Here is a 115,343-nt window from a genome sequence, read left to right on the forward strand (position 1 = left end):
CGTGTCTCAGTCCCAGTGTGGCCGGTCACCCTCTCAGGCCGGCTACCCGTCGTCGCCTTGGTAGGCCATTACCCCACCAACAAGCTGATAGGCCGCGGGCTCATCCTGTACCGCCGGAGCTTTCCACCACACACCATGCGATGCGCAGTCATATCCGGTATTAGACCTCGTTTCCAAGGCTTATCCCAAAGTACAGGGCAGATTGCCCACGTGTTACTCACCCGTTCGCCACTAATCCACCCGAAGGCTTCATCGTTCGACTTGCATGTGTTAAGCACGCCGCCAGCGTTCGTCCTGAGCCAGGATCAAACTCTCCAACAATGTCTTCGAATTCAATCGAGGCAATTTACTGCTCTCAAAGGAACCTCAATACGAGGTTCTATATAAGCTCTACTGGCTTAGTTCACTAGCACACTGTTGAGTTCTCAAGCAACACACTGAATTGCTTCAAGCGATATTCATCTAAACTTTGGTCGAGCCATGCCCGTACCTACTATGTTAGTAGGGAGTGGGCGGCCGCTCGTGGGCCGACGCTGAACATTACCCGGTCCGATCCGCGGTGTCAAACTCCCGCTCGGCCCTGGCGCCTCCGGTCCTGCTCGGGGCTTGCGGCCCCGCCGGCCCGGTGTTCCTGGCGACTTGGAGAACTTTACATCCCTGGAGAACCCCCGAAAACAGGGGGGTCACTTAACGCCATCGCCGCAGGTCAGACCGTAGGCGTCAAGTCATCCGATGGTGGGAAGGTAGCTCGGGGCCCGCCGGGCGTTCGCCGCGCGTTCATAAGCGGCGCCCAGCGAGAGCACTCGAGCATCCGCCCACTGCCCGGCCATGAACGAGATCCCCACCGGGAGCTCGCCGACGAATCCGGACGGCACCGTCACCGCCGGGTAGCCGGCGACCGCCGCGGGAGTGGACGACGGGATCACGTCGTTGTCGCCCGTGGCGCAATCGGTCTTCCACGCGGGCGGATTGGTCGGGGCGGCGATGGCGTCGAGCCGGTACTGGGCGACGACCTCGTCGATCGAGCGTTTCGCCAGGTCGGTGAGCTCGGCACGCTGCGCGAGGTAGCCGGGGTCCGTGGGACCGGGTGCGACCAGCGCCTGCTCGAACAGCTCCTGCCCGGCGAAACAGGTCTGTTCCAGCGGGTCGGACCGGTTGTAGGCAATCAGCGCGGCGAGGTCGCGCGGGACACCGGGACGCCCGGCGAGGTACTTGTCGATGTCCCGGTGGAACTCCGTGAGCAACGCCGGAAACTCCAGCTCGGCGAGCCGTGCCTGGTAGGGCAGGTCGACCTCGACGACCGTCGCTCCCCTGCGCTTGAGCACCTCGGCCGCGCGGGACATGACCGCGTCGACATCCGGGCCCAGCACCGGCAACCGCCACAGGCCGATGCGTGCTCCGCGTAACGCGTCCGGTCTCAGAAGTGCGGCGTAATCACGCGGTTGGGTGACCGGGTACCGCCAGGTCGCGGGGTCGGCGTGATCCCGGCCTTGCAGTGCCGAAAGGGTGATCGCGACGTCCACGACCGACCTCGCCATCGGGCCCGCGGTGTCCTGTTCCGCGGAGATGGGCACCACGCCCGTGCGGCTGACCAGGCCCAGGCTCGGCTTGTGGCCGACCGTCCCGGTCATGCCCGCGGGGCAGACGACCGAGCCGTCGGTCTCACTGCCGATCGCGACCTGGGAAAGCGACGCGGCGACGGCCGCGGCGGAACCGGCCGACGAACCGCACGGGTTCCGGTCCAGCACATACGGGTTGTGCGTCTGCCCGCCGACGCCTGACCAGCCCGAAGTCGGCTTCGCGGCGCGGAAGTTGGCCCATTCGGACAGGTTGGCCTTGCCGAGGACGACCGCGCCCGCCGCACGCAGGCGCTTGACCAGCTCCGCGTCGGCCGGTGGCTTGGTCCGCAGCGCGCGGGAGCCTGCGGTCGTGTCCATCGATCGGGTGTTGATGTTGTCCTTGAGCAGGACCGGGATGCCGTCGAGCGGACCGCGCAGCCGTCCGGCGCGGCGCCTCGCGTCGCTCTCGGCCGCCTCCGCGCGCACGGCCGGGTTCACCACGAGGACCGCGCGGACTTTCGGGTCGATCGATCGGATGCGATCGACATAAGCCGAGGTCAAGCGAACTGAGTCGAGCTTGCCGCGGGCCATTCGGGCCTGGAGGTCCGGGATGGTCGCCGCATCGAGGTCGAAGCCGAGGCCACTCGCGGAAGCGGGTGCCATGCTCACGAACGAAAGAAGGGCGACGAGCAGTGCGACCTTTCGCAATTCCCGTCGCCCTCCTTGTCAGAGAACCGGTAGCAGTGTGCGCAACTCGTAGGGAGTCACGGCGCTGCGATAGTTGTCCCACTCAACCCGCTTGTTGCGCAAGAAGAAGTCGTAAACATGCTCGCCGAGCGCCTCGGGCAGCAGCTCCGACTTCTCCATCTCCGACAGCGCCTCGCCCAGGTTCTGCGGTAGCTGGGAGTAACCGGCGGCGCGGCGCTCGGCGTCCGAGAGCTGCCAGATGTTGTCCTCGGCGGGCGGCGGGAGCTCGTAGCCCTTCTCGATCCCCTTGAGCCCGGCGGCGAGGATCACCGAGTACGCGAGGTACGGGTTGCACGCCGAATCCAGCGTGCGGATCTCCACTCGGCGCGAGGACGCCTTGCCGGGCGAGTACATCGGCACCCGGACGAGCGCGGAGCGGTTCGCCCGGCCCCACGACACGGTCGTCGGCGCTTCACCGCCGCTGATCAGGCGTTTGTACGAGTTCACCCACTGATTGGTGACCGCGGATATCTCTTTGGCGTGGGTCAGCAGGCCAGCGACGAACGCCTTACCTGTTTCGGAAAGCTCGTAGGGATCCTCGGCGTCGTAGAACGCGTTGCGGTCGCCCTCGAACAGGCTGACGTGGGTGTGCATCCCCGAGCCAGGCTGATCGGTGAACGGCTTGGGCATGAACGTCGCGCGCACGCCTTGGGTGAGCGCGACCTCCTTGACGACGTAACGGAACGTCATCACGTTGTCGGCCATGGTCAGCGCGTCGGCGTACCGGAGGTCGATCTCCTGCTGCCCCGGCGCGCCCTCGTGGTGGCTGAACTCCACCGAGATGCCCATCGCTTCGAGCGTCTCGATCGCGTGGCGCCGGAAGTGCGTCGCGGTGGCGTGGCTGGCCTGGTCGAAGTAACCACCGTTGTCGGCAGGCTCGGGCTCGGAGCCGTCGTCGGGCAGGTTCGAGAGCAGGAAGAACTCGATCTCGGGGTGGACGTAGCAGGTGAAACCGGCCTCGGCGGCCTTCGAGAGCTGGCGGCGGAGCACGTGCCGCGGGTCGGCCCAGGACGGCGAGCCGTCCGGCATCGTGATGTCACAGAACATGCGCGCCGAATAGGGGCCGCCTTCGGGGGTCTCCCAAGGCAGCACCTGGAAGGTCGCCGGGTCCGGCTTGGCGACCATGTCCGATTCGTAGACCCGTGCGAAGCCTTCGATGGCGGAGCCGTCGAAGCCGATCCCCTCGGTGAAGGCGCCCTCGAGTTCAGCGGGTGCGACCGCCACTGACTTGAGGAAACCGAGCACGTCGGTGAACCAAAGACGGACAAATCGGATGTCGCGCTCTTCCAAAGTGCGCAGCACGAACTCCTGCTGGCGATCCATGGCCGCACCCTAGAGGGCACTTGTTAACGGCATGTTTCACGACACTCCGACGGCCACTGACGTGTTCGGTTTCCTAATCGAAATGGAGGCCGCCGAGCCGAGAATCGCCAGGCCGGCGGCGATGTACCAGGCAACGGCGTAGTCACCGAAATGATCGCGGATGACACCGGCGCCGAACGCCGCGATCGCCGCGCCGAGCTGATGCGACGCGAAGACCCAGCCGAACACGATGGGTCCCGCCTCCCCGAATTGGCGGACGCAGAGCGCCACCGTCGGCGGCACGGTCGCCACCCAGTCGAGACCGTAGAAGACGATGAACGCCCAGGTGCTCATCTCGACGGAGTCGCTGAGCAGCTGCGGCAGCAGCGCGAGCGAAATGCCGCGAAGCGCGTAATAAACGCCGAGAAGGATGCGCGGGTCGACGCGGTCGGTCAGCCAGCCGGACGCGATGGTGCCGACCACGTCGAAGATCCCGACCAGCGCGAGCAGGCCTGCCGCGGTCGTCTGCGGCATGCCGTGGTCGTGCGCCGCGGGCACGAAGTGCGTGCTGACCAGGCCGTTGGTGGTCGCGCCGCAGATCGCGAAGCCGATGGCGAGCAGCCAGAACGTCCTGGTGCGCGCGGCCGAGACCAGCACGGTCAGCGCGCGTTTGGCCGTTCCGGTGCGCCGCTCGGGCGCTTCGGCGGGTTCGTCCACACCGTAGGGGCCGATGCCGAGCTCGGAGGGGTGATCGCGGATCGCGAGCAGCACCACCGGGACCACGGCCAGCGCGGCGATCGCGATGACGAGCGACGCCGTGCGCCAGCCTTCGCTGATCGCGAGCTTCGCGACGATCGGCAGGAAGATCAGCTGCCCGGTGGCGCCCGCGGCGGTCAGGATGCCGGTGACGGTGCCCCGGCTGCGCACGAACCAGCGTGCGGCGACGGTCGCCGCGAAGCTCATCGCCATCGAGCCAGTGCCGACGCCGACCAGCACGCCCCAGCAGAGGATCAGCTGCCAGCTGGCGGTCATGAACACGGTGCCGCCCGCTCCGATCGCGACGACGAACAACGCGGTCGCGGCGACTCGGCGCATGCCGAACCGCTCCATGAGCGCGGCGGCGAACGGTGAGAACAGGCCGTAGAGCACGAGGTTGACCGAGACGGCGGACGCGATCGTCGCGCGTGACCAGCCGAATTCCTCGTGGAGCGGATCGATGAGTACACCGGGCGCGGCGCGGAAGCCCGCGGCGGCGAGCAGGGCGAAGAAGGCGGCGCCCGCGATGATCCACGCTCGGTGGACCTTGGGGCGCGAAGTGGTCAGCTGCACGGCACAAAGTCTCGTTCGGCGCGAAACCCGGCGAAAGTGGCCGGAGGGCCACTATGCGCAAGGATCCGGCCACAAGTCTAGGCTCGTGGCCATGTTGCGCCGCACTTTTGGGCCGGTATTCCTGCTGGTCGCCTGCTTCTTAAGCGGTTGCTCCGCGACCTTCGATACCAGTGGCCCGCTGCCCGACGGAACTCAGCTGGTGAGGGAGTCGGCCGCGGCGTTGAAGGGGCAGCGTGCCGTCCGGTTCGTGCTCGGCGTCAGCGGCGAGATCCCCGGGTTCGGCGTGCGGAAGATCGACGGCGAGGTCGCGGCGGACGGTTCCGCGCGCGGGCACGCCGACCTGCAGGTGTCCGATCAGCGGCAGCAGCTCGACTACGTGCTTTCCGCCGATGGGCTGAAGGTGACCGATCGAGCCGGTGTCCAGACCGAGAAGCCCGCCGTGTACCGGCCGGACGCGGTCGTCGGGCGCCTGCGCGCGTTGCTCACGAGCGCGACGGACCTGCGGACGGAAGGCCGGGAGAGCCCGGGCGGGGCGCTCTCGTACCGGATCGGCGGGAAGGTCCCGCGCGCGGCGATCTCGGCGCTGATCCCCGGTATCCAGGCCGACGTGACCGCGAAGATCTGGGTCGCGGACACGCCGTCACACGATCTCACCCGGATGTGGATCCAGGTGCCCGAGGTCGCGGCGCACGAGGGCCCCGTGATGCTCGAACTCGGGCTGACCTGGCGTTAGCAGCGAATGCCGTCGGCTGGCAGCGTCCGGTCGATCAGGTAAGCCGACGCCGCTTTGTCCACGCACGGGTTGCCCTGCAGGTAGACCGTGTGCTGGGCGCCTTCGAACGTGAGCAGGCGGCCGCCCAGCGCCTTCGCGAGGTTCACGCCGGCCTGGTACGGCGTCGCCGGGTCGTTGGTCGTGGAGATGACGAGCGTCGGGGCGAGGCCCTCGGGCTTGGGTGTGTGCGGCTGCGAGGTCGCGGGCACCGGCCAGGCCGCGCAGATGTCGAGTTCGGTCATGTCCGGAGTGCCGCCGTCGAGGATCGGCGCGCCCTGGAGCATGCGCTGGTGCGCGGAATCGATTTTCGCGCGATCGGTGACGCGGGGGCTGTCGACGCAGCGCACGGCGTAGTAGACGTCGATGATCCCGGCGTAGGTGCCGTCCTGGCCGCGGTCGTAGTACGAATCGGCGAGCTGCATCAGGTTCTGGCCGTTGTTGCGGGTCAGGTTGGCGAGGCCTTCGTTGAGGAAGCCCCACGCGGCCTGGCTGTAGAGCGCCGCGAGGGTGCCGGTGATGGCGTCCTCGAACGAGAGCTTGCGGGCGCCGACCTGGACCGGCTTCGTGATCAGCGGTTTGACCAGGTCCTGGAACGCCTTCGTCGCGCCTGCCGCGTCCTTGCCGAGCGCGCAGTCCGGCCGGGTCACGCAGGTCTTGGCGAACTCGTTGAAGGTGTTCTGGAAGCCGGCCATCTGCAATACGAGTGATTCGGCGGTGTCCTGGGCCGGGTCGACGGCGCCGTCGAGCACCATCGCGCGCACCTTGGCCGGGTAGGCCTCGGCGTAGGCGGAACCGATCTGCGTTCCGTACGAGTAGCCCAGGTAGGTGAGCTTCTCGTCGCCGAGCGCGGCGCGCAGGATGTCGAGATCGCGCACGACGTCGCGGGTGCCGACGTTGGCGAGCATGTCCTTGCCGTGTTCGGTCCGCTCGGCGCACTTGTCCGCGTACGCCTTCGCGTCGGCGAGCTGTTTGGCCTGGCCCGCGGGCGAATTGTCACTTTCGGAGTCCTCGGCGCGGTCGGCGTCGCGCTCCGCGTCGGTCAGGCATTTGACGCGGGGCTCGCTCGCGCCGACGCCGCGCGGGTCGAAGCCGACCAGGTCGAAGCGCTGGACGATGTCCGACTCGGGCGCGCGCTGGACGTGCCCGGCGGCCGAGCGCACGCCGGACGCGCCGGGGCCGCCGGGGTCGGTGACGAGCGAGCCGATCCGCTGGTCCGGTTTGGTGGCCTGGTGCCGGAGCACGGCGATCTTGATGACGTCGCCGTCCGGTTTCGCGTAGTCGAGCGGCACGCTCAGGTGCGCGCATTCGAACTTCTTGTCCTTGAGCACCTTCTCCGCGGACGCGTCGCCGCCCGCGAACGCCGCGCATTCGCCCCACGCGAGCTTCTGCGTCGTGAACTTCTCGAGCGCCTTGGCGTCCGGCGCGGGCGTGGGGGCGCCCGGCGCCTGCTGCGCGTTCGGCGTGCCCACCTGCGCACTCGTGCAGGCCGTCAGCAGCAGGCAGACGACGGCGGACGCGAGGACAAGACGAGGAGTGATCACGCGCAGATCATCCCAGCCGATCCGTGCGATCCGGGCTAATTCCCCGAACAGCGCGTGCCCTCCGGCGGCAGGGTGCCGTTGACCAGGTAGTCCGTCCCGGCCTTGTCTACGCACGACACACCCTGCAGGAAGACCGTGTGCTGGGTGCCCTCGAAGGTCAGCAGGCCGCCCTTGAGGCCCTTGGCCAGGTTGACCCCGGCGGCGTACGGCGTCGCCGGGTCGTTCGTGGTCGAGATGACCAGCGTCGGGGCGAGCCCGTCGACCTTCGGCTGGTGCGGCTGCATGGTGTTCGGCACCGGCCAGAACGCGCACGCGTCGCGCGCGGCCGACTCAGGGCGGCCGTCGTCGAGGAACGGCGCGACCTTCACGTACTCGCGCTGTGCCTTGAGGATGGTCTCCGGATCGGTGACGCGCGGGTCGTCGACGCAGCGCACGGCCGTGAAGACGTCCTGGGTCGCCTGGTATTTGCCCTGGTCGTCGCGTTCGTTGTACATGTCGGCGAGCTTCATGAGCGTCTCGCCGCGCTGGAGCTTGAGTTCGTTGAGCGCCGAGTTGAGCGGTTCCCAGTAGTCCTTCCCGTAGAGCGCCTGGATCGTGCCGATCGTCGCATCCTCGTACGACAGTTTCCGGCCGTCGGCGACGGGCACGTGGAAATCGATCAGCGGGCGGGTGAGGTCCTGGTAGGCCTTCGTCGCGTTCGCGGGGTCCTTCCCGAGCGCGCAGTCCTGGCGCGCGGCGCACCACTTCGCGAACTCGTCGAACGCCTTGCCGAAGCCGCGACCCTGGCTGACGAGCGATTCGACGGCGTCCTGCTCGGGGTCGACGGCACCGTCCAGCACCAGCGCTCGGACGTTGGCCGGGAACGTCTCGGCGTACGTGGAACCGATCCGCGTGCCGTACGAGTAGCCCAGATAGGTGAGTTTCTGGTCGCCGAGCACCGACCGGAGGATGTCCATGTCCTTCGCGACGTCGCGGGTGCCGACGTTGGCGAGCATGGCGGTGCCCTTGTCGGTGCGCTGGGCGCACTTCGCGGCGAAGTCCTTCTCCTCGGCTTCCTGCTTGGCCACACCTTCGGGTGAACCGTCAGCCTCGAGGTCGTCGGCGCGCTCCGCGTCGCGTTCGGTGTCGGTCAGGCATTTGACCTGCGGTTCGCTGGCGCCGACGCCGCGCGGGTCGAACCCGACGAAGTCGAAGCGCTCGGCGAGCTCGCCCTTGGTCCTGCTCGCCAGGCCGGCCGCGGCCGTCATGCCGGACGCGCCGGGCCCGCCGGGGTTGATGACCAAGGAACCGAGGCGATTGTCCGTTTTAGTGGCTTTGCGGCGCAGGAGGCCGAGCCGGATCTTGTCGCCATCGGGTTTGGCGTAGTCAAGTGGCACCGAAAGGTGGGCGCACTGGGCGCCCTTCACCCGGAATGCGGCCTTCGCTTCACTCGAAGTCGCGTAAGGTGCGCAGTCGCCCCAGGTCACGCTCTGCCCGTAGAAGGCGTCGAGCCCGGGCGGCACCGGCCCGACCGGGCCATGCGACTCGGTCTCCGGCGCGGGCGGTGTGGTCGGAGTGCCCGGCGAACACGCGCTGAGCGCCAGCGCGGACAGCGCGACGGCGACTCGGCGGGAACGGGACCTGGTGCGGGTGGGTATGGGCACGGTTTGATCGTGCCATCCGGTCGCGGAACCAAAACGCACCACCACTGCGTTGTGGGAACGGGTCGGTCGGCCGGTGAGCGAGAGCACAGACAGGAGACCAGGGGTGGCAGCACTGATCAGCCGGGTTGGCAAGCGGCTGCGCCGGATCATTCAGCGGCCGGGCAGCATCGAGCTGACCCGCTACGAACCGCTGGTTCCGGCGATCGAGAAGCTCGAAGAGGAGCTCAAGAAGCTTTCGGACGCGGAACTGACCGAACGCGCGGGTGAGCTGCGCGAAGGCGGGAAGTCCGGGGACGACGAGCTGATCGAGATCTGCGCGCTGGGCCGTGAGGCGGCGAGGCGGGCACTCGACGAGCGCGCGTTCGACGTGCAGCTGCTCGGCGCGATCGGCCTGCTGACCGGGCATGTGGTCCAGATGGACACCGGTGAGGGCAAGACGCTCGCCGGCGCGCTGGCCGCCGCCGGCTACGCGCTGCGCGGCAAGCGGGTGCACGTGGTCACCGTCAACGACTACCTCGCCCGTCGTGACGCCGAGTGGATGAAGCCGATCTACGACCTGCTCGGGGTCTCGGTCGGCTGGATCGAGCCGTCGCACTCGCGTGAGGAGCGCAAGGAGGCCTACTCCGCCGAGGTCACCTACGGCGCGGTCGCCGAGATCGGCTTCGACGTGCTGCGCGACCGGCTGGTCACGAACGTGGACGACCTGGTCCAGCGCGAGCCCGAGATCGCGATCGTCGACGAGGCGGACTCCGTGCTGGTCGACGAGGCGCGCGTGCCGCTGGTGATGGCCGGGTCGATCGACCACACCGACGCCGACGAAGAGGTCGCCAACATCGTGCGGCGGCTGCGGCTGGGCCTGCACTACGAGACCGACTCCGACGGGCGCAACGCCTGGCTGACCAAGGCGGGCGCCTCGGTCGTCGAGAAGGCGCTCGGCGGCGACATCAACCTGTACGACGAGACCGGCTCCGACCGGCTGCCCGCGGTGAACGTCGCGCTGCACGCGCACGCGCTGCTCACCCGCGACGTCGACTACATCGTGCGTGACGGCAAGGTCCAGCTGATCAACGCCGCGCGTGGCCGTGTCGCCGAGCTGCAGCGCTGGCCGGACGGCCTGCAGGCGGCCGTCGAGGCGAAGGAGCAGGTCGCGGCGACCGACCGGGGCGAGATCCTCGACTCGATCACCGTGCAGGCGCTGCTCGCGCGCTACCCCAGCGTCGCGGGCATGACCGGTACCGCGGTCGCGGTCGCCGAGCAGCTGCGCGAGTTCTACAAGCTGGAAGTGGCGGTCATCCCGCCGAACACGGAGAACATCCGCGAGGACCAGCCGGACCGGATCTTCGCCTCGCCGTCGCAGAAACTGCGCGCGATCGAGGAGGAGATCCGCAAGGTGCACGAGACGGGCCGCCCGATCCTGGTCGGCACGCAGGACGTCGCGGAGTCCGAGGAGCTGGCGGAGAAGCTGGCCAAGGTCGATCTCGAATGCGTGGTGCTCAACGCGCGCAACGACGCTCAGGAAGCGTCGATCATCGCGGACGCGGGCAAGAAGGGCGCCGTGACCGTGTCGACCCAGATGGCCGGTCGCGGTACCGACATCCGGCTGGGCGGCAAGGACGGCGCCGGGCGCGAGGAGGTCGCCGAGCTGGGCGGGCTGCACGTGATCGGTACGGCGCGGTACCCGTCGAGCAGGCTCGACGGGCAGCTTCGCGGCCGGTCGGGGCGGCAGGGTGACCCGGGCAGCGCGGTGTTCTTCGCGAGCCTGAACGACGAGCTCGTGCTGTCGAACGCGCCGGACATCCCCGAGGGCATCGACACCGACGAGAACGGCGAGATCACCGCGGACGCGGCGCACCGGCAGATCGATCACGCGCAGCGCGTCGCCGAGGGTGTCGACCTGGAGATCCACCGGAACACCTGGCGCTACACGCGGCTGATCGAGCGGCAGCGCGGGGATCTGCTCAAGCACCGCGACGAGGTGCTGCGGACGGCGCTGGCGGCCGAGGGGCTGGAGGCGGACGAGCCGGAGAAGTTCAAGGAGCTCGCGGAGAAGGTCGACGATCCCGCCAAGGTCGAGCAGATCTGCCGCGAGGTGCTGCTGTACCACATCGACCAGCTGTGGTCGGACCATCTCGCGTACCTGACCGACGTGCGCGAGAGCATCCACCTGCGCGCGCTGGCGCGGGAGACGCCACTCGACGAGTTCCACCGCGCGGCGATCCCGGAGTTCCACAAGATCATCCCGGAGGCGGCGGCGCGCGCGGCCAAGACGCTGGTCGAGGCCGAGATCACCGACGACGGCATCGATCTGGCCGACGCGGGTGTGCGGCGGGCGAACACGACGTGGACGTACCTGGTCCACGACAACCCGTTCGACTCCGACTTCGAGCAGACGCTGAAGAAGGTCCGCTCGATGATCAAGCGCAAGTAGGGTTTTGGGGTTTCACGACAGGGGCGTCCGCTGAGCGGGCGCCCCTGTTCTGTGTCGGCTCCGTGCCGGCTCCGTGTCGGCGCGGAGAGCTTGGGCACGTCCGGTCGTGCGGATGCCCGCGGTTGAGCGAGAATGTGCGCATGTCGCAGCTGCGCATCGCCTTGGCCCAGGTCAACACCACCGTCGGGGACATCACCGGCAACGCGGAACTCACCGTCGAGTGGACGCGCAAAGCCGCGGAAGCCGGCGCGCATCTGGTGGTCTTTCCCGAGATGTCGCTGACCGGGTATCCGGTCGAGGATCTGTCTCTGCGCAAGACTTTCGCCGAGGCGTCCAAGAACGCGCTCGAGGCGCTCGCCACGCGGCTCGACGACGCCGGCTGTGGCGAAGTGCTGACCTACGTCGGCTATCTGGACCTCGACGAGGCCGGTGTGCGCGACGCGGCGGCGGCGCTGTACCGCGGCGAGGTGGTCGCGCGGCAGTTCAAGCACCACCTGCCGAACTACGGGGTGTTCGACGAGCACCGGTACTTCAAGCCGGGCGAGACGCTGGATGTCGTGCGGTACCACGGGCTCGACATCGGCATGGTCATCTGCGAGGACATCTGGCAGGACGGCGGGCCGGTGTCGGCGCTGGGGAAGGCGGGCGTCGACCTGGTGGTCGCGCCGAACGCCTCGCCGTACGAGCGCGCGAAGGACGACATCCGGCTGCCGCTGATCGCGCGGCGGGCCGCCGAGGCCGGTGCGCCGCTGGTGTACACGAACCAGGTGGGCGGGCAGGACGATCTCGTGTTCGACGGCGACTCGCTGGTGGTCGGCGCGGACGGGACGCTGCTGGCGCGGGCGCCGCAGTTCGTCGAGCACTTACTCGTGCTCGACATGGACCTGACCGCGGGCGGGCACGCGGGTGACGGTGACCTCGCCGGGCTGCACGTGCGGCGCAAGGTGCTGAGCGAAGAGCCGATTCCGGCTTACGAAGCCTCGAAAGAGCCTGTGATCAGTGAGCCGCTCTCGGATGAGGCCGAGGTGTGGTCGGCGCTGGTCGTGGGCCTGCGCGACTACGTGCACAAGAACGGGTTCCAGTCGGTGATCTTCGGGTTCTCCGGCGGGATCGACTCGGCCGTGGTGGCGGCGCTGGCGGCGGACGCGCTGGGCGGGGACAACGTGTACGGCGTCTCGATGCCGTCGAAGTACTCGTCGGAGCACTCGAAGTCGGACGCTTCCGATCTGGCGCGGCGGATCGGCGCGCACTTCCGCGAGGAGTCGGTCGCGGACATGGTCGACGCCTATGTTTCGCAGCTGGGGCTGACCGGGCTGGCCGAGGAGAACATCCAGGCGCGCACGCGCGGGATGCTGCTGATGGCACTGTCCAATTCGGACGGTCATCTGGTGCTGGCGACCGGCAACAAGACCGAGCTCGCGGTCGGCTACTCGACGATCTACGGCGACGCGGTCGGCGGGTTCGCGCCGATCAAGGACGTCTTCAAGACCCACGTGTGGCAGCTCGCGCGCTGGCGCAACGCGGAGGCCGAGAAGCACGGCGAAACGCCGCCGATCCCGGAGAACTCGATCACCAAGCCGCCGTCGGCCGAGCTGCGGCCCGGACAGGTCGACACCGACTCGCTGCCGGACTACGCGTTGCTCGACGACATCCTCGACGACTATGTCGAGGGCGACCGCGGATACGCCGACCTGATCGCGGCCGGGTTCGATCCCGAGACGATCGACCGGGTGGTGCGGATGGTCGACCGGGCGGAATACAAGCGCCGCCAGTACCCGCCGGGCACCAAGATCACGTTCAAGGCTTTCGGCCGGGATCGGCGGCTGCCGATCACGAACGCTTGGCGCGAAGGCGAAAACTGACGCTCGCGGTCTTCAGGAAGGCATGAAGGGAACATTCATGCCTTCCTGAAGCTCCCCCGAGATCCACGGTACGGCGGGGGTACGACAAAAACGGGGTGGCTCAGGTGAGCACGATCGGGGAGCCGGTGGCGCTTTCCATCACCGCGACCAGCCCCGGTTCGTGATTGGGCCGGACGAGCAGTTCGAGTCCCAGCGCCTGCAGCGCGCGATGCACGCGTGCGGGCTGCGGATGGACGCCGGTGAAGGCGAGCAACGGGATCTCCGGCAGCGGCCGGCTGGTCGGATGCGGCGTGCCGCCCCAGTCGATCAGGAACGGGATCAGCCCGCCGCCTTTGCCCGACCCGGTGAGCCGCCACGACAGCAGCTCACCGTCCGCGGTGCGGCGTGACATCGCGCGCGCCTCGCCCGGGTCGAATCCCCGTGCCCGCGCGGTCGCGATGACCTGGTCGATCTCGGGCGTCCGGACGGACCAGGCGACCAGCTTCGGCCCGGTGAGCGCGTCTATCCCGAATGGACGCGGGCGCTCGGGATCCGGCTGCGCCGGGTCGGGCCCGACGATCTCGAGATACGCGCGGCCGCCGAGCGCGACCAGATAGTTCGCCGTGCCGAGTCCGACATGGCTGCCGCCGGGCACCGGGGCGACGCCGGTCAGCTCGGTGACGCGGATGACCGCGTCCGCGAGATCCGGGCCTGCGTAGACCAGGTGGTCGAGCGGCATCGTGTCCGGCGTCGTCATGGTCTCGCGCCCACCGCCGTGATCGCGTTGACGACACCGGCGCCGTAGAACGTGTTGCCGATACGCGCCGGTTCGCAGACCGCGTCGGGCTTGCCGTCGCCGTTCGGGTCGTACAGCGCCGGGCACGGCATCGGTGTCGCGCCGGACAGGAGCGCGCGCTTGACCCGCTCCGCGCCCCACCACGGATGCGTGCTCGCGATCAGCGCGGCGACACCCGCCGCGTGCGGCGCGGCCATCGACGTGCCGCTCGCGGTCCGGTACTGCCCGCCCGGCCAGGTCGACCAGACCCGCACGCCCGGCGCGGACACCGTGATCTTCGTGGCCGAGTAGTTGGAGAAACTGGCCTTCGCGAGCTTCTCGTCGAGCGCGCCGGTGCCGACGACACCCGGCAGCTCGTGCGGAAGACGGATGCAGCTCGGATCGATCGGCCTGCTCGCCGGCGTGCTGTCGACCGGGCTCTCGGTGTCGACGGTCCGCTTGTCGAGGTTGATGCCCGCGTTGCCGCCGGACGCGACGACGAGGACGTCCTTTCGCTGCGCGTAGGCGACCGCGCGGCCGACCGCGAGTTTGATGGCGGCCTGATCGATCTGGTTGTCGCACGCGTAGTACCAGGGCAGCGTGCGGTAGCTGTTGCTCGCGACGCTGAACCCGTGTTCGGCGGCCCAGACGAATCCGCAGACCACGGCTTCGGGCGCCTCGTGGTCATCGGTCTCGGCGAGCTTCACCGCGGCCAGCCGGACACCCGGCGCGATGCCGACGACACCGGCGCCGTTCCGCGCGGCCGCGATGGTGCCGGAGACGTGCGTGCCGTGCCCGTCCAGCGTCGGCCGCCAGGCGTTGACGCTGCGATCCGCCCAGCCGGACAGGCACGAAATCGAGTTACGGCGGTCGAAAGCACCCGAAAGGTCAGGATGGGTGTCGTCCACGCCCGTGTCGAGCACCCCGACGACGACCCTCTTGCTGCCCTGAGTGACCTCGTGGGCCTTGTCGAGACCGAGCGCGGGCGCGTCCCACGCGGTGCCCTCGGCAGGCGGGACCGCGGTCGACCCGGGGCCCGTGTACTTCACGTCTGTGCGCGGCCGGAAGAACTCGACGGGGATCTTCGCCGTGCGCGTCGCGCCGACGGCGTCGATGCCGGGCACATGCCGCACATTCGCCGCGAAATCGTCCTTGGCCGAGTACGCCACCACGACGCCCACCTGCGGATACGACGACACGACGGTGCCACCGGCCTGCCGGACGGCGCGTTCGGCCCGCCAGGTCCGCAGCCGGTTCGCGCCGGTCACCACGACGAACGGGGTGACGAGCGTGCCGGGCGCCTCGGCGACCGCCGGCTCACTGGTGAGGGCGACCTCCTGCTCGGCGGGCGCGGCGCCCGCCGGTGACGGCACCGCCAATCCCGCTCCGAGTAGCGACACCACGACGGCGGCGCGCAGCGTTCCGCTGACCCTGTGACCCACGAAGACCCCTCCCAGAAAACAGCATTTCGTTCAGAGAGAACCTACTGAGTTCACCGGTCACCGGTAGCCGCCGTTGGTCGTAAGCAACCGTCGCACGGCCATGGGCGAATGGCCACTGTGCTCGCGCATCGTGCGCGTGAGATGGGCCTGGTCGGCGAACCCGAGCTCGGCGGCCAGCTCCGCGAGCGCGGTGTCCCCGCCCTCGAGCCGCTCCAGCGCGCGGCCGACGCGCACGCGATTGCGATACCTGGTCAGCGAAACCCCGGTCACCCGCGAGAACGCCCGGCTCAGCCGGAACGGCGAGACCCCGAAGTACTCGGCGAGCGGCACCAGCCCCGACGCGGCCGGATGATCCGCTAGGACCGCTTCACGCACCGAGGCGACCAAAGCCGCGTCCGCGTGCTCCTTCGGTTCGGTGCCGAGCGCGAGAACGAGCAAGTGGACCAAGTGCTCCGCGAGCGCGTAATCCACGTCCGCCGTCGCTCGCAGAAGACGCCGATGGACCAGCTCGACACGCGCGTCGACGTAGATGGCGTGGCCGGTCGGCTGCTCCCCCGCGATCGATCGCCACAACTCGGGTGTGAATTCCAGCGACGTGCACACATCGCCGCCGTCCGGATGCGCGAACTGCTCCTCGACGTCCGGCGTGCTGAAGTAGGCCGCCGTCGTGTCGACATCCGCGGCGCGTCCGTCGGCGCGGCGGCGGAACCGGCCGCGACGGGCGAGCACCACGCCGTGACGGCCGCCGGGTTCCGGCGCCGACCAGCGCGTGTGGTCGTCATGGCAGGTCACCGTCGAGACGGAGAATCCGGGTCGGCGTGCGATTTCGACGGCCGTGCGCATGGCGCGCAAGCTATCCCGGGGGTCCGACAGTTTCGCGGGCCGCAAAGATCTTCAATACTTCGCCGGGCGGGCTGGGCAGGCTGATGCCACCTCGACCGAGAAGGAGCGGCCCGATGCCCACCTCGACCACGATCACCCTCGACTGCGCCGACGCGGGGAAACTCGCCGATTTCTATCAGCGGCTGACCGGCTGGAAGCTCGACGGCACGACCCTGAGCAACGGCTCGATCGACATCGGCTTCCAGGAGCTCGACGGCTACCAAGGCCCCGGCTGGCCGGGCGCCAAGCACTTCCATTTCGATTTCACGGTCGACGATCTCACCGAAGCGACCGAACACGCACTCGCGCTCGGCGCGGCGAAGCCCGAATTCCAGCCTGGCGGTACCGAATGGGTCGTGCTCACCGATCCCGACGGCCACCCGTTCTGTCTCGTAGCCTGAGGCCATGGACGTTCTGGGATTCGCGATGTTCGGCACGGCGATCGGCTCGTGCGGGATCGCGTGGGGCGAGCGCGGGATCGTCGGCGTCTGGCTGCCGGAAAGCAGCGAGGCCAAGACCCGCGCCCGCCTCGCCGGGCTCGGCGCGCCCGAAGCGGAACCCCCGGACTCGGTCCGCAAGGCGATCGCCGACATTGTCGACTTGTTGAACGGAACGCCGAACGACCTCGCGGACATCGTCGTCGACCTCGACGGGGTGCCGGAGTTCCATCAGAAGGTCTACGAGATCGCCCGGAAGATCCCGCCGGGCAAGACGCTGACCTACGGCGACATCGCGCACGAACTCGGGATGCCGGGTTCGGCGCAGGCCGTCGGCCAGGCGCTGGGTCGCAATCCCGTGCCGATCGTCGTCCCGTGCCACCGCGTCCTCGCCGCGGGCGGCAAGGACGGCGGCTTCTCCGCGCCGGGCGGGGTCAGCACGAAACGGCGGATGCTCGTGATCGAGGGCGCGCTGGCCGACGAGCCGACGCTGTTCTAGCCCGTCTCTAGCCCCGTCTCTAGCTCGCCGCGTCCGCCGGGCTCCACGGCTTCATCCACGGCGTCTCCGGCCAGTTCTCGGCCGCGGCCAGCAGCGGCATCGCGGTCGCGCCGTCGATGTGCTCGCGGACCAGGTCCGCGTGCCCGGCGTGGCGCGCGGTCTCCTGGATCAGGTGCAGCAGGACCCAGCGCACCGACCAGGCCTCGACGTCCGGCGGGAACCACGGCACGCCCTTCGGTACCGGAACCGCCTGGCCGAGGTCCTCGATGCCCGCGATGACCTCCTCGGTGCGCCGCGCGACCTCCTCGTAGCGCGCGAGGACGCCTTCGAGCGTTTCGTCCTCGAGCAGGCGGAACCCGTTCGCGTAGTCGTCCTGCGAATTCGCGCCCGGCTCGCTCGGTTTCTGAAGCACGATGTCGATCCAGCCGTCCTCGACGGTCGCGACGTGCTTGATGAGACCGCCGACGCTCAGCGTGCTCGCGGTCGGTGTCGCGCGTGCCTGCTCGTCGGTCAGCCCGTAGGCCGCGGTCCGGATGACGAGCCGCTGCTGCGCGACGAACTGCAACAAGCCGTCGCGCTCATCGGCGACCGGCCTGACGTTTCCTGCCATGTGCTTCCTCCCAGACGTGGTGAGGAGCATCTTGGCATCAGCCGCCCGCGAAATCCGCCGATCGGCCATGCGCGCTGACCATGTGCCGGTCACGGAAGAGGTAGGCGGCGCCGATCCCGAGCAGCACGGCCCGCAGCACCATCTGCAGCCTGGTCACGATCCCGACGTACTGGCCGCCGCCGAGCGACTCCAGCAGCAGCACCCCGAGCCACGTCCCGAGCACGAGCAGCAGTCCGATGAACGCCGACGCACGCCACCCCGGCGGCCACCACAACGCCAGCGAGGCCTCGCCGACCACGAATACGAGATTCGTGAGCAGCGTCACCCAGGGGCTCTGGGGGAACAGCGCGCCCGCGACCACGGTGACCCCGAGCAGCGCGACCGTCGCCGCGGTGAGCCTGGCCAGCCAGTGCAGCGGCGACAGCCGCATCAGCGGCAGCCCCGAGACGATGAGCGCGCCGCCCGCGACGACCTGCACGTACTTGAACAGCGGAGCGAACCGCTGACCGTCCAGGTACAGGTTCTCCACCCTGATGTGGATCGGCGACAGCCCGGTGGGCAGGAAGAACTCCAGCACCCAGGCGACATAGCCCAGCATCCCGATGCCGAGCAGGGTCACCGCCAACACCCGAGCCGATTGCACGTGCACAATCTAGGCGTGCGGACGTACGAACGGGAATAGCACGGTCTGCCGAATCGACGCGCCGGTCAGCATCATCAGCAAACGGTCGATCCCCAGGCCGAGCCCGCCCGTCGGGGGCATGCCGTGCTCGAGCGCCAGCAGGAAGTCCTCGTCCAGCTCCATCGCCTCGACATCGCCGCTGGCCGCGCGCAGTGACTGTGCCTCCAGCCGCCGCCGCTGCTCCAGCGGATCCGTGAGCTCGGTGTAGGCCGTGCCGACCTCCGAGCCGAACGCGATCAGGTCCCACCGCTCGGCGAGCCTCGGGTCGACCCGGTGCTGGCGGGTGAGCGGGGAGACGTCGGTCGGATAGTCGGTGTAGAAGGTCGGCATCACGGTCGACGGCTCGACGAGGTGCTCGTGCGCCTTCAGTACCAGGTCACCGTGGCCGGCGTCGTCCGAGACGGCGATCCCGTGCGCGCGGCACAGCTCACGCAGCTTCTCGACGGACGTGCCCGAGTCGATCCGCTCACCGAGCTTCGCCGAGACGGCCTCGTGCACCGGGATGACCGGCCAGTCACCCGAGATGTCGTATTCGACGAGCCTGCCGTCCGGCCCGGGCCGCCGCACCACCTGCGCGCCGTACGCGGCTTCGGCGGCGTGCTGGATGAGCTCGCGGGTCAGCGTGCGCATCGTGTCGTAGTCGGCGTACGCCTGATACGCCTCGAGCATCGTGAACTCGGGGTTGTGCGTGGCGTCGACGCCCTCGTTGCGGAAGTTGCGGTTGAGCTCGAACACCCGCTCCACCCCGGCGACGCACAGCCGCTTGAGGTACAGCTCCGGCGCGATGCGCAGGTACATCCGCATGTCGTAGGCGTTGATGTGGGTGACGAACGGCCGCGCGTTCGCCCCGCCGTGCACCGTCTGCAGCATCGGCGTCTCGACCTCGAGGTAGTCGCGGTGGTGCAGCCGCTCGCGCACCGCGCGCACGACCGTCGACCGCAGCCGCAGCATGTTCGTCGAGTCCGGATTGACCACCAGGTCGAGGTAGCGCTGGCGGACGCGGGTCTCCGGGTCGGTGAGCCCCTTGCGCTTGTCCGGCAGCGGGTGCAGGCATTTCGCGGTCACGGTCCACTCGTCGACGAGAACGGACAGTTCGCCGCGCTTCGAGGTGACGACCTGGCCGCTGACCCCGACGTGGTCGCCGAGGTCGATCCCGGCGCGCCAATCGGTGAGATCCAGCGTGGACGCGTCGAGCATCAGCTGGAGCTCGCCGGAGAAGTCACGGACCTCGGCGAAGGCGAGCCCGCCGTGGTTGCGCAGCGCGATCACCCGGCCCGCGACACGCACGCGATGCCCGGTCAGGGTGTCCGGGGGCAGCCCGGCGAACTTCTTGACGACGTCGCCGAGCAGGTCCTCGCGCGCGAAGCCCGCCGGATACGGATCGCGGCCCGAGTCGCGCAGCTTGCCGAGCTTGTCGATGCGGACGCGGACCTGCTCGGGCCGCCGCGTCTGCTTGGGCGCGAGCCGCGCGGCGTCCTCGTCGATCTGCTTCGCCTGCGCGACGAAGTCGTCGGTGACCGTCTCCAGCCGCAGCGCGCGCGACGCTCCCGTCGGCACGAAGCCTTCGAGCGCGCCCGCGACGATGCTGACCCTGACCAGGCGCCGTGCCGAGGAGTAGCACAGGAACCGGGGCTCCCAGAACGGCCCGTACTTCGCGTTCGAGCGGTACAGCGACTCGAGCTGGAAGAACCGCGAGGCGACGCTGAGCACCGAACGCCACAGCCGCAGGATCGGGCCGGCGCCGATGCGCTCGCCCTCGGCGAACACCGCGCGGAACATCGCGAAGTTGAGCGAGATCTGCTGCGCGCCGAGGTGGGAGCTCGCCTCGACGACGGCGGCGATCATGTACTCGTTGAGCCCGTTCTCGGCGTCGCGGTCGCGGCGCATGAGGTCGAGCGAGAGCCCGCGGCGGCCCCAGGGCACGAACGACAGCAGCCCGCGCAGGTCGCCCTTGGCGTCGTAGGCCTCGACCATCACGCTGCGGCCGTCGCTCGGGTCGCCGAGGCGCCCGAGCGCCATCGAGAAGCCGCGTTCGGTCTCGGCGCCGCGCCAATGCTGGGCCCTGGCGAGCAGCTCGGCCATCTCGTCTTCGGGGATCTCGCCGTGGCGGCGGACCTGCGTGGTGTAGCCGGCGCGCTCGATGCGCTTCACGGCCTGGCGCATCGAGCGGCGCTCCGGCCCGGCCAACGAGAAGTCACGGACGTCGAGGATCGCCTCGTCGCCGATCTCGAGCGCGCGCAGCCCGGCGTCGGTGTACACCTTCGCGCCGCGCTCGCTCGCGCCGAGCACGCCGGGCGTCCAGCCGTAGGTGTAGGTCTCGGCGAGCCAGGCCTGGACCGCCTCCGGCCAGGCTTCGGGGTCGCCGATCGGGTCGGCGCTGGCCACGCTCGTGCCCGCGAGCACGCGATAGGTGACCGCGGCGCGCCCGGACGGCGCGAAGACGACGCTCTTGTCCCGCCGCGTGGCGAAATAGCCGAGCGAGTCGCCCTCGCCGTGCTCGGCGAGGAGCCTGCGGACGTGGAGTTCTTCCTGGTCGGTGCGCAGGCGGCGGCTGCGCACCCCGCGGAACAACGCGTACAGCGCTGCCGCGGCGACCAGGGTCGCCGCCACGTCGAGCAGCCCGTCGAGCCACGCGGGCCCGGTGTGGGTGCCCCGGAAGCGGATCAGCTCGCCGGTCGTGTGGTTGAAGACCCAGGCCAGCCGCTCGAAGGTGTTCTCGAGCCTGCCGGGGAACGCCTCGGTCAGCGCCCAGCCGATCAGCATGACCCCGGCCAGCCCGCCGAGCAGCACGGTCACGCCGTCGCGCCACGCGGTCGGCGCGAGCCGGGCCGGGAACGCCGGGCGGATCAGCAGCAGGAACGCGATCAGCGCGAGCGAGACGAGGTCGGCCAGCGTGAGCACCCAGAGGATGCCGGGGATGTGCCGGATCTGCCTGGCCGAGAGCACCAGCTCCGGCGTCAGGTACACGACCACCTGCATCCCGATCGTGTACAGCAGGCTGCCGACCTGGAACAGGATGAACGTGTAGAGCGCCGCGGTCTTGCGGCGGCGCAGCGCGGCGCCGAGCACGAACAGCAGGACCACGATGATCAGGCTGGGGCTCGCCGGGATGCCGAACACCCAGAACGCCGTCTGGACGTTCGTGCCCAGCTTGCCCTTGATGCCGCCCGCCAGCAGGTACAGCAGTGAGAACACCGCGCCGAGCTGGACGACGGTGGCGACGACGCCTCCGGCCTTGCGCTTCCACTGCGGCACGTCCGCCACGCGTTCGCGTGGAGTTGCCCTCGGGTGACCCATCCTGACCTTTCGCGACTTTTCCGAGCAAGTCATGTGCTACGACGTCAGTGAACCCTCACGGGTTGTCCCCCGGCGTCATCCAGAAGTCTTATTCGGTGGCTACATCGTTCCCCGGACGGATGAGCGGGTGTGCGCTGGGTACCCCTTCGCAGGTGACGGACTGCACAACTCCAGCGTGTGAAGCTGGTCGCACGGTATTGGGACCCTCTTCCGCGCGTGTCACGCTTTGTGCGTTCACAAGCTCCACGACCCAGGGACCTCGGGACCCGAGGCCTTGAGGGAAGGACGGTCGACGACGATGTCAGCCACCAGCGATTCCGGCCCGGAGGTAGCGGCGCCGTACGGGACAGGCCCTTCTGGCCAGGCGGCCAAGCCGGTCAAGAAGGTCCGCATCCATCATCTGCGTGAGCTCAAGGAGCGCGGCGAGCCGTGGCCGATGCTCACCGCCTACGACATGTACACCGCCGAGCTGTTCGACGAGGCCGGTATCCCCGTGCTGCTCGTCGGCGACTCGGCCGCGAACAACGTGTTCGGCTACGACACCTCGCTGCCGGTGACCGTGGACGAGCTGCTGCCTTTGGTCCGCGGCGTGACGCGTTCGGTCAAGCGGGCGCTGGTCGTGGCCGACCTGCCGTTCGGCTCGTACCAGCTCTCGCCGGAGCAGGCGCTGGCCACGTCGGTGCGGTTCATGAAGGAAGGCCGCGCGCACGCGGTGAAGCTCGAAGGCGGCCGCCGGTTCGCCGCGCACGTCGAGGCGCTGACCTCGGCGGGCGTGCCGGTGATGGGACACATCGGATTCACCCCGCAGAGTGAGCACAATCTGGGCGGGTACCGCGTGCAGGGGCGCGGCGAAGCGGCCGAGGTGCTGCTCGCCGACGCGCTGGCGCTGCAGGAGGCGGGCGCGTTCGCGGTCGTCATGGAGATGGTGCCCGCGGAGGCGGCCAAGCGGGTCACGCACGAGCTGAAGATCCCGACGGTCGGCATCGGCGCCGGGCCGGACTGCGACGCGCAGGTGCTCGTCTGGCAGGACATGGCCGGGCTGCGGCGCGGCAAGGCGCCGCGGTTCGTGAAGCGGTACGCGGATGTCGCCGGGGTGCTCTCCCAGGCGGCGACGGCGTTCGCCGACGAGGTCCGCCGCGGCGAGTTCCCCGCCTCGGAGCACGCGTTCCACTGAGTCACCGGACAACCACGCCGCGCCCGAGACATCCGATGTCTCGGGCGCGGTTGTGTGTATCCCAATGATCGCCGCGTATGTTCATGTATATGAACAACAATCATGTCCTTGACGGCATTCGAGGCGTGATTTAGCGTTTAGTCCACCGCCGCCACGGGATCGAGCACCGAAGAAACCTCGAAGAGGAGGAATCTTGCTGCGTTTTCGTGAGCGAGCTCAGGTCACCCGGCCGAGCGCCGGCATGTCGCCCGCGTGGCTGACATCCCCGGCGGGCGCGGTGGTGACCGTCGGCGCACGGAGCCGGCAAGAGACTTTTCTTCGCAATGCCCATCCGAGTTCGCCTTACCTGGGGAAAGCCAGTGCGCGCAACGAAATCCGCGCCGCGGGCGAGGCTACGGGCACGGGTGGTGATTTCGCGCGCGCTGCCGAGGTGACGGCGCGTTAGGCGCGAACCAGAGACGGGGGCCCGCTCAGCCCGGCGGCGGGGGCGGGCCCCCACCTTTTGCCCATTTTCCCCATGCGGCCAGTGGGAATACAGTGTCTCTTATGGACTTGTACCCACCGATCCGGCCGTATGCCGCGGGGATGCTGGACGTGGGTGACGGGCACCGGGTGTACGTCGAGACGGCCGGGAACCGTGAGGGCAAACCCGTGGTGGTGCTGCACGGCGGCCCCGGCAGCGGGATCGCGGCACTGTCGCGGCAGCATTTCGATCCGGCCGCCTACCGGATCATCCTGTTCGACCAGCGTGGCGCCGGGCGGAGCACGCCGAGCATCGCCGACATGGACGCCGATCTGTCCGCGAACACGTTGTGGCACTTGGTCGACGACATGGAGAAGATCCGCGAGGGCCTCGGCGTCGAGCAGTGGCAGCTGTTCGGTGGTTCGTGGGGCGCGACGCTCGCGCTCGCCTACGCCGAGACGCATCCGCACCGGGTGAGTGAGATCGTGCTGCGCGGGGTGTTCACCGCGCGGCAGCGGGAACTGGACTGGATTTACCGTGCCGGCGCGGGGAATCTGTTCCCCGCGGAGTGGGCGAACTACCTCGCGCCGCTCGGCGGCGCCCACGCCGATCCGCTGTCCGGTTACCGGGAACTCGTGTTCCATCCGGACGCCGGTGTGGCCGAGGGTGCGGCCGTCGCGTGGAGCGCCTGGGAGGGCGCCATCGTCTCGGTGGTGCCGCAGCCGGGTTTCCTGGACAGCTACAGCGACCCGAAGTTCGCGGTGCCGTTCGCGCGGATCGCGTTGCACTACTTCTCACACGGCGCCTGGCTCGATCCCGGGCAGCTCATCCGCGATGCGGGGAAGCTCGCCGGGATTCCCGGGGTGATCGTGCAAGGCCGGTACGACGTGGTGTGCCCGCCGGTGACCGCGTACGAGCTGCACCAGGCTTGGCCGGGCTCACAGCTCGAAATCGTCGAAAGCGCGGGACACGCGGTGACCGATCCGGGAGTGCTTGGCCGTTTGCGGGCGGCGACGGATTCTTTCCGCCCTTAGGCCTGCGTTTTCCTGACACGCTGCGGGGAAACATCAGACCTGCAGCGCCAGCCATAGCTCCGCGCGGAAGCCAGGTGAGTCGAGACCGCGGCCGGTGAGTTCTTCGACCTTGCGCATCCGGTTGCGCAAGGTGTGCCGGTGGACGCCCAATTGGTTCGCGGCGAGGTCCCAATGGCCATGGTGTTCGAGCCAGCAGCGCAACGACGTGATCAGATCACCACGCCCGGTCTCGTCGTGCAGGCGCAGCGGAGCCAGCAAGGTTTCCGCAAACGCTTGCGCCACCGCGGGATCGACCAGCTCGACCACTCCGCGCGCGGCGTGATCGGCGAAGCGCACCACCGGCGCGCGTTTCGCTTGCGCGGCGCGCGACGCTTGCTCGGCTTGGCGCAGTCCACTGGCGAAGTCCTCAAGGGACACTGGTACCGAAACGCCCGTGTGCAAGCCCGTTGCCTTCGCGAGGACCCAGGATTCAGTGTCCGCTGAACAGAGAATCACCACGAACGGTCCTGACTCCGCGAAGAACGGTCGCTCCGGCAGGTCTTCGAACTCCGCCTCGAGCGCGTCGAAGAGCGTCCGCCGCGCGGCCGGGGTCCCGGTCACCGCGAGCACCGACCACGGGGGCACGGGCGCGCCGCCCCACAGTGTCCGCATCGATCGCACGGCCGATTCGGGTTTGTCCGCCAGCAGGTCGAGCAGCACGGAACGCAGCCGGCGCACCGCCCCGCCGTGCGCCCGATTCTGTTCCAGCGCAAGGGAAAGCAACGAGACCGCGGTGTTCACTATGTACCGGTCGGCGGCGTCCAGCGCCCCCTTCCCCACGGCGAGGTAGCCGCGCGCACCGGTGTCGAGGGTCTGCACGACCACCTCGTGTTCCCCGATCCGCGCGACCCGCGCCCCCGCCTTCAACCGGCGCAGCTCGCCTGCCAGCCCCGGCGCGAATCCGCGCGCCGACGCGGGCGCCGCCTCGACGACGGCTCCGCCCGCGTCGAGCAGCAAAGCCCACCCGTCGACGAGCCGCGCCAGCCGCCGCACGACCGCGCCGGGCCCGCCGCGCCCGACCGCGGCACGCGTGAGTTCCTGCTGCCCGCGTCCGGTGCGGACGACCGACGCGTAGTCGTCGGCGGCGACCGCCCGCGAAACCGCGCGCGTGATCGCGATGAACGGCGTGCGCCGCGGAACCTCGAGCACCGGCAAGCCGACTTCGGCGGCCGTCGCGACCAACGCGGCGGGAATCGACAGATGACTCAGCCCGACCCCGAACCCCAAGCCGGCGACCCGCGCTTCGACCAGTCGTCGGACGTATGCCCCGGAAGTGTGCTCATCGAGCGCCAGGCCGGTGGTCAGCAAAAGCTCCCCGCCTTCCAGGAAGGCGTTCGGATCGGTCAGTTCGGTCGGGTGCACCCACCCGATGGCCCGATCCAGTGCCCCCTCCCCCGCCCGCACCACCAGCCCGAGCGAACCGGCCAGCTCGCGAAGCGTTAGCGCCATAACGTCTAATTATACGCTTCAAACTGTCCAAAACGTCCACCTGACCTCGGGCGCGCTCGGTCTCATGCTGAGTGAGTACTCGCCCGAGCGAATCGTGCGCACTTCATTCCCAGCCCGGCCCGCGGGTGTATCGGCCGGAGAGGTCGAGCGCGCACCGGCAACCACAGGAGTCCACCGTGACCGAGCACCAGCGCGTACTGCGCACCGAGATCCCCGGCCCCGCGTCGCGTGCGCTGCAGGAGCGGCGCGGTGCCGTCGTGGCGGGCGGCGTGAGTTCCGTGCTCCCCGTCTATGTGAAGTCGGCGGACGGCGGCCTGCTCACCGATGTCGACGGCAACGTGCTGATCGACTTCGGTTCGGGTATCGCGGTGACCAACGTCGGCCACAATGTGCCCGCCGTGGTGGACCGCGTCCGCGAGCAGGTCGCGAACTTCACCCACACGTGTTTCATGATCGCGCCGTACGAGGGCTATGTGGAGGTCTGCGAAGCCCTCGCCGAGCTGACGCCGGGCGACCACGCGAAGAAGTCGGTGCTGTTCAACTCCGGCGCCGAGGCCGTCGAGAACGCGGTGAAGATCGCCCGCGTCGCGACCGGGCGCCAGGCGGTCGTCGTGTTCGACCACGCGTATCACGGCCGCACGAACCTCACGATGGCGCTGACCGCGAAGTCCATTCCGTACAAGCACGGCTTCGGGCCGTTCGCGCCCGAGGTCTACCGGGTGCCGGGCTCGTACCCGTTCCGCGACGGCCTCGGCGGCGCCGAAGCCGCCGCGATCGCGATCGACCGGATCGAGAAGCAGATCGGCGGCGACCAGGTGGCCGCGGTCGTCATCGAACCGATCCAGGGTGAGGGTGGCTTCATCGAGCCCGCGCCGGGCTTCCTGCCCGCGCTGTCCGAATGGTGCGAGGCGAACGGCGTCGTCTTCGTCGCCGACGAGGTGCAGACCGGTTTCTGCCGCACGGGTGACTGGTTCGCGTCCTCGCGTGAGAACGTCGTGCCGGACTTGATCGCGACCGCCAAGGGCATCGCGGCCGGGCTTCCGCTCGCCGCGGTGACCGGGCGCGCGGAGCTGCTCGACGCCGTCCCGCCGGGCGGGCTCGGCGGCACCTACGGCGGCAACCCCGTCGCGTGCGCGGCGGCGATCGGGTCGATCGAGACCATGCGCGCCCAGGATCTGGCCGCCGGAGCGCGCCGGATCGAAGAGACGGTCGTGCCGCGCCTGCGCGCGCTCGCGGAGAAGACCGGCGTCATCGGCGACGTCCGGGGCCGCGGCGCGATGCTCGCCGCGGAGTTCGTCAAGCCGGGCACGACCGAGCCCGACGCCGCGCTCACCGGCCGCATCGCGAAGGCCTGCCACGCCGCCGGCGTGGTCGTGCTGACCTGCGGCACCTACGGCAACATCGTGCGGCTGCTGCCGCCGCTGTCCCTGTCCGACGCGCTGCTCGACGAGGGCCTCTCGGTCCTGGAGCAGGCAGTCATCGAGGAGTCGTCCAAGTGAGCACCCCCTTTTGGGTCGCAGGCAAGCCGGTGACGAGCACGCGGACCGCGTCCGTCCGCCACTCGTTCGACGGCAGCGAAGCCGGTTCGCACTACGTGCCGTCCGCTTCGGACATCGAGGCCGCGGTCCAGGCCGCGCACGACGTCCAGCACGAGTTCGCGACGCTGCCCGCGCACGTCCGCGCCGGCGCGTTGGACCACGTGTCCCGCGCGTTGGGTGAGCGGGCCGAAGAGCTCGCGCAGCTCATCACCGCCGAGTCGGGCAAGCCGCTCAAGTGGGCCCGCGGCGAGGTCGGCCGTGCGGTTTCGACGTTCCGCTGGGCGGCCGAGGAGGCCCGCCGCTTCTCCGGTGACCTGCAGCGGCTCGACACCGACGCGGGCGGCACCGGACGGCTCGCGCTCATCCGCCGGGTGCCGAAGGGCCCGGTGCTCGGCATCACCCCGTTCAACTTCCCGCTGAACCTGGTCGCGCACAAGGTCGCCCCGGCGATCGCGGTCGGCGCGCCGATCGTGCTCAAGCCCGCGCCCGCGACGCCGCTGACCGCGCTGGCGCTCGGTGAGATCCTCGCGGACGCGGGGCTGCCCGCCGGCAGCTGGTCGATCCTGCCGACCGGCAATGAGGAGGCCGCGAAGCTCGTCGCCGATCCGCGATTGCCGGTCGTTTCGTTCACCGGCAGCGTCCCGGTCGGCTGGGGCATCCGCGACAGCGTGCCGCGCAAGCACGTCGCGCTCGAGCTCGGCGGCAACGCGGCCGTGCTCGTCTGCCCCGACTGGGCCGACCTGGAGTTCGCGGCCCAGCGGATCGCCACCTTCGCGATGTACCAGGCCGGGCAGTCGTGCATTTCGGTTCAGCGCGTCTACGCGCACACCGATGTCTACGACGAGCTGTCAGCTCGCGTGCTCGAGCAGGTACGGGCACTGCGCACCGGCGACCCGCGCGCCGACGCGACCGACGTGGGCCCACTGGTCAACACGGCCGCCGCCGAGCGCGTCGAATCGTGGGTCGCCGCCGCGGTGAACGCCGGAGCCGAGCTGCTCACCGGCGGTGGCCGGGACGGGGCGACGGTCGAGCCGACCGTGCTCGCCGGCGCTCCGGAGGACGCGGACGTGATGGCCGAAGAGGTCTTCGGCCCGGTCGTTTCGCTCAGCCGGGTCGATTCGGTGGACGAAGGCGTACGGCTGATCAACGCGTCGCGCTTCGGCTTGCAGGCGGGGGTGTTCACGCGAGACCTGCCAACCGCGTTCGACGTCTCCGCCAAACTGCAGGTCGGTGGGGTGCTCGTCGGTGACGTGCCGAGTTTCCGTGCCGACCAGATGCCGTACGGCGGGGTCAAGGACTCCGGCGTCGGCCGCGAGGGGCCCGCGTCGGCGATGGCCGACTTCACCGAGGAGCGCGTCACCGTGCTCACCGGGCTGACGCTCTAGCCCGGTCCGGACCGGCAACGCCTCCAGCGCGCGGAGATTGCTCCGGCGCTGCCAGCGGACGGCACCGGTCAGGCCCAGCCGAGGCGCGCGCTCCAGCAACACGCGGAGCGCGGCCTCGGCTTCCATCTTCGCCAGCATCGCGCCGAGGCAGTAGTGCGCACCGCCCGCGAACGTCAAATGGTCCTTTCGCGCACGCGTGATGTCGAACCGGTGCGGATCCTCGAAGACCAGCGGGTCGCGGTTGGCCGCCGCGCGCACGATGACGACCTCACTGTCCTTTTTGATCAGCTTCCCGCCGATTTCGACGTCCTCGTGGGCCACCCGCAGCGAAAGATGGGTCGACGGCTCGAAGCGAAGTACCTCGTCGATCACGTTCGGCACCAGGTCCCGGTCGGCCAGCAGCATTTCCCACTGGTCGCGATTGTTCAACAAGGTGACGACCGCGTTGCCGATCAGGTTCGCGGTCGTCTCGAACCCGGCGAGGAACAGCGTCTCACCGTTGACGACCGCTTCCTCCGCCGTGATCTCACCGGCATCTTCCGCGCGGACCAGCGCGGTCATGATGTCGTCGCGCGGGTCTTCGCGGCGGCGGTCGAGCAGTTCGCGGAGCAGGGCGTGCAACTCGACGCGGGCGGCTTCGTACTCGCGCAGCTGGGCGATCGAGCGGACTCCGTCGCACGCCAGCGCGATGACATTGCCGTGCTCTTGGAGACGCGCCAATTCGTCATGCGCGTCGTCGTCGATGCCGAGCAGGTCGGCGATCACCCGCAGCGGCAACGGCTGCGCGAAGTCGGCCAGCAGATCGAAGTCGTCGCCCGCTTCGTCGAGCAATCGGTTCGCGATCCGCTCGACGCGCTCGGTGTAGGCCTTCATCAGTTTCGGGCGGAAATACGGCGCGATCAGCCGCCGCAGCCGGTTGTGGTCCGGCGCGTCCTTGAGCAGCAGCGAGTCCCCGAGGTTCTGCAGCGCGAGCCTGCTCACGTCGCTCTTGCCGGTCAGCTCACCGTCGGCCTTGCGGACGCCGAACCGAGGATCCTTCAGCAACTGGGCGCTCAGCTCATGCGAAAGGACCGCGTGGATACCGGCCGGGCTGCGGTAGACCGGACCTTTCGCGCGCATGCGCTCATAGGCCGAGTACGGGTCTTCGGAGCGCTCCCGCAGCAGAACCTGCAGGAGTGGGTCACCGGAGCGTGCCAAGGTCCACGCCGCGGCCTTTTGGACGTTGAGGCGGACTTTGCGGACCAGGTTGCTGTGCATGCCGTCCACACGGGACTCTCGCGAGGACGGTTCAAGCGTGTGCCCCAGGTCACCCGAAGGAGCGCGAAAGCTCCTCGTGCGCTTCGACGAGCGAGGGTCCGTACCAGGTCAGATACCGGCCGGACACCAGTACGGACGGCAGTCCGGGGAACGCCTCAGGACCATCCGTGTGAGTGAAGACGTACGGCTCGTCGGGCAGGACGACGAGGTCGGCGCCTTGTTCGTTGAGCTCGTCGAGCGGCGGGCGCGGATAGCGCTCGGGGTGCCCTTCGTACACGTTGCCGATGCCGAGCCTGCGCAGGACATCGCCGCCGAACGTGTCGCGGCCCAGCACGATCCACGGCTTGCGCCAGACCGGGATCACCGCCCGCGCGCGGATCGGCCGGGTCTCACGCCAGACCTCCTCGGCCGCGACCAGCCACTCCGGTTCGTCCAGGTCCAGTGCCTGGGTCAGGATCCGCCGCAACGAGCCGAGCGCGGCCGGGACGGTGACGGCCGCCTCCATCACCCACACCGGGAAACCGTTGGCGCGCAGCCGTTCCACGTCTTCGAGCCGGTTCTCCTCCGAGTTCGCGAGCACCAGGTCCGGTGCCAGCGCGAGCACCTCGTCGATCTTCGGGTACTTCGAACCGCCGACCCTCGGGACGTCCAAAGTGGACGGGTGGGTGCAGTATGCGGTCGCGCCGACGAGCCTGCCCGGCGCGCTGACCTCGACGGCCTCGGTCAGCGACGGCACCAGGGAGACGACGCGTGCCGCCGGGCCGGTCAACGGCACGGGCTCGCCGAGGTCGTCGATCATGCGGCCTCGAACTCGACCTTGCGCTTGTCGACGTCGACCGAGATCAGGCGCACGGCGATCCGTTCGCCGACGGTGAGCCGCGCACCCGCGCACTTCGCCATCACGGTCGGGTCCTCGACGAGGATCTCGGCCTTGTTCTCCTCGGCCCGCAGCACGACGGCCTGGAACTCGCCGCCGATGTGCTCGGCGAGCACCCACGCTTCGACCTGGTCGATGCACGCCCGTTCGACGCGGGCGGCCAGTGTGTCGGAGGCGGTCATCTGCTCCGGCACCTCCGACAGCGCCTCGCGCACCCAGTCCGGCACCGGGCGGTCCGCTTGGACGGCCAGGCAGATTTCGGTGGCGAAGCGGTCGACCAGCCGCCGAATCGGCGCGGTCACGTGCGCGTACGGTCCGCCGATGCCGGCGTGCGTGGTCAATTCGGGCAGCGAACCGTCGAACGCGGTGTACCCGGCGCCGCGCAGCAGGCGCGTCGTGTCCGCGTAGAGCGCCATCGAGCGCGGGTCGCCGGGATCGAGTTTCGACAGGAACACGGACACGCTGGTCTGTTCCGGCCATTCGATCCCCAGCGCGTGCGCGGACCGCCTGAGCCAGGCGACGGCTTCTTCTTCGGGGGCAGGCAACGTGCGGAGCACGCCGACCCGGGCTTCGATCATGATCTGCGCCGCGGCCATGCCGGTGAGCAGCGAGATTTCGGCGTTCCAGGCGTCGATGTCGTTGCGCGGGCGGCGCGCGAGCGCCCAGCCCCCGTCGGCGTCTCCGCTGATCTCCTGCTCGGGCAGCTGCAATTCGACCGCGCCACGCCGCACGGCGAGCTCGCGGCGCAGCCTGCCGAGATCCGGCAACGCGGCGATCGACGGATGCGGCCTGCCCGCGTTGATCTCGGCCTGCACGGTCTCGTAGTCGAACTGCGCGGTGGACCGGACCAGCGCACGGCGCACATGGGTGGTGACCGGCAGGCCGCTGGCGTCCGTGTCGATAGTCCAGAGCACCGCGGGCCTGGTTTCCCCTGGCAGCAGGCTCGCGGCGCCTTCGGACAGCACCGGCGGGTGCAGTGGGACGTTGCCGTCCGGCAGATAGAGCGTCTGGCCGCGGCGACGGGCTTCGCGGTCGATCGGGCCATCAGGCCTGACGAACGTCGCGAGGTCCGCGATCGCGTAGTGCACGCGGAACCCGGTCGCGGTCCGCTCGAGGAAGATCGCCTGGTCGAGATCCTTCGCCCCGGGTGGGTCGATGGTCACGAAGGGCAGACCGGTGGCGTCTTCCCGTTCCGCCGGCTCGATCGGATCGCCGACCGCGGCTTCGGCCTCGGCGAGGACATCGGGACTGAACGACTCAGGCAGCACGAACTCGGCGCGCAGGCGACCGAAGTCACCCCCGGCCGTATGGGTGCGGATCACCAGGGGGGCCACTCGACAACCCTAACCCGAGACCGGAGGGTTGATCGCCCGTTCGGGTGCGGGCCAGTCGGGTGTACGTTGCGAGGGCCAATAATGAAAACCGGAATCATCTTCGGAAAGGTGCTCGCTGTGAAGATCGCGTTCGTCGGCAAGGGCGGCAGCGGCAAGACCACGCTGGCGTCGCTGTTCACCGGCTATCTCGCCGACGCGGCCCGCCCCGTGCTCGCGATCGACGCGGACATCAACCAGCATCTGGCGGTCGCGCTCGGCGCGAGCCAGGACGAGGCCCACGCGCTGCCGACGCTCGGTGAGCACATGGGCCTGATCAAGGAGTACCTGCGCGGCGACAACCCGCGCATCACCGACACGGCGTCGATGATCAAGACCACCCCGCCGGGCCGCGGTTCACGGCTGGTCCGGCCGTTCGACGACAACCCGATCTCCGCCGCCTGCTTCCGCTCGGTCGGCGGCATCCGGCTCGCGGTGACGGGCCAGTTCGAGGAGTCCGACCTCGGCGTGGCCTGCTACCACTCGAAGGTCGGCGCGGCGGAGCTGCTGCTCAACCACATGATCGACGGCGACGGCGAGTACGTGGTGATGGACATGACCGCGGGCGCCGACGCTTTCGCTTCCGGGCTGTTCACGCGGTTCGACGTGACGTTCCTGGTGTGCGAGCCGACGCTGCGCAGCGTCGGCGTCTACCGGCAATACGCGGACTACGCGCGTGACTTCGGGGTGCGGCTCGTGGTCGTCGGCAACAAGGTCACCGACGCCGAGGACGTGGAATTCCTGAGCACCGAGGTCGGGCCGGACCTGCTCGGCTGGATGCAGGCTTCCGGACACGTCCGCGCCGCCGAGCGGGGCCGCGCCCGGCCGATCGGCGAACTCGAGGTGCACAACCTGGCGACGCTGGCGTCGATGCTGTCCACTGTGGATTCCGTGGACCGGGACTGGGCCCGGTACCAGCGTCAGGGCGTCGAATTCCACCTGCGCAACGCCGCCGCGTGGGGCAGCGACCGCGCGGGCTCGGACCTGGCGGCCCAGGTCGACCCCGACTTCGTGTTTGGTCCAGCGCTCACTTCTTAGCCGCACGGCGCAGTCGCGTGATCATCACCACGAACAGCGGAATGAGGCCGAGCCCAGCCAAAGCCGATGTGACGTGCTCGATCTCGGAGAAATGCACGACGAAGAACACCGCCGCACTCAGTTCAAGCACGACGCCTAGTACGAAGAGCGCCTTCTCCCACCCCGCCACGGTTTCCCACCTTCTTCTCGACTGCCCGGCCCGCTGGACTGCGACCCGGAGGTCCGTGCCGGAGGTCCGGCACGGACCTCCGGCCTAGATCACTGACCGCTGCACCACGGGACACCCGTGTAGGTCAGGTACAGCGAGACGCCGTTGGAGTTCGAGCAGAACTGGATGGCGCTGGCACCGATCCAAAGAATCCCCGAAACCACGCCGGCGGGCACCGCGCCGGGCGAAGAGATGACGCCCGCACCGGCGAGCACGGCCGCGACGGCGGCAGCCCCCGCGCCCGCGTTGATCACGCTGACGAGCTTGTTCGTCCAATAGGAGTCCAAGTCCACCTCGATGCCCCACCAGTGGAACGACAGGCCGTTGGAACCGTCCATCGTCCGCGTTGACAGCGCGTCCGGATTCGACGAGCGGACCGCGAGGGACGCGTCCGACACGAGCTCGCCGGCCATGATCATCGCGTTCACTCGCTGGACCGACGCGGCGATCTTGGTGTACATCGACGACCCGACCGCCCGCACCACTCTGTCCGGCGCGACGAGCTGGAAGGTGCCATCTGCCTGCCGATGCACGTACGGCGTGAGCGCTTCGACCGCTTTGGTCAACTCGGCCGACTGGCCGGTCCGCACCGACGACTGCGCCACGATCGCGGACCCCTGCGGTGCCGCCTCGGCCGTGATCGGCACGGCGAGCCCGATCATTGCCGCGAATACCGCGGTGGTAGCCACACACTTGACTGCTTTCATGGAGAAACCCCTTTATGTCGATCATCTCTTCGCGCGTTTACACGGCGAGATGCTTCTCCCGACGAAAGGAAATCCGACGATATTCGCAGGCTCCCTTACGATGACCCCATGAACGCTAGCTACTTCGCAATCAGCCGTCCCCACCCGTTGGGATAGTTTCGAGTAATCCGGCACGAGATGGCGACCAGGTGTGCGCGGTCGCGTGCTGCGAATTTCGTAAGCAGGTTCCGTATGTGGTATTTCGCGGTATTACCGGTGATGAACAGTCGCTCGGCGATCTCGGCGTTCGACAAACCCGCCGAAACCAGGTTCAGCACATCGACCTCCCGCGCGGTGAGGTTACCCGGCACACAGAACGTGTTGCCGGCCAGCGACGCCAGCAAATCCCCGCCGAGCGCCGGTGCCAGCCAGCACCCACCGTCGAGCACCGTGCGCATGGCTGCGACCATGTCGCGACGCCGATCGACCGCGCGCACGACTCCACGTATGCCCACTTCGGCCAATCCAGGCAATGAATCGGCCTGAAATCGGTCGTCCGTGACCGCGACCGCCGCGCAGGAGAGCGGTGGTGGCGAATCCGTCAAACCGACGTCGAGGAAGATCACATCGGGCCAACCGGTCCGGTCGGCCGCGACCAGATCGGCGACGGTGACGACGACCCGCGGGGCCGCGCAGTCCGGCTCGCTGCCGACCATCCGGGCCAACGCGCCCAGCCGCCGTTCATCCCGGACGGCGATCAGCACACGGATTAGTGAAACCCCGAAATCCACTGACATCCCCTGTTCGCCACCCTCGGACAAGAAGTGAGTAGATCTTTCGCCGTCATGAAGCCCCCGGAAACGGCAGATACCACCTCAACAGCAGAAGGATAGGAAACAGCTAGGTTTCGTCGCCAACTCGCGCTCTCCCGGTATCCGCCCGCCAGGATAGCAAGATTCGCGACCTCTGCACGCACTTCATCCCTGTCGGCAAATATTTCAAGCCAGCCTGAAACCGCACCAATTGACGTCATTTCAGGACGTAAGAGTCTTTTTCGGGACACAGTGTCGATCGTTCAACGCGGAATATCCGGGCATTGCGCGATACGGCACCTGGTGGCCGAACCAGTCCGGCCACCAGGCCCCGCCATCGTCAACTGTGGTTCGCTAGTCGTCCCAGGCGGAGTCGTCGGCATCGGCCTTGCGGGTGCGCTCGCGGGCGATCTGCAGCGCGCGGCGGGCGGTGGCCTCGTCCGGATATGGGCCGAGCAGGTCGATGCCGCGGCCGCGGTCGTGGTGTTCGACCTGGTTGGTGCGGGTGTTGAAGTACCAGCCCTGGTCCGGGTTCGGATCGTTGTCGCTAGGCATGACAAGAGCGTGACACCGATTGGACTCGCTGTCACGCTGAACGGCCCTGAGGGATTCGGGACGGACGGTCTGATCGACCCCGACTACCTTGCAACTCATGAGCGCCGAGCTGACAGAGAACGTCAGCAATGCGGCCGTCGCGGTGATTTCGCGGCGACCGGGTCTTGGCGAAGGGATGAACGTGCTCGATGTCGCGTGCGGGCATGGCCGATCAGCAACGACGGCATGGTCCGCCCGCGGACTTCAAGCCGGTTTCCACACGGCAGGCGGACCGGGGGGGGGCGAACCGCTGACCGCGGAGCATGGCCGCATGATCGTGGTCGCAGAGCTCTAGAAGACCTGGACGATGAAGTCGTCGAAGCGATGGATGCCCTTCGCACCGTCGACCTTCGCGAGCGCGCGTTGCAGCTGATACACGTGGTCGACGGTGAGTTCCAGCGGCGGCTCGTCCGGTTGGTAGGTCGTCCCGCGCGGGTAGTCCTTGCCCGGTTCAGCGGTCATTTCGATATGACAGCCCAGCACGTGCGTCACCTGCCGTGTCGCGCAGAACTCGGCCAGCCGGTCGACGGTCGCGACGAACGCGGGCCAGTCGCGGACGTACAACCGGCCCGGATAGAGCGAATCGCCGGTGAAGAGCAGCCCGGTATCGCGGTCGAAGAACACCGTGGCCGCGGATTCGTGGCCAGGCCCCGGGATCACGTCGACGATCCGTCCGCCCAGGTCAAGCTCCGCCAGTCCGGACGGCCAATCCGGGAAACCGTAATACGCGACGACCTCGTCCAGCCCTGGCCCGACGACGACCGTGTTGTCACGGCCGTCGAACTGACCGTCACCGGCGACATGATCGCCGTGCCCGTGCGTGTGCGCCACGACCAGGCCATAGCCCGGTTCCGGATGGACGGCCGCGATCAGCTCGTCGACGACCCGGCGCAGCGGGAAGTACTCCGGCTCCGGCGTCGCGCCCGTGTCGAGCAGCAACGCGCGGTCTTCGCCGAGCAGCAGGAACAGGAACGGGGCTTCGTAGTGCACCGATTTGTTCTGCCGCAGGATGAAGGTTCGTTCGTCGTGCGTGTGCACCTGGATTTCCGGTGCCGTGTCGTGCTTGGGCGACGGCCAGCCGGCGTGCCAGGTGACGTCCATGGCTATTTACGGTAGCGGTACGGGATCTCCGTCGGGTCGCCCGTCGGACCGAACTCGCCGCCCTCGACGGGCGCGTCCGGCTCGGCCATCTCGTCGAACCAGCCACGATCCGGCCGGATGCCCGACGGCGGCGTCGGCGGCGAATCGTGCTCGGGCGGCACCGGCCGCGGAGGCGGCGGCACCACCGGCGGGGTGTGGCCGGGCGCGGCTTGACCGGGCGCGGCTTGACCGGGCGGCGACACCTTCGTCGGCGGCGCGACCTGCTGCTGCGGCGACGTGACCTGCGGCTGAGGCTGAATGGGCGGCTGCTGCTGAACCGGCGGCGCGGGCTGCGGCGGTGCCGGTGGAGGCGGCGAGGGTGGCGTCGGCTGCGGCAACGGCGACGCGGGCTGCGAACGCGTCGCGGAAGAAGACGGCTGTGGCAACGGCGGCAAAGCCGGCGCGGCCTGTGTCACCGGCGGCTGCGCAACGGATGGCTGAGCAACTGACTGCGCCGCAGCCGTCGGCGTACCCCGCGGCGGCGTGGGCGGCGCCGGAGTGACCGCATGCGTCGCCACCGGGGCCGAAGTCGTCGTCGGTGTGCCCCGTGGCGGTGTGGACGGCGCCGGAGTGGCCGCCTGTGTCGCCGGAGCCGCGTGCGCGCCGGACGCCTGCGCGGGCGGAGCCATCGGGGTGGATTGCCCCGTCTGCGCGGACTGCGCCGGGGAAACGGGCGGAGGCGGAGGCACCGGCTTCGCGACCGCTTGCGGCGGCAACGGCGGAACCGGCGTCTGCGCGGGTTGAGGAGTGACCGTCCGCCACACCGGCGCCGGGCCGATGTTCATCGGCGCGGGCGCGCGCGGCGGCTCACCCGTCGACGGCGGACGCACCGGCTGCTGCTGTTGGGGCTGCTGGACCGGCGGCGCTTGCCGCGCCTGCGAGGGCTTCGGGATCGGGTCGAGGCACGACACGAGCACCGTCGTCGACTGCGGATCCTCGACCTTGCGGCCGCTGCGCTCGCGGTAGACCATCTCGCCTTCGGTGTCGATCTCGACGATGTACCCGGCCTCGGCGAGCTGCTCCTCGTCCAGGTCGACGAGGTTTTCGTACCGCGACGGCACCACCTTGTAGATCGGCCAGTTCAGCCGCGCGTGCTCCTGGTGGAACTGCGCGAGCAGCGCCGCCATCTGCTGCTGCCACGGCAGCGACATGCCCTCGGCGATCGACCGCGGGATCACCACGTAGCCGGCGTCGACGCCGGGGTAGCCACGGCTCAGCTGGTCGGCGAGCGGTGTGCTGGACGCTGGCCGGCCCGCGTGCCGGGGCAGGCCGGAGGACCCGAACAGGTCCCTCGGGTCGTCCTCGGGCTTGCCCGGAGACGACTTGCGCTTCCCGAATCGCTTGGCCACGTTTCCGATGCTAGACGCCGGGCCGGACTGCCTGCCCGACGAGTTCCTTCTCGTCGAAGGAAAACGCCCGGGTGTGTACCGGCACGCCGGTCTGCTGCGCTTCGACGATCTTGTTCTCGCCGAGGTACATCATCACGTGGTGGATGGTCGCCGGGTTCGACGGGTCGTTGGCCAAGAACAGCAGGTCACCGGGCTGCGCCTCACGCACGGGGATCATCGCCCCGGCGTGGTACTGGTCCTTCGACACCCGCGGCAGGATGATCCCGGCCGACTCGTACGCCCGCAGCATCAGGCCCGAGCAGTCGTAGGAATTGGGCCCCGTCGCACCCCACACGTAGGGCTTGCCCTGCTCACCGAGAGCGAACTGGATGGCCTGCCCGGCGGCTTGGCTGGCGGGCACCAGCGCGCCCATGCCCTGGCCGCAGCCACTCACGTTGACGACCGCACCGAGGCCCTCCACCAGCGCGGCGGCCATCGGCTCCCACTTGTGGTACCGGTCGGGGAACCCCGACCGCTCGACGGCCTGTGCGGCGTCGCCCGGCCGCTTGTTCTGCCAGTCCGGGACGGCGAGCAGCACGTCGTAGAACTTGTTGACCTCGTATTCGACATTCGTGACCTGCGCGACGGTGCCCCAGCCCATCGACGGGCGCATCTGGAAGATGCCCAGTGAGTCGCGGTCGCCGTAGGTGAGGTTGTGCAGCCCGGACTCGGTCATGCCCGCCTGGATCGCCACCTGCCACGCGCGGGGCGCGAGTTCGCGCTGCTTGCCGATACTGATGATCGCGGTGACGATGCTCCGCTGCTCGTCGTCGAGCTTGGCCGCGTCGACCGAACCCTGGTCGCCCGTTCCGGGCTGGGTCGGGCCGAGCGAAGCGTCACAGCTGACGTTCATGACTCGCTGCGCCTGCGCCGCCTGCTGCTGGTCGGTGACGACTTTCACGACCGTGCCGACGGTCAGGACCGCCGCCAGGCCGATGCCCGCCAGTACCGTCGCCACCACTCCGACGCGCATGGCGATCAGCTCGCCTTGTCGTATTCCGAAACCCGCCACCCCGCGTTGGTCACGACCAGGGTGATGCTGAGTTTCGGACCATCGGTGGGGACCGTGACCAGCACTGAGCTGGTGAACGAGTTGACGACCTGCGGCTCACCGGTGACCTGGTTCCCCGCGACGCTCTCGACCGGCACGGTCGTCAGCTTCGCGGCGAAGAACTCCTCGGTCGTGAACGCCCGCATCCCTTCGAGCCACTGCTCCTGGGTGGTGCCCGCCGGATGCCGCACCCACGCGGTGGCCCACTCCTTCGCGACGCGGATCGCGTCCGCGTTCGGCGCGGACGGGGTCGGCGTGGTCTGCGAACCCGAAAGCCGCGTCTGCGGCGGCGGGGTGGTCGTCGTGGCGGGGGGCGGGGCGCCGGGTCCGCTGCCGGGGTGGGACGACGTCGTCCGGGTCGTGGACGGCTGGATCGCGGTCAGCGTCGGGTTGGGCTTGTCGATGACCTTCGGCAGCACGATGCCGAGGGTCGTCAGCAGCGCGGCGACCACGATGAGCGTGCCGACCAGATGCTTCGGCGAGCGCAGCGGGAAGCCCCAGAGTCTCCGGTAGACCGCGGCCCGGCCGCGGTTGGTGCGAATGGGCATCGGCTACCTGCCCATCAGGTGATCGGTGTCGCGAACGTCCTCGCGCACCTCGATACCGCGAGACGGCCGGTACAGCACGAACACCGGTTTGCCCGCGACGACCTCGGGGTCGACGCGCCTCGGCTGCGGGATCGGCGACGTCCGCACCGGCGAGTTGTACTCGGGCGAGGTGAAGTCGGCCTGCCCGCCACCGGCGGACAGCCTCGAGGGCACCACCACCGGCTCGGGTTCGTCGCTCCACCGGCGGTCGAACACCGGCGACGTGTCGACGCGGCGGCTCGCCCGTACCGGCTTACGCCCGTTCGGCGGGTAAATGAAGTCGCCCGGTTCGTTCCCGCCGGGCCCGTAATTGCTGAACACCCCGGCGCCACCGCCGCCAGCGGGCAGCGCCGGACGCTCCCCGCTGCCGTCGATCGCACCGGGCCACGACGCGCCGGACCAAGCCGCGGCAGGCCGCGCACCCGGCGAGTCGAGCCGCTGCGAGCTGGCGAAGATCGTCGCTTCCGGCCGGAAACGTCCGCCGCCGGAAATCGCGCCGATCGGGCCACGCGCGTCGCCGTCGACGACGTCATCGGTGTCGCGGATGTTCTGCCAGAACTCGTCCTGCGGGGTCGGCCCCTGGTTCTTGCGGAACCTGGAGAAGATCCCGCCGCGCGGTGAAGGAACCGCCGCGCCGACCATGCTGACCGACATCTCGACCATCTGCCACAGCCGGCGCACGGGCCTGCCGACCATGAACAGAAGAACGGTGACCATGCCGGCCATCACCATCTGCGTCAGCATCGACAGCGAATTCCCCGCATCGAAGATGGCCTGCAGCAGAAGCGCGTGCACACCGGCGAGCACGGACAGCACCACGAGGTTGAACGCGACCGCGCCCGCGACCTTCAGAACCCGGCGAAGGATGTCCGGGTGCAGCAACGCGATCAAGCCGACAAGCGGCGCGGTCAGCGTGAAGAGCCGGATGAGCACCTGTGCCAGAAGGACCGAGGCCTTCGCAAGCAGCTGGAACAGCGAGTAGACCAAGCTCTGCCCGAGCGCGAGGAAACCAGACCCGGTGCGACTGCCGTCCTCACCGGTGAAGTACCCGGTCGCCGGACCGAGCTTGGTGGAAATGTCCTTGTACGAAGCCTTCTTCGCGTCGATGACCTGCTGGTTGGCGTCCGATCCGTCCCGCAGCTGCGCCCACGTGAAGGCCTGCGCGTCGAGGAGCGGACCGCTGAACTGCTCGGCCTGCGGTGAAGTCGGTGAGCCGAACTCGCCACGCTGCCAGTTCTTGTAGACGACCTCGTTGTGCAGGTTCGTCGGCAGCACCTCCCGCAGCACCCTGTTCGAAGACTCGTCCACGAATCCGGCCTGGATGTTGGTCGTGGTTTGGACGATCGCCTTGTCGATCGGGTCGTAGTAGCGCAACAACGCCAGCGACGACGCCGCCAGCCACACCCCGGCCAACGCGTAGAGCGCCTTTTTGCTGACCGCCGCCAGGTCGCCACGCCAGATGTTGCGGAACATCATGATCGACAGAATCAGCGCGACGAGTCCGAACAACTGCGCGTAGATGTTGTTGTAGACCTTCTCGGCCCCGGCCTTGACGGCGTTGTAGATCGGGTTCAGCAACCCGCCTTCGAGCACGGTGTAGTGCAGCGAGTTGGTCGCACCGACGATGTTCTTGCCGATGTTGAACAGCTGGCCGCCTGCCCAGGTGTCGATCGCCGAGTTCGGCGAGTTCAACCCCGCCAGCGGACCACAATTCGTCTGGAAGGTGTCCCACACCATGCCGGCGTAGCCGTACGCGAGGTAAGGGCTGCCGGCCTCGCCGTGCCCATCGGCCGGGTCGAGCGCGCCGACCATGCCGGAGCCTGGGCGTTCCGGGTTCGGCGCCTCGCCGCACTGCGCCGCCATCGCGGGCGGCGCGGTCATGGTCAGCTGCAGCCCGAGGATGCCGGCGACCATGAGCACGGTCGCCAGCTTGGTCGGCCGGGTCCGCCCGGTCGGCCCGTGCTTCAGCCGCTTGCGCAGCTTGTGCCAGCCGGCCGCGCACGCGAGCACGGCCGCCAGGGTCAGCAGCGTCATGCCGCGTCCCTGCCGGTTCCACCCTTGCCGGCGCGAGCGTGCTGTCCGCCGCCGTTCTCTGCCGCTGGCTTGTCGACGGTGTTGTTCATACCGCCCAGCAACTGCTCCTCGGTCAACCCGACCTCCAACTCGGCGGCCAGCTCGAGATCGGGCTCGAGCTCGTCGTCTTCGGGGGGAACAGGAACGTACGGCTTGGTCTCGTCCGTGGGAACGAGCGCCGTGCCCGGCTGCGGCCTGGACTCCGCGGACGACGACCCCGGGGTCGTGTCCATGGCGCCGCGCAGGTGTTCCAGATGGGGACCGGAGAAGTCGACGCGGATCCGCTCGACACCGCCCGCGCCGTCGCCGAAGACGAACTGACGGGGTTCGGTGTCGCGCTCGAGTCCGCGCTGACCGCCTGGACGTCGGCCGAGTGCGGCGATGACCTGCTCGTAGCCGACCCCGACGGGGACCTTGAGCAGGCGCAGCGCGTCGGCCTGGGCGTCGTCGTCGTCGAGACGGCCCACGAAGACCGAGTCGAGCAGCGCGACGAAACCTTGGATCTTGAGGAAGTCGGCCGGGATCTGCGAGGACAGCAGCACGCGGACGTTCCACTTGCGCGAGTCACGCGCGAAGCGGTTCATCAGCACGCGACCGGTCGGGACCTCGGAGAGGAAGAACGCCTCGTCGATCCAGACGCCCTTGCGCAGTTCCTTCGGCTTCTCGTAGACCGAACGCTGGGTCAGCCAGGCCGCGAGGTTCAGCATCTCGACGCCGAGCGATTCCGCGTCGGTCCAGTATTCGCGCGGCACGCCGTCCTTGGGCAGCGTCAGGCCCGCCATGGTGAGCACCGTCATCCGGTCGTCCCGCGTCTCCGCGTACGGGTCCGCGTCGGTCTCCGGGATGAGCAGCGCCATGCGCTCGCGCATTTCGTCCAAGAAGTCCGCGACGACGACCGCGTGCTCGTGGTGCTCGCTGGAGTCACGGCGCAGCGCGTCGATGACCTGCCCGGGGTCGGCGTCGAAGCGCCCGCCGACCGCACGGACCGCACGCAGGAGCACGATCCGAGTCTGGGCCATCCGCGAGACCTCGTACGGGAGCACACCGGTCAGTACGTCAAGTACGAGACGCCTGCGCGTGGCACCCGCGAGCGCCTTCTCACGGCGCCACGACCGCTCCGGGTCGTCCTCGTCCATGAAGTGCTCGAGCAGCGGTTCGGCGACCACGCGATATGGGTTGAGGATGCCGGGCTGGGCGTTGAGCAAATTAATAGGACGCGCGTACGGGCGGATCTCCGGCAAATCGCACAGCCGCGACAGCGGGCCGGACGGGTCGAGGATCGTCCAGTGCGCGCCGGCGCGCAGCGTCTTGTAGACGATGCCGCCGCCGAGGAACGACTTACCGCCACCGAGCCCAGCGACCATCGCCGTCAGGCCGGAGCCGTCGCGGATCTCCTGCGCCATCCACGGGTCCCACGCCACCGGGCGCCGGGTCGCGGTGCAGGTCTCCCCGAGCAGGATGCCGCGGCGGTCGCCGACCTCCGCGGTCGCGGTGGGCACCGCGGACGACGCCCACACGACACTTCCGCGCCGCATGTACGCGGCCGACGCGAGCGGCTCGCCCGGGATGAACTCGCGGGCCATCGCGTATTGCGCTTCGGGGTGCTCGATCGCGATCTTCGGCTTGTACAGGTCCAGCAGCTGCTGGGCCAGCTTGAGCGCGTCGCGCTCGGTCGGGCCGGACACCGCGAGCCGCCACCAGGACCGCACGCGGGTGGCGAGCGCGGTGAAGCCCGACGTCATCTCGTCGTCGATCTCCAGCACCCGCCCGGCCTGGCGCGCCAGCGATTGCGGCGGCTCGAGCTCGTGCTCGTCGGTGTAGTGCTTGACCTGCGAGCGCACCTTGTTCATCTGGCGCTGCAGCTCACCGGCGACCTCTTCGGGCCGCCGGACGTAGATCCGCGCCGAAACCTCGACCGAGGCCGGGAGCCGGTCGGCGTGCTGGATCCACGGATCGTCGACCTCGGGGATCTGCAATCCGTGCATCTGCCCGACCGTGAGCACCGCGAGATGCCGCGAAACACCGGCGTTGGACCCCGTGCGGCCGCGAACGGTCACCGTGGGCGCGTACGGGTCGGCGTGGAAGTCGGCCGCGTCGGTGAAGCTGGCGAGGTCCTCCGGCTCCCAGGCCGCGCCGGGCACGGCGGGCATGTTGCGGGGCGCGGGCAGGCCCAGCGAGCACGAACGGTGCATCAGCCAGGACATCTCGTCGGCGTGCGCGGGCCTGCCCTCGAGACCGGCCGAGCCGATCACCTGGTCGAGGTGCTCGACCTCGGAGTCCAGCGCGGTCAGCTCCGCGTCGACCGCCTCCGGCAGGATCTTGCGCAGCACCGGCGCGGCGCGCTCGACCGCTCGGTCCACCATCCGGCGCGTTTGGACCTGAACGCCGAGGTAGACCTCTTTTTCGGCCATCGAGCGGCCCATGAGCTGCTGCTGCTCACCGATGAGGTAGTCGTCGAAGCTCAGCGCGCCCGGGATGTCCTGCGGCCGGTTGACGGCGTTGTGGACGTGCGCTTCGGCCCACATGCGGATCGGATAGGGCCGGTTCGTCACCCGCAGGTGCAGCCAGCGGCCCTGCAGCTCGGCGTACTGGCCCGCGATCGCGGCGATCAGGTCGCGGCGCTGCGAGTCCGAGCGGAACGACCAGCGCTGCGGCGCGAGCCGGTACCACGCGTACACCTCATAACCGGTGCGTAACAGGTGCCCGTCGATGCTTCGCGCGGCGATCGACGGGGTATAGGTAGGTATCGCCTGTTCGCCGGGCAGGCGCCTGCCCTTGCGACCGGCCTGCTTGGCCTGCGCGGAACGGACCTGCTGCGGGGTCTGCCACCCGTTGTGCAGGTCTTGTTCACGTTTACCTCGGCTTCCGCCGCGACCGAACAACGACTACCTCCCGGCCGGAGCGTTGCTGCGGCTCCGGCGCGCTCGTGGTGTGCCCTGCGCTCCGTGGTGCGTGGGTCCCCCGAGGAGACCATCCCCGGCGGAACCCTTCCCTTTATAACTGTGCTGGCGTGCGCGCCGCTTGCGGCGCTTGTGCTTGGGCAGCGGGCGCTCGGCCCGGACCCGGACGCGGCTGGCGCTGACCGCGCCGCCGGTCCCCGTGGTGCGTTCACGCGGGGCGCCGAGCTCGCGGGCCCACATGGCGGCCACGGCGCCGAGCGGGCGCTCGTGGCTGATCTTGGCGGTGATGAACCTGGTGATCACGATTGTGATGACGAAGCCCCAGGCTGTCGAGAAGAACCCGAAGCTGATGCCCGCCCATCGCTGCACGGTGAGCACGACCAGGAAGATGGGTATGCCGATGAGCCACGCCACGTAGCGGGCGCGCCAGGGGAAGGTCGCTTTGGGAGGGCCCAGCCAGACGGCGTCGACCCGATAGACCTCGTCATCTGTCCGGATGCGCACTGCCGGCGCCTCAGCCGGTGAAGAGGCCAGCGATCCACTGGCCCACGTTGACCCCGGCACCACTGACGGCGAGCCCGATGATCGCGAGCGCGATCACCACACCGGCGAGGCGGCGCATGACACCCGCGTTGTCGCCCTTGCCGCCGCCCAGCCAGAGCAGGAGGAGCGCGACGGCGAGTAGCACCAGGGGAATGATGTTGTCGATCAGCCAGCTGCGGACGTTGCCGGTCCCCAGCTCGCCGGCGGCCAGCGTCTCGAAGGTGGTCAAGGTGGTCATCGCTTACTCCCGGTGCGCGGAGCTTGGTCGCTTGGTCGCGATCTGCCGGTGGGCCCCGCTTGGTTCTTCATGGTGCTTCGGACACATCATGGCGTCACGAGGCGTAGTGGTCAAAGCGCTCTCTGTAGATATGTCGATCTGGGCCCGGCTCTCGGCTCGACCGGGATGTCCGCACTCCATCATCACGGCAAGGGCCCTCAGGATTAACCCCCATCGCCCGGATTTCGCAGTGCGTGGAGGAACTCACCCACAAGGGAGCGTTTTGGTCACTGTGGGTAGAGGGTTTTCTGGCGAGATGAAGCCGCGAACAGTGTGACATGCCCTGTTCGGCCGCAATCGGCGAGTCCGCTGTGTAAGCGCGCCCAGGACCAGTCGCCTCGCAGGTGATCAACGGTCCGTGACAATGACGGCTCATTCGAGACGCTCGGTGACCCGAACGGCGGGTTTTCGGGGCGTTCGGATGTACCGGCGGCTGGGACTGCCCCCTGACCGTGTGAGCGACCTATCAACACGGACGGCGGGTTGCGCGCGGCGGTTTTGAAGCGTTCAGCGTTTCAAAAACGGGCCTCGCGGCGGTTAGCCGCGTCCGGCACCCGCGGCGAACACGCCCGACGGGAACGCGCCCGCCGAGACCGCGGTCCGGCTGAGTTCGCGGCCGAGGTCGTGGAGCCGTTCCGTCTTGTCGGCGCCCAGGTGCGTCCACGGGCCGATCGCGGCCTGGTTCGTGACGCGTTCGATATCGGCGCGGAGTTCGTGTCCCTTGCCGGTGAGCTCACCCTCGGTGTCCATGAGCCCGCGTTCGCCGAGCGCGGCCACCTCGGCGTCCCACTGTTCGTCGGACCAGCCCCGGGTCAGCCGGGCGGCCGCCGCCTGGAAGCCCTTGCCCGTCGCCGTGTGCGTCACGAGCGCGCCGAGCCCGCTGAGGCCGTGCTCGATCAGCGCGGCGATGTGCCCGTCGCCGCGGAATTCACGCAGCAGGGTGATCGCGTGCCACAGCGCGAGGTGCGGTTCGGCGGGATACGGCAGATCGGCGTGCGCCGCGTACAGCGGACGGCCTTCCGGGGTGCAGCCGCCGGCGGCTTCGCGGGCGAGCTCGGCGGCTTCGGCCACCTCGGCGGAAGCCACGACCTCGTCGCCGAGCAGGCGGCGCAGCACGGTGTCGGCGGCTTCCAGCCGGGCGGCGAGCACCTCGGCCGGCGTCGCCAGCGTCCACGCGCGCGGGATGTGGCGCGCGACGAGTTCGGGATTGAAGTTGTAGAAGGTGGCCGCGACGCCGCCCGCGCCGATGGCGCCGAAAGCGGCCGATCGGCCGGCGAAATAGCACATCCGGCCCGGTCGCAGGCCCGTGGCGGTCAGTTTGTCCTCGGTCTCGGGCGCGAAGTAGATCATCGCGTGCAAGGGATCGAGTACTCGGTGCAGCCGGAAAGCGACGTCGCCCATACGGCTGACCCTACCCCGGGGTAGCCACGCCGGGGGTGACCGTTCGGGCAGGAAAGCGGACGAGTTGGCATGTAAGCCGGATCCTGTCCTCACGGCGAACCGTGATGAGCGGTCATCCATCTCGGCCTGCCGTCGCCGGCAGGCTCTAGCGGCCTACCCGCAGACTCGGACGGGCCGTCCTCGAACGCCTGCGCAGGAGCTCGCGCTCCCTCTTGGCCTTGCTCCGGGTGGGGTTTACCTAGCCGCCCCGGTCACCCGGGGCGCTGGTGGTCTCTTACACCACCGTTTCACCCTTACCCCCGTCCGGAGACGGGGGCGGTCTGTTTTCTGTGGCACTGTCCCGCGGGTCACCCCGGGTTGCCGTTAGCAACCACCCTGCCCTGCGGAGTCCGGACTTTCCTCGAGACGGTTTCCCGTCACGCGACCGCACTGCCAACTCGTCCGCCGGGAAATGTTACCGGTTGGACAGGTCGCGTTCGTGCCGCCGTCCCGCGCGGCCTCGTCCCGTGTCACCCGGTCGGAGACGCGGGAAGCCCGTTCAGGTTCTCGCTCCCGTCCGGGCCGACCGCGAACCAGGTGAGGCTGACGCCTTGCCCGGTCCATTTCCCCGGCGACGCGGTCGCGTTGCGATACAGCGGCCAGCCGCCGAGTGTCACCTGCCAGGTGCCATCCGCCCGCGGGATGGTGCCCACCAATCGCGGATCGATGCCGACCGCCACCGGCGTGCCCGCCGTCAGCACGGGCGGCCAGGTCCTGGTGCACGCGTCGACACAGGCCGACATCGACGGTCTCGCGCTGTCCCGGTCGTAGCGGTAGAGCACGGCGCCGTCGCCGTCCACGACGGCGTTGCCCAGTGTCGGCAGCCGCACGGCGGCGATCCGCGCGGGTGCGGACGGCGCCGGCTTCGCGGCCGGTGGCGGCACCTGCGGGGTCGCGGAGAGCTGCTCGGTCACCGGCGCCTGGACCGCCCGGCCGCCGACCACGATCGGCGCGACCGGGTCATCCCCCCGCCACCACATCAGTGCGCCTGCGATGAGCACCGCCGCCAGCAGGGCGATGACGGGTTTGGCCTGACGCACGGCTGTTCTCCCTTTCGACGCGGGAAACGGGATTCTGCTCGGCGATTTCGGCAGTCCAGCTGAGCATCGCGGCGGGGCTGTTGAGGCAGACGACGCCGACGAGGCGGCCGTCGCGCACGAACCCGGTCACGGATCGGTCGCCGGATTCCGGCGGGCTCAGTTCCACGGTGTCGGTGCCGAGCGCGGGCATGCCCGCGACCTGGATCCGCACCCCGTGCTGTTCGGAAGAGAACCGCGGGACCGGCGCGAACGGCCGCGCCGCGCGGGGCCCGGCCAGCAGGCTCTCGGCGGCGGCGCAGCCCATCTCGACCGCGTTGAGCCAATGCTCGACGCGCTGCGGCGCGCTCCCGAACCGCAGGTTGGGCCACTGTGCCACGTCGCCGGCGGCGACCACGCTGTCGGTGCCGACGACGTGGCAGGTGGGGCCGCAGGCCAGGCCGTCCGCGATGGGCAGCCCGGCACCACGCAGCCAGGACACCGACGGGACGGTCCCGACGGCGATGACGGCACAGGAGACGTCGAGCAGATTGCCGTCGACGAGCTGGATGCCGAGGCTCCGCCGCTCGGGCAGCCAGCGGCGGATCGACGTGCCGAGCGCGAGCCGGACCCCGTGGTCGGCGTGCAGGGAGGTGAGCCGTCTGCCGACCTCGGGGCCGAGCACGTCCCCGAGCAACGTCGGCGCCTGGCCGACGATGACCGCCTCCCGGCCGAGCTCGCGCACGGTCGACGCGATCTCGCAGCCGAGGAAACCGCCGCCGATCACCGCGACCGGGCCCTCGCTGGCGGCCAGCCCGTGGCGCAGCGCCATCGCGTCGGCCAGTGTCCGGACCACGAAAACGCACGGATGGTCATACGGCGCGCTGGGCAGGCGCCGGGATTCGACGCCCGTGGCGATGACGAGGCCGTCGTAGCGCACCTCTTCGGCGCCCGGCAGGTGCACGACGCGGCGCCGGGGCTGCAGATGCACGGCGGTGGTGTTGAACCGCCACACGGCGTCGACGTCACCAGGCGCGGCCAGGCGGACGTCGGGCGGGGTCGCGGTGCCCGCGATGAGCTGCCTGGACAGCGCCGGCCGGTGATAGGGCATGTCGGGCTCGGAGCCGATGATCATCAGCCTGCCGCCGAAGCCCAGCTCCCGCAGGCGTTCCGCGGCACGGAGCCCGGCCGGGCCCGCACCCACGATGACGATTTGCTCGGTGTGGTCGGTCACGGTGTGGCTCCCTCGAGTCGGATGGCACGCATCGGGCAGGCTCTGGCCGCGGCCCGCACTCGCGGGGTCTGCGCGGATTCGGGTTGCCGCAGGTACAGCAGCCGCCGGTCGTCCTGCAACTGGAAGACCTCCGGGGCTTCGGCCTGGCACATCCCGTAGCGGTGGCAACGGTGACCGTCGACGCTGACCAGGACGACGCCGCTGCCCGAGGGCACCGCCAGGGTGACCGGATCCGCTTGGAGCAGGCCGAGTCCGACCAATTTCGCCACCGGAAGGAAGCGCAGGACCGTCAGCAGGACCGCGGGGACCGAAACGGTGATCCCGCCGAGCCACACCACCGCCAGATGACCGTTGGCGATCGCCCCGAACCACGAATGGATCATCAGCAGGCCGACGGCCGCGTACCCGCTCTGATGCAGTCGCCGCCAGCCCCGGTCCGCGAGGCCCCGCCGGACACCGGCGGCGATCGCGATGGCGACGCAGAGTTCGAAACCGATGATCGCGCAGGCGTGCCGCGCGTATCCGCCGTCCGCGAAGGGGATGAGCAGTTTCAGCACGGTCAGCGTGTCGTCGTCGAGGAAGAGGAAGGCCAGCGCGTGCAGCATCCCGCTCGCGAGGGTGAAGGCCGCGAGCATCAGGTGCCCGCTGCGCAGTGCGTGGTGCCCGGTGACCCGGCGGATCCAGCCGGTCGCGGTCAACACTCCCCAGACCAGGGTGAGACACAGGGTCACGTAGGCGACCCGGCCCGAAAGCGTGGCTATGTCACAGACTCCGCTGTCGTGCGCGGACGGCACGGCGGCGAGCAGGTACGGCCGCATCGGCGTCACTTCCCGCTCGGGGCGCCGAGCAGGCGGATCAGGCGGAACGTGGCCGCGCCCGCGACGACCGACAGCACGGCGGCGAGCACGAAGTCGGCGCCGCCGAGCGCGTTGCCACCCCGCGCGGCGGTCAGCACCAGGGAACCGGGTTCGGCGACTCCGGTGCTCTCCAGCAGGTTCAGCTGGCGCAGCATGGTTTCGACCACGGTCTGCGCGAACGCGCGCACCGTGTCGTCGAGGGTCGCGGCGCGCACCTGCGACGCGAGTTCGAAGAGGGTGCCGTGCGCCGCGCGCAGCCGGTTGACGTAAACGCGGTCGAACCGCTGACCCGGGTCGCTCGTCCGGATCTCGTCCGTCCACGCCTGTTGTTCCCGGGTGACGGTGTCCGGCAGGGCCACCGCGAGCCTGCCTGCCAGCGACCGCGCGACCGGATCGAGACGGTCGTAGTCGCGGACGATCTCCGCGCCGACTTCGCGTACCCGGACAGTGTTCCCGTGCTGCTGCGCCAGGACGCTCGCCTGGCCTTCCCATATGCCCGCGCGATGAACGGCGACCAGCAGATCCCGGTCCGCCGACCGTAGTTCCATCGCGTCCGCCCGACTGAATTCCGCTAACGCGGCGCAAGCCAGCGTCAACGCAATGCCCATGCCCATGACCACGCCCTTTGCCACGGATCGGAACAGCATTGCCGATGTCCCTTCGCATAATGACTCGTAAAAGGAGGTACGCGGCCCCGCACTAGCCGGTTCAGGACTTAACGGCCGTAACAAATGTGATCTGCATCACATCAAATAGTACTCATGAGTTAAATTTTGTGGACAGCGGCAACATATAGCCCGCGCCGATCTTCTGCGCTACGCTCGCGGCACCCATTCTCTCACCTCGCGGGAGGTCGCGGCCTTATGGAAGCAGTGAGTGGCAGAGGGTGGCGGTTCAGTCGGGAGCACCCCCAGTACAACCCCGACGATCCCAAGGAAGAGCTCATGTCCTTGCTGTACAAGGACTTTCGTGACCGACTGTTCGCGCAGGTCCTCCGGTTGACGAATAATGACCGGCAGTGGACAGAGGACGTTGTGCAGGAAACTTTTATCCGCGCATGGCAGCATTCCGACGATCTGAACCGCGAACCCGGAATGTTACGCGGTTGGTTACTGACCGTTGCGCGCAGAATAGTGATCGACGGCTGGCGAAACCGTTCGGTTCGACCCCGCGAAGTAGAACTCGAATCACCGGACACTGCCGAGACATCGGACGAAACGGATCGCACATTGGCCGCGATGGTCGTCGCGGACGCGTTGCGCCACCTCGATCACAAACACCAGTCGGTCGTATTCGAGACCTATTTCGCCGGCCGCACGGTACGCGAGGCGGCGATTATCCTGGGGCTGCCGGAGGGGACCGTCAAGTCGCGGTTGTACAACGCGATGCGGACGCTGCGCCGGGCGCTGGGGGAGCTGGGTTCACGATGAGGATTCGGAGGCCGGGCCACCGTGGATTGGCCGCGTACAGCCTCGGCGTGCTGGACGCCGAGGCCGCGCGCGCGTTCGAAGCGCATTTGAGACGGTGTCCGGCCTGCCGTCGCGAACTCGGCGGGCTGCGCGCGGTCGTCAGCGCGCTCGGCCAAGCCGAAGGACTGGGCTATCTACCGCCGGGCAACGGCCCTGGCGCGCGCACCGCGCCCGCGCGCAAGCAGAACACCCTGCGCGTCCGGTGCCGCTGGCTCCCACTGCTCGTGGCCAACCTGCTGTTCTGCCTGGCGACGATGCGCATCTCTGCCCCTGCCCCAGTAGCGAACGGTGTGGCCGTCACGTCGCGCGACGGTGAAAGGGTTGTCCCGCTTTCAGTTACCATCGAGTAGTCTGCCGCAAGCCGACACGAAGGTCTCTACGGTGCGTACCGAAGCAAATTCCGAGAGCCCCTACGGCGGACCTTCGGTACCGAAGCGTCCAGCCGGCGCCCCGCGTTTCGGGCGCGACGACGAGTTCAACGCCCTGGCCGCCATGTACGACGGCGCCACCCACGGCCGAGCCGGCAGCGCGGTGCTGGTAGGCGAGTTCGGCATGGGCAAGACGGCGCTGCTCGAAGCGCTCTCGGAGTACGCGAGGCGCACGGCCTTCGCGGTGGTGATCGCGAAGGGTTCCGGGCTCGAGACCCATCTCAGCGGCGGCGTGACCAGGCAGTTGTCGGACGGGCTCACACGCGCCCTGGGCGGCGCGCCGCTCAAATCCCCGCTGGAGGAACGGCCGCGCACCGAACATGACCAAACGGCTGCGCTGGAAGGTTTTCTCCACCTGGTGCGCGAGGTGGCCGGGCGCGGCCCGCTGCTGCTGGCCGTCGACGACATCCATCTCGCCGACGCCTGGTCGATGCGCTGCCTCGCCTACATCCGCTACCGGGTGACCGAGTACCCGGTGCTGATCGTGCTGACTTCCATTCTGGGTCAGACATTGACCGGCGAGGTGTCACTTCTGGAACTCGCGGGCTGCTCCCCCACCATTATCAAGCTCGCCGGCCTCGGTGTCGAAGAAACCGCGCGCCTGATCGCCTCGAAATCCATGACCTTCACCGGAAAGGCCGTGGACTGCCGCGAAGCCACCGGCGGAAATCCTTTTCTTCTCAACAACCTCCTCGCCCGGCTGGCCCCCGGCGCCGATGTCCACACGGTCGGCTCCCCGGCGGTCGGCGAGGTCCTGCGGGCCAGGCTGCGGGTGTATCCCGCGGCCGCCCAGCTCGTGCGCGCGGTGGCGATCTTGGGCGAGGACGCCGGTTTCGACCGCATCGCCGCGCTCGCCGGCGTCGACGAACGCGTCGCGGTCGAAGGCGTGGACACCCTCGTCCGGCTGCGGCTGCTCACCAACACCGGAGTACCGGCGTTCACCTACTCGTTCGTAAGACATTCCGTCCTGCAAGACATCCCGCTGGCGACGCGCGCGGTGAGCCATGCGCGCGCCGCGAAGTTGCTCGCCGACGCCGATGTCCCCGGCAAGCGCGTCGCCGCGCATTTGCTGGAGGCGCACACGATCAGTACGCCCTGGGGAATCGATATCTTGCGGAACACGGCTTGGGCGGCCGTGTTCGAAGGTGAAGAAGAGCTGGCCGTCCGCTGCCTGAAGCGCGCGCTCACCGAGCGGATGTCCCCGGGCAAGCGGGTCGCCACCACATTGCAGCTTTCCCACGCCGAATACCGGATCGACCCTGGCACGGCGATGGCCCGCGTACGCGAAGCCGTCGGCTACATCGACACGCATCGCATCGCCACCCACACGGCGATGATGATGCTCCTGTGCCTGTGCAGCGGCACCGACAACCAGCTCGCCGTGTCCGCCGCCAGCTTGATCACGGCCAGGGTGAGTTCCGGCGGCCCGGAGGCCACCTGGCCGTTGCAATGCATGATCTATCTGGCCGAGACGGGGAACAGTCTCACCCCCGCTCCCTTGTTCAGCGAAGACTGGACACCCGGCCCCGACGCCGAGCCGGAACTGCGGCGCACCCACGCCGCGCTGCTGGCGCTCGAGGTGCTCCGCCGAGGCGAATCCGCGGCCGAGGCGGTACGGCATCTCAGCGACGCGTTGTCCGACGATCAGGGCCAGCTCTTCGAGCAGCCGTACTTCTTCACGCTGGTGACGGCCACGCTCGCCGACGAGCCCGCGCTCACCGATCGGCTTTGCCGCCTGCTCGACAGCACCGACGAGCCCTTCGACTATCACCTGCGCAAGGGCTCGATGGCGGCGCTCGCCAGGGGAATCGCGCTGCAGAGCGAAGGCAAGCTCCTGCGCGCGAGCGTCTACTACGAGTCACTGCTGCGCCTGTTCGACGAACGCCGAGCCACCAGCGCCTGCCCGATCGCGGTGCTCGCGGTCGCGCATCTCGCCGAGGTCTACACCGACCTCGGCAGGCCCGACGAGGCCGAAACGCTGCTAGACGGCATCGATTTCGACGGCACCGAGCAGCTCTTCCAGCACAATTACCTACTGTACGCGCGCGGCAAGCTGCGCGTGGCCACCGGTGACACCCAAGCCGGGCTGGAAGACCTGCTCGACTGCGGACGCCGCCTCGAACGGCACGGCCTGGCGTTCCCGTCCTTCGCCGCATGGCGCCCGCTCGCCGTCCGCGCGGCGCTGATACTCGACCGGACCGAGCTGGCGGTCATGCTCGCCGACGCCGACACCACCGCGGCGGACCGATGGGACACACCCCGCGCCCGAGGGAGCGCCATGGCGGCTTTGGCACTCACTCGCGAGGACGAGGAAGCGGAACGGCTCTTACACAAGGCCGCCGAGCTGCTCGAAACCTCACCCGCGCGACTTCAGCTCGCGACCACGCTGGCCGAGCTCGGCGCGGCACGGGCTCGACGCGGGCACACCGAACAGGCGGCCGCGGATCTGAGGCGCGCGGTGGAGCTCAGCACCCATTGCGGCGCCCGTCCGCTCACTCGCCGCGCGAGCGAAGAGCTGCACACCATCCAGATGACCACGAAGGACACGGCACACGGCCTGACCCGGCAAGAGGGCCGGATCGCCATGATGGCCGCGCGCGGCCTCACCAATCGCGAGATCGCCGAAACCCTGCATCTCACCCGCCGCACGGTCGAGCTGCACCTCTCCGGCGCCTACCGCAAACTCGGCATCACCGGCCGCGCCGAGCTGGCCGCCGCGCTGACCGCTTAGCCTTCGCCTGTGACTTGGGCGGCGGTGGGCAGCTTCGCGCTGTTGGTGATCGTGCTCGCCTTCGCCATGATCCGCCCGCGCGGCTTGCCGGAAGCGGTCGCCGCCGTACCCGCGGCCTGCATCGTGCTGGCATTGGGCCTGGTGTCGCCCGCAGCTGCCGGACAACGAGCCCTGGAAATCCTGCCGACGCTGGGCTTCCTCGCCGCGATCCTGTTGCTTTCGTACCTCGCGAGCGTCGACGGCGTGTTCACCTGGCTCGGCGAACGGCTGGCCACCGCCTGCCATGGAAAGCCGAAACGCCTCCTCGTGCTCACTTTCGCCGCGGCGTCCGGTGTAACGGCGATCCTCAGTCTCGACGCGACGGTGGTACTGCTGACGCCCGTGGTGTTCGCCACCGCGACGAGCCTCCGGCTACCAGCCAAACCGCACGTCTACGCCTGCACCCACCTCGCGAATTCCGCCTCGACGTTGCTGCCGGTATCGAACCTGACCAACCTGCTCGCGTTTTCAGCGTCGGGGCTGACCTTCGCCGGCTTCACCGCTCTCATGGCGCTGCCCTGGCTGGTGTCGATCGGCATAGAACTGCTGGTGTTCTTGCGATTCTTCGCCGCCGACCTGACCGGCAAATCGGACACGATCCCGCAGCCGGCCACCAGCACACCCAGGTTCGCGCTCGCCGTGTTGGCGCTGACCCTCGTGGGATTCGGCCTCGGGCCCCTCATCCAGGTAGAACCCGTCTGGATCGCCACGACGGCTGCCGCGGTACTCGCCGTCCGCGCGCTGGCAACCCGCACAGTACGGCCGCTCAACCTCGTCACCGAGGCCTCGCCGCTGCTGTGCCTCTTCGTACTCGGGCTCTCGATCGTCGTCGAAGCCGTCTCCGAGCACCTCCTCGGCGGCGTGCTCCGCGCGATTCTGCCGAACTCCCCTGGGCTTGCCGAACTCCTGCTGACCGCGGGCATAGCAGCCGTATTGGCGAACCTGGTCAACAACCTGCCGGCGACGCTGATCCTGCTGTCCGTCCTCGGCCGCCATCCCGATCCGGGTGTGCTGCTCGCGGTGCTCCTGGGTGTCAACATCGGACCGAACGCGACCTACCTCGGCTCGCTCGCGACGCTGCTCTGGCGCCGGGTGCTCGCGGGCGCCGGTGTGACACCCGCGTTGCGCGATTTCCTGCGGCTCGGAGCCTGGACCGTCCCCCTGTCCTTGGTGGGCGCCGTCCTCGCGCTGTGGTGCGGCCTCGCACTCACGTGACACGATGACCGGTCATGAAGGTCCTGGTCTGGCTGAGCGAAGGCACCTGGCCATCCTGCGTCGACGCGGTGCGCGCGTTGGAGACGCCCGCGCAGCTCACCCTGCTGCACGTCATCGACACGGATATCGAGGAGGCGATGCACGGCGCGTACACCGGACTCCTCTCCCGCCACGGCCATGACCCCGCACGCGATCTCGAGGTTTTGACCGGTGCCGCCGAACAAGCGCTGCTGGACGACGCCGCATCCCGCCTCGGCCGGCCATGTCGGACAGCCGTACGACGAGGCCATCCAGAACACGAGGTGGTCGCCGCCTGCGCCGACGTGGACCTGCTCGTCTGCGCCCGCGACCACGCAGGCCCCGGCCCGAAAAGCCTCGGCCGCCACACCAGGTTCGTCGTCGACCATGCCCCCTGCGCGGTCCTGCTGGTTTGGCCATGACCTGCGCGAGCCGTCCACCCGGCCGGCTCCAGCGGACCTAGGCCAAGTGCGAGATGTCGTTCACCAGACGGACGGAAGCGTTGCCATCCGGATAGAACTCCACGATCGATAGCGAAGCCAAGTCGAGGTGCAGCCGGAAAAGCAGCGACGGCCCGGCATCAAGCCCCATCCGCAGCAGTGTCTTGATCGGGGTCACGTGGCTGACCACGATCAACGTGCGCCCGCCGTAGCGGGCGATGAGCTCGTCACGAGCCTTCCGCACGCGGCGGTGCACGGTGTCGAAGCTTTCACCACCGGGAGCCGGTATCGAACTGTCGCTCAACCAGGCACGGTGCAGGTCCGGGTCACGCTCGGCCGCCTCGGCGAACGTGAGGCCCTCCCACTCCCCGAAATCGGTCTCCACGAGGCCCTGATGTGTCTCGACCCGCCCGCCCAGCGCATCGGCGACGGCCTCCGCGGTCTGCCGGGTACGGGTCAGCGGGGAAGAGACGATCGGAGCGACCTCATCCCCCGTCACGAGCCCCTTCATCCCCGCCAGCCGCTTGGCCGCCGCGGCCACCTGGGCCTGCCCGAGCTCGGTCAGTGGCACGTCACCACGACCGGAATACCTGCGGTCCACGGACATCGCCGTCTGGCCATGTCGCAGCAGGAAGAGCTTCGTCGGCGTCCCGGTGGCACCCGTCCATCCGGTCGGCGATTGCCGGTTGGGCTCCGATGAGCGAGCGGGCTCCGACGTCCGGACTACCGCGGGCTGCTCGACGACATCCCCGTCCATGGCCTGGTTGGCCAGGCGATCGGCGTAGGAGTTCTCAGCGCGCGGTATCCACTCGAAGCGAACCTTGGCGAACCCGGCCGCCAACTCGCGAGCCTCCTGCGCGAGCGGCTGGAGCGCCGGGTGCTTGATCTTCCAGCGCCCGGACATCTGCTCCACCACGAGCTTCGAGTCCATCCGGACATCCACAGTGGACGCCCCGAGCTCGGCCGCCGCCTTGAGCCCGGCGACCAGGCCGGAGTACTCGGCGACGTTGTTCGTCGTGATCCCCAGCGAGTCGAGCCGTTCGGCGAGCACCTCGCCGGTCGCCGCATCCTTGACGACGGCACCGTAGCCGGCGGGACCCGGGTTTCCCCGCGAACCACCGTCGGCTTCGATGATCACCTTCACAGACCGGACTCCAAGGTCCGAACGAGGATCGCGCCGCAGTTCTCACACTGGATCACGGTGTCGTCGGCCGCGGCTTTGATCTCGTTGATGGTGTTGCGGTCCATTTCAAGCTGGCAGGCACCGCACTTGCGGGCCCGCAGCAAGGCCGCACCGATGCCCTTGTGTTCCCGTACCCGCTCGTAGAGCTTGAGCAGGTCCTCAGGGAACCGCGGCACCAGCTTCGCGCGGTCTTCGTCACGGCGCGCCTGCGTGGTGTCGAGGTCGGCGAACGCCTCGTCACGGCGCCTGATGGCGTCCGCTGCTTCCTGCTCGGCCTTGTCGACCTCGGCGCCGGTGCGCTGCGCGTCGAGTTCGAGCGCCTCGCGGCGTTCCATCAGCTCGAGCACATCGTCCTCCAGCGCGGTTTGGCGGCGCTGGAGGGTCTGGAGCTCGTGCTCGATGTCGGCCATCTGCTTGGCGGCCACGGTGCCGGACTCCAGCAGCTTGCGGTCACGATCCTCTCGAGCGCGCACGGAGTCGACTTCGCGTTCCTGCCTGGCGACCTCCCGGTCGAGGTCGGACACGGCGGTCTGCACGGCAACGAGCGCGTCACGGCGTGCACGCGCGGTCTTCTCGGCCTGCTCGATCTCTGCCAGCTCAGGCAGGGTTCGACGGCGATGCGCGGTCCGCGAAAGCTCCGCGTCCACCTTGGCAAGCTCGAGCAGTTGACGCTGCACGGCGGATTCGGCCTTCACAGTGCTCCCTAGTTCTCTGCCCTGATGTTCCAGGGGTCGGTACGCCGCGTGGAGACGTGAACGTCGACGGTACCGGGGAAGGCAACGCGGATCACGCCCGAGGCTTGCTCGCACCACGGCCACTCGCTCGCCCAGTGCGTGACACTGACCAGGGCGGGGCCGCCATCGGCGAGATGTTCTCCGGCCGCATGATGCCGGAGATCGGCGGTCACATAAGCGTCGACCCCGGATGCGGTCGCTTGCTTGAGGTAGCTGTCACCCGCTCCGCCCGACACGGCGACGGTCTTGATGGGCCGTGCGGCGTCGCCCGCACCGAACACCCCTGGCTCGGTCTTCGGCAATGAACGACCCACGCGTGCGACGAACTCCGCGAACGGCTCGGCTTCGGCGAGCTCGCCGATGCGTCCGATCCCGGTGACTCCGTCCGCGTTGGCGTCGAGCGGCCTGAGCACGCGCAGCCCCAGCGCCTCGGCGAGCGCGTCGGACACCCCGGGCCGCGCGGAGTCGGCATTGGTGTGCGCGCAGTACAGGGCGATCCCCGCACGGATCATGCGGTGCACGAGCCTGCCTTTGGTGGTGTCCGCCGCCACGCCGTGCACCCCGCGCAGCATCAGCGGGTGGTGCGCGACGATCAGCCGCGCGCCGAGTTCGACCGCCTCGTCAACGGTCTCGTCGACCGGATCGACACACACCAGCACGCGGTCAACAGGATCGGCGGGATCACCGCAGACAAGTCCGATGGCGTCCCAGGACTCGGCCAGCTCAGGCGGGTACGCCTGCTCCAGAGCGGTGATGACTTCGGCGACTGCGGGCATGGGCCGATCTTCGCATGTAGCCTCCGAGGTCATGCGCGTTCGGTCTTGGGTCGCCTGTGTTCTGCTGTCCACCAGTGGCCTCGCGGTCGCCGCGATGCCCGCCGCGGCGGCAACACCATCGTCGTCCTCACTTTGGCCCCTGACTGATCTGGCGGCCCAGCGGGTGCAGATCGCGGACAAGGTCGCCGCGGCCAAGTTCGGCACCACACAGCCGATCGACGATCCCGTCCGCGAGCAGCAGATCCTGAACGACGTCGCGGCCAAGGCGGCCGGACTCGGGCTCGACCCGGCCACGACGGTGCGCTTCTTCCGCGACCAGATCGAAGCGAACAAGGTCGTGCAACGCGGTCTGTACGCACGCTGGACAGCGCATCCGGAAGAGCAGCCCACGGTGCGCCCCGATCTGGCGACCGAGGTCCGGCCGATCATCGACCGGCTCAACGCCGGGCTGCTCGACCAATTCGCCGCCACAGTGGCCGTTCGAGCCAGTCACACCTGCGATCTCCGGCTGGTCATCACCACGCGAGTAGTCGACTTGCGGAGGCACCTGGACCGCCTCCATCAGCGTGCGCTGGTGGAGGCGGTCCAGTCCGTGTGCGGCTAGAAAGGCCAACGGGCGGTCTCGCCAGCCTCGATCAACGGAATCATCCTGAAGGCCTGGTCGGTCAGGCCGCCGAAGGTGTACCGGTTCGGAGCCCCGACCGGCGTGTGGCCGTATCGGTACCCGGCGAGGTTCCAGGTGTAGATCGGAACCGAGCTCGGAAGACTGGTGCTGACATCACCGTAAGCGTCCTGCTCATCGGTGACGATCACCACGCGGTCGTTGGAGACGGCAAGCAGGAAAAGTTCGATCTTGACGTCGCGCGGGTATCCGGCGCCACCTTCATAAGTGGTCGTCCGAACAGCGGTGTTGAACTTGGCCATCCCCCAAACCCATCTTGCTTGCGAGGAACGCGAACAGATGCACTCGAGTAATAGTCGGCGAAAGTGATGTCAAATGCTCTTCCGCATTGAGCTACCTGGCCTGCTAAGACCTGGACGGGATTTGAACCCGCAACCCTTTGATCCCGAAGTAACCCTCACCTGCGCACCGAGTGCGCCTGCCGGCGCTCTCCCGAGAAATTAGTCGCCCACGGCTCGGTTTCATTAGGAGTGAAGTAGCCGTGAGTTTCGCTGCGGGAGTGCCCCTCAAGGCTAACAGCGCGGCATCCTTCAACCGAACCGATTTACGATCGCAGCACGATGAGACAGACTGACGCCATGCTTCATGTCTGCTTCGTCTGCTCCGGCAACATCTGCCGCTCGCCCATGGCCGCTCTCGTTGTCAAGGAGCATCTGCGCCGTGAAGGCTTGTCCGTGCGCGTCAGCAGCGCCGGTACCGGTCCGTGGCACGCAGGCGAGCCTGCCGACTCCCGTGCTCAGGCGACGCTGCGCGCCTACGGTTACCCGACGTCGCACATCGCAGCCGAAGTCGACGACGACCATCTGGAAGCCGATCTCCTGCTCGCCGCGGACGCTGGTCACCTGCGGTTTCTTCGGAGCCGCGTCGCGGATCCGTCAAAGGTGCGACTCCTGCGCGACTTCGACCCGGAGGCGCCTGAAGGAGCAGAGGTGCCGGATCCGTACTACGGCGCGGACGGCGGCTTCACGGATGTACTGGCCATGATCGAGCGTACCGTTCCAGGTCTGTTGAAGTGGGTGCGAGAGCAGGGATGACGGCCAAAGAGGCAGCCGAGCAGCTCCTCGGCTGCCGAGTTGACGACATCCAGCCCCTGTCCTCAGGCGTTTATGCGGTGACCAGCGCGGACAGGCGCTTCATGATCAAGCGTAGCCAAGGTGTGGCGGAATCCGCCGGCCTGCGCTGGTTGAGCGAGCACGGCGACGTGGCGGTTCCGCGCGTGCACGGCTCCGACGACGAATGGCTGGTCACGGACTTTGTCGTGACAGGACCGCCCACGTTCGAGGCCGCGGACGCGTTCGGCAGAGGCCTGGCCGCCCTGCATCTGCGCGGCGCGGACGCGTTCGGTGCCGCGCCGCCTGGTGGTCCGGCAGAGGCCACTATCGGACTCGCGCCGCTGCGGAACGATCCTTGCGACGATTGGCCGACGTTCTACCTGCGTCACGGCATCGAGCCCTACGTCAAAACGTGCGTTGACCAGGGACTGTTGACCTTCCAGCAGGCAAACGTATTCGACTTGGCAGGCGCGGCGCTACCTGAGCTCTGCGGCAGCGCAGAGCAGCCGGCTCGGCTACACGGCGATCTCTGGAACGGCAACCTGCTTTGGGGAATGGGCGGTCAGGTGTGGCTGATCGATCCCGCCGCGCACGGCGGCCATCGCGAGACGGATCTCGCGATGCTGCGCCTTTTCGGCGCACCGCTACTGGACCACATCCTTGGCGCGTACGCCGAGGCCGCCGAAAACGCTGGAACACCGCTACAGGCGGACTGGCAAGGCAGAACCGACGTGCACCAGCTCTTTCCGCTGCTGGTTCATGCTGCCCTCTTTGGTGGTGGCTACATGGCTGAGGCGTTCTCATCGGCCCAGCGTGTGTTAGCACTTTAGTCGCTTCGTGCTCCCGCCCGAAGCGACTCCCAGCAACGCGTCGCCCTGACTTCTGGACGCCTACAGCGCATTTTCGGGCCATTTGGTCATTTTCGCGCGAATACGAGCATCTTTGCTACTTTCGTTCCGTTGATTTTTCGTGCCGTAAGCACGCGTGGTTAACGTGGCAGCGTGACCTCCAGGCAAGCAGTTTCAGTGCAGCAGCTGTCAGATGACCAGCTGACTGCCGCCATGCTTGCATCCGAAGAGGCTTTGAACCGCGAGTACGCTCGGATAGTGGATCTGGTCGGCGAATTCGACAAACGTGCGCTCGCGCCGACGAAGGGCAGCCGCAACACATCCGTATTCCTCGTGAGCGCACTTCGCCTGTCCTATAAGGAGGCGCGAGCCAGAGTCGCACAGGCGAAACTGGCGATGCCAGTCGCGAAGACTGCCATGGCTTCAGGAAAGATCAATCGAGAACATCTGCAGGAGATCGAGCACGTCATGTCCCAGGCACCGGAGTCGCTGCCCGATGCCGAACGCACAGCGGACGAGGACTCGCTGGTCGCTCTGGCTCAGCAGGCAAGTCCGTTCACGGTGCGCAAGATCGGGGTCCGCCTCAGGTCGTATTGGAACGTTGAAACCAAGGACCCGAAAGCTCGGGAACAGGATCTGGCTCGTCCCAAGCGAACGTTCCACTACAACATGACTTCCGATGGAGCGATGAAGTTCTCGGGCGTCTTGGATCCAGAGACTTCGACGCTGGTGGCAAGCGTTCTCACTCCGCTTTCGAAGCCGGACCCTGCCGATGAGATCGGCAAACCTGATCGGCGCACGAAGGACGAAAGACAAGGAGACGCGGTGGCGGCGGTGTTCGATCTAGCCGCTCGGGCTCCCGATCTGCCGATCAACGCCAGCGAACGCACCACGATGACCGTGACCGTAGGACTCGATGAACTCGAACGGCGCGCAGGCATCGCGATGCTCGACGGCTACCAGGCCGTCAGCGTGTCCCAGCTTCTCAAGATGTGCTGCGACGCGCGGGTGGTACCGGCAGTGCTGGGAACGGCAGGCGAGGTCCTGCACCTGGGTCAGCCCGCTGAACTCGCCTCCCCAGCTCAGCGGGCGGCCCTCGCGATCCGAGACCGTGGTTGCAGCCGCCCCGGGTGTACGAGAGGCCCGAAATGGTGCACGCCTCAGCAGATGACGCGGTGGATCGCCGAGCATGGACCGGTCGAGCTCAAGGATCTCGGCCTGATCTGCGAACGCGATCGGCATCTACTCCATCACACAGACTGGGAGATCCAGGCGGGCGAGTCCCGGATCGAGTGGGTGCCACCGGCCTGGCTGGATCCCGAGCGAACGCCGATCAGCAATACCGCCCACGACCCGCCTCGTCACAGCGCGGCCTAGAGGTCGACATGCCGATACGACGATTCGCGGGTGACCATCCGAACGACCCGCTTGGTCTCTTCAAGGACCTAGCTGCCGCGCCTGACCAGGCACGGCCTACCGTGGAGGTGTGCGGTTGAAGTTCCTGCTCCGGCCTGGGTGGCTGGCGTTGACGCTGGTGGTGTTCGCGTTCGCCGGCTCATGCTTCACCCTGCTCGCACCCTGGCAATTCAGCAGGAACACCGAGCGCGAGACGCAGAACGCTGCCCTCCAGGCGTCGTTCGTAGGAGCCCCGAAGCCCCTCGGAGAGCTGCTACCCGGCGGAGCAGCACCCGACGAACGGACGCAGTGGCACCTCGCGACCGTAACGGGCTCGTATTTGCCGGACGCCGAGGTCATCGCACGACTACGGACCGTGCAGGGCGAAGCCGCATTCGAGGTGCTCACGCCGTTCAGGCAGGCGGACGGCGCGGTGATCCTGATCGACCGCGGGTACGTCAGGCCGAACGCCAAGTCGCGAGTGCCGGACTACGCGGCACCCCCGAGTGGCACGGTGAATCTGGTCACGCGCATCCGCGTGGACGAGAACGACCCGAAGAGCCGAGACGCGTTCGCAGACGCCTCCACCGACGGGAAGCTGCACAGCTACGTCGTCGACTCGCGAGTTGTGGGCAGGGCGACGAAGCTTGAGATCAGGCCGGGCTACTACCAACTCGACAACGGTCAGCCCGGCGTTCTCGATGCGTTGCCGCTGCCCCAGACCGACGCAGGCCCCTTCTTCTCTTACGCGTTGCAGTGGATCGCGTTCGGAGCGATGGCGTTGTTCGGGTGGGCGTACTTCACGATTCGCGAGCTCAAACCGGGCGGCGCTTTGACCGGTGACAAGCAACGGCGCAAGTCCGTCGCCGAGATCCTCGCTGAGGACGAGTCAGCGCCTGCGTCGCAGTCCGAGAAGGCCGGCCAGAACCACTGAGCTCGCGGCGGCGAGCCATCCGACGACGCGAGAAAGCTCCACGGCGCGCGTCACATGCCCCGCGTCCGGGTTCCGGCCAACGCCCAGGACTGGCAGTTCCTCAATGCCGTGCGGATAGATCGTGCGGCCGCCGACGCGGATTTCGAGCGCTCCCGCGAACGCGGCCTCGACACGGCCGGCGTTGGGGCTGGGGTGGGCAATCGTGTCGCGACGCCACGCCTTCCACGCACCTTGGGCGGACCCGCCCACGACAGGGGCTCCCGCCACAGTCAACGCCGCGGCGACACGCGTGGGGACCAGGTGAGCAGCCTCATCCACACGCGCGACGAACCACCGGTACCGAGGTGAGCGGCCACGGGCCTGGCGACGGAGCAGGCTGACCGCTCGGGAGCCGAGCAGGCCTGGAGCGCCAGCTAAGGCACCCCAGAACAAAGGAGCGACGACGACGTCGGAGGTGTTCTCGGCCAGCGATTCGACCGACGCACGCGAGAGGGCGATCGTGTCCAGGTCGTCAGCAACCCTCGGGTCGAGGCTGGCGAGCGTGTGACGGGCCGCGGGCAGTTTGCCGTCTTCGAGGTCACGGGCCATCGCGGTGCCATGGGTAGCGAGGTCGGCCGCGCCCAGGACTGCCCAGGTCGCGATCGCTGTGCCTGTTGCTTGCGCCACAGGGCTGCGGCGGCCCAACCGCTCGGTCAGCACGCCGACCAGGACCGCTGAACCCGCCAAGGCGCCAGCGTGGAGCACCCCCGCGAGCGGGTGGTCCGAGTTCAGGCGGGCCGCCAGGGCCTGGGAAGCCTTGGCGAATGCGCTCGCCGGACGGCCATGCCGAGGCGTTCCGAGCACACCGTCCGCGGCCACGCCCAGCATCAGCCCGATCGCGCGCCCCGCGGTCACCCTGCCCCCTGTGTTTCCTGACAGCCCATCAGTGGGGCAGGCTACCCGGATGACTGTGTTCGTCGTGATGGGTGTGTCAGGTTCCGGGAAGACAACGCTCGGCAGGAAGCTCGCCGACGCGCTCGAGGTCCCCTACGCCGAGGCTGATGAGTTCCACTCACCCGAGAACATCGCCAAGATGAGTTCGGGAACCCCGCTCACCGACGAGGATCGCTGGCCCTGGCTGCGGTCGATTGCCGCTTGGATCCACGACCATGAGCAGCAGGGTGGGGTTGTCACCTCGTCGGCGCTCAAACGCGCCTATCGTGATCTGCTTCGCGACGGCAATGACGACGTTCAGTTCGTGCATCTGGATGGCAGCAGGGAGTTGATCGCGGAGCGTCTCGCGCACCGCAGCGGGCATTTCATGCCGCCGTCGCTTTTGGACTCCCAGTTCGCCGACCTCGAAGCGCTCGAAGCCGGCGAACCGGGATGGATCATGAATGCCGCGGATCGCCCGGACGAGATACTCGCGGCGGTACTGCAGAGGATCAAACTCGCTGAGTAGCCGCTCGGAGCCGAACCTTCGACGCCTCGTCGGCGCCGATGGTGTCGAGTCCGAACAGCGCGGCGCCGACCACCGGTGCGACGTCGACGATCTTGACGACGGCCTTCGGCGCCACCTTGAGACACCGTCGTTCGATGTCAGTGATCACCGAGGCCGCGACGCCGGTCAGCACCCCGCCGCCCAGCACGATCTGCGGGGCTGACTCCGTCAGTTCGAGACGGCGAAGGATCACCCCGACGAGCAGGCTGACCTCCTCGACGAATCGGTCGACGACCTCCTGCGCCACCGCGTCACCGGCTGAAGCGATCCGGAACAGCAGCGGGCACAACTCGTGGATCGAGTCGCTGTGGATCTCCTCGAAGTGCAACCCCTGCACGACCTCCAGCACGGTCGAGGCACCGTAGTGCGTCTTGACCGCGTCGGTCAGCGCGGTGGCCGGGCCCCGGCCGTCCTCGGCTCGGATCGCCCACCACAGGGCTTCTTCGCCAAGGCGGTAGCCACCTCCCCAGTCGCCGGAGATCTTGCCCAGCGCGGGGAAGCCGGCTTCGCGACCGTCCCGGCCGATGCCGACGCCGTTGATGCCCGCACCGCAGACCACGGCCACCCCGATGCCGTCGGACGTGCCTGCCCGCAGCAGAGCGAGCGTGTCGTTGGCGAGGGTCAGGGACTCCGACCAGCCTCGAGCGGCCAATGCCTTGGCGAGGGCTTCCTCTTCACGGGGAAAGTCGAGCCCAGCCAGGTAGGCCGACGTGTGCACCGCGAACGGCCTGGTCGTTGATTTGCCCGCGGCCTCGAGGGCTTGGAGTACCAAGCCCTCGAGCGCCGTGACACAGCCTTCGACCCCGACGTTCTGCGGGGACGCACCCGGACCACGTGAGCTGCCGAGCACGGTGCCGGCAGCGTCGACCACTAGGACGTCGGTCTTGCTGTTGCCGCCATCGATGGCGATCACGACGTCTTGGGGTGCGGTCATGCGGTAGCCCACGGTAGAAGGTGCTGGTTCTCCTTGACCAGGCTGTCGGCTAGCTGGTCGGCGTAGTCGTATTGGCCGACCAGCGGGTGCGCGAGCAGCGCGTCCGCGACACGGTCGCGGCCTCCCTTGAGCGCCGCCTCCAATGCCAGGTTCTCGTACGCAGTGACGTGCGAGATGAGTCCGGCGAACAGTGGCTCGACCGGGCGCGCCGCGAGTGGCTTGGCACCGGTTCCATCCACGGAGGAGAGCGCCTCGATGACCGCGTCGTCGGGCAGGAACGGCAGGATGCCGTTGTTGGCCACATTGACGACGTGCTCTTCAGCAGGGCCGCCGCCGGTGAGCGCGTGCACGAGCTGGACGGCCGCCTCGGAGTAGTACGCGCCACCACGCTTCTCGAGCGCCTCGGGCTTGGTGACGACCTCCGGGTCGGCGTACACCTTGAGGAGCTCTTCCTCGACGTCGCTGACCACGTCGGCCCGCGGCCGCTCGGTGCGCTGTTGCTCGACGATCTTGTCGTGGGAGTAGAAGTACTTCAGGTAGTACGACGGCACGACGTTCATCCGGCGCATCCAGCCCAGCGGGACGCTGACGTGCTCCGCGATGTACTCGCCGTGCTGTCCGAGCAGCTCGGGCAGGCGGTCGACGCCGTCGACGTAGACGCCGCGTTCCCAGCTGAGGTGGTTCAGCCCGGTGTGCTCCAGGCGGACGTCGTTGGCGCCGACACCCAGCAGCTGCGCGAACGTCCGCTGCAGGTGGATGGCCACGTTGCAGAGGCCTACCGCGCGGTGGCCTTCGCGCAGGAGTGCCCTGGTGACGATGCCCACCGGGTTGGTGAAGTTGACTATCCAGGTGTCGTCACCCGCGACTTTCCTTACCCGCTCGGCGATGTCGAGCACCACGGGCACGGTCCGCAACGCCTTCGCGAGGCCGCCCGCACCGGTCGTTTCCTGGCCAACGCAACCGCAGGCGTGTGGGAAGGTCTCGTCCGAACGACGTGCCTTCTGACCGCCGACGCGCAGCTGGATCAGGACGGCCGACGCGCCGTCGACTCCCTCCTCCAGGTTGTTGGTCGTGCGGATCCGTGCCGGGTGCCCGGCGTGGTCGAGCAGGCGCTGCCCGAATTCGCCCACGATGTCGACCCGGTAGGTGTCCGGGTCGATCAGCACGATCTCGTCGACGTCCAGCGTGGTGCGCCGTCCGGCGATTCCGTCGATCAGCTCGGGCGTGTAGGTCGAGCCGCCACCGACAACCGCTAACTTCATCCCTTAACCCCTGTGAATGTAATGCCCTTGACGAAGGACTTCTGCGCGAAAGCGAACAGAATGAGAACCGGGGTCATGCACAGCGCCGTTGCCGCCATGGTCAGGTTCCATTCGACGTGGTGCATGCCGCGGAACGACGCCAGCGCGAGGGACATCGTCCAGTTCTCGCGGCTGTCGCCCGTGTAGAGGAGCGGACCGAAGTAGTCGTTCCAGGTGAACAGGAAGCAGAACATCGCGGTGGCCGCGATACCCGGCTTCGCCATCGGGATGAGCACCTTGGTCATCGCCTGGAACTCACTGCACCCGTCGATCTTCGCCGCTTCCAGGTAGTCCTTCGGAATGGTGAGGAAGAACTGCCGGAGCAGGAAGATGGAAAACGCGTCGAACAAGAAATACGGCACGACGAGCGGGGCCAGCGTGCCGGTCAGGCCCAGCCGCACCCACAGGTCGTACAATGGGACCACGACGACCTGTGGCGGCAGCATCATGGCCGCCACGACGAGCATGAAGAAGATCGTGTTGCCCCGCCAGCGCAGTTTCGCGAGTCCGTAGGCCGCCGGGATCGACGAAACGAGCACGCCGATCGTGGCCAGCCCCGAGTAGACGAAACTGTTGAAGAAGTAGGTCAGCAGATCCGACTGCTGGAAGACCTTGACGAAGTTCTCGAAGTGCCATTCGCTCGGCCACAGGCTCGAGGACATCGCCTGGTCGCTCTTCATCACCGCGGTCAGCACGACGAACAGCACCGGGGCCGTGAAGATGACCGCGAGTGCGATACCCGTGCTGTGGGTGGCGATGGAGAAGAGCCGCTTGTCCCAGTCCCGCCGTCGTTGCACGATCGGCTTGCGGGGAACCGGGCGGCGTTTCGTTTCGCTCAGCGTGATCATCAGCCCTCCTCCGCCGTCGATGCCTTACGGATCTGCCGGACCAGGATCGCGGTGAACGCGAACGAAACGATGAACAGCAGTACCGCCATCGCCGCCGCGTATCCCATGTTGAAGTACCGGAAGCCCTGCACGTAGAGCCAAACCGGATAGGTCAGCGTCGAGTTCTGGGGCGCACCGATGTATCTGGTGTTGCCCGCGACGTCGGCGGCGCCGGACGCGACCGAGCCCGCCACGATCGCCTGGGTGAAGAACTGCAGCGCGAAAATGATCGAGTTGACGATGCCGAACAGCAGCACCGGCGAGATCGACGGCAACGTGATGTGCCAGAACCGCCGGACCGGGCCACAGCCGTCGAGTTCCGCCGCTTCGTACTGCTCCTGCGGGACGTCGAGCAGCGCGGCGAGAATGATGATCATCAGCTCGCCGGAGCCCCACATGACGAGCAGGGTCAGCGCCGGCTTCGACATCGCCGGGTCGTTGAACCACAGTCCGCCGTCGACACCGACCAGCCTCAGGAACCGGTTGACCGGGCCGAACTCGGGGTTGAACAGGAAGACGAACGCGAGCGTCGCCGCCGCGGGCGGGGCGAGTGCGGGCAGGTAGCACAGGGTGCGGATGAGGCCGATGCCCCGCTTGAGCCGCGAGATCACCGAAGCCACACCGAGCGCGAAGACCACCCTGACCACCGTGAGCACGATGACCAGCCAGAGTGTGTTGTACGCGGCCTTGCCGACCAGCGGTTCGCTGGTGAACATCCGCACGTAGTTGTCGAACCCGATCCACTCTGGCGGATTGATCAGGTCGTACCGGGTGAACGAGTAGTAGACCGTGGCGATCAGCGGGTAGCCGAAGAAGATGGCGAATCCGATGAACGCCGGGGCCATGAAGCCGAGGAATGTCCACTTGCGGCGGGAGCGGCCCCCCGCCCGTGCCTTTCCAGACACGGGCGAGGAGCTTGTCGCCTTCGGACTCAACGTCGCGGTCACTACGATCAGCCGCCGCCGCGCTTCTGGGCCAGCTCGTCGTTGATCTGCGCGTCGACCTTCTTCAGGCCCGCTTCCAGATCCGGCTCGTTGCCGGCCTGCCAGCGCTCCGCGAAGTCGTTGACGGCCTTGAGGTGCGCGTCACCGATGTTCGTGGACGGGTTGGGCAGCAGCTTGCCGCTGCTGAACATGTCCAGGAACTTCTGGAACTGCGGGGTGACCTTCAGACCAGGGTCGTGCAGCGATTCGTTGGTGCTCGGCAGGTTCTTGAGCCCGTTGGACAGCTCGACCAGGGTCGGGGTGTCCAGCGACATCTGCTTGACGAGCTCCCAGGAAGCGCCGGGGTTCTTGACGCCCTTGGGGATCGCGATGATGGTGCCCGTGGTGAAGGCACCGCCGTAGCGCTGCTCCTTCTTGCTGTCGAGCACGGGCGGGGGCGCGGTGTCGAACTTGAGGTCCGGCGCCTGGTCGCGGATGAAGGCCTCACGGTATTCACCGTCGTAGGTCATCGCGATCTTGCCCTTTTGGAACGCGTTGTCGGCCGAGTACTCGTCACCGAGGCCTGCCTTGAATTGCTCCAGCTTGTCGTGGCCGTAGAAGTCGATGAGCTTCTTCTGGAAGTTGAACATCTCCTTCCACTCCGGGCTGGCGGCCAGGTTGGACTTGCCGTCCTTGTCGAGCCAGGTGGCGCCGAAGTTCGGGGCCCAGATCTGCGCCTGGTTCTCGTAGAACGGCATGTTCGGCAGGAAACCCGCGACCTTGATCGAACCGTCCGGGTTGAACTGCGTCAGCTTCTTCGTGTACTCGAACAGCTCGGTGGTGGTCTCCGGGGCCTTGCTGAGCCCGGCGGCCTTGAGCATGTCGGTGTTGACGTAGAAGCCGTAGACGTCGGCGAGCATCGGCATCGCGCACCGCTTGCCACCGAACTCGGTGTAGCTGCGCACCGCGTCCGGGATGGTGTTGATGTCGATCTTGTCGCGCTCGATGTAGGGCTTCAGGTCGATGAAGCTGCCGGTCGAGCACCAGGCGCCGAGGTTGTCGGTGAAGAACGAGATGGCGACGTCGGGCGGGTTGCCGCCGCGGATCGAGGACGTCAGCTTGTCGTCGTCCTGGTTGCCCTCGTGCTTGATCTCGATGTTCGGGAACTTGGCCTTGAGGTTGTTGAGCCCCTTGGTCACGATGTCGAACTCGCGCGAGGTGAACTTGCTGTAGACGGTCAGCGTGAGCTTGTCGTCCTTGTTGGGCGCGGCCGCGGCGGTGCCGTCCTTCGCCGCGCCGCCACCGCCCGCTCCGCCGCAGGCGGTGAGCATCGCGGCGGACGCCGCCACGCTGGCGAATATCAGGGCGCGCCGGGGGCGGCCACTTCCTCTGACCCGGGTCATGGAGCGCATGAGCCTCCTCCTAGTCGGTTATGCCGGGGGACTGTGGAGCTGTTCTCGAACTCGGGATCGCGACGGCGGCGCCGGGTGATCCCTCCGCGGTCCTGCGTGACCCGAGTAGCGATGAGGTCGTCGCGGAAACCAGGCCGAACACGTCCTCGCGCACGGTGGCGAGGGCGGACTGAAGCGCACCGGCGCGGACGGCGTTGCCCTGTACGGAGGCGAGGCCGACGGGAGTGCGGGGAAGAACGAGTTCGTGGAGCCGGACGGCGACGTGTTCGGCGAACACGTCGCCGCCCGCGCGGCTGACGTCGCCGCAGAGCAGGACGACTTCGGGGTCGACGACGCTGACCACGCTGGCGACGCCGCCGGCGACGCGGCGCGCGAGGTCGTCGAGGAAGCCGTCGGCACCGGTTTCGCGGGCGTTGGCGACGGCGTCCCAGCCGGTTTCGCCGGGCACCCCGTGCGCCTTGGCGAGGCGTACAATCGCGGGTGAGTCCACGAGTTCGCCGAAGCGGGCGCCGGAGCGGGTGATTCCCTCCTCGGTTTGGGCCGACGCGGGATCCGGTACGCGCATCCAGTCGATTTCGCCGCCGCCGCCGGTGGCGCCACGCAAGAGATGCCTGCCGACGACGACCGCGCCACCGACGCCTTCGCTGAGCCAGACGAGGACGAAGTCCCGGAGATCGACGGCCCGGCCTTCGGTCATCTCCTCGATGGCGACGAGGTTCACGTCGTTCTCGATGGTGACGTCGATGTTCAACTCGGTGCTGAGCCGGGTCGGGACGTCGAAGCCGAGCCAGCCGGGGATGTGGGGGGCGGATCCTATGTGGCCCGTGCGCGGGTCGCAGGCTCCTTGGGCGCCGATGACGACGTGGCGCAGGTCGGCGCGCTGCAGGCCGGCGGCCTTCGCGACGCGGTCGAGGGCGGCGCCGAAAGAACCGACCACGTCGGCGCCGGCGTGCACGGGGAGTTGGACGCGGTGCTCCGCGAGGACCGCGCCCGTGATGTCGGCGACGACGAAGTCGGCGACGTGCGGGGTGAGGTCGATCGCCGCGACGTGGGCGAGTGAGCCGTTGACGGTCCAGAGCTGTGCTCGGGGACCTCGGCCGCCGCCGCGGACGCCCGCTTTGACGACCACGCCTTCGTTTTCGAGGCGGGCGAGCAGCTGGGCGGTGGCGGGCTTGGAGAGGCCGATCGCGTATTCGAGTTCCGAGCGCGTCGAGGGCCCCACCCTCAGCAGGGCGTCGATGGCGGCGCGGTCGTTCATCTCGCGCAGCATCCGGGGGCTTCCGGCTCTCACTCTGTACTCCGACTTTATTAGGAAACTTTACAGACGATTTGCGGGACTGTAGTGAGCGCCACCACAGCCGTCAACACCGGTTTGAAACAGACAGATAACGCTTCGCGGCCCGCTGGACGGCACACGCCTGGTAGGTGAAGATTTTTCACCGGGGAACCGTTTACCGAGCAGAATCGGTCACACTCGGGCGGCTGACCTGCGCAACGTTGGGAACTTTCCCGCTCGGCGGCTCAGCTCGTGAAGGACATACGGTCACCTAAAACGAAGGACGCCTCCCCTAGCCATGTGGCGTAGGGAAGGCGTCCTTCCGAACTAACGTCGCTCAGGCCTCGGCGTGCGCCCAGGCGTCGAGCATGACGCGGGCGATCGAGGAATTGCCCGGCATGATCATCGAAGCACGGCCGCCCGCGATGGGGGTCGGGACCGCCTGCCCAGTGCGTTCCTGGGAGTTCGCGAACGCGGCGCGGACCTCGTCGCGCGAGACCCACAGCGCTTCCTCGATCTCACCCTCGGCCGGAGTGAGCGGGGCCGCCATGTCGGCGCGGGCGGTGAAGCCCAGCATGATCGAGCGCGGGAACGGCCACGGCTGGCTCCCGAGGTAGCGGATGGCCGAGACTTCGGCGCCCACCTCCTCGCGGATCTCCCGCTCGACACAGCCTTCGAGTGACTCACCCGCTTCGACGAAGCCCGCGAGCACCGAGTACCGCCCCGGCGGCCAGATCGGCTGGCGCGCCAGCAGCACGTGCGAGCCGTTGACGCCGGAGTCGTCATGCACGAGGCAGATCACCGCCGGGTCGGTGCGCGGGTACTCCTCGCGCTCGCACGAGGTGCACTTGCTCGCCCAGCCCAGCTGGATGAGCTCCGTCTTGGCGCCGCAGCGCGTGCAGAACCGCGCCTGGCGATGCCAGTTCCGCAGCGCCTGCGCGGTCGTGAACAGGCCCGCGGACGTGTCGTCGAGCAGGTCGCCGTAGCCGCGCAGGTCGACCCACGCTTCGCCGTCGACGACCGGGACCTCCTCGAGCACGCCCCAGCTGCCTGCCAGCTTCTGGATCTCGGGCTCGCCTTGCCATTCGCCTCGGGTCGCCCAGTAGTCGACGTCCTGCCACTCCCCCAGGAACACCGCGTCGTCCGGCGGTGTGTCGCCGAAGTCGAGTGCCTTGCGGGTCGCCAGTGTCGCCTCGGCGAGGCGGACCGGCGACCGGCTCCGGTCGTCGAGCAGCATCACGCGAGCCTTGGGCCACCGTGCGCGCAGCCGATCGGGGTTGCCACGCAAGGCCTCCTGGCGATCCACGGTGGACCGGGACAGGGTCGGCAGAGCGGCGAGCTGGAACGGAACGGTCATACGGCGGGGTCACCCACGGTCACGTCACCTACGGCGGTCAGCTTCTCCGCGAGCAGGTCCGCGTCGCCGACGATCACGCCGGTGAACCGCTTGGGCCCGAAGTACCCCAGCGCCGCCTTCTCCACGTCTTCGCCGGTCACCTGGGCGAGCCGCGTCGGGTGCTCGGCGAGCCATTCGAGACCGAGCCCGTTCGACACCAGCGCGGTGAGCTGGCGCGCCAGCCCGGCCTGAGAGGACGTCGAGGTCACGAGCGAGCCGATCGCGTACTGGCGCACCGATTCGACCTCGTCCTTGGTCGGCGGCACCAGCGCGAGCCTGCCCAGCTCGTAGCGGGTCTCCAGCAACGCGGCCGCGGTCGCGGGGCTGGCGGTGTCGGCGTCGATGTTGACCGTCGCCGTCTGGTCGGTGAACTCGAAGCCCGAGTGCGCGCTGTAGGTGTATCCCTTGTCCTCACGCAGGTTTTCGACCAGCCGCGAGGAGAAGTAGCCGCCGAAGGCCAGGTTCGCGAGCTGCAGCGCGGCGTAACCCGGGTCCGTGCGCGGCAGCGCCTGCGCGGACAGCCGGATCTGCGACTGCACGGCGCCCGGCCGCGGCACCAGCAGCACCGGGCCGCCGGTCAGCTCCGGCAGCGCGGGCAGCCGGACGGCCGAAGCATCGGAAACCCAGCCGGACAACGCCTTTTCGATGTCCGCGACCACCTGCTGCGGGTCGACGTCGCCGACGATCACCAGCGCCGAGCCGCGCGGCAGTACGGACGCGGTGTGCAGCGCGCGGACCTCTTCGGCGGTCACCTCGGCGACATCGGTCGCCTCCGGGGTTTCGAAGGTCGCCGGGTGGTTGCCGTAGCGGTGCTTCTGCAGTGCCTCGCGGGCGATCGTGCGCGGCTGCGTCCTGGCGATGCTGATCCGCTCGATCAGCCGCTCCTTCTCGCGCGCCACTTCGGCGTCCGCATAGGACGCGCCGGTGAGCGAGTCGGCGACCACGTCGAGCAGCGTCGGCAGGCCACTGGACAGCGCGTTGCCGGAGATGATCAGGCGCTCCGGGTCGACGCCGGAGGAGATGTCGCCGCCGATGAGCGCGAGCTCGGTGTCGATGCCGACGCGGTCGCGCCGCACGGTGCCGGTGAACAGCGTCTCGGCGAGCACCTCGGCGCGCGCCGGGTGCATGCGGTCCTCACCGGCGAACGGGATCCACAGGCGGAACTCGATCAGCGGGACGTTCGCCTTGCGCACGGCCAGCACCCGCAGCCCGTTGCCGAGCACCGTGTCCACATGGGACAGATCGGCGGCGGCACGCTGCTCGCCGAGCGGCGGCAGCGGCCGGGGGCCCTGCTCGGTCCGGCCGATCTCCTCCGCCGTGCGATGTGTTGCTGCGGTCACGATCACTTGCCTCCCTCGGGCTTGACCACCAGTACCGCGCGCGAGTCCGGGCGCAACGCCTTGGCCGCGGCCGAGACGTCCTCCGCGGTGACCGCGGCCATCCGGTCGGCCAGCGTCGACACCAGTGCGGCGTCGGAATAGAGCAGTTCGAACGAGCCGAAGCCGAGCGTGCGCGAGAGCAGCTGGTCGTGCTCCTGGTGCAGGCCCGCGGCCCAGCGGGCGGTCACCCTGGTGAGCTCCTGGGCGTCCGGCGGGGTCGAGGCGAGCTTCTCCAGCTCCTCGTCCAGCGCGCCGAGCACGCGCTCGGTGGTGACGTCCGGCGGGTGGATCGCGGTGACGGTGAACGTGTCCGGGTCACGCGCCTCGAACGGGCCGAACAGGCCGGCGCCCGCGTTGAGGTCGACGACCAGCGGCTCGCGGTGGACCAGGCGCTGCTGCAGCCGTGAGCCGTCGCCGTCGGTCAGCACGCCCGCGAGCACGAGGTTGGCGAGGTAGCCGTCGAGGTCGTTGATCGGGTCCGGCATGCGGTAGCCGACACCGAGCGCCGGCAGCGGGGCGTGCGGGTCGATGTGCTCGCCGCGCAGCTCGCCGACCGGGTGCGGCTCGAAGAACGAGGGCCGGTCGGGGCGCGGGCGGAACTGCACGTCGCCGAAGTGCTTCTCGATGAGCTCACGCGCGCGGTCGACCGTGAAGTCGCCCCCGACCGTCAGCACCGCGTTGGACGGCGCGTAGTAGGTGTCGAAGAACGCGGCGCAATCGTCCAGTGTGGCCTGTTCGAGGTCCTCGAACCCGCCGTATCCGTTGTGCGCGTTGGGGAACGTCGAGTACAGCACCGGCGGGAGCAGGATCCACGGGAACCCGCCGTACGGCCGGTTCAGCACGTTGAGGCGGATCTCCTCCTTGACCACGTCGATCTGGTTGGCCAGGTTCTCCTGCGTCAGCTTGGGCGCGCGCATGCGGTCGGCTTCGAGGAACAGCGCGCGCTCGAGTGCCGCGGCGGGCAGTATCTCGTAGTAGTCCGTGTAGTCCGGGTGCGTGGAGCCGTTGAACGAGCCGCCGCTGGACTGCACGTGACGGAAATGCGCGAGTTTCTCGAGGCTTTCGCTGCCCTGGAACATCAAATGCTCGAACAGGTGCGCGAAGCCGGTTCGCCCTTCCGGTTCGGACCGGAAGCCCACGTCGTAGTGGACGCTGACCGCGACGACCGGAGCGGTGTCATCCGGCGCCAGCACCACGCGCAAGCCGTTGTCGAGGGTGAACCTAGTGAGTTCAGGAACCGCCATGGCCTCACCCTACGGGTTTCTCAGCCTTCGAGGCGACGCCCCCGGCGCGACCCGGCGAACGTTCCCACGAGCGCGGCGGTGAATTCACTCACCCGCCGCAGTGACCCCACTCCGCCGTACCAGTACGGCTTCGGCGGCGACTTCAGAGCGTTGAACGCGTTCACCCAATCGTCGACTTCACCGAGGGTCAGCGCGTACGGTAGCGCGCGAGAGAACACCAGGTCGCGGGCCAGTTTGGGGACGCCTTTCGCGCGCGTGGCGTGCAGCTGGCCCTGAAGCCCGAGCAGGCGGCGGCGCAGCTGCCTGCCCCGTTCGGTGCGCGCCGGGACGAACCGGGCGGCGAACGCGGTGAGCCCGCCCGCGACGGCGACGGCCACGCCGACCTGCGCGTAGCCGATCGTGAACGCGAGCACGGCCGTCAGGAACAGGCCGTAGCAAGCGACTCGGAGGCCACGACGGGGCAACGCGCCGCGGCGCCGGAGCCAGCGGCGGCCGATGACGTCGTCGCGCAGGACCGTTCGCACCGTCGCGATGCCCACTCGCTCGGCTCTGAGCTCGGACAACGTGCGAGTGTCACCGGGCAGTACGAGTTCGAACACCGCACGTTCGAAGTCGGTGAGGTGCTCGTCCGGCAGGTTGCGGCGGGTCAATCGCCAGTCGGTGAGGCCGTCTTCCTCGCTCTCCTCGACCCAGAGGTAGTTGCGGACGGCGAGATCGAGCACGGTCGCGGCGAGGTCGACCTCGTCGGCGCGTCCGGACAGGACGGTGCCGACGTGGCCGGGCAGCACGCCGTCCGGGGACGCGAACACGGCGTCCGCGTCGTCGCCGGACACGACTTCGACGGGCAGCGGCTCCGCCGGCTCGGCGTCGCGGCGCCGGGTGAGCCACAGCCACGCGCCGCCGATGACGGCGAGCATCGCGAACAGGATCCAGCCGAGCACGACGGGCGTGGTGACCACGAACGCGCCAGCGAGTGTCTTCGACGGGGCGAATTCGGCGTTCGCGGGCACCGAGCCGTTCGGCAATTCGACGGCGATGTCCATCGGCTGCCCGGCCGCCAGGTTCTGCTGGCTGAACCTGGTGAGTCCGATGTGGTCGATCTGCGCGGCCCCGCAATGCCGGTCCGCGGAGCCGAGTGAGCAGCTGACCGCCTTCGCGATCTGCGGCGCCGCGAAGGACGCGCGGACCAGTGCCAGCTTCGTGTCCCAGCCGCCGGCGAGACGCCAGCTCACGTGCAGCACGTCGTGGTCGTCGTCGACCGCACCGTCCACTTTGTACCGGAGGATCGAGGTGCCGCCGCGCAGTGTCGCGGTGAACCGGTCGTCGGTCTGCTCGGTGGTCCCGGCGCCTTCGAGGCTGACGTCGCGGATTCCGTATACGCGGTCACGGTTACGCGCGGCCGGCACACGCAGATCGATCTTGCGGACCATGGTCGTGCCCGCGGGGACCGAAACGGCTTCGACCACCGACAGCGTGCCGTCGCGTTCGACCTTGAGCTGAATCTCCGCGCTGTTCGGCAGGTTCGGCAGCGGCGGCTCGTCCGCCCATGCTGAACCTGCCTGAACCAGCAGGAAAACCGCCGCGAGGAGCGCGCCCCTCACGCCGGGGCGGGCTGCAGCGAACGCAAATGGCCCGATTCCGCCAGCAAGCCGTCCAAAGCCGTCAAGAACGCCGGGAAATGCGTGGCGAAGCGACGCAGATCGCGCTCTTGATCCAGTCCGCCGAACCAGTACAGCCCGGCGGAACCGTCCGCCGACGGGTCCAGCGACGCGAACGTCCGCAGCCAGCGCTCGCTGTCGCCGAGCACGACCGCGAACGGCAGCGAGCGCGAGAACACCAATTCGCGATCCGCGGGCGGGATGTCCTCGACCTTGACGTTGTGCAGGTAGTCCAGCAGCCCGCGCACGTTGCTCACGAGCAGGCGCCCGCGCGGGGTCCGCGACGGCAGCCAGCCCGCGCCGAGCACCAGCGCGATCCCGGCGACGGCCAGCGCGACACCGAGCAGCGCGTGCCCGATGCTGAACGCCAGCGCGATCGTCGCGGCGAGCCCGGCGCCGAACAGGCCGACGCCGACCCAGGTCAGCAGGCCCCGGCCGCTGTCGGGGCGGCGCGCGAACCAGCCCTTGCGCACCACGTCGGTGTACATCGCGTCGCTGACCTTGCGCAGGTCCAGCGAGCCGCGCGAGCGGATCTCGGACAGCAGCACGGTGTCCGTGCCGTCGGGCAGCAGCGCTTCGAAGATCGCGCGCTCGAAGTCGTGCAGGTTCTCGTCGGCGGGGTTGCGGCGGCTGAGCTGCCAGTCGACCGTGCCGGAGCCGCTCGGCACCTCCGCGATCCACAGGTAGTTGCGCACCGCGAGGTCGACGACCGTGGCGCTGATGTCGACCACGTCGACTGTCTCGTCGACGACCGTGCCGACCTGGCCGGGCAGCACGCCGTCCGGCGATACGAAGGTGACATGCCCGCCGTCACGCTGCAGCACGTCGACCGGGCCGGACCCGCCCGCCAGCGCGTCGGCGTCCCGTTTGCGCAGGCGCCACACGAGCAGCGCGCCCGCGAGCAGCAGGAGCGCGAGCAGGCCGAAGCCGATGCCGACCGCCGTGGTCAGCGCGAACGCGCCAGCGGCTCCGGAGATCGCTTCGAACCGCGCGTTCGCGGGCACGGAACCCGCGGGCAGCCCGACGGACAGGTCCACCCGGTCGCCCTGCTTGAGGTCGTCGTGCTCGACCCGCACGATGCCGGTGTGGTCGACCTCGGCGAGCGTGCACTGCTGATCCGAGCCGATCGGCCCGGCGAAACAGTTGACGAGGGAGAGCTCGCGCACGGGCGCGATAACCGAGGCGGTGACCCTGGCGATGGGCTCCGACCAGCCACTCGCGAGCTGCCAGCGCAGCTGCTGCCCGCCGTCGAGGTCGGCGACCGCGCCGTCCACTGTGTACCGGACGGTCGACTCGCCCGCCGGGTAGGTGATGGTGACCTTGTCGGCGTCCTGGCTGAAGGTCGCCGGGCCCTCGGCCTTGATCTCGGGGACGCTGAAGACGCGATCCTGGTCACCGGTCGCGGGCACGCGCAGCGGGATCACCCGGACGAGCTGTTTGCCGCCGGGGATCTTCACCTTGTCGGTTACGTTCAGCTTGCCGTCGCGCCCGACTTTGAGCTCCAGATCGCTGGTCGGGCCGTCCGGCTGCGACTCGGCGACCCGCCCGGCGACGCCGTTCGGCGGCCGCGGGATCGTGATGTCCGGCTGGTCGGGCACGGAAGGACCGCCGGACGGCGGGATATCGAAGTCCGGCTGGGCCGGGAACATCACGGCGGCGGCGGTCAATACCGCGGCCGGCCCCCATTTCGTCAACACAGCCACACACCCTAGATCAATCCATTTATGCTGGCGGCCCAGAAGACGAAACCCGCCAACTGGGTGAAGACCTGCCTTTTGACGGAGCAAGACCACTGGGGGTTCCCTCTCGATGACCCAACCGCCGCACGGCCCGCCGGATCCACGTCACCGGCCGGGCCAGGGACCGACGGGCGGACGGCCGCTGCCCCCGCCCGGCTCCCGACCCCTGCCGCCGCCCGGTGCGCGGCCGATGCCGCCTGCCCGCCCGCCGATGGGACCGCCGCCTGGCGGGCACCAGCCGGGACCGCCTCCCGGTGGACGGCCGCCAGGTGGTCAGCCACCGATGCCCCCGATGGCTCCGATGCCGCCGCAAGGCCCGCCGCCCGCGCAGCGGCCGCCGATGGGACCGCCGTCATGGCCGCAGACGGGCGGGCAGCCGTTGCCGCCGCCCATGGCCGCGCCGATGCCGCCGCCCGCCCCGTTCAACCCGGGCATGCAGGCGCCGTTCGGGCAGCCCGCGTTCGGGCCTCGGTTCGGGCCCGGGTACGCGCCCGCGAAGAAGTCGAACACCGGCATGGTGGTCGGGATCCTCGCGGTGGGCGTGTTCGTGGTCGTCGGCGGGCTGATCGCGACGTTCGCGCTGGCCGGTGGCGGGAAACGACACCACGTGGCCGACGCCGGATACAGCACACGCCCGACGATCACCTCGAGCGAGACCACGTCGACGACGACCAGCACCTCGACGACGACGTCACGGTCGACCGGCAGCACGAGCACCACGCGGTCCACGAGCACGACGACGAGTGCGTCTTCGGCACCGAAGGCGCCGCGCAAGCTCGCCGACAACGCGTTGTTCAGCAAGTCCGACGGCGGGCTGCCGAACATCCGGTGCGGGCTCAACCGGTGGGCGAACAACCCGAGCGCGGCGGAGTCGTTCTTCGACAGCGCGGCGAAATGCACGGCCGAGTCGTGGAAGTACGCGCTGGCCTATGTGGACCTGCCGTTCAACTTCCCGGACATCAAGTATCCGTCCGGCAGTTCGTGGTCCAGCCCGTGCGGCGGGGTCAGCCAGGGGTCGGCGGCGGCGTTCTACTGTCCGACCAACCAGACGCTGTACATGCCGTACGAGGGTCTGCAGGTGAAGGACTTCGGCAACCGGCCCGGCGTCTACCTCGCGGTGTTCGCGCACGAATACGGGCACCACATCCAGCAGATCACCGGCATCATGCCCGCGATGAACGAGAAGCGGTACGACGCGGGCGCCGACTCGGCGGAGGGCCTGGAGTACTCACGGCGGCTGGAACTGCAGGCGCAGTGCTTCTCCGGGATGTTCCTCGGTTCCACTGTGGACCGAGGTGGCGACATCAACCGCACGATGTACAACGACGCGTGGCGCACCCAGCAGCGCGGCGATCACGGCAAGGGTCCGCGTGACCACGGCAGTGACGCGCATTCGTCGGGCTGGTGGCAGACCGGCGCGCTGAAGAACCGCAACGTGCAGTGCAACACCTGGGCGTCCCCGTCGGGGGACGTGTCCTGAGGTGACGCCCGCGCGTATCGCGGATTCGCGATACGCGCGGGCGACGCGGTCACTGGGGTGGCGCGAACGGGCTTTCCGCGACCGGGGGTTCCTGGGTCGGCCGCTGCTGGGCCGGAGGCTGCTGTTCGGTGAGGGACTGCTGTTCGGTGCGGAGCTGTTCGGTGAGGGCCTGCTGTTCGGTGCGGAGCTGCTCGGCCGGCGCGGGTGCGGCCGGGTGTGACTGGGTCGCCGGGTCCGGGTTGACGTAGGTGGTCTGTGGGACCGGCATCCCGGAGATCGGCATCATCGGCTCGGGCGCGTGCCCCGCGCGGGCCAGTTCACGACGGCGGCGTTCGGCGAGGATCGCGCTCAGGTAGGCCCAGACCGGGACACCCTGCGGCACTCCCGCGCCGAGGCGGGCGCCGACCTGCTGCGCGAGGCTCCAGCCGAGCGCGTGAGCGGCTTCGGGACGCAGGTCGTGGTACCGGGCGAGATATTGGCGGATCGACAGCGCCAAGTCGTTCGGCAGGCCGGAAAGGTCCAGCTGAGACGCCCATTGGGCCAGCTGCGGTGGCATGTGGACGGGCGTGGCGGCGGCCACGTCCGGCACGCGTTCGCGGATCACGACGGTGCCCGCCAGGTAGTCGCCCACCCGTTTCCCGTCGCGGGAGAAGGCCGAGACGAGGATCGCGACCACGCCGAAGAATCCCAGCATCCAGAAGTCGACCAGCGCGCCGCACAGGCCGCGGGTGAGCGCCTGGCGGAACCGGATCGCGCCGCCGTCGGCGCGGACGACGCGCAGGCCGAGCGCCATCTTGCCGAGCGTCTTGCCCCGCGTGAGGGTCTCGAACAGCACCGGGTAGCCGACCAGCACGAGCACGGTCGAGACCAGCATCACCGCGCCGAGCAGCGATTCGTCGCCCGAGGACGTCATCACCAGCACGAGGAACACGACCAGCAGCGTCAACGCCTGGAGCAGCACGTCGAGGAGCATCGCGGCGCCCCGGCTGGCCAGTCTGGCGACCCGCAGGTCCAGCACCACGGCCTCGCCCGTGACGAGATCCGTCTCTTCTTTCACGAGGTCAACAGTAAGGTGTGCGAAGACCGGGTGGACACCGAATACGAACGTTGCTCACGACACACGAAAGCGACATTCACGGCAGCGCGCCCGGTGTGGTTTTGGGGGATGAGGAGCGGTTCATGGACGTGGATGTCTTCGTCGCGGCGCATCGGCCGGACTGGGACCGGCTGAGTCAGCTGACCCGTCGCGCGAACCGGCTGCGTGGCGCGGAGGCCGACGAGCTCGTCTCGCTCTACCAGCGCGCGGCCACGCATCTGTCGATCATCCGTTCCGTCGCGCCGGACCCGGCGCTGGTCTCCCACCTGTCCGGGGTCGTCGCCCGCGCGCGGTCGGCGGTGACCGGGACGAGCTCGCCCGCGTGGCGTGAGTTCGGGCTGTTCTTCACGCGCCGGTTCCCGGCGACGGTGTACCTGAGCAGGCGCTGGTGGGTGCCGACGGCGGTGCTGTCGCTGGCGATCGCGACCGTGCTCGCCGCGTGGATCGCGAACGACCCCGAGGTGCGCACAGCGATCGCGCCGCCCGAACTCGTCAAGGAGATGACCGAACCCGGCGGGCAGTACGAGACGTACTACTCGACCGGGCCCGCCTCTTCGTTCGCGTTCCACGTGTGGACGAACAACGCGTGGGTGGCGGCGGTGTGCCTGTTCTTCGGGGTGGTGTTCGGCCTCCCGGTGATCGGCGCATTGTGGCAGAACATCCAGGTGCTGGCCGTCGGTGGCGGGCTGATGAACTCGGTCGGGCGCGGCGACGTCTTCCTGGGCCTGATCATGCCGCACGGCCTGCTCGAGCTGACCGCGGTCTTCGTGGCGGCGGGCACCGGGCTGAAGCTGGGCTGGACGGTGATCAGCCCCGGCAGGCGTTCGCGGGCGGCGGCGCTGGCCGAGCAGGGCCGGTCGGTGGTGGTGATGGCGCTCGGGCTCGCGTGCGTGCTGTTCGTGTCCGGCGCGATCGAGGGGTTCGTGACCCCGTCCGGGCTGCCGACCTGGGCCCGGATCGGGATCGGCGCGGTGGTTGAGGTCCTGTTCCTGGCGTACGTGTTCGTGGTCGGCCGCCGCGCGGCGCGCGACGGCGAGACCGGCGACGTCGACGCGCGCGACGCGGGTGACGCGTTGCCCGAGACCGGCTGACACGCATTCGCGATTCGTGAGTCCGGATAGTCGACTCAGCAGAGACAGGTGCCTTCGAAGACGATCGTGTTGCTGTCGTCGAGGCTCGCGCTGCCGGTGAACCGGATCTCGAACTCGCCGGGCTCGGCGAGCTTGATCTTCGGGCTGGTCGCGATGCCGTCGGCGCCGCTGGTGGCCGTCGCGGTCTCGCCGCCGCCTTCGAACGCGAGGTAGTTCTTAGCGCGTGCGGACCGGACATAGAAGTTCACCGGGACGCCGGCCGCGGGCTGCCCGTTCTCGCCGATCACCTTGACCACGAACGGCACGCCGACGGGCTGGGCCGCGCCCAGGCGCTGGTCGTTGCCGGAGATGATCGCGAGCGTGCGGCCGCCCGCCGCCCACGTGTTCGCGATGCCCGTGAGCGAGCAAACCTCCTGGTAGAGCCGCGCGCCGGCGCCGGTGCCGTCCGCGGTCAAGCAGCGCGCGGTCGCGACGTTGCCGAGCACGACGAGGCCCGGCGCGCCCGCCTGGCGCTTCCACTGCTGGTAGCGGTTCTTGTCGGCGCAGGCGGCCATGGTGACGCCGATGCCGTCGACCGGGCTGACCGCGGCCAGGCAGTTCCCGCTCGCCACGTTCTTGAACTGGAGCAGATCCTTCGCGTACGTCCATTGCGCCTTGGCGTCTTTGGCGTCCGCGAGCACCGGCTTGCCGTCGACATCGGCGAGCGAGACGGCGCCGCCGCCGTCCGCGAGGTACAGCGGTGCCCCGGCGGGCTGCGCCGAGGCGGGCGCCGGACTGAGCACCAGTGCGCAGGCGACCAGCGCCAGGACCCGCTTCACCTTGTTGAACTGGGCGACGTTCATCTTGTTGAACATTGCAGCAGGGCAGCGATCGCACCAGCGGCCCCACTCCAAGGTGTGAGGCCGGGTTCCCCGGAGGGTGAGCGCCTGACTAGAGCTTCCCGGCCGCCTTCAACGCCAAATACCGATCCGCGAGCGCGGGCGGCAGATCCTCGGGCGTCGCGTCGACGACCTGAATGTCATGGCGGCCGAGGCGAGCGGTCACCTGGCGTCGCTCGGCGAGCGTCTTCTCCGCGGCCGCGGCGTCGTAGACGGCTTCCGCGTCGCCACGGGCACGCGCCATCTCGGCGACGCGCGGATCCGCGACGGACGCGATGACCACCTGGTGACGTGAGGTCAGCGAGGTCAGGACCGGCAGCAGTCCTTCCTCCATCGGCGCCGCGTCGAGCCCGGTCAGCAGCACGACGAGCGAGCGGCGCCGGGTCCGCCTCAGCACCTCGGCGACCATCCCGCGCGAATCGGTCTCGACCAGCGACGGCTCGATCGGCGCCATCGCGTTGACCAGTGACGGCAGCAACTCCCCCGCTGAAGAGCCGGTCACGGCCGCGCGCACCTGCCGGTCGTAGCAGAGCAGGTCGACCCGGTCGCCCGCCTTCGACGCCAGCACGGCCAGCAGCAGCGCGGCGTCCATGGCCGCGTCGAGCCGGGGCGCGTCGCCGACCCGGCCGGCCGACACGCGGCCGGTGTCGAGCACGAGCACGACATGGCGGTCACGTTCCGGGCGCCAGGTCCGGACCATCACGTCCGACGCGCGCGCGGTGGCGCGCCAGTCGATGGACCGCACGTCGTCGCCGATCACGTATTCGCGCAGTGAGTCGAACTCGGTGCCCTGCCCGCGGATCAGCATCGCGTTGCGGCCGTCGAGCTGCTGCAGGCGTGCCAGCCGCGACGGCAGGTGCTTGCGGCTGTGGAACGGCGGCAGCACGCGCACGGACCACGGCACCACATGCGAACCCTGGCGCGCGGCGAGCCCGAGCGGGCCGAGCGAACGCACGGTCACCCGATGCGCGGGCCGGTCGCCGCGCCGCGTCGGGGTCAGCCGGGTGACGAACCGGCGGCGTTCACCGGACGGCAGCTCGAGCACGTGCCGGTCCTCGTGCGCGCCCGCGCTCGGCGGCCACGCGTCGCGCAGCGCCCCGCGCACGCGGCGGCCGTGGTTGGCGACGGTGAGCGTGACCTCGGCCGTCTCACCGAGCCGGACGGACGACGCGCCCGACCGAATGAACCGCAACTCGCGAACACTGCCCGCCAGCGCGAGATCGACGGCCACGCCCAGCGCCAGAGTCCCCAGAACCGCCCAGACACCCAGCCAGGAAGGCAGGACGAAGCCGACCACCAGCGCGCCCAGCGCCGCCAGCAGCCCGAGTCGTCCGGTGAGCGCCATCAGCGCGGGACGGGCACGGACGCGAGCACGCGGTCCAGCACACCGTCGGCCGTGGCGCCTTCGAGCTCGGCTTCCGGGCGCAGGTCGAGCCGGTGCCGCAGCGCGGGCCTGGCCAGCGCCTTGACGTCGTCCGGCGTCGCGTAGTCGCGACCGGCGAGCCATGCCCACGCCCTGGTCGCCGCCAGCAGCGCGGTCGCGCCACGCGGGGAGACGCCGATGCGGATCGACGGCGTCGACCGGGTCGCGCGGCAGATGTCGACGATGTAGCCGATCACCTCCGGCCGGACGGTCACCGCGCCGACCGCCTGCCGCGCGGCGGCGAGGTGCTCGGGCCCGGCGACCGGCTTGATCCCGGCCGCGCCGAGGTCGCGCGGGTCGAAGCCCTGCGAGTGCCGGACGAGGATGCCGAACTCGTCCTCACGGGACGGCGCCGGCATCGTCAGCTTGAGCAGGAACCGGTCCAGCTGCGCCTCCGGCAGCGAGTACGTGCCTTCGTACTCGACCGGGTTCTGCGTCGCGATGACGATGAACGGGTCCGGCAGCGGCCGCGACCGGCCGTCCAGCGAGACCTGCCGCTCCTCCATCGCCTCCAGCAGCGCCGACTGCGTCTTCGGCGGCGTCCGGTTGATCTCGTCGGCGAGCAGCAGGTTGGTGAAGACGGGGCCCTCGCGGAACGAGAACTCGCCGCTGTGCGCGTCGTAGACGATCGAGCCGGTGACGTCACCCGGCATCAGGTCGGGCGTGAACTGGATGCGCTTGGTCTCCAGGCTCAGCGCGGACGCGAGCGCGCGCACGAGCAGCGTCTTCCCGACGCCGGGCACGCCTTCGATGAGCACGTGGCCCCGGCACAGCAGCGCCAGGATCAGGCCGGTCACCGCCGCGTCGTTACCGACGACGGCCCTGCCGACCTCGCCCTTCAGCGCGATGAGCGCTTCACGCGCCTGCGCGGTCGATACTTGCGTGCTGGTCACTTACTCCCCCACTTTCCGTTCCAGTTCGTCGAGCGCGCCGGCCAGCCGGACCATCGTCTGGTCGTCGGTGACCGGCGTGCCATAGAGCACCGCGCCGATTTCGGCCTCCTGACGGCCGGTGCGCTGCGCGACGGAAGCCACCACGGCCGCCGCCTCGGCGTCGACCGGCAGTCCGAGCAGCGGTTTGAGCCGCGCGCGGCTGGCCTCGCGCAGTGTCTCCGCGGCGTGGTCGGCCGCGCCGGACCGGCGGTAGAGCCGGGCGCGGCCTTCGGTCGTCTCGGCCGCGCGGACCACGATCGGCAGCGGCTCGGTGACCACCGGGCCCAGCCGCCGCGCGCGCCACAGCGCGATCAGCACGGCCGCGAATCCGAGTTCGATGACGGCGAACTTCCAGCCGTCGGGGACCAGTTCGTAGAACGTCTTCTTCGCGGCGGCGTCGATGTCCGACGGCGACGGGATGTACCAGACGAGCTTCGAACGCGTCCCGAGCAGGCGCATCATCAGCGCCGCGTTGCCTTCTTCGGCGAGCCGCTCGTTCGTGACCGGCGCGGCCGAGCCGACCAGCGTGGTCGTGCCCCGCTCGGTCCGTATCTGCGCGAGCGAGTCCTGGTAGCACAGCGTCACGTCCGGCCCGGTCGCCCGATACCGGATCCCGCCGACCCGCGCCGACCCGGCGGCGACGGCCGCTTCGAGCTTGCAGCCGGGCTCGTGCACGCCGACTTCGCCGGGCCCCATCGCCTCGACCGACGGCGCCACGCGGGCGACGTCCTGCGCGGGCGAGAGCAGCACGACGTCACCGGCGCGTCCGGCGAGCTGTCCGAGACGGCCGGGGTCGATCATCTCGGGCAGGACGACGAACAACGTCGATTCACCGTTGAGCGCGGCGTCCGCGTCGTCCGCCGTGTGGACCGTTTCGATCTCCACGCCGCGGTCTTCGAGCAGTTTGGCCAGCGCGTGTGAGCCTTTGGGCTGATACGACGCCGGGTCGAGGAAGTCGCGGTTCGGCTGCCCGCCGGCCAGCGTCAGCACCGCGCCCGCGACGAGCACGAACGCGACGAACGCCAGCGGCCAGCGCGCCTTCAGCCAGATACCGCGCGCGTCGGGCGAGACGGAGGTGCTCATCCGGCCGCCATCGCGACCGGTTTGGCCTTCTGGATCCGCTGATCGAGATCGGTCAGCTCGCGATAGCCCGCTTCGGTGGCCGTTCGGTCGCCGTAGTGGACGTCGTCGAACAAACGCGCACCCTGATAGAGGCCGGCGGCGAGCTCGGGAAGCAGACGCCCCGCGTCGGCGGCGGCTTCGTCCGCGGTGCGGCCCGACCGTTCTTCGAGCAGCGCGCGTTCTTCGAGCGCGCGCACGATCGCGCGGAAACGCTCACGCACGGCGTCCGCGAAATCGCCACGCCCCGCCGCTTCTTCGGCGGCCTTGCGATGTTCCGCCGCCGACCGGGACCGGCCGCCGTCGAACACGAGCCGGTCCGCGCTCGCCGCACGCCGGATCTTGCCGCTGCGCACGCGCACGGCCACGACGGCGCCGATGAGGATCACGACGATCGCCACCAGGCCGAACACGCCACCCGGCACGATGCTTTCCACGTTGCCGAGGAACTCGCCGAGCCGTTCGGCCAGCCAGCGCAACGCCTCGTCGAACCACGAGGGCTTCGCCGCCTGGTAACGCTGGTCGGTCAGCTCCTCCTGGGCAGCGCGGCGCGCGTCGTCCCGGCCGATGACGACCGGGATGTCCATTCTCACCACTGCTGGGGCGGCGCGGGCGGGTTCTGCGGAGCCGTTCCGGCCGCTCGCGCCAAGTCGATGTCCATACCTTCCTGCCGCATTCGCAGGTCGACGTAGATCAGCACGATCACCAATGCGGAGAACGGCGCGATCAGCGTGTCCACCACCACGGAGCCCGCCGCCTGGATGATCAGGTCGCCGGTCGTCGGGACGTGCGGGGCCGACACCCCGAAGAGACGGCCGAGCGTGCCGCCGGCGCCGAGGTCGAACGGCAGCTGGATGATGAAGCTCAGCACCCAGCTGATCAGGTACGCGACGATCAGGAAGCCCAGTACCCGCCCGAAGGCCTTGCTGACCAGGCGCCCGGAGCGGCGCAGCGACTCCATGATCGTGCTGCGCTCGAGGATCAGCGCGGCCGAGGCCAGCGCGAAGAACGTCCCCGGGACCACTACGCCGACCACGCACAGCAGGAGGCCGACGAAGCACATCAGGCCGTAGAGCAGGCCCACGACCACCAGTTGCGGGATCCGTGGACCGACCTCCGACACGGCCTCCTTGACAGAGACCGGCCTGCCCAGCACCGCCTTGCCCGCGATGGTCGTCAGGTAGCCCTGCAGGATCGCGTGCATGAGAACGGTGATGAGCAGCACGATCGCCAATGACCCGATCGTCGGGCCCAGGATCCTCCACGCCTGGTCGGCGCGCTGCTGGTCGGTCGCGGCCGGGCCGAGCTGCTCGATCTCGACGAGGTTGTCCGCGAGCAGGAACGCGGTGCCGAAGTTCAGCACCGCGCTGATCACCGCGATGATCGCCGACACGCCGAGCACCTGGCCCGGGTAGCGGCGGATGATGGTGATCGCGCCGTCGAGGATCTCGCCGAGGTTCAGCGGGCGCAGCGGCACGACACCGGGCTTGCCGTAGCCCTGCGGGTTCCACTGAGGCGGGAGCGGCAGGCCGGGCGCCGGTGCGTAACCGGGCTGCGGCGCGGGTGCGGACGGCGGCACGAAGCCACCGGCGGGCTGCTCGGGCGCGGACGGGGGCACGAAACCGCCAGACGGCTGCTCAGGAGCTGAGGGCGGCACGAAGCCGCCGGACGGCTGCTCGGGTGCGGCGTCTGCGGGCTGCTCGGGCGTGACATCGGCGGGCTGCTCGGACTTCGCGGGCTGGATGAAACCGCTCGGTTCGTGGCGCGGTATCCCCTGGCTCGGTGTCGGCGCGTCCGGTTCTTCTGGCACGGACTTTCCACCGGTATCACTCATCGAAGCCCCTAGCCCCTCAGACAATGCTTGCGCACACTCTTGCAGAGCGCTGACCAGCGAGCCACCACAGGCCCGACCTGACAGACACTTAACTCGGGTGAGGCTAGTTATGCTGGACCGTGCCGGCAGCCCCGGCCCGTGTCCACCGAGACCCCCACGGGACCGCATCGATGACGCAACCGCCCCACGGCACCTGGCCGCCTTCTGGCGCGGTCCAGCCGCCACCGGCGCCCGGCCGTCAGCAAGGCGGGCCCTGGTTCCAGGGGCCCCCGCCACCGCCGCAGAAGAAGTCGCCGCTGGCGATCGTGGTGATCGCGCTGAGCGCGGTCGCCGTGCTCGTGCTCGGGATGGTGGCGATCGTCGCGCTCAACCGCGACGACAACGGCAACGTGGCCGCGGCCGGGTTCAGCAGCAGCGCCGCGCCGACCCCGCCGCCGCAGAAGCCGCCGCCCACGACGCTGTCGTCGACGGCCAGCCCGTCCGCGCCGGTCAGCAAGCCGAGCCCGACGCAGCAGCCCGAGCAGCAGAAGATCCTCAAGCTCGCCGACCACCCGATCCTGCAGGACCCGGCGGCCGGGCTGAAGAACCGCGTCTGCACCCTGCCCGCGTGGCAGAGCAACCAGAACGCGGCCGAGCAGTTCTTCACCGCCGCCAGCCGCTGCCTCGACGCGGCCTGGGGCCCGTTCCTCGAGTACTACCACCTGCCGTTCTCGCCGCCCGCGCTGCACTTCCCGACCGGGCCCAGCTTCGACACCGAATGCGGCACCATCCAGGTCGGCATCGCGACGGCCGCGTACTACTGCGAGAACAACCTCTACGTGCCGTTCCGCGGTCTCCAGACCGACCAGTACGGCAACAACCCCGGCGTCTACCTGGCGCTGTTCGCGCACGAGTACGGCCACCACGTGCAAGAGGTCGCCGGGCTGATGGACGCGGCGTGGCAGAAGATCTACGAGGTCGGCCCCAACAGCCCGGCCGGGCTCGAGATGTCCCGGCGCAAGGAGCTGCAGGCGCAGTGCTTCTCGGGGATGTTCCTGGGCGCGCACGTCGACCAGGGCGGCTCGCTGACCAAGGACATGTTCGACAAGGCCTGGAACGACCAGGAGACCCGGGGCGACAACACCTCGGGCAGCCGGGACCACGGCACGAACGCCCACTACGCCGCGTGGTGGCGGGCGGGTGCGAAGAGTGACCGGATCGTCGACTGCAACACGTTCTCGGCACCCGCGTCAGCCGTCTCCTGACGAAACCCCGAAAGTGGCTTTCGTCAGGTGCGATCTGACAAAAGTGGCTTTCGGGTAATGGGACCTGCCGAAAGTGGCTTTCGGGCTTCAGCGGGGCGTCAGGGGCGGGCGGGGGTCCGCTGCAACAGGTAGACGAAGCCCGCGCCCGCGGCGCAGCTCAGGGTGAGCAGGGCCAGGCCCGCGGGCCGCGCGAGGTCGTTGGCGCCGGTGACGAACTCGGCCGGGTCGACGGTGAGGTTGCCCGTGTGCTCGTCCGGCAGCAGGACCTTGACCTTCTCGCCCTGGTTGTGGCCGCACGCGGTGAGTGTGGCGTCGAGGGTGTGGCCGCCCTGCGGGATGCGCACGGCCTCGTGCGGCGCCGGCCCGGTGCACGGGGCGGGCCCGGTGACCTCGGCCTCGACGACGACGCCTTTGGCCTCGCCGGTCAGCGCGAACAGGCCGGGCCCCGCGAACCACGAGGCGATGACCACGAAGAGCGCGAGGGCGCCTGCGACGGCGAAGGGTGTCCAACGCGGCACGACCGCGTTTCTGAGTGGTTCCGATCGCCGCACATCAGCCATGGTTCCAGATGGCAGCGGCAAAACACAGCCGGGCCGGTCACCGCTCGATCTTGTCGGCGAACGTCACCTTCTTGACGTAAAGCAGCCGGTCACCGTGCTCGATGGCGTCGGCCTGCGGCGCGTCGACCCGGTAGAGCTCGCCGTCGCGGACCACGCCGAGGACGATGTCCGACAGGTGCCGCGGCGACCCTCCGACCTCGCCAGGCTCGACCGGGCGCTCGGCGATCGCGAGCCCGGACTCCGGGGTGAGCAGGTCCTCGACCATGTCGACGACCAGCGGCGTCGAGGTCGCCATGCCGAGCAGGCGGCCTGCGGTCTCGCTGGACACCACGACCTGGTTCGCGCCCGACTGCTTCAGCAGGTGGACGTTCTCGGCCTCGCGCACCGAGGCCACGATGTGCGAGTTCGGCGCGATCTCCCGCGCGGTGAGCGTGACCAGCACCGCCGTGTCGTCCCGGTTCGGCGCGACGACCACGGCCCGCGCGCGCTGCACGCCCGCGACCCGGAGCACGTCGGACCGGGTGGCGGAGCCGTGCACGGTGACCAGGCCGAGCGCGCTCGCCGCGTCGAGCGCCTGCTGGTCGGTGTCGACGACCACGATGTGGTTCGGTGGCAGGCTCTCGTCGCCCAGCAGCGTGTTCACCGCGGACCGGCCCTTGGTGCCGAACCCGACGACCACCACGTGGTCCTCCACCTTCGACCTCCACTTCTGGATCTTGAACGCCTGCCGCGACCGTTCGGTCAGCACCTCGAGTGTCGTGCCGACCAGCACGATGAGGAACAGCACGCGCAATGGGGTGATGACGAGGACGTTGACCAGCCGCGCCGTCTCGGTGGCCGGCGCGATGTCACCGTAGCCGGTGGTCGAGAGCGAGACCGTCGAGTAGTACAGGCAGTCGAGGAAGCTGAGCCCGTCGCCGTTGGCGTCGCGGTAGCCGTCACGGTCGAGGTAGACGATCAGCACCGTCGCCAGCAGCGCCAGCAGCGCGCCGATGATGCGCTTGACGATCGACCGCAACGGGCTGACCGCCGTCTCCGGCATCCTGATCACGCCGACGAGTTCATGATCTGGCCGATGATCAGCATCACTCACGCCGCGCATGCTATCCGAACCGCACGATTCGTACAGCGCCGATCGCCGGTCGGAATTGCATGATCAGATGTCATGTCGCCGACGGCGGATGTGCTTTGCTCTGAGGCATGTCTTCACAGCGTCCCGCGGCGTTCCTGGCCGCTTTCCTCGGTCTCGCCGGCGTCATGCATTTCGCGCGTCCCAAGTTCTTCGACACGATGGTGCCGAAGGAGCTGCCCGGCTCACCCCGGCAGTGGACGCACGCGTCCGGCGTGGTCGAACTGGCGGTCGCGACGTCGATCGCGCTGCCGAAGACGCGCGAGCTGGGCGGGCTCGCCGCGGCGCTGATGTTCCTCGGTGTCTTCCCCGCCAACGTCAAGCAGGCCTTGGACGCCAAGGGCAAGGAGCGCGCCGTCGCCTACGCGCGGCTGCCGGTGCAGTGGCCGCTCATCGCGTGGGCGCTTAAGGTCCGCGACAACGCCTAATCCTCGGCCGTGGGGACGCCGCGCAGCAGCTCGCGCAGGCCTTCGGCGTCCAAAAGGTCCTCCGGCCAGACCGTACGGTCGTGCTTCACGTAATGGAACGCCGCGCGCACCTGTGACGGGTCGACGCCACGCAAAGCCGCCCACGCCAGCCGATACGCGGTGAGCTGCACCGCCAGCGGCCGCAGCTTCTCGCCGTCGGGCACCGCACCGGTCTTCCAGTCGACGACCGTCCAGGTGCCGTCCGGCTCCTGGAACACCGCGTCCATCCGGCCGCGCACGGTCACCCCGTCGAGATCGGTCGAGAACGGGACCTCGACGTCGACCGGCATCCGCGCCGCCCACGCGCTCGCCTCGAACGCCTCCTGCAGCGCGATGAGCTCGCCGTCGTCGGCCTCGTCCGCGTCCGCCGCGCCCGGCAGGTCGTCGATCTCGAACAGCCGCCCGCCGCCGAACCGGTGCTCCAGCCAGCCGTGGAACGCCGTGCCGCGGCGCGCGAACGTGTTGGGCGCCAGCGGAAGTGGCCGCCGCAGTCGCCGCGCGAGACCTTCCGCGTCCGACGCGAGCTCGACGAGCTGGCTCACCGAGAGGTGATCGGGCAGCGTCACCTGCTGCACGTTCGCCACCGCGCGCGCCCGCTCCGCGAGCAGCACCTGCGTATCGGTGATCCAGCCGTCGGGGTCGTCCTCGTCCTCGGCGGGCGCGTCGGGGTCGTCCGGGTCCTCGGCGTCGGACATCGCGGCCAGCACGAGTTCGACGCCGTTGGCCACCGGCTCGCGCCGCACGCCGAGCGGGTCGACCGGCCACACCACCTTGCGTGAGTCGGTGACCAACGGGTTCTCGTCGTCGGGGTCGGGCTCGTCCGCCCATTCCACGATCTCGCCGACGGACGTTTCCTCGAGCACGCCGAGGATCTCCGTCAGGAACGTCGACGGTCCCTTCGGCCGGGCGCTCGTCTCGTTCCACCAATGCCCGGACACCAGCAACGCCCGCTCAGACCGGGTCAGCGCGACGTAACAGAGCCGCCGCTCTTCCTCGGCCTCCCGCTCGGCGAAGCCTTCCTCGTGCAGTTCAAGGCCTTCGAGCACTTCCTTGCGGTCGTACCCGTCGGCGACGCGTAGCTCGGGCAGGTCCTGCGCGTCACCACGCAGCGCCGCGGGCAGCGCGGTGACCGTACGCAGCCAGGACGACGACCGCCGCTTGCTCGGGAACGTGTCCTGCACCAGATGCGGCACGGCCACGATCTCCCATTCGAGCCCCTTGGCCGAGTGCCCGGTGAGCACCTGCACCCGGTCCGGCACGACCTCGACCTCACCGGGCGTGAGCCCGTCCTCCGCGTGCGCGGCGGTGTTCAGATAGTCCACAAAGGACAACAGGGTCGCCGTCGGCGAGGCCTCCGCGTAGTCGGTGACGACGTCGGCGAACGCGTCCAGGTGCACCCGCCCCGCGGCGCCGGGCCTGGCCAGCGACTCGACGTCCAGCAGCAGCGTCCGTTCCACGTCCGCGACGAGTTCGGGCAGCGACTGGTCGAGACGGCGCCGCAGCATCGACAGTTCCTGGGCGATGCGCTGGATCCGCCGGAACCCGTCGGGCGAGTACTGCCCGGGATGACCGGGATCGTCGATCGCGTCGACCAGCCCGGCCTGCTCCGCGCGCTCGGTGTAGAGCACGACCTCGTCCTTCGCGGCCTGCTGACCGGGATTGGACAGCTGGTTCGCGCGCCGCCACAACGCGGCCAGGTCAGCCGCCGCGATCCGCCAGCGCGCACCCGTCAGCAGCCGGGCGGCCGCCGTGCCCGCGAGCGGGTCCGCGAGCACGCGCAACGTGCTGACCAGGTCCGCGACCTCGGGTTCGTCGAGCAGCCCGCCGAGGCCGACCACCTCGACCGGCAGCCCGCGTGCCCGCAGCTCGGCCGCGATCGGCGCCATGTCGGCGCGGCGGCGCACGAGCACCGCGGCCGTCGGTGGCGTGCCGTGCTCGTCCTGGTGCGCGTACCAGCGCTGGGCGAGCGCGTCGGCGACCCACACGCGTTCGGCGCGCACGTCCTTGAGCAACGCGCACGCGATGTCCGCGGGCGGAGCGCCGTCCCGCGCGCGCAGCCGTTCGACGCCGAGTCCCTTGGCGCGCAACGGTTCCGAGATCGCGTTGGCGAGCGTGAGGATCGCGGCCGGGTTGCGGAAACTGGTCAGCAGCCCGTATTCGTGCGCGGGCAGCAGCTTCCCGTCGACGCGCGGGAAGTCCGTGGTGAAGCGCGGCAGGTTGGCCGCGCTCGCGCCGCGCCAGCCGTAGATCGCCTGCGCCGGGTCGCCGACCGCGGTCACCGGCAGCGGCGGCCGCTCCCCCATCCCGAACAGCGACCGCAGCAGCACGCGCTGCGCGTGCCCGGTGTCCTGGTACTCGTCGAGCAGCACCGCGCCGTACCGGTCACGCTCACCCGTCACGACCTCGGGATGACTCGACGCGAGCTGCGCGGCCAGCGACATCTGGTCGGCGAAGTCGAGCGCGCCCTCCGCGCGCTTGCGGTGGTGATAGCCCTCGACCAGCGGCAGCAGTTCGAGCCGGAACCGTTGGGCGGCAATGATCTCCGCCAGCTTCTGCGGCAACGCGGCCCGCTGCCCCTTGGCGCGCGGCGCGTTCTCGATGACCTGGCACAGCCAACGCGTGTAATCGCCGAGCTGATCGAGCTCGACCAGGTGCTCGCCCAGTTCCCCGGCCAGCGCGAGCACCTGGGCGGTCACCGACGACGGCACCCGGTCGGTGTCCAGGTCATGGTCCCAAGTGGACACCACGCGATGCGCCAGCTGCCACGACGCGGTCTCCGACAGAAGCCGGACACCAGGTTGCACCGGCAGCCGGAGCCCGTGCTCGCCGAGCAGCCGCCCCGCGTAGGCGTGATACGTGAGGACGGTCGGCTCACCGGCGAGCACGGCGGCCTGCCGCGCGCCACTGGGATCGATCCGCTCCAGAAGTCCTGATCCAGCAAGCCTTTTCAGCCGAGCACGCACCCGCTCGGCGAGCTGCCGCGCGGCCTTGCGGGTGAACGTCAGGCCGAGCACGCGCTCGGGTGTGACGATCCCGTTGGCCACCAGCCAGACCACCCGCGCGGCCATCGTCTCGGTCTTGCCCGCGCCGGCGCCCGCGACGACCAGCGCGGGCTCGACCGGTGCGGCGATCACGTCCGACTGCTCGGGCGTCGGCCGGTGCAGGCCGAGCGCTTCGGCGATGTCGGCGGGTGAGACCCACCCCGTGGTGCGCACTACTCGGTCACCTGCCGCCCCTCGGGACGCAGCGGGCACGAACCGCGCGCCGGGCACCGGTCGCAGTCGGAGTTCTCGTTGGCCTCGTACGCGGGACCGGCCGCGTCGGCCGCCGCCTTGTGCACGAGCTCCAGCCACTGGCCGCCGCCCTCGGGCGTCATCGGCGGCTGGTCCCGTTGCGTGGAGCCGGTTTTGTTGTTGGCCTTGGCCACGTAGACGAGCTTCGCGCCACCCGGCTCGGTCTTGCCGTCGAACGCGCCGAGCAGCACGGCCAGCTGATACGCGGCGAGCTGCGGATGCAGTTCGGCGTCCGCGGCCGTCACCGGGACCTTGCCGGTCTTGATGTCGACGATCACCGGGCGTCCCTCGGCGTCCACCTCGACCCGGTCGACCCGGCCGCGCAGCAGCACCCGCGTCTCGCCATCCCCTTGGGGCAGCTCGACTTCGATGTCCTGCTCGACACCGGCTTCCTTCAGCTCGGCGCGGCTTTGGCGCAACCAGGCGATGAAGTTGCGCAGCATCTGCTCGACGCGGCGGCGTTCGCGGCGGGAGAACCAGGGCGCGCCGGCGTCCACTTTGGCCCATGCCTCGTCGAGCGCGACCTTGAGCTGCTCGTCGTCGAGCCCACCGGCGGCGGCCTGCGCGAGCCCGTGCACCAGGGTGCCGGTGACGGCCGCGAGCTGCGCGGGATCGCTGCCGCCATGCCGTTCGATGAGCCACCGCAACGGACACCGAGTCAGGATGTCCACAGTGGACGGCGAGATCTTGACCAGATCGCCTGGGCCGTGCAACGGCTGGTCGGTCGACGGTTCGGCGAGCCCGTACCAGGTACCCGGGTGCGCTCCTGGCACCCCGGCGGCGGCGAGTTTCGCCAGCTGGCGCGCGGCACGGTCACGCCGCACCGGCTCCGACGCCTCATCGCAGACGACCCGGCGCAGCTCGCCGACCAGCTCGGCCAGCACCAGTGAACGGCCGGGCGGCTTGGTGCGCATGTCCTTCGACTCGTCGCCCGCCTCTTCCAGCTCGTCGAGGAACCGGGACGGCTGCTCGTCTTCCCCGGCGACCGCACTCACCAGCAGCGTCCGCCTGGCACGGCTCGCCGCGACGTAGAACAAGCGCCGCTCTTCGGCGAGGATCGGCGCGATCATCGACGCCTTGTCGTCCACTCCGGACAGCAGGTCGACGAGTCTTTCCACGCCCAGCAGGGATCCGCGCAGCCGCAGGTCCGGCCAGCTGCCCTCCTGGACACCGGCGACGGACACGACCGTCCATTCGCGACCGGCCGCGCCGTGCGCGGTCAGCAGCGACACACCTTCGCCTCGCGCCGCGCGCGGGGCGAGGCTGTCACCCGCGATGTGTTGCGAGCCAAGGTATTCCGCGAACGCCGCCACGCTCGACTTCGGCAGCCTGTCGGCATACCGCCCGGCCGCGTCGAACAGCGCGACGATCGCGTCGAGGTCCCGGTCCGCCTGCATGCCGAGCGAGCCGCCGCGTTCCGTGAGCCGCGTCAGGCGGGACTCCAGCCCGCTCGCCTGCCACAGCTCCCACAGCACCTGTTCGACACCGGCACCCGAGCGCACCGACTGGTGCGCCGCGTGCAACAGCCCGCCGACGCGGCGGACCGGGATCGCCTCCGCATCGCCGAGCCCGGCCAGGATGTCGTTGCCCCGCAACACTTCCACCAGCAGGTCATCGCTCGACCGCTGACCGCCGCCCGCGGTCTCCAGCCGCCGCAGGCCGCGCCGCAGCCGCCGCAACGCGAGCGGGTCCGCGCCGCCCAGCGGCGACGAGAGCAGCAGCTCGGCGAGGTCGACGTCCAGCAGTTCCGGGTTGGCCGCGAGCCGCAACGCGATCAGCAGCGGCCGGACCGCGGGCTGCTTCGCGAGCGGCAGCTCTTCCATCGCCGAGCCGACCGGCACCCCCGCAGCGCGTAAAGCGCGTTGCAGGACAAGGAAAGTACGCGCGGGTGACCGGACGAGCACGGCCATCTCCGACCACGGCACCCCGTCGATGAGATGCGCGCGCCGCAGCTGGTCGGCGATCCAGCTCGCCTCGGCGGCGGGCGTCGGCATGAGCCTGATCTTGACCTGGCCGGGCAGCGCGCCGGGCTTCGTCGTGAAACGGCGATGCCTGCCGACGCCGGTCAGCGTGCCGGTGAGCCGCGAGACGGCGGCGTGCACGTTGCCGCCGAGCCGGTGGCTGGTCATCAGCCGGACGGTGCGGTCCCCGCTCTGGTCGTCCATGGTCAGCAGCGACGGATCCGCGCCGCGGAAAGAGAAGACGGACTGGTCGGGGTCGCCCGCGACGACGAACTCGCCCGCGGTGGAACCGACCGTGCGCAGCAGCCGGAACTGCAGCGGGTCGAGATGCTGGGCGTCGTCGACGAACAGGTGCCGCACGCGGGCCTGCTCGCGTTCCATCAGCTCGTGGTCGTCTTCGAGCGCGACCAGCGCCGAAGCGACCAGCTCGGCGGCGTCCATCGCGGGCGCGCTGGGCAGGCCGAGCGCGTTGCCGCCACCGGCGGAGAGCAGGGTGACCTCTTCGTACTGGCGCCAGAACTTCCCGGCGGCCACCCACTCGCCGCGCTGCTGCTGGCGGCCGAGCTTGATCAGGTCTTCCGGCCCGAGCCCGCGCTCGGCGGCACGCAGCAGCAGGTCACGCAGCTCCTCGGCGAACCCGGGCACGGCCAGCGCGGGCCGCAGCGGCTCCGGCCAGTCCGGCGCGCCGTTCTCGAGGTCGCCGACGAGCAGTTCACGCACGACGACGTCCTGCTCGGCGCCGGACAGCAGCCGCGGCGTCGGCAGCCCGTCGGCCTGCGCCTGCTGCCGCAGCAACGCGAACGCGTACGAGTGCACGGTGCGCACGATCGGCTCGCGGATGGTGTGCTCGGTGGTCACCATCCGCGTGATCTGCGCGCGCAACGACTCCGCCGCGCGCCGCGACGCCGTCAGCAGCAGCAGGCTCTCCGGATCGGCGCCATCCGCGATCCGCGCGGCGGCCGCCGCCGCGAGCAACGTGGTCTTGCCGGTGCCCGGCCCGCCCAGCACCCGCTTGTACCCGTCGGGCCCGGCCAGCACCCGGCGCGCCTGGTCGTCCCAGACGAGCTCACGACGCGCACCGGCGGGCACGCGGACGAGCCGCGCCCCCGCCTGAACCGTCGATCCGCGCATCCTTGGATGGAACCATGCCCACCCGCCCGGCCCGCGCGCGCCACACGGCAAAGTGTGAATATGGACGACGAGCTGCACGAACGCGTGCGCACGGTCATCTTGTCCGTCCCCGCGGGCAAAGTGGCCACCTACGGTGACATCGCCGACGCCTCAGGCGCGCCTTCACCTCGCCTGATCGGCCGGATCCTCGCCGAGGACGGCCACGACCTGCCGTGGCACCGCATCCTCCGCGCGAACGGGACCCCCGCGCCGCATCTGGCCCACGAGCAGCTGGAACTGCTCCGCGCTGAAGGCGTGTTGGCAAACGACCAGCGCGTGGACCTGCGGGTTTACCGATGGAAGACAGAAGAGCCTGAAGGCGGGCTCTGGTAGGGGGTCGTGAGTGTTCCAGCCGGTTCTAACCGGCCGGAACACTCACGACCCCAACGCTGAGGCGAGGAGTTTCACTAAGGCTCCGAGGCGCTGGCGGTCCGGTTGGAGGGTCGGAATTCCCAGCTCGACCAGCGGCGCCGCGGTGACCGGGCCGACGCACGCGCAGACGACGTCACCGCGCAGGGCGTCCACAAGCGCATCCAACCGGCCCGAATCGCGCGCCAGGGTGAGCAGGTTCTTCGCCGCCGGAGCGCTGGTGAACGCCAATGCGCCCACCTCGCCCGCGAGAACGCCGTCGAGCAGCCGATGCGCGGGCGAAAGGTCCTCCGGCCAGAGCCAGCGGTACGGCTGGGCCTCGATGACCGAGGCGCCCGCGTCCAGCAGCTGCCCGGTGAACTCCGGCAGCGGGGCGCCGTGCAGCTGGACCGCCACCCGCGCGCCGGACACGCCGGTGGCGATCAGGCCCGAGAACAGCTCGGCGTTCGTCTCGGACGGGGCCGACCACTGCTCGGTCAGGCCGCGGCCGCGCACCGCGCCGACCGCCTTCGGGCCGCGCGCGAAGATCCGGGAGCGGCCCAGCACCGGGACCAGGTCCATCCCCCAGCCGTCCGCCGCGCCGGTCCAGCCGCGGAAGCCCGCGCCGGTCGTGATGGCCGTGAAGTCGACGCCGGCCAGCACTTCGACGGTGGCGGCGCGCAACAGCGCGTCATCGGGCAGGGGGACGATGCGGATGGTCGGGGCGTGCCGGACCGTCGCGCCCTTGCGTTCGAGGGCGGCGATGAACTCGTCCGCCCGGCGCTCGGCGGTGATGCCGATCGTGACCCCGGTGAGCTCAGCCATACAACGCGCCCATCTCCCTGATCGCCCGCGCGACCTCGTCCCGTAACTCGGCGGGCTCCAACACTCGCAGATGCCCGCCGAAGCGCAGCAGCTCACCCAGCGCGGGCTCGCCTTTCTCGACCGGCAGGTCGACGAGCAGCCAGCCATCCGCGTCCGGCTCCCGCGAAGCCCGCGCCTCGCGGACCGCGCGTTCGCCGACCGCACCGCAGTAGAACCCGGCCAGCGCCTGCGCGCGCGGTGACATGTGGACCAGTGCGACGCGCGGGAACATCCGGCGCTCGAACTGCTCGGACCATTCTCGCCAGGTCGAGGCCAGGTCGAAGTCGGCAGGACGCTCGAACGGGTCCAGTTCTTCGACCTCGCGGATCCGTGACACGCGATACATGCGGTCGCTGCCCTCGCAGCGGCCCGCGAGGTACCAATTGCCCGCCTTGAGGATCAAGCCCAGCGGCATCACTGTGCGATCGACGACGCGCTGGCCCCACTTCTCGTAGCGGATGCGCAAAAGTTTGCTCTGCCAGACGGCTTCGGCGATCTCCGCCAGATGCGGCAGGCTTTCGATGCCGCGATGCCAGCCCGGAACGTCCAGGTAGAAACGCTCGGCGACCTTGCCTGCCCGGCTGCGCAACTCCGCGGGCAGCGCCGCGTAGAGCTTGAGCTGGGCGGCCGCGAGGACCGTGCCGAGGCCCAATTCGGCCGCCGCGACCGGCAGACCGGCCAGCGAAAGCGATTGCGCCTCCTCCTCGGTCATCCCGGTCAGGCGCGTGCGATAGCCGTCGACGAGCTGGTAGCCGCCGGTGCGGCCGCGGTCGGCGTAGACCGGCACACCGGAGGCGGACAGCGCGTCGATGTCGCGATAGATCGTGCGGACGGACACCTCGAGCTCCGCCGCCAGCTCGTCGGCGGTCATCCGGCCGCGGTTCTGCAACAGCAGAAGAACCGAAAGCAGCCTGCTCGCTCGCATGGGCTCATTCTGGCAGTAAAACCTGACACAAGCTGACAGGTATGCCCGGCACAGTGATCCGCATGAACACTTTCACCCCGAAGAACTGGGACGAAAAGATCGTCAGCGGGACCGAAGGCGCGCCGCGGGTGGCGCACGCGCATGTCACGTTCGCCTACACGGGCGTCATCGAAGGCGAATCCGTGTGCGACTACCTGCTCTTCTATCCCGGCGAAGGCTTCGACGGCCGCGGCACCACCTCGCCAGGCCTCGAGCGCATCGAAGGCTCAGTGGACGGTCGCAAAGGCAGCTTCGTCATCCGGCACGAGGTAGGTTTCGACCTCGAAGGCGTCCACGGCAGCTGGACGGTCGTGCCCGGCTCCGGCACCGGCGAGCTCGCCGGGCTGAGCGGCGGCGGCGAGGCGTCCGGCTCGATGGGGTCGCAGACGATGTCCTACACGTTCGAGTACTCGCTGTAGGTCGTGTTTCTCGGATCTGGTGCGTGAGAGTCCTAGGGAGTCATCGAAGTGCTGGAAGTGGATCGCGCGCAGGTGATGGCGTACCGGATCGCGGTGCAGGGCCTGCACCGCGAGGAGAAGGACGCGGCGAAGCTGGCCGTGTTCGACCTCGGCGTGCAGGACAGCAGCCGCGACACGGCGGTGCACGCGCTCGTCGCGCGGCTCGCGGCGCCGATCACCGGCGAGGCGTTCACTCAGGACGAGCGGTTCGCGCTGGTGTGGTCGCACCGCGGCGCCCAGCACTTCCATCGCCGCGAGGACCTGCCCGAGCTGACGCGGTCGCTCGTGCCGATCGACGAGGCCGACGCGATGGCCCGCATGGGCTGGAACCGCAAGATGGTCGAGGCGGCGGCGATCCCGGCCGTGGAGACGCTGTTCATCGCCGCCCGCGCGATGCGCAAGGCCATCCCGAAGCCCACGTCGAAAGGCGACGCGAGCACGGCCGTCACCAAGCTGATCCCGGAAGGCCTCACCTACTACTGCCGTGGCTGCCAGGTCGTGCACATCCTGGAGCAGCTGTTCCGCGTCTCCTCACTGCACGGCGGCATCCGCCTGGAGCCGGACGCGACACCCGCCGTGCTCGCGCCGCTCGAAGGCCGCAAGCCGGTCAGCACCAAACCGGACCTCGCGGCGGCGACCGCCGTCGTGCGCCGGTACCTGCACGTCAACGGGCCGGGCACGCGCGGGGACGCGGCCGGGTTCGCCGGGACGACCGCGGGCACGGTCAAGCACACCTGGCCGGACGACCTGGCCGAGGTCCGGGTGGAGGGCAAGCCCGCGTTCCTGCCCCAGGAACGGGTTTCCGAGCTGGAGAACCCTCCGGAGCCGGACCTCGTGCGGCTGCTGCCGTCCTGGGACCCGCTGCTGCAGGCCCGCGACCGCGCGATCCTGGTGCCGGATCGCGCGCGGCAGAAAGAGGTCTGGCGGATGCTCGGCAACCCCGGCGTCGTGCTGGCCGACGGCGAGATCGCGGGCATCTGGCGTGCGAAGGCGGTAGGGCGGAAGCGTCTCGACTTCGACATCAGTCCTTTTGAGGCACTCCCGCCCGCCGCACGCGCCGCCGCGGGTGACGAGGCCGAGCGGATCGCGACCGCCCGCGGTTTCGCGGAGGTGCGAGTCACCTGGTCGTGAGTGTTTAGGCCGGTTAGAACCGGCCGGAACACTCACGACCCCCAGTACCACAAGTCAAGCAAGTTGACTGAGGTGGATTAGAGGCGTTGAACGCCCCATTTCCTCCTCAGTCAACTTGCCTGACCTCGCAAGCAGATGGCTAGCCGCGGCGAACGGAAGAATCTGGCCGCACAATGTCCAGATTCGTCCACTCGCGAACATCAACTCGCCCACCAGACCACGCCACGTCTGACTTTCCAGCCAAGAGAACCGGCCGAAACACTCACGACCCGAACCTAAAAGGCGGTCAGCCCGTCCGGCGTCCCCAGGCCGGTCGGCGCGTCATACCCGGGCTTCGCGACGCACAAGTAGTCGCCACCGCATTTGGCGCCGTCCAGCCGCGGGTCGTTGTTGCCGGTCACAACGTCGAAGAAGCCCGTGCGGCCGTAGAGGTCGCCCGGCTTGCCGAGATGCCCGGTCCGGCCGTAGAGCCCGGCGACGAACGGCGCCGACGCGCTGGTGCCGTCGACGGTGATCCAGCCGCCCACGTCGGTGCTGTAGAGCGCGAGCGTCTCCGCGACCGCGGCGACATCCGCCACGGTCCGCTTGCCGCAGTTCTTGTCCTTCTGCCACCGCGGTTTCGCGACATACGCCGAGCAAGCGCTGCCGCTGCCCTGCCACACGGTCTCGGACCAGCCGCGAGGCGAGCCTTCGTCACGCGCGAGCGTGGTCCCGCCGACGGCCACGACCGAACTCAGCACCGCCGGGAAGCTCGCCGCGGTGAACCCGTTGTCGCCAGAAGCCGCGACGATCGTCGCGCCCTCGTGCACGTAGCTCTTCCCGAGCGCGATCGCGGCGCCGGTTTCCCGGGCGCCGTAGCTGTTCGACACGACCTTCGCGCCGAGGCGCACTGCCGTCTCCTCGGTCGCCGCCATGTTGTCCAGCCGCGGGTCGTCCGCCTCGACCACCAAGATCCGGCAAGCCGGGCAGGCCGCCGACACCATCGAGACGTCCAAGGTCGACTCGATCGCCCAGCCGATCTCGAAGGCGGGCAGTGGCCCGGCGTCGCCGCGCTGGTTGACCTTGCGGAAGCAGCCGTTCGCGGTCGTGCACGCGGGCAGGCCGAACTGCGCGCGATAGGTGTTGAGATCCGACTCCAGATTCGGCGCGTCGTACGCGATCGAGATCGCGACCACCGTGTCGGCGCCCGCGCCGGCGGGAAGCCGGTACGCCGCCGCGAGATCGGAGGCTCCCCAGCCGGACGGCACGTCGGCGAGACCGCGCACGGCAGGCTTGTACGAGGTCAAGCAGCGCACGTAACCCGGCTTGTCGTCGGGACACGCCGCACGCGGGCCCGGCGCGGCCGTCGCCGTGCCCGCCACCGCCGACAGCCCCGCGATCGCCGTGAGGACCGCGCAAAGAACACGTTTCATGATTCCCCCTGGTTTCAGCGCACGACCTGGAACGCGCGCGTGATCGTTTCGGTGATGGCGCCGCCCGCCGCGTCCCGCGCGGTCACCCGGAGCGTGACGAACCCGCCCGCGAAGCCCGGGAAACTCGCGGTGAAAGCGGCGCGGAACTTCCCGTCGCCCTGCCCGGTCGTGGCCGCGTCCGCCCAGGTCGCCCCGTCGTCGAGGGAGAACTGTGCGGTCACGTCCGTGATCGGGCTCGCGGCGGCCTGCTGCAGATGCCCGACCGTGAGGTCGACGTATTGCGGTCCGCCGAAGGTGAATCCGCTCGGGGTCAGCTCCCCGACCGAATAGCCCAGCGTCAGCAACGGTTCCACCGCGCATGCCCGGTCCTGCGTGCCTCGGGCGCAGACGAACGCGCCAGGCAGCGTCGCGCCGTCGACGTGCTGCGACTTCCACGTCCATTCGGTGTGCGAGGCCGTGGAGAGCCGGTACATCGGCCCGGTGCGGCTCGCGTCGAGGCTGAGCTTGAACGTCGACGGCTTCGGGTCCACGGCCTGATCGATCGTCACACCCGCCGAACTCCCCGGGCCACCTTCGGCGATCGTCGCGCCGTCCTGAGTCAGCACGTACTTGCCCGTGATGGTGTCCCGCGGCTCGCCGAAGAAGCCGGAGCCGGTGTGCCCGAGCTGGTTGTCGCCGAACGGGATGATGTCGACCTTCAGCTGGTCGCCCTTGCGCAGCGCGGGCGGGACCGTTCGCACCGAGCTGTCATCGGGCGCGACGAGACTGGCCGCGCCGGTCGGATGCAATGGGTACTTGTTCCAGTCCTCGGTGACCGTTTGACCCGCGGTGTAGTAATGGCTCCGCTCATCCACGATGCCGCGCTCATTCGGATAGCCGCCCGACGATTCCTGGTACTTGGCGAGAAAGCCGAACCAGCGCAGATCGGGCGCCGCCGAGACGTATTCGGTCTGCCTGGCCGGGAGCACGATCGTCTGGGTCGGCCCGCCACCGCCCTCCTTCTGGAAGGCGAACGTCGGCGCGCGCAGCCGCAGGCCGACCGTCTGGTAGTCCGAGTAATACGTGGCCTTGACGGTCGTGAAGTCCTTGTCCGTGACGACATAACGCTGCTGCGGGATGTACCCGTGCGTCGGTTTCATCAGGTAGTACTCGTACGCGGGACCCGGCGGCGAGACGAGCCTGGTCTGCGCGTAGCTCTGCAGCTCGCCGATCTTGACCGGCTTCAGCGAGGGCGAGACCCACACCGGGACGCCCGGCGAGGTGTCCATGCCCAACGACGAGCCTGGGCCGATCTTCGCCGCGCGCCGGTAGAAGAAGCCGTTGTTGGACAGCAGCGACGGCCGGGGCGTCACCCATTCGACCTTGCTGGTCGCCTTCGACGCGTCCATCCGGACGGTCAGGTCCCTGGCGACGGTGAACTCGGGCTGGGCGACGACGTAGTCCCCGGTTTCGTTGTTCTCAGGGTCGCTGGTGAAGTGGATCGCCAGCGCGCTGTAGTGGCCTTCGGGCACGCTGAACCGCACTTCGCCGTTCTCGAAACGGCCGCGCTCTTCGTTGTAGTCGAGCAGATCGGCGTTGTCGACGTTGTAGAGGAACACCGAAGTGCCGTTCGCGGGCTTGCCATCCGGACCGTTCGCGGCGAACGTGAGCGTCCGCATCACCGAAGCCGGCTTCGCCTTGGGCTCCGCCGCACCAGGCAGGCGCAGCGCGCCCGCCGCGAACAGGCCTTGCCCGCCGAAACTGCCGCGTGCCTTGTCTTCGGCGTATTGCTTGGCCAGCGCGGTGCCGAACGCCTTGGCCGCGTCGGCGTCCATGCTCGCCCGGCCTTCGACCGGCACGCGCCCGTCTCGCTCGGCCTTGGCCAGCGCGTGGACGTCGAACAGCTTCATGTCCAGGCCGTTCCCGAGATACGGCAACGCGGTCGCCGGGATCTCGAACGACTTCCCGCCGAGCTTGAGATGCACGAACGAGCGGGCGATGCCCCGCTCGGCCACCGGTCTGACCTCGGTGAACTCGGTCCCGTCCGGCGCGGTGTGGATCACCACCCGGTCGCCGGTGACCAGCAGGACGGTGTCCGAGGTCGGTATGTCGGATTGAGCGACCGCGGGCTGCGCCACGCACATGGCGGCACCCGCGATGATCACGGAAAGAACGGACAACTGCTTACGCACTCAAACCTCCCAGTGTGAGTCAGCAACAAGACTCACGTTTGGCGCACTAAGAGCGTTGCTTGACAACGAGAATTGGCCCGTTCGGCCCAGACCGTTCCGGACGGCCGCTAGGACAGCACCTTGTAAGCGCGCGTGATCGTCTCCGCGATCGCCGCACCGGCCGCGTCGGAAGCGATCACCTTCAGCGATACGTAACCGCCGTCGAAGCCGGGGAACGACGCCGCGAAGGCCGCGGTGAACCTGCCGTCGCCGCGCGCGGTGGTCGTCGCGTCCTGCCAGGTCGCCCCGTCGTCGAGCGAGAACTGGACGGTCGCGCCCGTGATCGGGCTCGCCGCGGCCGACTGCAGGTGCCCGACGGTCAGCTCGAGGCTCTGCGGACCGTTCTGCGCCCGGCCGCCGACACCGAGCCCGCCGACCGCGTACCCCAGCGTCAGCAACGGTTCCGCCGCGCACGCGCGGCTCGGCGGCTGCCCCTTCGGGAAGGTGCAGACGAGCGACCCGGGCAGCGTCGCGCCCTCGACGTGCTTCGACGGCCACGTCCATTCGGTACGGGTCTCCGTGGAAAGCGCGTAGTTCGGGCCAAATCGATAGGCATCGAGTTCGAACTTGAGTGTCGACGGCGTGGGATCGAGATTCTGTTCGAGCCGCAGATCGGAGCCGCGCGCGGCGTTCCCTTCGACGATCGTCGTGCCGTCGCGCGTCAGCCGGTACGACCCGCCGATCCCATCGCGGGACTCGCCGTGGAAGCCCATCCCGGTGTGCCCGGGCTGGTTGTCGCTGAACGGCGTGAGCGCGAGCCGGAGCAGGTCGCCGTCCCTGGTCACCGGCGCGACCGTGAAGTTCGAGCTGTCGTCGACCAGGCTGAACGCGCCCGCCGGGTGCAACGGGAACTTGTTCCAGTCCTCGGTCAGCGTCTGCCCGGCGCGGTAGTGGTGCCAGGACTCGCGCTGCCCGCCGTACCAGGCCTCGAATCCGCCGGCGCCGGTCACGCTGTACTTGGCGAGCCCGCCGAACCAGCCGAGATCGGTCCCCGTCGAAACGTATTCGGTCTGTTTCCTCGGCAGCGTGATCGGGTGGCTGCCCCCGCTGCCGCTCTCCTGGAACGAGTACATCCCGGCGCGCTGCCGGATCCCGGTCAGGCCGAATTCCGAGTAGTAAGCGGCATTCACGGTCGCGAGTTCACTCGCCTTGACCACGTATCGCTGCTGCGGAATGACCCCGATGGCGGCCTTCTGCAGCTGATACTCGTACGGCACACCAGGCGCGGGCGCGGAGATCAACCGGGTGTGCGGATACGTCTGGAGCTCCCCGACGCGCACGGGCCGCGCGCTCGGCGCGACCCAGATCGGCGCCGGCCCCGCGCTCACGTCGACGACCTGGCTCGTGCCGACCTTCGCGGCCCGGCGGAGGTAGAACCCGTTGTCGGCCAGCAGCGACGGCCGCGGTGTCACCCAGTCGACCTTGCTGGTCGCGCGCGGCGCGTCGACGCGAACGGTCGTATCGGCATCGACGGCGAATTCGGGATGGCTCACGAATCGGACGCCGGTGACGTTGTTGTCGGCGTCAGTGCTGATGAACAGGCCCAAGGCGCTGTAGTGCCCGTCAGGCGCGCTGAACTTCGCGGTGCCGCCCTCGAAGTAGTTGACCTGCTCGTCGAAGTCGAGCAGCCCGGCGTTGTCGACGTTGTAGAGGAACGCGACACCCTCGTTCGCGGGCTTGCCGTCGGGCCCCTGCGCGTCGAGGGAGACCGTTCGCATCGGAGACCTGACCGCGACGCGTTTCGGCGCCTTGCCTGCGAACAGGCCCTGCCCGCCGAAGCTCCCACGCGCGCGGTCCTCGGCGTACTGCTTCGCGAGCGCCTTGCCGAACTCCTTGGCGGCCTGGCCATCGGTCACCTTGGGCCGCGCGTGGATGTCGAAGTCGGCGAGGTTCAGGCCGCGGCCGAGATACGGCAGCGCGGTCGCGGGCACCTCGAACGCCCTGCCCCCGAGCCGCAGGTGGACGAGCGTGGCGGCGACCCCCTTGGCGGCCGCGGGCCGCACCTCGACGAGTTCCCTGCCGTCTGGCGCCGTGCGGAGGACGACCTCGTCACCGGTCGGCAGCAGGACCGTGTCCGAGGCCTCGCCGGGATCCGCGATCGCCGTCGAGGCCGCGACCACGGCGATCCCCACGGTGAGCAGGGACAAAAGTTTTCGCACTGGCTCCTCCGATGGTGAGTAGGCACCGATATATAGGCCTGGGGCCTGTAATTGGTTGCCTCTCGATCGGAAGTTGCGCCGTTCGGCCTAGGCGACCTGAGCCTGCCGGACCGAGTGATACCGCCGCAGGACCACATCCGCGATCAGTTCATGGTCGCCCAGCGGCTCGGCGATCACCGCCGCGCCGGATTCGGCGACGCGACGCTGGAACAACCCGGGCGCCAGCAACCACGAAGCCACCGCGACGCGACCGGGCAGTCCGGCGACGACTTCGGCCACTGACGGCGACGCCGTCGCGGCGAACCCGACTCGAACCGGCACACCGAGCCGCACGGCCAACGCGTGCGCGGCCGCGTCGACGTCGGCGAGCGCACGCGGATCGCTGGAGCCCGCCGCGGCGAGCACGACCGCGTCGCCTGGCTCGTACCCGGCTTCGAGCAGCCGGGCACGCAGTACCTCGATCAGCTCCGGCGCGGGCCCGAACGACCGCGCGACGGTCACCTCCGGATGCCCGCTCGCCTCGACCTGGGCGGGCACATCGGTCCGCACGTGATACCCGGCCGCGAGGAACGCCGGCACGACCACGGCGGGCCCGCGCACCTCGCGCAGCACGGCCGTCACGTCGGGGGCTCGCACGTCGGCGTACGCCACCCGCACCTCGACGCCGTGCGCGCGCACGCGGGCGGCGAGCCGTTCGGTCATCTCGGCACCGGCCGGATCGCGCGTGCCGTGCGCGGCGAGGACGATCATCGCGCCCCCTCGACGGCCAGCCGGTAACCCCGCTTCACCACGGTCTGCACCACTTTCCCCTCTCCCAGCGAAGTCCTGAGCCGCCCGATGGCCGTCTCGACCGCGTGTTCCTCGCCGCCGGACGGCAGCGCCGAGGTCAGCTCACGCCGGGAGATGACCCGGCCCGGCTCGGCGGCGAGCACCCGCAGCAACGCCATCGGAGCTGGCGCCACATCACACCACTGACCGTCCACAATGGCCGCTTGACCGCGCAGCTCGATACACCGGCCCGCGACACGCAGCCGCGGCGACCGGGCTTCCAAGGCTTGCGAAACCGTCCGAGCCAGCGCGCCGATCCTCGCGCGCTCCGGCTGAACGGTCGGAATGCCCAGTGCCGCCAGCGGAGCGGCGGTGATCGGGCCGACGCAGGCGACGACGATCCGCCGGGTCAGCGCGTCGACCACGCCCGGCAGCCGCGCGGTCCGCTTCGCGAAGGCCAGCATGCTCGCCGCGGCGGGCGCGCTGGTGAACGGCATCGCGTCGATCGAACCGTCGAGCACCCCGTCGAGCAGCTTGTCCAGCGGCCCGGGATCGGCGGGCCCGACCCAGCGGTAGACCGGGATCTCGATCACCTCGGCGCCCGCGTCACGCAGCGAGTCCACGAAGTACCGCAACGGTTCCCCGTGCAGCTGGACCGCGATGCGCTGACCGTCCACACCGGACGCGAGCAGATGCTGCAGCAGCTCGGCGTTGCTCTCTGACGCGGGCGAGTAGTCCTCGGACAGCCCGGCCGCGCGGATGGCCCCCTTGGCCTTGGGGCCCCGCGCGAGCACCGACGCCTTGCCGAGCCGGTCGAGCAGCGCCTCGCCGATGCCCCAGCCTTCCGCCGCCTCGATCCAGCCGCGGAACCCGATGCCGGTCGTCGCGACCACGGCGTCGAGCCGCTCATCGAGCAGGCGTGCGGTCGCGGCGTGCAGCTCGGTGTCGTCCGACAGCGGCACGATCCGGATCGCCGGTCCATAACGGACGGTCGCACCCTTGCGCACCAGCAGCGCGCCGAGCTCGTCAGCCCGGCGCGCCGCGGTGATGCCGACCGAGAACCCGGCCAGTGGCAGCACCTCGGTCATGGCGACCCCACGTGCACCACACCGTTGACGACGCGCACGGGATAGGTCCGCACGGACACGCCGTCCTCGTCGAGGCAACGCCCGGTCACGAGGTCGAACCGCTGCTTGTAGATCGGCGACGCGACCACGGGGACGCCGGAACTGTCGCCCACGATCCCGCGTGACAGCACGGCCGCGCCGCTGAACGGATCCACATTGGACAGTCCGAAGAACTCCTTGCCGGTACGGAAGATCGCCACCTGCGCGCCGTCGGCCAGCAGCGCGGCGACGCCGGCGCCGGTGGGCACCTCGCCCACCGGGCACACGGCGACCCACGATCGCTCCGCGGACGCGGTCATCGTCCCACCACCTCGGGAATCCCCAGCATGACCGGCACCTTCTGCTCCCGCTCGGTGCGGAACGAGATGCTCGGGTCCGGCACACCGGGCGCGTTGACGAACGAGCTGAACCTGGCCAGCTTCTCGGGGTCTTCGAGCACACCGCGCCACTCGTCGGCGTAAGTGCCGACGTGCTCGGCCATCGCCGCGTCCAGCTCCGCGCAAATGCCCAGGCTGTCGTCGACGATCACCGCGCGCAGGTGGTCGAGCCCGCCTTCCAGCTCCTCGATCCACGGCGCCGTGCGCTGCAGCCGGTCGGCCGTGCGGATGTAGAACATCAGGAACCGGTCGATCGTCCGAATGAGCGTCTCACTGTCCACATCAGACACAATGAGGTCGGCGTGCCTCGGCGTGGTGCCACCGTTGCCGCCCACGTAAAGGTTCCAGCCCTTCTCGGTGGCGATCACGCCGAAGTCCTTGCTGCGAGCCTCCGCGCATTCACGCGCACAGCCCGAGACCGCGGACTTGAGCTTGTGCGGCGACCGCAGGCCGCGGTACCGCAGCTCCAGCTCGATCGCCAGCCCGACGCTGTCCTGCACGCCATACCGGCACCACGTGGACCCGACACAGGATTTGACCGTGCGCAACGCTTTCCCATACGCGTGGCCGGATTCGAACCCGGCGTCCACCAGCCGCCGCCAGATCCGCGGGAGCTGGTCGACGGTCGCGCCGAACAGGTCGATCCGCTGGCCGCCGGTGATCTTCGTGTACAGCCCGAAATCACGCGCGACCTCACCGATCACGATCAGCTTCTCCGGCGTGATCTCGCCGCCCGGGATCCGCGGCACCACCGAGTACGTGCCGTTGCGCTGCATGTTCGCCAGGTACCGGTCGTTGGTGTCCTGCAATCCGGCCTGCTCGCCGCCGAGGATGTGCCCGTTGCCCAGCGACGCGAGGATCGACGCCACCGCGGGCTTGCAGATCGCGCAGCCGTCACCCTTGCCATGCTTGCGGATCAGCTCACTGAACCGGTCGATCCTGGTCGCGCGCACGATCTCGAACAGCTCGGCGCGCGACTGCGTGAAGTGCTCGCACAGCGCCTTCGACTGCTCGACACCGCACGCGGTCAGCAGCTTGCCCAGCAGCGGCACGCACGACCCGCACGCGGTACCCGCCCTGGTGCACGCCTTGACCTTGGCGACCGAGTCGCAGCCCTCGCCGATCGCGTGCGTGATCGCGCCCTTGGTCACCGCGTTGCAGGAACAGATCTGCGCCGCGTCCGGCAGCGCGTCGACGCCGATCGCCGAACCCGAGGACGGTGCGTTCGAGATGATCGAAGCCGGGTCGGCGGGCAGCCGCTCACCGACGAGCGCGCGCAAGGTGTTGTACTCGCTCGCGTCGCCGACCAGCACGCCGCCGAGCAGCGTCTTGGTGTCGTCGGAGACCACGAGCTTCTTGTAGGTCCCGCCGACCGCGTCGTTGACGACGACCTCGAGCGCACCCTCGGTCACCGCGTGCGCGTCGCCGAAGCTCGCCACGTCGACGCCCATCAGCTTCAGCTTGGTGGAGGTGTCCGGGTCGGGGAAGGTCGCCTCACGGCCGGTGAGCTGCGCGGCGACCACCTCGGCCATCGCGTACCCGGGCGCAACGATGCCGTAGACCTTGCCTTCGACGGCCGCGCATTCGCCGATGGCGTAGATGTTTTCGTCGCTCGTGCGGCAGCTCCGGTCGACGAGGATGCCGCCGCGCTGGCCGACGTCCAAACCGGACTCACGCGCTAGGTCGTCACGCGGTCGGATACCGGCGGAGAACACCACGAGGTCGAGGTCCAGCTCGGTGCCGTTGCCCAGCCTGGCGAACAGGCGGTCGCCGTCGGCCTCGATCGCGTCGGTCGACGTTCCCGTGTGGACGGTCACGTCGAGCCCGGTGATCAGCCGCCGCAACAGCGCGCCACCACCCTCGTCGACCTGCAGCGGCATCAGGCGCGGTCCCATCTCGACCACGTGCGGCGACAAGCCCATGTCCCGCAACGCCTTCGCCGCCTCCAAGCCGAGCAGGCCACCGCCGACGACCATCGCGGCGCGGCGACCGCGCCCGGGACGGGCGGCCCGTTCCCGGATCGCGTCGAGGTCCTCGATGGTCCGGTAGACGAACACGCCGGGCAGATCGTGACCCTTGACCGGCGGCACGAACGGCCGCGAGCCGGTCGCCAGCACCAGCGCGTCGTACCGCTGCTCGAACCCGGCCGCGGTGACGACCGTCTTACGCTCACGGTCGACCCGGGCCACCGGGTCGCCGAGCCGGAGTTCGACGCGCTCGTCGCCCTCGTAGCCTGCGCCGGGCATCGCGAGCTTGGCCGCGTCCCAGCCGTCCACATAGGACGTCAGGGCGACCCGGTCGTAGGCGGGGCGCCGTTCCTCGCCCAGCACGACCACCCGCCAAGCACCGGCCAGGTCGTCCGCGCGCACCGCTTCGACGAGCCGGTGCGCGACCATGCCATGTCCCGCGACCACCAGCGTCCGCATCTAGACCTCCGCTCCGGCGAGTGCCAGTCCCCGTGTGCTCGTGACGGTCGCGGGCTGCTTGCGGAGGTAGACCGCCCAGGTCACCACGAAACAGACCCCGTAGAAGGCCAGGAAGCCGATGAACGCGGGTACCCCACTTTTGGCGGCCGCGAACGATTCACGGAACGCCAGGTTGATGAACAACCCACCCAGCGCGCCGACCGCGCCGGCGAGTCCGATGAGCGCGCCGGACAGCTTGCGCGCCTTGAGAAGTTCCGTGGTCTCGTCGGCGCCTGCCTCGATCGCGACCTTCGCCTTGGCACGGAAGATGGCCGGGATCATCTTGTACGTCGAGCCGTTGCCGATGCCCGTCAGTACGAAAAGGACGATGAACGCGATCGTGAACAGCGCCAGCGACTTGGCGTTCGAAGCGATGATCAGCACGACCGTCGCCGAGCCCATCAGCGCGAAGGTGCCGAAGGTGACCTTGCCGCCGCCGAACCGGTCGGACAGCCAGCCGCCGATCGGGCGGGACAGCGAGCCCAGCAGCGGCCCGAGGAACGTCACCGCGACCGCCTGCAGCGGCGTGCGGCCGAACTGGTTCTGCAGCACCAGGCCGAACGCGAAGCTGTAGCCGATGAACGAGCCGAAGGTGCCGATGTAGAGGAACGACATCACCAGCGAGTGCGGGTCCTTGATCACTTCGCGCATGGCCTTCGTGTCACCGCGCACGGTCGCCAGGTTGTCCATGTACAGCCACGCGAAGACGGCCGCGATCACCACGAGCGGGATGTAGATGTAGAGCACCAGCCGGGGCTGCGCGGCGCCGGCGGTGCCGATCACCAGCAGGCCGACCAGCTGGACCGCGGCCACGCCGAGGTTGCCGCCGCCCGCGTTGAGGCCGAGTGCCCAGCCCTTGCGCTTCTCGGGGAAGAAGGTGTTGATGTTCGTCATCGACGACGCGAAGTTGCCGCCGCCGACACCGCCGAGCGCGGCGACGATCATCAGCGTGCCCAGCGAGACGCCGGGTTCCAGCACGATCGCCGCGAGAATAGTTGGAATGAGCAGCAAAACCGCGCTGATGACCGTCCAATTGCGACCGCCGAACCGCGCGACCGCGAAGGTGTACGGCAGCCGCATCAGCGCGCCGACCGCGGTCGGCGTCGACACCAGCAGGAACTTGTCGGCGGCGCTGAACCCGTAGTCCTTGCCCATGAACAGGACCATGACCGACCACAGTGTCCACACCGAGAAGCCGATGTGCTCCGCCAGGATGGAGAACCAGAGGTTCCGGCTGGCCACCTTCTTGCCGGTGGACTCCCAGAATTCCTCGTTCTCTGGTTCCCAGTGCTCGATCCAGTGCGAGCCGGTCCTGCTGCCCATTCCACTCTCCTTCGTCGTCACCGGGAAACTCACTGGGCGAAACTCATTGGGCGCCGAGCCACTCGGCGATGCCACGGACCGCGTCGCCGCAGCCACCGCAGCCGGTGGTCGCCCGCGTCGCGGTCGCCAGCTCGGCGACCGAACAGGCGCCGGACTTCCACGCCTCGACGAGCCTGCCCTTGGTCACCGTGTTGCAGCGGCACACCACGGCCGCCGCCGGCAGGTCGGCCGGGCTCGACGCGGGCGTCGAGACACCGGGCAATGCTCGTCC

The 115,343-nt window shown here is 69.3% G+C and carries 100 protein-coding genes, 1 rRNA gene, 1 other RNA gene and 1 pseudogene (1 of these 103 running past the window's edge); 30 read left to right on the plus strand and 73 right to left on the minus strand.

Features of this window, described 5'->3' with window-relative positions; genetic code table 11:
* From BLV57_RS39800 to BLV57_RS39815, 4 genes are all read right to left on the minus strand, one after another.
* Positions 1-321, minus strand: a 16S ribosomal RNA gene (locus tag BLV57_RS39800); the annotation flags it as partial.
* A gap of 404 nt (positions 322-725) precedes the next feature.
* A complete protein-coding gene (locus BLV57_RS39805) occupies positions 726-2,267 on the minus strand; it encodes an amidase (RefSeq protein ID WP_281244477.1) in 1,542 nt (513 codons plus the stop codon).
* Positions 2,268-2,285: 18 nt separating this feature from the next.
* Positions 2,286-3,629, minus strand: coding sequence for a type I glutamate--ammonia ligase (gene glnA / locus BLV57_RS39810; RefSeq protein ID WP_091299175.1), 1,344 nt, complete (start codon positions 3,627-3,629; stop codon positions 2,286-2,288).
* 36 nt (positions 3,630-3,665) lie between these two features.
* A complete protein-coding gene (locus tag BLV57_RS39815) occupies positions 3,666-4,937 on the minus strand; it encodes an MFS transporter (protein ID WP_091299177.1) in 1,272 nt (423 codons plus the stop codon).
* Between the two features lie 91 nt (positions 4,938-5,028).
* Between BLV57_RS39815 and BLV57_RS39820 the strand changes: the two genes are divergently transcribed.
* The gene (locus BLV57_RS39820; protein ID WP_281244478.1) at positions 5,029-5,670 is read left to right on the plus strand and encodes an LppX_LprAFG lipoprotein; all 642 of its coding nucleotides are present in this window, start codon (positions 5,029-5,031) and stop codon (positions 5,668-5,670) included.
* Here the strand turns inward: BLV57_RS39820 and BLV57_RS39825 are convergent.
* Both BLV57_RS39825 and BLV57_RS39830 read right to left on the minus strand, forming a co-directional pair.
* Complete coding sequence (locus BLV57_RS39825; protein WP_091299471.1) at positions 5,667-7,247, minus strand: alpha/beta hydrolase; 1,581 nt, start codon at positions 7,245-7,247, stop codon at positions 5,667-5,669. The two genes, BLV57_RS39820 and BLV57_RS39825, sit on opposite strands and share 4 nt — an antisense overlap.
* A gap of 38 nt (positions 7,248-7,285) precedes the next feature.
* Complete coding sequence (locus tag BLV57_RS39830; RefSeq protein ID WP_245757714.1) at positions 7,286-8,893, minus strand: alpha/beta hydrolase; 1,608 nt, start codon at positions 8,891-8,893, stop codon at positions 7,286-7,288.
* Between the two features lie 103 nt (positions 8,894-8,996).
* Between BLV57_RS39830 and secA2 the strand changes: the two genes are divergently transcribed.
* Positions 8,997-11,321 carry an accessory Sec system translocase SecA2 gene (secA2, locus tag BLV57_RS39835; RefSeq protein WP_091299182.1) on the plus strand — a complete coding sequence of 775 codons (2,325 nt, stop codon included), beginning with the start codon at positions 8,997-8,999 and terminating at the stop codon, positions 11,319-11,321.
* 140 nt (positions 11,322-11,461) lie between these two features.
* A complete protein-coding gene (locus BLV57_RS39840; RefSeq protein WP_091299183.1) occupies positions 11,462-13,183 on the plus strand; it encodes an NAD+ synthase in 1,722 nt (573 codons plus the stop codon).
* A 100-nt stretch (positions 13,184-13,283) separates the two neighbouring features.
* On the opposite strand, the gene BLV57_RS39845 is transcribed toward BLV57_RS39840, so the two are convergent.
* Genes BLV57_RS39845 through BLV57_RS39855 form a run of 3 tightly spaced genes read right to left on the minus strand, consistent with a single transcriptional unit; the run spans position 13,284 to position 16,222 of the window.
* Positions 13,284-13,919: a VOC family protein gene (locus BLV57_RS39845; RefSeq protein ID WP_091299185.1), complete on the minus strand. Its 636-nt coding sequence runs from the start codon at positions 13,917-13,919 to the stop codon at positions 13,284-13,286.
* The gene (locus BLV57_RS39850) at positions 13,916-15,379 is read right to left on the minus strand and encodes a S8 family peptidase (protein WP_245757715.1); all 1,464 of its coding nucleotides are present in this window, start codon (positions 15,377-15,379) and stop codon (positions 13,916-13,918) included. Before BLV57_RS39850 ends, BLV57_RS39845 begins: the two co-directional genes overlap by 4 nt.
* Positions 15,380-15,436: 57 nt before the next feature.
* Entirely contained in the window at positions 15,437-16,222 is a 786-nt protein-coding gene (locus BLV57_RS39855) for an AraC family transcriptional regulator (protein ID WP_091299186.1), read from the minus strand.
* A gap of 113 nt (positions 16,223-16,335) precedes the next feature.
* Between BLV57_RS39855 and BLV57_RS39860 the strand changes: the two genes are divergently transcribed.
* Both BLV57_RS39860 and BLV57_RS39865 read left to right on the plus strand, forming a co-directional pair.
* Complete coding sequence (locus BLV57_RS39860; RefSeq protein ID WP_091299188.1) at positions 16,336-16,662, plus strand: VOC family protein; 327 nt, start codon at positions 16,336-16,338, stop codon at positions 16,660-16,662.
* Between the two features lie 4 nt (positions 16,663-16,666).
* Positions 16,667-17,197, plus strand: coding sequence for a methylated-DNA--[protein]-cysteine S-methyltransferase (locus BLV57_RS39865; RefSeq protein WP_091299189.1), 531 nt, complete (start codon positions 16,667-16,669; stop codon positions 17,195-17,197).
* Positions 17,198-17,216: 19 nt separating this feature from the next.
* On the opposite strand, the gene BLV57_RS39870 is transcribed toward BLV57_RS39865, so the two are convergent.
* The 3 genes from BLV57_RS39870 to lysX are packed head-to-tail and all read right to left on the minus strand — an operon-like array spanning position 17,217 to position 21,786.
* A complete protein-coding gene (locus BLV57_RS39870) occupies positions 17,217-17,807 on the minus strand; it encodes a DinB family protein (RefSeq protein ID WP_091299192.1) in 591 nt (196 codons plus the stop codon).
* Between the two features lie 37 nt (positions 17,808-17,844).
* The gene (locus tag BLV57_RS39875; RefSeq protein ID WP_091299194.1) at positions 17,845-18,435 is read right to left on the minus strand and encodes a hypothetical protein; all 591 of its coding nucleotides are present in this window, start codon (positions 18,433-18,435) and stop codon (positions 17,845-17,847) included.
* 24 nt (positions 18,436-18,459) lie between these two features.
* Positions 18,460-21,786: a bifunctional lysylphosphatidylglycerol synthetase/lysine--tRNA ligase LysX gene (lysX, locus tag BLV57_RS39880; protein ID WP_091299197.1), complete on the minus strand. Its 3,327-nt coding sequence runs from the start codon at positions 21,784-21,786 to the stop codon at positions 18,460-18,462.
* Positions 21,787-22,084: 298 nt separating this feature from the next.
* Here lysX and panB point away from each other — a divergent pair, with 298 nt between their 5' ends.
* From panB to pip, 3 genes are all read left to right on the plus strand, one after another.
* Positions 22,085-22,960: a 3-methyl-2-oxobutanoate hydroxymethyltransferase gene (gene panB, locus BLV57_RS39885; RefSeq protein WP_091299199.1), complete on the plus strand. Its 876-nt coding sequence runs from the start codon at positions 22,085-22,087 to the stop codon at positions 22,958-22,960.
* A gap of 193 nt (positions 22,961-23,153) precedes the next feature.
* Positions 23,154-23,405 carry a hypothetical protein gene (locus tag BLV57_RS43095; protein ID WP_143047283.1) on the plus strand — a complete coding sequence of 84 codons (252 nt, stop codon included), beginning with the start codon at positions 23,154-23,156 and terminating at the stop codon, positions 23,403-23,405.
* 101 nt (positions 23,406-23,506) lie between these two features.
* Complete coding sequence (pip, locus tag BLV57_RS39890) at positions 23,507-24,457, plus strand: prolyl aminopeptidase (RefSeq protein WP_091299201.1); 951 nt, start codon at positions 23,507-23,509, stop codon at positions 24,455-24,457.
* 33 nt (positions 24,458-24,490) lie between these two features.
* Here the strand turns inward: pip and BLV57_RS39895 are convergent, their stop codons facing one another.
* A complete protein-coding gene (locus tag BLV57_RS39895; RefSeq protein ID WP_091299203.1) occupies positions 24,491-25,945 on the minus strand; it encodes a PucR family transcriptional regulator in 1,455 nt (484 codons plus the stop codon).
* 176 nt (positions 25,946-26,121) lie between these two features.
* Between BLV57_RS39895 and gabT the strand changes: the two genes are divergently transcribed.
* Together gabT and BLV57_RS39905 are read left to right on the plus strand one after the other, a co-directional pair.
* Positions 26,122-27,444, plus strand: coding sequence for a 4-aminobutyrate--2-oxoglutarate transaminase (gene gabT / locus BLV57_RS39900; protein WP_091299205.1), 1,323 nt, complete (start codon positions 26,122-26,124; stop codon positions 27,442-27,444).
* Positions 27,441-28,868, plus strand: coding sequence for an aldehyde dehydrogenase family protein (locus BLV57_RS39905; RefSeq protein ID WP_091299207.1), 1,428 nt, complete (start codon positions 27,441-27,443; stop codon positions 28,866-28,868). Before gabT ends, BLV57_RS39905 begins: the two co-directional genes overlap by 4 nt.
* Positions 28,869-28,967: 99 nt before the next feature.
* Here the strand turns inward: BLV57_RS39905 and BLV57_RS44150 are convergent.
* From BLV57_RS44150 to BLV57_RS39920, 3 genes and pseudogenes are all read right to left on the minus strand, one after another.
* Positions 28,968-30,125, minus strand: a pseudogene (locus BLV57_RS44150) (cytochrome P450); the annotation flags it as partial.
* Between the two features lie 49 nt (positions 30,126-30,174).
* Positions 30,175-30,924 carry a helical backbone metal receptor gene (locus BLV57_RS39915; RefSeq protein ID WP_091299211.1) on the minus strand — a complete coding sequence of 250 codons (750 nt, stop codon included), beginning with the start codon at positions 30,922-30,924 and terminating at the stop codon, positions 30,175-30,177.
* Entirely contained in the window at positions 30,921-32,324 is a 1,404-nt protein-coding gene (locus BLV57_RS39920; RefSeq protein WP_091299214.1) for an RNB domain-containing ribonuclease, read from the minus strand. The genes BLV57_RS39915 and BLV57_RS39920 overlap by 4 nt, the downstream gene beginning before the upstream one ends.
* A gap of 129 nt (positions 32,325-32,453) precedes the next feature.
* On the opposite strand from BLV57_RS39920, the gene BLV57_RS39925 reads away from it, so the two are divergent.
* Complete coding sequence (locus BLV57_RS39925) at positions 32,454-33,410, plus strand: ATP-binding protein (RefSeq protein WP_091299477.1); 957 nt, start codon at positions 32,454-32,456, stop codon at positions 33,408-33,410.
* Here BLV57_RS39925 and BLV57_RS39930 read toward each other — a convergent pair.
* The 4 genes from BLV57_RS39930 to BLV57_RS39945 form a co-directional block, all read right to left on the minus strand.
* Positions 33,400-33,579 carry a hypothetical protein gene (locus BLV57_RS39930; protein WP_091299215.1) on the minus strand — a complete coding sequence of 60 codons (180 nt, stop codon included), beginning with the start codon at positions 33,577-33,579 and terminating at the stop codon, positions 33,400-33,402. The genes BLV57_RS39925 and BLV57_RS39930 overlap by 11 nt on opposite strands.
* A gap of 89 nt (positions 33,580-33,668) precedes the next feature.
* Positions 33,669-34,307 (minus strand): hypothetical protein, encoded by a 639-nt coding sequence (locus BLV57_RS39935; RefSeq protein ID WP_143047285.1) that lies wholly within the window; start codon positions 34,305-34,307, stop codon positions 33,669-33,671.
* 137 nt (positions 34,308-34,444) lie between these two features.
* Positions 34,445-35,068 (minus strand): helix-turn-helix transcriptional regulator, encoded by a 624-nt coding sequence (locus BLV57_RS39940; RefSeq protein ID WP_218134989.1) that lies wholly within the window; start codon positions 35,066-35,068, stop codon positions 34,445-34,447.
* Between the two features lie 402 nt (positions 35,069-35,470).
* Positions 35,471-35,671 (minus strand): hypothetical protein, encoded by a 201-nt coding sequence (locus BLV57_RS39945; RefSeq protein ID WP_091299222.1) that lies wholly within the window; start codon positions 35,669-35,671, stop codon positions 35,471-35,473.
* A gap of 97 nt (positions 35,672-35,768) precedes the next feature.
* Here BLV57_RS39945 and BLV57_RS43100 point away from each other — a divergent pair, with 97 nt between their 5' ends.
* Positions 35,769-36,005, plus strand: a complete 237-nt coding sequence (locus BLV57_RS43100; protein WP_143047286.1) for a class I SAM-dependent methyltransferase — start codon at positions 35,769-35,771, stop codon at positions 36,003-36,005.
* On the opposite strand, the gene BLV57_RS39950 is transcribed toward BLV57_RS43100, so the two are convergent.
* The 14 genes from BLV57_RS39950 to BLV57_RS40015 form a co-directional block, all read right to left on the minus strand.
* A complete protein-coding gene (locus BLV57_RS39950; protein WP_091299225.1) occupies positions 36,002-36,811 on the minus strand; it encodes an MBL fold metallo-hydrolase in 810 nt (269 codons plus the stop codon). The two genes, BLV57_RS43100 and BLV57_RS39950, sit on opposite strands and share 4 nt — an antisense overlap.
* Positions 36,812-36,813: 2 nt before the next feature.
* Positions 36,814-38,199, minus strand: coding sequence for a hypothetical protein (locus tag BLV57_RS39955; RefSeq protein WP_091299227.1), 1,386 nt, complete (start codon positions 38,197-38,199; stop codon positions 36,814-36,816).
* Between the two features lie 10 nt (positions 38,200-38,209).
* A complete protein-coding gene (locus tag BLV57_RS39960) occupies positions 38,210-39,211 on the minus strand; it encodes a C40 family peptidase (RefSeq protein ID WP_091299230.1) in 1,002 nt (333 codons plus the stop codon).
* Positions 39,212-39,216: 5 nt separating this feature from the next.
* Positions 39,217-39,837 (minus strand): hypothetical protein, encoded by a 621-nt coding sequence (locus BLV57_RS39965; RefSeq protein WP_091299233.1) that lies wholly within the window; start codon positions 39,835-39,837, stop codon positions 39,217-39,219.
* Positions 39,838-39,840: 3 nt separating this feature from the next.
* Complete coding sequence (locus BLV57_RS39970; RefSeq protein WP_091299234.1) at positions 39,841-41,910, minus strand: magnesium transporter; 2,070 nt, start codon at positions 41,908-41,910, stop codon at positions 39,841-39,843.
* A complete protein-coding gene (locus BLV57_RS39975; RefSeq protein WP_091299237.1) occupies positions 41,907-44,831 on the minus strand; it encodes an ATP-binding protein in 2,925 nt (974 codons plus the stop codon). Before BLV57_RS39975 ends, BLV57_RS39970 begins: the two co-directional genes overlap by 4 nt.
* A gap of 3 nt (positions 44,832-44,834) precedes the next feature.
* On the minus strand, positions 44,835-45,353 hold the full coding sequence (locus BLV57_RS39980) for a hypothetical protein (RefSeq protein WP_091299238.1): 519 nt from the start codon (positions 45,351-45,353) through the stop codon (positions 44,835-44,837).
* A 10-nt stretch (positions 45,354-45,363) separates the two neighbouring features.
* A complete protein-coding gene (locus BLV57_RS39985; protein ID WP_091299241.1) occupies positions 45,364-45,630 on the minus strand; it encodes a hypothetical protein in 267 nt (88 codons plus the stop codon).
* 576 nt (positions 45,631-46,206) lie between these two features.
* Positions 46,207-47,070 (minus strand): SCO6745 family protein, encoded by an 864-nt coding sequence (locus BLV57_RS39990; RefSeq protein ID WP_091299242.1) that lies wholly within the window; start codon positions 47,068-47,070, stop codon positions 46,207-46,209.
* A gap of 56 nt (positions 47,071-47,126) precedes the next feature.
* Positions 47,127-47,510, minus strand: an RNA gene (gene rnpB / locus BLV57_RS39995) — RNase P RNA component class A.
* 69 nt (positions 47,511-47,579) lie between these two features.
* The gene (locus tag BLV57_RS40000; RefSeq protein ID WP_245757716.1) at positions 47,580-48,149 is read right to left on the minus strand and encodes a COG4315 family predicted lipoprotein; all 570 of its coding nucleotides are present in this window, start codon (positions 48,147-48,149) and stop codon (positions 47,580-47,582) included.
* The gene (locus BLV57_RS40005) at positions 48,070-49,359 is read right to left on the minus strand and encodes an NAD(P)/FAD-dependent oxidoreductase (RefSeq protein ID WP_245757717.1); all 1,290 of its coding nucleotides are present in this window, start codon (positions 49,357-49,359) and stop codon (positions 48,070-48,072) included. The genes BLV57_RS40000 and BLV57_RS40005 overlap by 80 nt, the downstream gene beginning before the upstream one ends.
* Entirely contained in the window at positions 49,356-50,177 is an 822-nt protein-coding gene (locus BLV57_RS40010; RefSeq protein ID WP_091299483.1) for a ferredoxin, read from the minus strand. Before BLV57_RS40010 ends, BLV57_RS40005 begins: the two co-directional genes overlap by 4 nt.
* Before the next feature lie 5 nt (positions 50,178-50,182).
* Positions 50,183-50,863: a DUF4142 domain-containing protein gene (locus BLV57_RS40015; RefSeq protein WP_091299245.1), complete on the minus strand. Its 681-nt coding sequence runs from the start codon at positions 50,861-50,863 to the stop codon at positions 50,183-50,185.
* A gap of 216 nt (positions 50,864-51,079) precedes the next feature.
* Here BLV57_RS40015 and BLV57_RS40020 point away from each other — a divergent pair, with 216 nt between their 5' ends.
* Genes BLV57_RS40020 through BLV57_RS40040 form a run of 5 tightly spaced genes read left to right on the plus strand, consistent with a single transcriptional unit; the run spans position 51,080 to position 56,538 of the window.
* On the plus strand, positions 51,080-51,646 hold the full coding sequence (locus tag BLV57_RS40020) for a sigma-70 family RNA polymerase sigma factor (RefSeq protein WP_091299247.1): 567 nt from the start codon (positions 51,080-51,082) through the stop codon (positions 51,644-51,646).
* Entirely contained in the window at positions 51,643-52,035 is a 393-nt protein-coding gene (locus BLV57_RS40025) for a zf-HC2 domain-containing protein (protein ID WP_091299251.1), read from the plus strand. Before BLV57_RS40020 ends, BLV57_RS40025 begins: the two co-directional genes overlap by 4 nt.
* A 31-nt stretch (positions 52,036-52,066) precedes the next feature.
* On the plus strand, positions 52,067-54,844 hold the full coding sequence (locus BLV57_RS40030; RefSeq protein WP_091299255.1) for a BREX system ATP-binding domain-containing protein: 2,778 nt from the start codon (positions 52,067-52,069) through the stop codon (positions 54,842-54,844).
* A 24-nt stretch (positions 54,845-54,868) separates the two neighbouring features.
* Positions 54,869-56,098: an SLC13 family permease gene (locus BLV57_RS40035; protein WP_218134990.1), complete on the plus strand. Its 1,230-nt coding sequence runs from the start codon at positions 54,869-54,871 to the stop codon at positions 56,096-56,098.
* A 14-nt stretch (positions 56,099-56,112) separates the two neighbouring features.
* Complete coding sequence (locus BLV57_RS40040) at positions 56,113-56,538, plus strand: universal stress protein (RefSeq protein WP_091299258.1); 426 nt, start codon at positions 56,113-56,115, stop codon at positions 56,536-56,538.
* A gap of 37 nt (positions 56,539-56,575) precedes the next feature.
* On the opposite strand, the gene BLV57_RS40045 is transcribed toward BLV57_RS40040, so the two are convergent.
* Genes BLV57_RS40045 through BLV57_RS40055 form a run of 3 tightly spaced genes read right to left on the minus strand, consistent with a single transcriptional unit; the run spans position 56,576 to position 59,249 of the window.
* Positions 56,576-57,694, minus strand: coding sequence for a bifunctional RNase H/acid phosphatase (locus BLV57_RS40045; RefSeq protein WP_091299487.1), 1,119 nt, complete (start codon positions 57,692-57,694; stop codon positions 56,576-56,578).
* Between the two features lie 2 nt (positions 57,695-57,696).
* Positions 57,697-58,434, minus strand: a complete 738-nt coding sequence (locus BLV57_RS40050) for a zinc ribbon domain-containing protein (RefSeq protein ID WP_091299261.1) — start codon at positions 58,432-58,434, stop codon at positions 57,697-57,699.
* An 8-nt stretch (positions 58,435-58,442) separates the two neighbouring features.
* Positions 58,443-59,249 carry a Nif3-like dinuclear metal center hexameric protein gene (locus tag BLV57_RS40055; RefSeq protein WP_091299264.1) on the minus strand — a complete coding sequence of 269 codons (807 nt, stop codon included), beginning with the start codon at positions 59,247-59,249 and terminating at the stop codon, positions 58,443-58,445.
* 31 nt (positions 59,250-59,280) lie between these two features.
* On the opposite strand from BLV57_RS40055, the gene BLV57_RS40060 reads away from it, so the two are divergent.
* Positions 59,281-59,853, plus strand: coding sequence for a chorismate mutase (locus BLV57_RS40060; RefSeq protein WP_091299267.1), 573 nt, complete (start codon positions 59,281-59,283; stop codon positions 59,851-59,853).
* On the opposite strand, the gene BLV57_RS40065 is transcribed toward BLV57_RS40060, so the two are convergent.
* Complete coding sequence (locus tag BLV57_RS40065) at positions 59,850-60,173, minus strand: hypothetical protein (protein ID WP_176969025.1); 324 nt, start codon at positions 60,171-60,173, stop codon at positions 59,850-59,852. The two genes, BLV57_RS40060 and BLV57_RS40065, sit on opposite strands and share 4 nt — an antisense overlap.
* 336 nt (positions 60,174-60,509) lie before the next feature.
* On the opposite strand from BLV57_RS40065, the gene BLV57_RS40070 reads away from it, so the two are divergent.
* The 4 genes from BLV57_RS40070 to BLV57_RS40085 all read left to right on the plus strand — a co-directional run bounded on the left by BLV57_RS40070 (position 60,510) and on the right by BLV57_RS40085 (position 64,160).
* Positions 60,510-60,965 (plus strand): low molecular weight protein-tyrosine-phosphatase, encoded by a 456-nt coding sequence (locus BLV57_RS40070; RefSeq protein ID WP_091299274.1) that lies wholly within the window; start codon positions 60,510-60,512, stop codon positions 60,963-60,965.
* A complete protein-coding gene (locus BLV57_RS40075; protein WP_091299277.1) occupies positions 60,962-61,813 on the plus strand; it encodes a fructosamine kinase family protein in 852 nt (283 codons plus the stop codon). Before BLV57_RS40070 ends, BLV57_RS40075 begins: the two co-directional genes overlap by 4 nt.
* 195 nt (positions 61,814-62,008) lie before the next feature.
* On the plus strand, positions 62,009-63,208 hold the full coding sequence (locus BLV57_RS40080) for a DUF222 domain-containing protein (protein WP_245757718.1): 1,200 nt from the start codon (positions 62,009-62,011) through the stop codon (positions 63,206-63,208).
* A gap of 109 nt (positions 63,209-63,317) precedes the next feature.
* The gene (locus tag BLV57_RS40085; protein ID WP_091299278.1) at positions 63,318-64,160 is read left to right on the plus strand and encodes an SURF1 family cytochrome oxidase biogenesis protein; all 843 of its coding nucleotides are present in this window, start codon (positions 63,318-63,320) and stop codon (positions 64,158-64,160) included.
* Here BLV57_RS40085 and BLV57_RS40090 read toward each other — a convergent pair.
* The gene (locus BLV57_RS40090; protein ID WP_091299281.1) at positions 64,116-65,054 is read right to left on the minus strand and encodes a cobalamin biosynthesis protein CobD/CbiB; all 939 of its coding nucleotides are present in this window, start codon (positions 65,052-65,054) and stop codon (positions 64,116-64,118) included. The two genes, BLV57_RS40085 and BLV57_RS40090, sit on opposite strands and share 45 nt — an antisense overlap.
* A 49-nt stretch (positions 65,055-65,103) precedes the next feature.
* Here BLV57_RS40090 and BLV57_RS40095 point away from each other — a divergent pair, with 49 nt between their 5' ends.
* On the plus strand, positions 65,104-65,601 hold the full coding sequence (locus BLV57_RS40095) for a gluconokinase (RefSeq protein ID WP_091299284.1): 498 nt from the start codon (positions 65,104-65,106) through the stop codon (positions 65,599-65,601).
* On the opposite strand, the gene BLV57_RS40100 is transcribed toward BLV57_RS40095, so the two are convergent.
* The 12 genes from BLV57_RS40100 to BLV57_RS44305 form a co-directional block, all read right to left on the minus strand.
* Positions 65,585-66,574 carry an N-acetylglucosamine kinase gene (locus BLV57_RS40100; protein ID WP_091299491.1) on the minus strand — a complete coding sequence of 330 codons (990 nt, stop codon included), beginning with the start codon at positions 66,572-66,574 and terminating at the stop codon, positions 65,585-65,587. The two genes, BLV57_RS40095 and BLV57_RS40100, sit on opposite strands and share 17 nt — an antisense overlap.
* Positions 66,571-67,836, minus strand: a complete 1,266-nt coding sequence (locus BLV57_RS40105; protein ID WP_091299288.1) for a 6-phospho-beta-glucosidase — start codon at positions 67,834-67,836, stop codon at positions 66,571-66,573. The genes BLV57_RS40100 and BLV57_RS40105 overlap by 4 nt, the downstream gene beginning before the upstream one ends.
* Positions 67,833-68,723, minus strand: coding sequence for a carbohydrate ABC transporter permease (locus BLV57_RS40110; protein ID WP_091299290.1), 891 nt, complete (start codon positions 68,721-68,723; stop codon positions 67,833-67,835). Before BLV57_RS40110 ends, BLV57_RS40105 begins: the two co-directional genes overlap by 4 nt.
* Positions 68,723-69,709, minus strand: coding sequence for a carbohydrate ABC transporter permease (locus BLV57_RS40115; RefSeq protein WP_176969026.1), 987 nt, complete (start codon positions 69,707-69,709; stop codon positions 68,723-68,725). The genes BLV57_RS40110 and BLV57_RS40115 overlap by 1 nt, the downstream gene beginning before the upstream one ends.
* 5 nt (positions 69,710-69,714) lie before the next feature.
* Complete coding sequence (locus BLV57_RS40120; RefSeq protein ID WP_091299296.1) at positions 69,715-71,097, minus strand: type 2 periplasmic-binding domain-containing protein; 1,383 nt, start codon at positions 71,095-71,097, stop codon at positions 69,715-69,717.
* Between the two features lie 10 nt (positions 71,098-71,107).
* Positions 71,108-72,367: an ROK family transcriptional regulator gene (locus tag BLV57_RS40125; RefSeq protein ID WP_091299299.1), complete on the minus strand. Its 1,260-nt coding sequence runs from the start codon at positions 72,365-72,367 to the stop codon at positions 71,108-71,110.
* A gap of 343 nt (positions 72,368-72,710) precedes the next feature.
* Entirely contained in the window at positions 72,711-73,730 is a 1,020-nt protein-coding gene (nudC, locus tag BLV57_RS40130) for an NAD(+) diphosphatase (RefSeq protein WP_091299302.1), read from the minus strand.
* Positions 73,727-75,109, minus strand: coding sequence for a M16 family metallopeptidase (locus tag BLV57_RS40135; RefSeq protein ID WP_091299494.1), 1,383 nt, complete (start codon positions 75,107-75,109; stop codon positions 73,727-73,729). The genes nudC and BLV57_RS40135 overlap by 4 nt, the downstream gene beginning before the upstream one ends.
* Positions 75,110-75,111: 2 nt before the next feature.
* Positions 75,112-76,392, minus strand: a complete 1,281-nt coding sequence (locus BLV57_RS40140; protein WP_091299304.1) for a M16 family metallopeptidase — start codon at positions 76,390-76,392, stop codon at positions 75,112-75,114.
* Positions 76,393-76,412: 20 nt separating this feature from the next.
* A complete protein-coding gene (locus tag BLV57_RS40145) occupies positions 76,413-77,993 on the minus strand; it encodes a DUF2207 family protein (protein WP_091299307.1) in 1,581 nt (526 codons plus the stop codon).
* Positions 77,990-79,747 carry a DUF2207 domain-containing protein gene (locus tag BLV57_RS40150; protein ID WP_091299308.1) on the minus strand — a complete coding sequence of 586 codons (1,758 nt, stop codon included), beginning with the start codon at positions 79,745-79,747 and terminating at the stop codon, positions 77,990-77,992. The genes BLV57_RS40145 and BLV57_RS40150 overlap by 4 nt, the downstream gene beginning before the upstream one ends.
* Before the next feature lie 315 nt (positions 79,748-80,062).
* Positions 80,063-80,614 carry a hypothetical protein gene (locus tag BLV57_RS44305; RefSeq protein ID WP_281244479.1) on the minus strand — a complete coding sequence of 184 codons (552 nt, stop codon included), beginning with the start codon at positions 80,612-80,614 and terminating at the stop codon, positions 80,063-80,065.
* On the opposite strand from BLV57_RS44305, the gene BLV57_RS44160 reads away from it, so the two are divergent.
* Positions 80,580-81,269, plus strand: coding sequence for a neutral zinc metallopeptidase (locus BLV57_RS44160; RefSeq protein WP_245757725.1), 690 nt, complete (start codon positions 80,580-80,582; stop codon positions 81,267-81,269). The two genes, BLV57_RS44305 and BLV57_RS44160, sit on opposite strands and share 35 nt — an antisense overlap.
* Before the next feature lie 49 nt (positions 81,270-81,318).
* On the opposite strand, the gene BLV57_RS40160 is transcribed toward BLV57_RS44160, so the two are convergent.
* The gene (locus BLV57_RS40160; RefSeq protein ID WP_091299313.1) at positions 81,319-82,326 is read right to left on the minus strand and encodes an RDD family protein; all 1,008 of its coding nucleotides are present in this window, start codon (positions 82,324-82,326) and stop codon (positions 81,319-81,321) included.
* Positions 82,327-82,448: 122 nt separating this feature from the next.
* On the opposite strand from BLV57_RS40160, the gene BLV57_RS40165 reads away from it, so the two are divergent.
* Entirely contained in the window at positions 82,449-83,456 is a 1,008-nt protein-coding gene (locus BLV57_RS40165) for a stage II sporulation protein M (protein WP_091299315.1), read from the plus strand.
* A gap of 35 nt (positions 83,457-83,491) precedes the next feature.
* Here BLV57_RS40165 and BLV57_RS40170 read toward each other — a convergent pair whose 3' ends face one another.
* The 6 genes from BLV57_RS40170 to BLV57_RS40195 form a co-directional block, all read right to left on the minus strand.
* Entirely contained in the window at positions 83,492-84,310 is an 819-nt protein-coding gene (locus BLV57_RS40170) for an RICIN domain-containing protein (RefSeq protein WP_245757720.1), read from the minus strand.
* A 76-nt stretch (positions 84,311-84,386) separates the two neighbouring features.
* Positions 84,387-85,679, minus strand: coding sequence for a DUF58 domain-containing protein (locus tag BLV57_RS40175; protein WP_091299318.1), 1,293 nt, complete (start codon positions 85,677-85,679; stop codon positions 84,387-84,389).
* Positions 85,679-86,650 carry an AAA family ATPase gene (locus tag BLV57_RS40180; RefSeq protein ID WP_091299321.1) on the minus strand — a complete coding sequence of 324 codons (972 nt, stop codon included), beginning with the start codon at positions 86,648-86,650 and terminating at the stop codon, positions 85,679-85,681. Before BLV57_RS40180 ends, BLV57_RS40175 begins: the two co-directional genes overlap by 1 nt.
* Complete coding sequence (locus BLV57_RS40185) at positions 86,651-87,772, minus strand: DUF4350 domain-containing protein (RefSeq protein WP_091299323.1); 1,122 nt, start codon at positions 87,770-87,772, stop codon at positions 86,651-86,653.
* Positions 87,769-88,395 (minus strand): DUF4129 domain-containing protein, encoded by a 627-nt coding sequence (locus BLV57_RS40190; RefSeq protein ID WP_091299326.1) that lies wholly within the window; start codon positions 88,393-88,395, stop codon positions 87,769-87,771. The genes BLV57_RS40185 and BLV57_RS40190 overlap by 4 nt, the downstream gene beginning before the upstream one ends.
* A gap of 2 nt (positions 88,396-88,397) precedes the next feature.
* Positions 88,398-89,618 carry a hypothetical protein gene (locus BLV57_RS40195; protein ID WP_091299329.1) on the minus strand — a complete coding sequence of 407 codons (1,221 nt, stop codon included), beginning with the start codon at positions 89,616-89,618 and terminating at the stop codon, positions 88,398-88,400.
* Positions 89,619-89,812: 194 nt separating this feature from the next.
* On the opposite strand from BLV57_RS40195, the gene BLV57_RS40200 reads away from it, so the two are divergent.
* Positions 89,813-90,886 (plus strand): neutral zinc metallopeptidase, encoded by a 1,074-nt coding sequence (locus BLV57_RS40200; protein ID WP_091299332.1) that lies wholly within the window; start codon positions 89,813-89,815, stop codon positions 90,884-90,886.
* A gap of 98 nt (positions 90,887-90,984) precedes the next feature.
* On the opposite strand, the gene BLV57_RS40205 is transcribed toward BLV57_RS40200, so the two are convergent.
* A complete protein-coding gene (locus tag BLV57_RS40205) occupies positions 90,985-91,404 on the minus strand; it encodes a hypothetical protein (protein WP_143047287.1) in 420 nt (139 codons plus the stop codon).
* 79 nt (positions 91,405-91,483) lie between these two features.
* Entirely contained in the window at positions 91,484-92,488 is a 1,005-nt protein-coding gene (locus tag BLV57_RS40210; protein ID WP_245757726.1) for a potassium channel family protein, read from the minus strand.
* Positions 92,489-92,646: 158 nt separating this feature from the next.
* Here BLV57_RS40210 and BLV57_RS40215 point away from each other — a divergent pair, with 158 nt between their 5' ends.
* Positions 92,647-93,003: a DoxX family protein gene (locus BLV57_RS40215; protein ID WP_091299341.1), complete on the plus strand. Its 357-nt coding sequence runs from the start codon at positions 92,647-92,649 to the stop codon at positions 93,001-93,003.
* On the opposite strand, the gene BLV57_RS40220 is transcribed toward BLV57_RS40215, so the two are convergent.
* Positions 93,000-96,257, minus strand: a complete 3,258-nt coding sequence (locus BLV57_RS40220; RefSeq protein WP_091299343.1) for an ATP-dependent helicase — start codon at positions 96,255-96,257, stop codon at positions 93,000-93,002. The genes BLV57_RS40215 and BLV57_RS40220 overlap by 4 nt on opposite strands.
* Positions 96,257-99,427: an ATP-dependent helicase gene (locus BLV57_RS40225; protein WP_091299345.1), complete on the minus strand. Its 3,171-nt coding sequence runs from the start codon at positions 99,425-99,427 to the stop codon at positions 96,257-96,259. Before BLV57_RS40225 ends, BLV57_RS40220 begins: the two co-directional genes overlap by 1 nt.
* A gap of 60 nt (positions 99,428-99,487) precedes the next feature.
* Between BLV57_RS40225 and BLV57_RS40230 the strand changes: the two genes are divergently transcribed.
* A complete protein-coding gene (locus tag BLV57_RS40230) occupies positions 99,488-99,799 on the plus strand; it encodes an MGMT family protein (RefSeq protein ID WP_091299348.1) in 312 nt (103 codons plus the stop codon).
* Positions 99,800-99,841: 42 nt separating this feature from the next.
* On the opposite strand, the gene BLV57_RS40235 is transcribed toward BLV57_RS40230, so the two are convergent.
* Positions 99,842-100,639, minus strand: coding sequence for a uroporphyrinogen-III synthase (locus BLV57_RS40235; RefSeq protein WP_091299350.1), 798 nt, complete (start codon positions 100,637-100,639; stop codon positions 99,842-99,844).
* Positions 100,632-101,603, minus strand: a complete 972-nt coding sequence (locus BLV57_RS40240) for a helix-turn-helix transcriptional regulator (RefSeq protein WP_091299353.1) — start codon at positions 101,601-101,603, stop codon at positions 100,632-100,634. Before BLV57_RS40240 ends, BLV57_RS40235 begins: the two co-directional genes overlap by 8 nt.
* 62 nt (positions 101,604-101,665) lie before the next feature.
* On the opposite strand from BLV57_RS40240, the gene BLV57_RS40245 reads away from it, so the two are divergent.
* Together BLV57_RS40245 and BLV57_RS40250 are read left to right on the plus strand one after the other, a co-directional pair.
* On the plus strand, positions 101,666-102,061 hold the full coding sequence (locus BLV57_RS40245) for a DUF3224 domain-containing protein (protein ID WP_091299355.1): 396 nt from the start codon (positions 101,666-101,668) through the stop codon (positions 102,059-102,061).
* A gap of 48 nt (positions 102,062-102,109) precedes the next feature.
* Positions 102,110-103,231 (plus strand): DNA glycosylase AlkZ-like family protein, encoded by a 1,122-nt coding sequence (locus BLV57_RS40250; RefSeq protein ID WP_091299357.1) that lies wholly within the window; start codon positions 102,110-102,112, stop codon positions 103,229-103,231.
* 275 nt (positions 103,232-103,506) lie between these two features.
* Here BLV57_RS40250 and BLV57_RS40255 read toward each other — a convergent pair whose 3' ends face one another.
* The 9 genes from BLV57_RS40255 to BLV57_RS40295 form a co-directional block, all read right to left on the minus strand.
* Entirely contained in the window at positions 103,507-104,643 is a 1,137-nt protein-coding gene (locus tag BLV57_RS40255) for a S53 family peptidase (protein ID WP_091299360.1), read from the minus strand.
* 14 nt (positions 104,644-104,657) lie between these two features.
* Positions 104,658-106,814: a hypothetical protein gene (locus tag BLV57_RS40260; protein ID WP_245757721.1), complete on the minus strand. Its 2,157-nt coding sequence runs from the start codon at positions 106,812-106,814 to the stop codon at positions 104,658-104,660.
* A 107-nt stretch (positions 106,815-106,921) separates the two neighbouring features.
* On the minus strand, positions 106,922-109,012 hold the full coding sequence (locus BLV57_RS40265) for a hypothetical protein (RefSeq protein ID WP_091299362.1): 2,091 nt from the start codon (positions 109,010-109,012) through the stop codon (positions 106,922-106,924).
* Between the two features lie 87 nt (positions 109,013-109,099).
* Positions 109,100-109,762 (minus strand): sirohydrochlorin chelatase, encoded by a 663-nt coding sequence (locus tag BLV57_RS40270; RefSeq protein ID WP_091299365.1) that lies wholly within the window; start codon positions 109,760-109,762, stop codon positions 109,100-109,102.
* Positions 109,759-110,868 (minus strand): uroporphyrinogen-III synthase, encoded by a 1,110-nt coding sequence (locus tag BLV57_RS40275; RefSeq protein ID WP_091299367.1) that lies wholly within the window; start codon positions 110,866-110,868, stop codon positions 109,759-109,761. Before BLV57_RS40275 ends, BLV57_RS40270 begins: the two co-directional genes overlap by 4 nt.
* Positions 110,865-111,206: a nitrite reductase small subunit NirD gene (gene nirD, locus BLV57_RS40280; protein ID WP_091299370.1), complete on the minus strand. Its 342-nt coding sequence runs from the start codon at positions 111,204-111,206 to the stop codon at positions 110,865-110,867. Before nirD ends, BLV57_RS40275 begins: the two co-directional genes overlap by 4 nt.
* The gene (nirB, locus tag BLV57_RS40285; RefSeq protein WP_091299372.1) at positions 111,203-113,710 is read right to left on the minus strand and encodes a nitrite reductase large subunit NirB; all 2,508 of its coding nucleotides are present in this window, start codon (positions 113,708-113,710) and stop codon (positions 111,203-111,205) included. Before nirB ends, nirD begins: the two co-directional genes overlap by 4 nt.
* Entirely contained in the window at positions 113,711-115,072 is a 1,362-nt protein-coding gene (locus BLV57_RS40290) for an MFS transporter (RefSeq protein WP_091299374.1), read from the minus strand. It abuts the gene before it with no gap.
* A 43-nt stretch (positions 115,073-115,115) separates the two neighbouring features.
* Positions 115,116-115,343, minus strand: partial view of an FAD-dependent oxidoreductase gene (locus BLV57_RS40295; protein ID WP_091299376.1) — the 3' end only. The gene runs 1,200 nt beyond the window's last position; only the last 228 of its 1,428 coding nucleotides appear in the window; its start codon lies off the right edge, out of view — the gene reads right to left on this strand; it ends in the stop codon at positions 115,116-115,118.

Source organism: Amycolatopsis xylanica, from assembly GCF_900107045.1.
Taxonomy (GTDB): Bacteria; Actinomycetota; Actinomycetes; order Mycobacteriales; family Pseudonocardiaceae; genus Amycolatopsis; species Amycolatopsis xylanica.

What these genes read in the sequence shown, in the direction of transcription:
- BLV57_RS40060 (WP_091299267.1), top strand. Translation starts at nt 59,281, where the DNA reads ATGCGCGTTCGGTCTTGGGTCGCCTGTGTTCTGCTGTCCACCAGTGGC.
- BLV57_RS39990 (WP_091299242.1), bottom strand. Translation starts at nt 47,070, where the DNA reads ATGGGCGACGTCGCTTTCCGGCTGCACCGAGTACTCGATCCCTTGCAC.
- BLV57_RS39860 (WP_091299188.1), top strand. Translation starts at nt 16,336, where the DNA reads ATGCCCACCTCGACCACGATCACCCTCGACTGCGCCGACGCGGGGAAA.
- BLV57_RS40100 (WP_091299491.1), bottom strand. Translation starts at nt 66,574, where the DNA reads ATGACCGCACCCCAAGACGTCGTGATCGCCATCGATGGCGGCAACAGC.
- BLV57_RS39895 (WP_091299203.1), bottom strand. Translation starts at nt 25,945, where the DNA reads ATGGCGCTAACGCTTCGCGAGCTGGCCGGTTCGCTCGGGCTGGTGGTG.
- BLV57_RS44305 (WP_281244479.1), bottom strand. Translation starts at nt 80,614, where the DNA reads ATGTTCGGCAGCCCGCCGTCGGACTTGCTGAACAACGCGTTGTCGGCG.
- BLV57_RS39845 (WP_091299185.1), bottom strand. Translation starts at nt 13,919, where the DNA reads ATGACGACGCCGGACACGATGCCGCTCGACCACCTGGTCTACGCAGGC.
- BLV57_RS39985 (WP_091299241.1), bottom strand. Translation starts at nt 45,630, where the DNA reads ATGACCACCTTGACCACCTTCGAGACGCTGGCCGCCGGCGAGCTGGGG.
- BLV57_RS40165 (WP_091299315.1), top strand. Translation starts at nt 82,449, where the DNA reads ATGGACGTGGATGTCTTCGTCGCGGCGCATCGGCCGGACTGGGACCGG.
- BLV57_RS39970 (WP_091299234.1), bottom strand. Translation starts at nt 41,910, where the DNA reads ATGACGCTGCTGACCCTGGCGGCCGTGCTCGCGTGCGCGGCCGGCTGG.
- BLV57_RS40140 (WP_091299304.1), bottom strand. Translation starts at nt 76,392, where the DNA reads ATGGCGGTTCCTGAACTCACTAGGTTCACCCTCGACAACGGCTTGCGC.
- BLV57_RS39855 (WP_091299186.1), bottom strand. Translation starts at nt 16,222, where the DNA reads ATGCGCACGGCCGTCGAAATCGCACGCCGACCCGGATTCTCCGTCTCG.
- BLV57_RS39870 (WP_091299192.1), bottom strand. Translation starts at nt 17,807, where the DNA reads ATGGCAGGAAACGTCAGGCCGGTCGCCGATGAGCGCGACGGCTTGTTG.
- BLV57_RS40275 (WP_091299367.1), bottom strand. Translation starts at nt 110,868, where the DNA reads ATGACCGAGGTGCTGCCACTGGCCGGGTTCTCGGTCGGCATCACCGCG.
- BLV57_RS40015 (WP_091299245.1), bottom strand. Translation starts at nt 50,863, where the DNA reads ATGCTGTTCCGATCCGTGGCAAAGGGCGTGGTCATGGGCATGGGCATT.
- BLV57_RS40210 (WP_245757726.1), bottom strand. Translation starts at nt 92,488, where the DNA reads ATGCCGGAGACGGCGGTCAGCCCGTTGCGGTCGATCGTCAAGCGCATC.
- glnA (WP_091299175.1), bottom strand. Translation starts at nt 3,629, where the DNA reads ATGGATCGCCAGCAGGAGTTCGTGCTGCGCACTTTGGAAGAGCGCGAC.
- BLV57_RS39965 (WP_091299233.1), bottom strand. Translation starts at nt 39,837, where the DNA reads ATGCCCATTCGCACCAACCGCGGCCGGGCCGCGGTCTACCGGAGACTC.
- BLV57_RS40230 (WP_091299348.1), top strand. Translation starts at nt 99,488, where the DNA reads ATGGACGACGAGCTGCACGAACGCGTGCGCACGGTCATCTTGTCCGTC.
- BLV57_RS43100 (WP_143047286.1), top strand. Translation starts at nt 35,769, where the DNA reads ATGAGCGCCGAGCTGACAGAGAACGTCAGCAATGCGGCCGTCGCGGTG.
- BLV57_RS39865 (WP_091299189.1), top strand. Translation starts at nt 16,667, where the DNA reads ATGGACGTTCTGGGATTCGCGATGTTCGGCACGGCGATCGGCTCGTGC.
- BLV57_RS40125 (WP_091299299.1), bottom strand. Translation starts at nt 72,367, where the DNA reads ATGCTGCGCGAGATGAACGACCGCGCCGCCATCGACGCCCTGCTGAGG.
- pip (WP_091299201.1), top strand. Translation starts at nt 23,507, where the DNA reads ATGGACTTGTACCCACCGATCCGGCCGTATGCCGCGGGGATGCTGGAC.
- BLV57_RS39915 (WP_091299211.1), bottom strand. Translation starts at nt 30,924, where the DNA reads ATGATCGACGACCTCGGCGAGCCCGTGCCGTTGACCGGCCCGGCGGCA.
- BLV57_RS40185 (WP_091299323.1), bottom strand. Translation starts at nt 87,772, where the DNA reads ATGAGCACCTCCGTCTCGCCCGACGCGCGCGGTATCTGGCTGAAGGCG.
- BLV57_RS39840 (WP_091299183.1), top strand. Translation starts at nt 11,462, where the DNA reads ATGTCGCAGCTGCGCATCGCCTTGGCCCAGGTCAACACCACCGTCGGG.
- BLV57_RS39960 (WP_091299230.1), bottom strand. Translation starts at nt 39,211, where the DNA reads ATGCGCGTCGGAGTGGTGGCGACGGTACTGGCGGGCATCGGCCTGGCG.
- nudC (WP_091299302.1), bottom strand. Translation starts at nt 73,730, where the DNA reads ATGACCGTTCCGTTCCAGCTCGCCGCTCTGCCGACCCTGTCCCGGTCC.
- BLV57_RS40025 (WP_091299251.1), top strand. Translation starts at nt 51,643, where the DNA reads ATGAGGATTCGGAGGCCGGGCCACCGTGGATTGGCCGCGTACAGCCTC.
- lysX (WP_091299197.1), bottom strand. Translation starts at nt 21,786, where the DNA reads ATGGGTCACCCGAGGGCAACTCCACGCGAACGCGTGGCGGACGTGCCG.
- BLV57_RS40225 (WP_091299345.1), bottom strand. Translation starts at nt 99,427, where the DNA reads ATGCGCGGATCGACGGTTCAGGCGGGGGCGCGGCTCGTCCGCGTGCCC.
- BLV57_RS40020 (WP_091299247.1), top strand. Translation starts at nt 51,080, where the DNA reads ATGGAAGCAGTGAGTGGCAGAGGGTGGCGGTTCAGTCGGGAGCACCCC.
- BLV57_RS40095 (WP_091299284.1), top strand. Translation starts at nt 65,104, where the DNA reads ATGACTGTGTTCGTCGTGATGGGTGTGTCAGGTTCCGGGAAGACAACG.
- nirB (WP_091299372.1), bottom strand. Translation starts at nt 113,710, where the DNA reads ATGCGGACGCTGGTGGTCGCGGGACATGGCATGGTCGCGCACCGGCTC.
- BLV57_RS39820 (WP_281244478.1), top strand. Translation starts at nt 5,029, where the DNA reads ATGTTGCGCCGCACTTTTGGGCCGGTATTCCTGCTGGTCGCCTGCTTC.
- BLV57_RS40170 (WP_245757720.1), bottom strand. Translation starts at nt 84,310, where the DNA reads ATGTTCAACAAGATGAACGTCGCCCAGTTCAACAAGGTGAAGCGGGTC.
- BLV57_RS40215 (WP_091299341.1), top strand. Translation starts at nt 92,647, where the DNA reads ATGTCTTCACAGCGTCCCGCGGCGTTCCTGGCCGCTTTCCTCGGTCTC.
- BLV57_RS39945 (WP_091299222.1), bottom strand. Translation starts at nt 35,671, where the DNA reads ATGCCTAGCGACAACGATCCGAACCCGGACCAGGGCTGGTACTTCAAC.
- BLV57_RS40270 (WP_091299365.1), bottom strand. Translation starts at nt 109,762, where the DNA reads ATGATCGTCCTCGCCGCGCACGGCACGCGCGATCCGGCCGGTGCCGAG.
- BLV57_RS40070 (WP_091299274.1), top strand. Translation starts at nt 60,510, where the DNA reads ATGCTTCATGTCTGCTTCGTCTGCTCCGGCAACATCTGCCGCTCGCCC.
- BLV57_RS40065 (WP_176969025.1), bottom strand. Translation starts at nt 60,173, where the DNA reads ATGGCCAAGTTCAACACCGCTGTTCGGACGACCACTTATGAAGGTGGC.
- BLV57_RS39950 (WP_091299225.1), bottom strand. Translation starts at nt 36,811, where the DNA reads ATGGACGTCACCTGGCACGCCGGCTGGCCGTCGCCCAAGCACGACACG.
- BLV57_RS40055 (WP_091299264.1), bottom strand. Translation starts at nt 59,249, where the DNA reads ATGCCCGCAGTCGCCGAAGTCATCACCGCTCTGGAGCAGGCGTACCCG.
- nirD (WP_091299370.1), bottom strand. Translation starts at nt 111,206, where the DNA reads ATGACCGCGTCCGCGGAGCGATCGTGGGTCGCCGTGTGCCCGGTGGGC.
- BLV57_RS40105 (WP_091299288.1), bottom strand. Translation starts at nt 67,836, where the DNA reads ATGAAGTTAGCGGTTGTCGGTGGCGGCTCGACCTACACGCCCGAGCTG.
- BLV57_RS40075 (WP_091299277.1), top strand. Translation starts at nt 60,962, where the DNA reads ATGACGGCCAAAGAGGCAGCCGAGCAGCTCCTCGGCTGCCGAGTTGAC.
- BLV57_RS40120 (WP_091299296.1), bottom strand. Translation starts at nt 71,097, where the DNA reads ATGCGCTCCATGACCCGGGTCAGAGGAAGTGGCCGCCCCCGGCGCGCC.
- BLV57_RS40255 (WP_091299360.1), bottom strand. Translation starts at nt 104,643, where the DNA reads ATGAAACGTGTTCTTTGCGCGGTCCTCACGGCGATCGCGGGGCTGTCG.
- BLV57_RS40010 (WP_091299483.1), bottom strand. Translation starts at nt 50,177, where the DNA reads ATGCGGCCGTACCTGCTCGCCGCCGTGCCGTCCGCGCACGACAGCGGA.
- panB (WP_091299199.1), top strand. Translation starts at nt 22,085, where the DNA reads ATGTCAGCCACCAGCGATTCCGGCCCGGAGGTAGCGGCGCCGTACGGG.
- BLV57_RS40175 (WP_091299318.1), bottom strand. Translation starts at nt 85,679, where the DNA reads ATGGCGCTCACCGGACGACTCGGGCTGCTGGCGGCGCTGGGCGCGCTG.
- BLV57_RS40235 (WP_091299350.1), bottom strand. Translation starts at nt 100,639, where the DNA reads ATGGCTGAGCTCACCGGGGTCACGATCGGCATCACCGCCGAGCGCCGG.
- BLV57_RS40190 (WP_091299326.1), bottom strand. Translation starts at nt 88,395, where the DNA reads ATGGACATCCCGGTCGTCATCGGCCGGGACGACGCGCGCCGCGCTGCC.
- BLV57_RS40245 (WP_091299355.1), top strand. Translation starts at nt 101,666, where the DNA reads ATGAACACTTTCACCCCGAAGAACTGGGACGAAAAGATCGTCAGCGGG.
- BLV57_RS40040 (WP_091299258.1), top strand. Translation starts at nt 56,113, where the DNA reads ATGAAGGTCCTGGTCTGGCTGAGCGAAGGCACCTGGCCATCCTGCGTC.
- BLV57_RS40200 (WP_091299332.1), top strand. Translation starts at nt 89,813, where the DNA reads ATGACGCAACCGCCCCACGGCACCTGGCCGCCTTCTGGCGCGGTCCAG.
- BLV57_RS40240 (WP_091299353.1), bottom strand. Translation starts at nt 101,603, where the DNA reads ATGCGAGCGAGCAGGCTGCTTTCGGTTCTTCTGCTGTTGCAGAACCGC.
- BLV57_RS40290 (WP_091299374.1), bottom strand. Translation starts at nt 115,072, where the DNA reads ATGGGCAGCAGGACCGGCTCGCACTGGATCGAGCACTGGGAACCAGAG.
- BLV57_RS40110 (WP_091299290.1), bottom strand. Translation starts at nt 68,723, where the DNA reads ATGATCACGCTGAGCGAAACGAAACGCCGCCCGGTTCCCCGCAAGCCG.